At 75.2% G+C, this 87,982-nt stretch carries 78 protein-coding genes and 1 pseudogene; 27 read left to right on the top strand and 52 right to left on the bottom strand.

What is annotated here, in order from left to right:
- Positions 1-223 precede the first annotated feature (223 nt).
- Positions 224-751 carry a DUF4396 domain-containing protein gene (locus ABZ836_RS25655; protein ID WP_361145868.1) on the top strand — a complete coding sequence of 176 codons (528 nt, stop codon included), beginning with the start codon at positions 224-226 and terminating at the stop codon, positions 749-751.
- Positions 752-789: 38 nt separating this feature from the next.
- On the opposite strand, the gene ABZ836_RS25660 is transcribed toward ABZ836_RS25655, so the two are convergent.
- From ABZ836_RS25660 to ABZ836_RS25715, 12 genes are all read right to left on the bottom strand, one after another.
- Entirely contained in the window at positions 790-1,698 is a 909-nt protein-coding gene (locus ABZ836_RS25660; RefSeq protein WP_361145871.1) for a glycosyltransferase, read from the bottom strand.
- Complete coding sequence (locus ABZ836_RS25665) at positions 1,695-2,603, bottom strand: glycosyltransferase (protein ID WP_361145874.1); 909 nt, start codon at positions 2,601-2,603, stop codon at positions 1,695-1,697. The genes ABZ836_RS25660 and ABZ836_RS25665 overlap by 4 nt, the downstream gene beginning before the upstream one ends.
- The gene (locus ABZ836_RS25670) at positions 2,600-3,637 is read right to left on the bottom strand and encodes a glycosyltransferase family 9 protein (protein WP_361145876.1); all 1,038 of its coding nucleotides are present in this window, start codon (positions 3,635-3,637) and stop codon (positions 2,600-2,602) included. Before ABZ836_RS25670 ends, ABZ836_RS25665 begins: the two co-directional genes overlap by 4 nt.
- Entirely contained in the window at positions 3,634-5,541 is a 1,908-nt protein-coding gene (gene rfaE2 / locus ABZ836_RS25675) for a D-glycero-beta-D-manno-heptose 1-phosphate adenylyltransferase (RefSeq protein WP_361145879.1), read from the bottom strand. Before rfaE2 ends, ABZ836_RS25670 begins: the two co-directional genes overlap by 4 nt.
- Complete coding sequence (locus ABZ836_RS25680; protein WP_361145882.1) at positions 5,534-6,265, bottom strand: SIS domain-containing protein; 732 nt, start codon at positions 6,263-6,265, stop codon at positions 5,534-5,536. Before ABZ836_RS25680 ends, rfaE2 begins: the two co-directional genes overlap by 8 nt.
- 5 nt (positions 6,266-6,270) lie before the next feature.
- Positions 6,271-7,512, bottom strand: coding sequence for a glycosyltransferase (locus tag ABZ836_RS25685; protein WP_361145885.1), 1,242 nt, complete (start codon positions 7,510-7,512; stop codon positions 6,271-6,273).
- Positions 7,509-8,459 (bottom strand): glycosyltransferase, encoded by a 951-nt coding sequence (locus ABZ836_RS25690; RefSeq protein WP_361145888.1) that lies wholly within the window; start codon positions 8,457-8,459, stop codon positions 7,509-7,511. Before ABZ836_RS25690 ends, ABZ836_RS25685 begins: the two co-directional genes overlap by 4 nt.
- Positions 8,456-9,460, bottom strand: a complete 1,005-nt coding sequence (locus tag ABZ836_RS25695; protein ID WP_361145891.1) for a glycosyltransferase family 9 protein — start codon at positions 9,458-9,460, stop codon at positions 8,456-8,458. The genes ABZ836_RS25690 and ABZ836_RS25695 overlap by 4 nt, the downstream gene beginning before the upstream one ends.
- Complete coding sequence (locus ABZ836_RS25700) at positions 9,457-10,023, bottom strand: HAD family hydrolase (protein ID WP_361145894.1); 567 nt, start codon at positions 10,021-10,023, stop codon at positions 9,457-9,459. Before ABZ836_RS25700 ends, ABZ836_RS25695 begins: the two co-directional genes overlap by 4 nt.
- Entirely contained in the window at positions 10,020-11,066 is a 1,047-nt protein-coding gene (locus ABZ836_RS25705) for a glycosyltransferase (protein WP_361145896.1), read from the bottom strand. The genes ABZ836_RS25700 and ABZ836_RS25705 overlap by 4 nt, the downstream gene beginning before the upstream one ends.
- Positions 11,063-12,688 (bottom strand): carbamoyltransferase C-terminal domain-containing protein, encoded by a 1,626-nt coding sequence (locus tag ABZ836_RS25710; protein WP_356134992.1) that lies wholly within the window; start codon positions 12,686-12,688, stop codon positions 11,063-11,065. The genes ABZ836_RS25705 and ABZ836_RS25710 overlap by 4 nt, the downstream gene beginning before the upstream one ends.
- A 204-nt stretch (positions 12,689-12,892) precedes the next feature.
- Positions 12,893-13,882, bottom strand: a complete 990-nt coding sequence (locus ABZ836_RS25715; RefSeq protein ID WP_356134994.1) for an NAD-dependent epimerase/dehydratase family protein — start codon at positions 13,880-13,882, stop codon at positions 12,893-12,895.
- A gap of 131 nt (positions 13,883-14,013) precedes the next feature.
- Here ABZ836_RS25715 and ABZ836_RS25720 point away from each other — a divergent pair, with 131 nt between their 5' ends.
- From ABZ836_RS25720 to ABZ836_RS25735, 4 genes are all read left to right on the top strand, one after another.
- Complete coding sequence (locus tag ABZ836_RS25720; RefSeq protein WP_361145900.1) at positions 14,014-14,433, top strand: SRPBCC family protein; 420 nt, start codon at positions 14,014-14,016, stop codon at positions 14,431-14,433.
- A gap of 302 nt (positions 14,434-14,735) precedes the next feature.
- Positions 14,736-15,335: an ankyrin repeat domain-containing protein gene (locus tag ABZ836_RS25725; protein WP_361145903.1), complete on the top strand. Its 600-nt coding sequence runs from the start codon at positions 14,736-14,738 to the stop codon at positions 15,333-15,335.
- Positions 15,332-16,495, top strand: a complete 1,164-nt coding sequence (locus ABZ836_RS25730) for a hypothetical protein (RefSeq protein WP_361145906.1) — start codon at positions 15,332-15,334, stop codon at positions 16,493-16,495. Before ABZ836_RS25725 ends, ABZ836_RS25730 begins: the two co-directional genes overlap by 4 nt.
- Positions 16,496-16,714: 219 nt before the next feature.
- A complete protein-coding gene (locus ABZ836_RS25735) occupies positions 16,715-18,058 on the top strand; it encodes a chloride channel protein (protein ID WP_361145908.1) in 1,344 nt (447 codons plus the stop codon).
- A gap of 285 nt (positions 18,059-18,343) precedes the next feature.
- Here ABZ836_RS25735 and ABZ836_RS25740 read toward each other — a convergent pair whose 3' ends face one another.
- From ABZ836_RS25740 to ABZ836_RS25755, 4 genes are all read right to left on the bottom strand, one after another.
- On the bottom strand, positions 18,344-19,453 hold the full coding sequence (locus ABZ836_RS25740; RefSeq protein ID WP_356135003.1) for an XdhC/CoxI family protein: 1,110 nt from the start codon (positions 19,451-19,453) through the stop codon (positions 18,344-18,346).
- Between the two features lie 66 nt (positions 19,454-19,519).
- Entirely contained in the window at positions 19,520-22,018 is a 2,499-nt protein-coding gene (gene pucD / locus ABZ836_RS25745; RefSeq protein ID WP_361145911.1) for a xanthine dehydrogenase subunit D, read from the bottom strand.
- Positions 22,015-22,503 carry a (2Fe-2S)-binding protein gene (locus ABZ836_RS25750; protein WP_361146021.1) on the bottom strand — a complete coding sequence of 163 codons (489 nt, stop codon included), beginning with the start codon at positions 22,501-22,503 and terminating at the stop codon, positions 22,015-22,017. Before ABZ836_RS25750 ends, pucD begins: the two co-directional genes overlap by 4 nt.
- Complete coding sequence (locus ABZ836_RS25755) at positions 22,503-23,393, bottom strand: xanthine dehydrogenase family protein subunit M (RefSeq protein ID WP_361145914.1); 891 nt, start codon at positions 23,391-23,393, stop codon at positions 22,503-22,505. The genes ABZ836_RS25750 and ABZ836_RS25755 overlap by 1 nt, the downstream gene beginning before the upstream one ends.
- A gap of 283 nt (positions 23,394-23,676) precedes the next feature.
- On the opposite strand from ABZ836_RS25755, the gene ABZ836_RS25760 reads away from it, so the two are divergent.
- Both ABZ836_RS25760 and ABZ836_RS25765 read left to right on the top strand, forming a co-directional pair.
- Complete coding sequence (locus ABZ836_RS25760) at positions 23,677-25,434, top strand: PucR family transcriptional regulator ligand-binding domain-containing protein (RefSeq protein WP_361145917.1); 1,758 nt, start codon at positions 23,677-23,679, stop codon at positions 25,432-25,434.
- Positions 25,435-25,595: 161 nt separating this feature from the next.
- Complete coding sequence (locus ABZ836_RS25765; protein ID WP_356135120.1) at positions 25,596-26,399, top strand: hypothetical protein; 804 nt, start codon at positions 25,596-25,598, stop codon at positions 26,397-26,399.
- A 110-nt stretch (positions 26,400-26,509) separates the two neighbouring features.
- On the opposite strand, the gene ABZ836_RS25770 is transcribed toward ABZ836_RS25765, so the two are convergent.
- On the bottom strand, positions 26,510-27,295 hold the full coding sequence (locus ABZ836_RS25770; protein ID WP_361146024.1) for a GntR family transcriptional regulator: 786 nt from the start codon (positions 27,293-27,295) through the stop codon (positions 26,510-26,512).
- Between the two features lie 177 nt (positions 27,296-27,472).
- On the opposite strand from ABZ836_RS25770, the gene ABZ836_RS25775 reads away from it, so the two are divergent.
- Both ABZ836_RS25775 and ABZ836_RS25780 read left to right on the top strand, forming a co-directional pair.
- Positions 27,473-28,321: a (2Fe-2S)-binding protein gene (locus ABZ836_RS25775; RefSeq protein WP_356135009.1), complete on the top strand. Its 849-nt coding sequence runs from the start codon at positions 27,473-27,475 to the stop codon at positions 28,319-28,321.
- Between the two features lie 246 nt (positions 28,322-28,567).
- On the top strand, positions 28,568-29,560 hold the full coding sequence (locus tag ABZ836_RS25780; protein WP_361145921.1) for a DUF2637 domain-containing protein: 993 nt from the start codon (positions 28,568-28,570) through the stop codon (positions 29,558-29,560).
- Between the two features lie 153 nt (positions 29,561-29,713).
- On the opposite strand, the gene ABZ836_RS25785 is transcribed toward ABZ836_RS25780, so the two are convergent.
- The 3 genes from ABZ836_RS25785 to ABZ836_RS25795 all read right to left on the bottom strand — a co-directional run bounded on the left by ABZ836_RS25785 (position 29,714) and on the right by ABZ836_RS25795 (position 33,897).
- A complete protein-coding gene (locus tag ABZ836_RS25785; RefSeq protein ID WP_361145924.1) occupies positions 29,714-30,289 on the bottom strand; it encodes an ATP-binding protein in 576 nt (191 codons plus the stop codon).
- Positions 30,290-30,409: 120 nt separating this feature from the next.
- Positions 30,410-32,152, bottom strand: coding sequence for a pyruvate dehydrogenase (locus ABZ836_RS25790; protein WP_356135013.1), 1,743 nt, complete (start codon positions 32,150-32,152; stop codon positions 30,410-30,412).
- A 92-nt stretch (positions 32,153-32,244) separates the two neighbouring features.
- Positions 32,245-33,897: a protein phosphatase 2C domain-containing protein gene (locus ABZ836_RS25795; RefSeq protein ID WP_361145927.1), complete on the bottom strand. Its 1,653-nt coding sequence runs from the start codon at positions 33,895-33,897 to the stop codon at positions 32,245-32,247.
- A gap of 176 nt (positions 33,898-34,073) precedes the next feature.
- Here ABZ836_RS25795 and ABZ836_RS25800 point away from each other — a divergent pair, with 176 nt between their 5' ends.
- Positions 34,074-34,568, top strand: a complete 495-nt coding sequence (locus tag ABZ836_RS25800; protein ID WP_361145930.1) for a DUF456 domain-containing protein — start codon at positions 34,074-34,076, stop codon at positions 34,566-34,568.
- Positions 34,569-34,635: 67 nt separating this feature from the next.
- On the opposite strand, the gene ABZ836_RS25805 is transcribed toward ABZ836_RS25800, so the two are convergent.
- The 4 genes from ABZ836_RS25805 to ABZ836_RS25820 all read right to left on the bottom strand — a co-directional run bounded on the left by ABZ836_RS25805 (position 34,636) and on the right by ABZ836_RS25820 (position 38,081).
- Positions 34,636-35,853, bottom strand: coding sequence for an SGNH/GDSL hydrolase family protein (locus tag ABZ836_RS25805; protein WP_356135019.1), 1,218 nt, complete (start codon positions 35,851-35,853; stop codon positions 34,636-34,638).
- A 229-nt stretch (positions 35,854-36,082) separates the two neighbouring features.
- Positions 36,083-37,195, bottom strand: coding sequence for a ribosome small subunit-dependent GTPase A (gene rsgA, locus ABZ836_RS25810; protein ID WP_356135021.1), 1,113 nt, complete (start codon positions 37,193-37,195; stop codon positions 36,083-36,085).
- A gap of 289 nt (positions 37,196-37,484) precedes the next feature.
- Positions 37,485-37,694, bottom strand: a complete 210-nt coding sequence (locus tag ABZ836_RS25815; RefSeq protein WP_361145934.1) for a hypothetical protein — start codon at positions 37,692-37,694, stop codon at positions 37,485-37,487.
- A gap of 174 nt (positions 37,695-37,868) precedes the next feature.
- Positions 37,869-38,081, bottom strand: coding sequence for a hypothetical protein (locus ABZ836_RS25820; protein ID WP_361145937.1), 213 nt, complete (start codon positions 38,079-38,081; stop codon positions 37,869-37,871).
- Between the two features lie 173 nt (positions 38,082-38,254).
- On the opposite strand from ABZ836_RS25820, the gene ABZ836_RS25825 reads away from it, so the two are divergent.
- Together ABZ836_RS25825 and ABZ836_RS25830 are read left to right on the top strand one after the other, a co-directional pair.
- Entirely contained in the window at positions 38,255-40,978 is a 2,724-nt protein-coding gene (locus ABZ836_RS25825) for a hypothetical protein (protein WP_361145940.1), read from the top strand.
- Positions 40,979-41,198: 220 nt separating this feature from the next.
- The gene (locus ABZ836_RS25830; protein ID WP_361146027.1) at positions 41,199-41,975 is read left to right on the top strand and encodes a helical backbone metal receptor; all 777 of its coding nucleotides are present in this window, start codon (positions 41,199-41,201) and stop codon (positions 41,973-41,975) included.
- Positions 41,976-42,388: 413 nt separating this feature from the next.
- Here the strand turns inward: ABZ836_RS25830 and ABZ836_RS25835 are convergent, their stop codons facing one another.
- The 4 genes from ABZ836_RS25835 to tuf all read right to left on the bottom strand — a co-directional run bounded on the left by ABZ836_RS25835 (position 42,389) and on the right by tuf (position 45,859).
- Positions 42,389-42,814 carry a DUF1801 domain-containing protein gene (locus ABZ836_RS25835; protein ID WP_356135027.1) on the bottom strand — a complete coding sequence of 142 codons (426 nt, stop codon included), beginning with the start codon at positions 42,812-42,814 and terminating at the stop codon, positions 42,389-42,391.
- Positions 42,815-42,886: 72 nt separating this feature from the next.
- Positions 42,887-43,984, bottom strand: coding sequence for an AI-2E family transporter (locus ABZ836_RS25840; protein ID WP_356135029.1), 1,098 nt, complete (start codon positions 43,982-43,984; stop codon positions 42,887-42,889).
- A 57-nt stretch (positions 43,985-44,041) separates the two neighbouring features.
- Positions 44,042-44,593, bottom strand: coding sequence for a putative immunity protein (locus tag ABZ836_RS25845; protein ID WP_361145945.1), 552 nt, complete (start codon positions 44,591-44,593; stop codon positions 44,042-44,044).
- Between the two features lie 96 nt (positions 44,594-44,689).
- Entirely contained in the window at positions 44,690-45,859 is a 1,170-nt protein-coding gene (gene tuf, locus ABZ836_RS25850) for an elongation factor Tu (RefSeq protein WP_361145948.1), read from the bottom strand.
- A 390-nt stretch (positions 45,860-46,249) separates the two neighbouring features.
- Here tuf and ABZ836_RS25855 point away from each other — a divergent pair, with 390 nt between their 5' ends.
- From ABZ836_RS25855 to ABZ836_RS25865, 3 genes are all read left to right on the top strand, one after another.
- A complete protein-coding gene (locus ABZ836_RS25855) occupies positions 46,250-46,867 on the top strand; it encodes a TOPRIM nucleotidyl transferase/hydrolase domain-containing protein (RefSeq protein WP_361145951.1) in 618 nt (205 codons plus the stop codon).
- 26 nt (positions 46,868-46,893) lie between these two features.
- Positions 46,894-47,613: a VOC family protein gene (locus ABZ836_RS25860; protein ID WP_361145954.1), complete on the top strand. Its 720-nt coding sequence runs from the start codon at positions 46,894-46,896 to the stop codon at positions 47,611-47,613.
- Between the two features lie 135 nt (positions 47,614-47,748).
- Entirely contained in the window at positions 47,749-47,967 is a 219-nt protein-coding gene (locus ABZ836_RS25865; protein ID WP_356135039.1) for an EF-hand domain-containing protein, read from the top strand.
- A 196-nt stretch (positions 47,968-48,163) separates the two neighbouring features.
- Here ABZ836_RS25865 and ABZ836_RS25870 read toward each other — a convergent pair whose 3' ends face one another.
- Together ABZ836_RS25870 and ABZ836_RS25875 are read right to left on the bottom strand one after the other, a co-directional pair.
- On the bottom strand, positions 48,164-48,916 hold the full coding sequence (locus ABZ836_RS25870) for an alpha/beta fold hydrolase (RefSeq protein ID WP_356135041.1): 753 nt from the start codon (positions 48,914-48,916) through the stop codon (positions 48,164-48,166).
- Between the two features lie 66 nt (positions 48,917-48,982).
- Complete coding sequence (locus tag ABZ836_RS25875; RefSeq protein ID WP_361145959.1) at positions 48,983-49,351, bottom strand: hypothetical protein; 369 nt, start codon at positions 49,349-49,351, stop codon at positions 48,983-48,985.
- Positions 49,352-49,826: 475 nt separating this feature from the next.
- Between ABZ836_RS25875 and ABZ836_RS25880 the strand changes: the two genes are divergently transcribed.
- Positions 49,827-51,035 carry a cysteine desulfurase-like protein gene (locus ABZ836_RS25880; protein ID WP_361145962.1) on the top strand — a complete coding sequence of 403 codons (1,209 nt, stop codon included), beginning with the start codon at positions 49,827-49,829 and terminating at the stop codon, positions 51,033-51,035.
- On the opposite strand, the gene ABZ836_RS25885 is transcribed toward ABZ836_RS25880, so the two are convergent.
- Positions 50,975-51,421 (bottom strand): hypothetical protein, encoded by a 447-nt coding sequence (locus ABZ836_RS25885; RefSeq protein ID WP_361145965.1) that lies wholly within the window; start codon positions 51,419-51,421, stop codon positions 50,975-50,977. The two genes, ABZ836_RS25880 and ABZ836_RS25885, sit on opposite strands and share 61 nt — an antisense overlap.
- Positions 51,422-51,504: 83 nt before the next feature.
- On the opposite strand from ABZ836_RS25885, the gene ABZ836_RS25890 reads away from it, so the two are divergent.
- Both ABZ836_RS25890 and ABZ836_RS25895 read left to right on the top strand, forming a co-directional pair.
- Positions 51,505-52,200, top strand: a complete 696-nt coding sequence (locus ABZ836_RS25890) for a lipoprotein (protein ID WP_361145968.1) — start codon at positions 51,505-51,507, stop codon at positions 52,198-52,200.
- Positions 52,201-52,397: 197 nt separating this feature from the next.
- Complete coding sequence (locus ABZ836_RS25895; protein WP_361146030.1) at positions 52,398-53,012, top strand: hypothetical protein; 615 nt, start codon at positions 52,398-52,400, stop codon at positions 53,010-53,012.
- A 56-nt stretch (positions 53,013-53,068) separates the two neighbouring features.
- On the opposite strand, the gene ABZ836_RS25900 is transcribed toward ABZ836_RS25895, so the two are convergent.
- The 3 genes from ABZ836_RS25900 to ABZ836_RS25910 all read right to left on the bottom strand — a co-directional run bounded on the left by ABZ836_RS25900 (position 53,069) and on the right by ABZ836_RS25910 (position 56,864).
- On the bottom strand, positions 53,069-54,577 hold the full coding sequence (locus ABZ836_RS25900) for a SulP family inorganic anion transporter (protein ID WP_361145971.1): 1,509 nt from the start codon (positions 54,575-54,577) through the stop codon (positions 53,069-53,071).
- Between the two features lie 74 nt (positions 54,578-54,651).
- Positions 54,652-55,320: a YitT family protein gene (locus ABZ836_RS25905; RefSeq protein ID WP_356135053.1), complete on the bottom strand. Its 669-nt coding sequence runs from the start codon at positions 55,318-55,320 to the stop codon at positions 54,652-54,654.
- Between the two features lie 179 nt (positions 55,321-55,499).
- A complete protein-coding gene (locus ABZ836_RS25910; protein WP_356135055.1) occupies positions 55,500-56,864 on the bottom strand; it encodes a radical SAM protein in 1,365 nt (454 codons plus the stop codon).
- 218 nt (positions 56,865-57,082) lie between these two features.
- On the opposite strand from ABZ836_RS25910, the gene ABZ836_RS25915 reads away from it, so the two are divergent.
- Together ABZ836_RS25915 and ABZ836_RS25920 are read left to right on the top strand one after the other, a co-directional pair.
- Entirely contained in the window at positions 57,083-58,342 is a 1,260-nt protein-coding gene (locus tag ABZ836_RS25915) for an FAD-binding protein (RefSeq protein ID WP_361145976.1), read from the top strand.
- Positions 58,343-58,511: 169 nt separating this feature from the next.
- Positions 58,512-59,279, top strand: coding sequence for a DUF4097 family beta strand repeat-containing protein (locus ABZ836_RS25920; RefSeq protein WP_356135059.1), 768 nt, complete (start codon positions 58,512-58,514; stop codon positions 59,277-59,279).
- Here ABZ836_RS25920 and fes read toward each other — a convergent pair.
- Positions 59,263-60,567 (bottom strand): enterochelin esterase, encoded by a 1,305-nt coding sequence (gene fes / locus ABZ836_RS25925; protein WP_356135061.1) that lies wholly within the window; start codon positions 60,565-60,567, stop codon positions 59,263-59,265. The two genes, ABZ836_RS25920 and fes, sit on opposite strands and share 17 nt — an antisense overlap.
- A 132-nt stretch (positions 60,568-60,699) precedes the next feature.
- On the bottom strand, positions 60,700-62,343 hold the full coding sequence (locus ABZ836_RS25930) for an acyl-CoA dehydrogenase family protein (protein ID WP_356135063.1): 1,644 nt from the start codon (positions 62,341-62,343) through the stop codon (positions 60,700-60,702).
- A 128-nt stretch (positions 62,344-62,471) separates the two neighbouring features.
- Between ABZ836_RS25930 and ABZ836_RS25935 the strand changes: the two genes are divergently transcribed.
- Positions 62,472-63,698 carry a YihY/virulence factor BrkB family protein gene (locus ABZ836_RS25935; RefSeq protein WP_356135065.1) on the top strand — a complete coding sequence of 409 codons (1,227 nt, stop codon included), beginning with the start codon at positions 62,472-62,474 and terminating at the stop codon, positions 63,696-63,698.
- Positions 63,699-63,708: 10 nt separating this feature from the next.
- The gene (mmuM, locus tag ABZ836_RS25940) at positions 63,709-64,635 is read left to right on the top strand and encodes a homocysteine S-methyltransferase (protein WP_356135067.1); all 927 of its coding nucleotides are present in this window, start codon (positions 63,709-63,711) and stop codon (positions 64,633-64,635) included.
- Between the two features lie 45 nt (positions 64,636-64,680).
- Here the strand turns inward: mmuM and ABZ836_RS25945 are convergent.
- Positions 64,681-66,304: pseudogene (locus tag ABZ836_RS25945) on the bottom strand (carboxylesterase family protein).
- 279 nt (positions 66,305-66,583) lie between these two features.
- Positions 66,584-67,546 (bottom strand): iron-siderophore ABC transporter substrate-binding protein, encoded by a 963-nt coding sequence (locus tag ABZ836_RS25950; protein WP_356135071.1) that lies wholly within the window; start codon positions 67,544-67,546, stop codon positions 66,584-66,586.
- Between the two features lie 97 nt (positions 67,547-67,643).
- Between ABZ836_RS25950 and ABZ836_RS25955 the strand changes: the two genes are divergently transcribed.
- From ABZ836_RS25955 to mgt, 4 genes are read left to right on the top strand one after another with little or no spacing between them, the layout of a single operon-like run.
- The gene (locus ABZ836_RS25955) at positions 67,644-68,723 is read left to right on the top strand and encodes an iron ABC transporter permease (protein WP_356135073.1); all 1,080 of its coding nucleotides are present in this window, start codon (positions 67,644-67,646) and stop codon (positions 68,721-68,723) included.
- The gene (locus tag ABZ836_RS25960) at positions 68,720-69,835 is read left to right on the top strand and encodes an iron ABC transporter permease (protein ID WP_361145982.1); all 1,116 of its coding nucleotides are present in this window, start codon (positions 68,720-68,722) and stop codon (positions 69,833-69,835) included. Before ABZ836_RS25955 ends, ABZ836_RS25960 begins: the two co-directional genes overlap by 4 nt.
- Before the next feature lie 37 nt (positions 69,836-69,872).
- Positions 69,873-70,691 carry an ABC transporter ATP-binding protein gene (locus tag ABZ836_RS25965; RefSeq protein WP_361145984.1) on the top strand — a complete coding sequence of 273 codons (819 nt, stop codon included), beginning with the start codon at positions 69,873-69,875 and terminating at the stop codon, positions 70,689-70,691.
- Between the two features lie 57 nt (positions 70,692-70,748).
- Positions 70,749-71,960, top strand: a complete 1,212-nt coding sequence (gene mgt, locus ABZ836_RS25970; protein ID WP_356135079.1) for a macrolide-inactivating glycosyltransferase — start codon at positions 70,749-70,751, stop codon at positions 71,958-71,960.
- Positions 71,961-72,059: 99 nt separating this feature from the next.
- Here the strand turns inward: mgt and ABZ836_RS25975 are convergent, their stop codons facing one another.
- Both ABZ836_RS25975 and ABZ836_RS25980 read right to left on the bottom strand, forming a co-directional pair.
- On the bottom strand, positions 72,060-74,054 hold the full coding sequence (locus tag ABZ836_RS25975) for an esterase-like activity of phytase family protein (protein ID WP_361145987.1): 1,995 nt from the start codon (positions 74,052-74,054) through the stop codon (positions 72,060-72,062).
- Positions 74,051-74,533 carry a hypothetical protein gene (locus tag ABZ836_RS25980; protein ID WP_361145990.1) on the bottom strand — a complete coding sequence of 161 codons (483 nt, stop codon included), beginning with the start codon at positions 74,531-74,533 and terminating at the stop codon, positions 74,051-74,053. Before ABZ836_RS25980 ends, ABZ836_RS25975 begins: the two co-directional genes overlap by 4 nt.
- A gap of 190 nt (positions 74,534-74,723) precedes the next feature.
- Between ABZ836_RS25980 and ABZ836_RS25985 the strand changes: the two genes are divergently transcribed.
- Entirely contained in the window at positions 74,724-75,269 is a 546-nt protein-coding gene (locus tag ABZ836_RS25985; RefSeq protein ID WP_361145993.1) for a DUF1697 domain-containing protein, read from the top strand.
- A gap of 101 nt (positions 75,270-75,370) precedes the next feature.
- On the opposite strand, the gene ABZ836_RS25990 is transcribed toward ABZ836_RS25985, so the two are convergent.
- The 12 genes from ABZ836_RS25990 to ABZ836_RS26045 form a co-directional block, all read right to left on the bottom strand.
- The gene (locus ABZ836_RS25990; protein ID WP_361145996.1) at positions 75,371-76,126 is read right to left on the bottom strand and encodes a sirohydrochlorin chelatase; all 756 of its coding nucleotides are present in this window, start codon (positions 76,124-76,126) and stop codon (positions 75,371-75,373) included.
- 13 nt (positions 76,127-76,139) lie between these two features.
- Positions 76,140-77,045, bottom strand: a complete 906-nt coding sequence (locus ABZ836_RS25995) for an ABC transporter permease (protein WP_361145999.1) — start codon at positions 77,043-77,045, stop codon at positions 76,140-76,142.
- Complete coding sequence (locus ABZ836_RS26000) at positions 77,032-77,823, bottom strand: ABC transporter ATP-binding protein (protein ID WP_361146002.1); 792 nt, start codon at positions 77,821-77,823, stop codon at positions 77,032-77,034. The genes ABZ836_RS25995 and ABZ836_RS26000 overlap by 14 nt, the downstream gene beginning before the upstream one ends.
- Before the next feature lie 63 nt (positions 77,824-77,886).
- The gene (locus ABZ836_RS26005; RefSeq protein ID WP_361146005.1) at positions 77,887-78,993 is read right to left on the bottom strand and encodes an aliphatic sulfonate ABC transporter substrate-binding protein; all 1,107 of its coding nucleotides are present in this window, start codon (positions 78,991-78,993) and stop codon (positions 77,887-77,889) included.
- A 216-nt stretch (positions 78,994-79,209) separates the two neighbouring features.
- Complete coding sequence (locus ABZ836_RS26010; RefSeq protein WP_361146008.1) at positions 79,210-80,556, bottom strand: GTP-binding protein; 1,347 nt, start codon at positions 80,554-80,556, stop codon at positions 79,210-79,212.
- Positions 80,557-80,558: 2 nt separating this feature from the next.
- The gene (gene cysD / locus ABZ836_RS26015) at positions 80,559-81,494 is read right to left on the bottom strand and encodes a sulfate adenylyltransferase subunit CysD (protein WP_361146011.1); all 936 of its coding nucleotides are present in this window, start codon (positions 81,492-81,494) and stop codon (positions 80,559-80,561) included.
- Positions 81,491-82,057, bottom strand: a complete 567-nt coding sequence (gene cysC / locus ABZ836_RS26020; RefSeq protein ID WP_361146014.1) for an adenylyl-sulfate kinase — start codon at positions 82,055-82,057, stop codon at positions 81,491-81,493. The genes cysD and cysC overlap by 4 nt, the downstream gene beginning before the upstream one ends.
- A gap of 28 nt (positions 82,058-82,085) precedes the next feature.
- The gene (locus ABZ836_RS26025; protein WP_356135099.1) at positions 82,086-82,796 is read right to left on the bottom strand and encodes a phosphoadenylyl-sulfate reductase; all 711 of its coding nucleotides are present in this window, start codon (positions 82,794-82,796) and stop codon (positions 82,086-82,088) included.
- On the bottom strand, positions 82,793-83,074 hold the full coding sequence (locus ABZ836_RS26030; RefSeq protein WP_361146033.1) for a hypothetical protein: 282 nt from the start codon (positions 83,072-83,074) through the stop codon (positions 82,793-82,795). Before ABZ836_RS26030 ends, ABZ836_RS26025 begins: the two co-directional genes overlap by 4 nt.
- Positions 83,071-84,762 (bottom strand): nitrite/sulfite reductase, encoded by a 1,692-nt coding sequence (locus ABZ836_RS26035; protein ID WP_356135101.1) that lies wholly within the window; start codon positions 84,760-84,762, stop codon positions 83,071-83,073. Before ABZ836_RS26035 ends, ABZ836_RS26030 begins: the two co-directional genes overlap by 4 nt.
- Before the next feature lie 134 nt (positions 84,763-84,896).
- Positions 84,897-84,980, bottom strand: a complete 84-nt coding sequence (locus ABZ836_RS26040; RefSeq protein ID WP_356135130.1) for a putative leader peptide — start codon at positions 84,978-84,980, stop codon at positions 84,897-84,899.
- Between the two features lie 349 nt (positions 84,981-85,329).
- Complete coding sequence (locus ABZ836_RS26045; RefSeq protein WP_361146018.1) at positions 85,330-87,480, bottom strand: sigma-70 family RNA polymerase sigma factor; 2,151 nt, start codon at positions 87,478-87,480, stop codon at positions 85,330-85,332.
- Between the last annotated feature and the right edge of the window lie 502 nt (positions 87,481-87,982).

Consider the following 87,982-nt stretch of genomic DNA (forward strand, 5'->3'; position numbering starts at 1 on the left):
GGGGTTGCCGTCGCTCCGCCGCGCCGAGCCCCCCCCGCGCTGCCCCCCCCGCTGGGGGGGGCCGCCCGGGGGGGGGGGCGCCCGCCCCACCGGCGCTTCCACCTCCTTCCGGAATACCCCCTAGGGGTATACGGTTGTTGGTGTGGGGATCCCCCCGGGGTCCCGCCCGACAACGTCACACGTCACGGACACGTCACCTGACACGCCATGGGGGAGAACGGTCATGGACCACACCTCGCACCACCGCACCGGCACCGGGCACGGCCACCACCCGGGCCACCACGACCACGCGGGGCGTCACCAGGGGGCCGGGTCGGGGGCGTCGTGGTCCACGGCCGCGAGGGCGACGCTGCACTGCCTCGCCGGCTGTGCCGTCGGCGAGATCCTCGGCATGGTCGTCGGCACCGCGCTGCTGTGGGGGAACGTCCGGACGATGGCGCTGGCGATCGCGCTGGCGTTCCTCTTCGGCTACTCCTTCACCCTCTTCGCGGTCCGCCGCTCCGGCCTGGGCCTCAAGGCGGCGGTCAAGGTCGCGCTGGCCGCCGACACCGTGTCCATCGCGGTGATGGAGGCGGTGGACAACGGGATCATCGCCCTGGTCCCGGGCGCGATGGACGCCCACCTCTCGGACGGCCTGTTCTGGGGTGCCCTGCTCGGCGGCTTCGCGGTGGCCTTCGTGGTCACCACCCCGCTGAACAAGTGGATGATCGGCCGCGGCAAGGGCCACGCCGTGGTCCACGCCCACCACTGAGCCGGCTCCGGCGGCGGTCCCCGGCGGGGCCGCCGCCGTCAGCCTGTGTACTGCCGGGCCCGCGACGCCCGCTGCGAGGCCTCCAGCAGGGCGAGCCGTGACTCGACCGCCGCCGGCAGCACCCGCCGTTCCCGCAGCACCCACGGCAGGCCCGCCGCGGCGAGCGCGAACCCCCGCAGCGAGGCGGCGTCCCTCGGCACGGTGCGCGCCAGGTGCAGGGTGCGCCGCAGGGCGACGTGCGCCGGGCGCCGCAGCCAGGTGAACCAGAGGGTGTTGCGGATGCCGTGGGTGCGCCGCAGGGTCGAGTCGCGGGCGGCCGAGGCCTGGTGGTGGATGGTGAGGGAGTCCGCGTACACCAGCCACCACCCCGCCGCCGCGAGGTCGGCGGCGAGCAGTTCCTCCTCGCCGCCCAGCCACAGCCGCGGGGAGAAACCGCCCGCCGCCCGGAACGCGTCGGCGCGCAGCACGGTCGCGGCCGCCAGGAAGGACCCGAGCACGGGCCCCGGCAGCCAGTCGGGCCCCGGCAGGGGCGAGCCGCGCAGTTCCTCGACGATGGGGTCCTCGGCCCCCTGGGGTTCCACCAGGATGCGCGCGGTCACCGCGCCGACGGCCGGGAAGCGGTCCAGCAGGTCGGCTGCCCCGGCCAGCGATCCGGCCTCCCACCAGGTGTCGTCGTCGCAGAACGCCACGTACGGCGTGGTGACCCGCTCCACCGCGAGGTTGCGGCCGACCGCCCCCAGGTTGCGGCCGGGGCGCAGCAGCCGCACCTCGGGGTGGTGGCGGGCGACCGCGGCGGCGGTGCCGTCCGTCGAGGCGTTGTCGGTGACGATCACCGGTGGCCGCTCCGGCAGCGCGGCCAGCCGGCCGAGGGTGCGCAGCAGTTCGTCGCGCCGGTTGTGCGTGATGATCACGACGGTGACGCGCGGGTCCGGCCCGGGGAGGGTCATGCGCGGCCCCCGTCCAGCAGGCGGGCGGCGCGTTCCACGTGCGGGGGCAGTGGCGCCCGGGCCCGCAGGGCGCCGGGCAGGCGCAGCAGGGCCTCGCGCAGGGCGCGCCGGGCGGGGCCGTCGCTGCGGGCCTGGACGGCGAGTTCGCCGGTGCGGGCCAGGGCGAGCGGCAGCGGGCGGCGCAGCCAGGCGGTCAGCACCTCGTTGCGGCGCTGGAGGGCGGTGCGGTGCGGGCGGGGCGCGGTGGCGGGGTGGTGGTGGGCGATCACGTCGGGGCAGTAGGCGACGCCCCAGCCGCGGGCGGCGAGGTCGTAGGCGAGGAGGGTCTCCTCGGCGCCGAAGAACAGGACGCGGTGGTAGCCGCCGGCGTCCAGGTAGGCGGTGCGGCGCGCGACGGCCGCGCAGCCGAGGAACCCGAGCACCTGGGTGCCGGGCAGGTCCGCGGCGGGGCCCAGCGGGGAGGCGGCGAGGACCTCGTTCATCGGGTCGTCGGTCCCGCCGGGGCCGACCAGGGTGCGGGCGGCGAGGAGTCCCAGCCGGGGGTGGGCCTCCAGGTGCCGGACGGCGGCGGCGAGCGCCCCGGGCGCCCACCAGGAGTCGTCGTCGCTGAACGCCACGTACGGCGTGCCGAGCACCCGCACCCCGAGGGTGCGGGCGGTGGCGCCCCGGTTCTCGGCGAGGGCGACCACCCTGACCCGCGGGAAGTCGCGGTCGATCATCTCGCGGGTGCCGTCGCGGGAGGCGTTGTCGACGACCACCACGCGGGGGCGTTCCGGCAGGTCGAGGAGGTGGCGCAGGGTGTGGGCGAGGCTGTCGCGGCGGTCGCGGGTGGCGATCACCACGCCGACGGCGGGGTCGTGGCCCGCGGGCGGCGGCGTGGGCGGCGGTGTGGGCCGGGTGGTCATGGCGTTCCGGTGGTGACGGTGACCGGGTCCGCGGGGTCCGCCGGGGGCACGGGGTCCGCCGGGGGCGCGGGGTCCGCCGGGGGCGCGGGGTCCGCCGGGGGGAGCCGGTCGAAGGCGGTGAGGACGTCGTCGGGGGTGATTCGCAGCAGGGCCGGGTCGGGGCGGCGGGCGTGCGGGTCGCCGGGTGCGCCGGCGTGCCAGAGCACCTGGTGCCGGGGGTGGTCGGGCGGTCCCCAGCGGCTGGGCGGGGTGGGGCCGAACAGGGTGACGGAGGGTGTGGCGTGCGCGGCGGCGAGGTGGGCGAGGCCGGTGTCGCCGCTGACGACGGCGCGGGCGCCCGCCACCAGCGCGGAGAGGACGGCGAAGGGCGGTCCGCCGCCGAGCCTGTCGCCGTGGGGCAGTCCGGCGCGGTCGGCGACCTGGGCCACCAGGTCGTCCTCCCCCGGCCCTCCGGTGACGGTCACCCGGTGGCCGCGCTCCCTCAGGGCGGTGGCGACGGCGGCGAACCGTGCCACGGGCCAGCAGCGGGCGGGGGCGCCGGCGCCGGGGTGCAGCACCACCGTGCCGGGGGCCGGTGAGGCGCCGGGCGGGCGGGGCAGCCGCAGGTCGGCGGGGTCGGCGTCGTGGCCGTACCAGGTGAGCAGGCGGCACCAGCGGTCGCGCTCGTGCTCCTCCGCGCACCACTCGGGGCCGTCGATCCCGGGTGTCTCCGGGTGGGCGAAGGCGTACAGGCGGGCGGGGCGGAGCGCGGCGAGCAGGCGGTGGCTGGGCGGTCCGTTGCCGTGCAGGTCGACGGCGAGGTCGGGGGGCGGGCCGGTCCAGTCCAGGGCGGCGGGCACCGCGCGGCCGGGGGCGGAGGCCGGCAGCAGCCGGTCGACCGCGAACGACGCCTCGGCGACGGGGCCGAGTGCCGCGGGCGCGGCGAGGGTGATCTCGGCGTCCGGGTGGGCGCGGCGCAGGGCGCGCAGGGCGGGGATCCCGGCGAGCAGGTCGCCGAGGCCGAGGGCGCGCAGCACCAGGATGCGGCGGGTCACCGGAGACGTCCTCCCTCACGCGCGGCGGCCACGGCGGCCGCGGCGCGGGCGGCGAGCCGGGTGGAGGACCGGCCGTCGAGGTAGGGCAGCAGGACGGCCTGGCCGCCCCACTCCTCCAGCAGGGCCGCCTCGGGCAGGTCCGCGCCGGCGTAGTCGCCGCCCTTGACCCACACGTCGGGGCGGAGGCGGGCGAGGAGCTGCTCGGGGGTGTCCTCGTCGAAGACGGCGACGGCGTCCACGCAGGCCAGCGCCTTGAGGACGCGGACGCGGTCGGCGAGGGGGTTGACGGGGCGGCCGTCGCCCTTGCGGCGGCGGACCGAGGAGTCGGAGTTCACGCAGACGACCAGGCAGTCGCCGAGGCGGCGGGCCTCCTCCAGCAGGCCGACGTGGCCGGCGTGGAGCAGGTCGAAGCAACCGCCGGCGGCGACCACGGTGCCTCCGGCGGCGCGGACCCTCTCCGCCAGCGCGCACGGATCCTCCGCCTCACGGTGCCCGGCGGCCGGCACACCGGCTCCCCGCCCCCCACCGCGCCCCAGGAGCTCCCCCGCACCGTCCCGGACACCGGCAGCGGTGCCGTCCCGGACGTCGGCCCCTGCCCCGGCCGGGTTCGGGTCCCCCGCGGGAACACCCGGCTCAGCGCCGTCGCGGACGCTCGCCCCGGCACCGTCGCGGACGCCTGCCCCGGCACCGTCGCGCGTCCCCGCACGGTCACGGACGCCGGCCTCGCCGTCCACGGTCCGGATCCGGCCCGCCGCCCGGACCCCCGGCTCGGCCCCGGCCGGGAAACCGGCCCCGGCACCGTCCCGGGCGCCGGCACCGCCCCGGGCCCCGGCGCCGTCCCGGACCCCGGCACCGTCCTGGCCGCCTGCCCCGGCGCCGGCCTGGTGGATCCGGCGCCCCGCGCGCGCCCCGGGACCGGCGTCGGCCGGGAGGCGCGACCCGGTCCCGTCGTGGGCGTGGCCGGGTGCGGGCTCGGGTGCGGGCCGTTCCGGGGTGTCGGGCGACGGGTCGAGGCCGATCGCCCCGGCCGCCCCCGCGGCGACGAACGCGGTGGCCGAGGCGACGGCGTCGGCCACCGCCTCCTCGACCAGCGCCCCGTCGGCCAGGCGTCCGGCGGCCGTGGCGGCGAACCGGTCGCCGGCGCCGCAGGGGTCGCCGGGGTGGGCGGTGGGGGCGGGGAAGAGCAGCGGGTTGTCCCCGTAGGAGAGGAGGGCGCCGCGCGCGCCGAGGGTGACCACGACGGCGGCGGCCCGCCAGGCGCGGACCAGCGCCGCGGCTCCCCGCGAGACGGTGCGCAGGTCGTCGCCCCGGCCGCCCTCGGCGAAGAGGCGGGCCTCCTTCTCGGCGGGCGTCACCAGCCGGGTGCCGGGCACCGGGACGGCCCCGCGCGGGTGCGGGTCCCAGACCTCGGGCGGGCGTTCGGCCAGGACGTCGCGCAGCGCCTCGGCGGCGCCGCGTCCGTAGTCGGAGACGAGCACGGCGTGCGCGGACCGGATCGCCGCCGCCGCCTCGTCGGTGGCGGCGGCGGCCCGGCCGTCGCCCCGGTCCACCCGGGCCACCGGCAGGTGCTGGGCGAGCAGTCGGGTCTTCTCCGGCAGCGGACCGGTGACCGGCAGGGCGATCACCCGCACCTGCGGCTCCAGCAGCCGCCGCAGCAGGCGGGCGGCGGGGTCGTCGCCGAGGCCGGTGATCAGGGTGACGGGGCGGCCGTCGAGGGCCGCGAGGTGGGCGGCGAGCGCGGCGCCGCCGGGGCGCAGCCGCTCCACGCAGTCGGCGATCACCGGGACGGGGGCGTCGGGGGCCAGCCGCTCGGCGGTGCCGGCGAGGTCGCGGTCGAGCAGGGCGTCGCCGACGACGACCAGCGGGGCGGGTCCGTGCGCGGCACGGTCGGTGCGGTCACTCATGCCGGCGGCCTCCCCTCGGCACGTCGTCGGGGGTGCGGCGGACCAGCCCGGCCTGGAGGGCGTGCGGGCCTCCCCCGGCGCCGCGGGCGGGCGCGGGTTCCGGTGTGCCGGCGGGGTCCACGGGGCGGCGGCGGCCCTTGGCGCCCCAGCCCCGTTCCAGGGCGGCGTCGAACGCCTCGCAGACCATGTGGACGGCGACCAGGTGGAGTTCCTGCACGGTGGCGGTGGCGGGCGCCTCGACCGCGAGCACCTCGTCGGCGGCGGCGGCCAGCGGGTTGGGGGCCGGGCCGGTGAGCGCCCACACGTGCAGGCCGGACTCGCGGGCGGCCTCGGCGGCGGCCAGCAGGTTGGCGCTGGCGCCGCTGGTGGAGAGGAGCATCAGGATGTCGTCGGGCCGGCCGTGGGCGCGGACCTGGCGGGCGAACACCTCGTCGATGCCGTAGTCGTTGGCGATCGCGGTGGTGCTGGAGGTGTCGGCGTGCAGGGCGATCGCGGAGAACGGCGGGCGGTCGTCGCGGTAGCGGCCGACGAGTTCGGCGGTGAGGTGCTGCGCCTGGGCGGCGCTGCCGCCGTTGCCCGCGGCGAGGAGGCGTCCGCCGCCGGTGAGGACGGCGGCGAGCAGCTCGCCCCAGCGGTCGACGCTGTGCGGGGCCGTGGCGCGGAACGCGCCGAGGGCCCGGTCGAGGGCGTCGCAGTGGCCGCCCGAGGCGGAAACCGGTCGCATGTCCATCACGCCACCTCCGAGGAAGAGAGTTCGCGGCCCGCCGCCACCTGGCGGTAGACCTCTTCGACGCCGTCCGCGACGCGACCCCAGGTGAAGCGGTCGAGCACGCGGGCCCGGCCGGCGGCGCCGTAGGCGCGGCGCCGGGCGTCGTCGGCGAGCAGTTCGCGGGCGGCCCGGGCGAGGGCCCGCGGGTCGTCGGGCGGGACCAGCCGGCCGGTGGTCCGGTCGGCGACGCTGTCGCGGTGCCCGCCGACGTCGGTGGCGAGCACCGGGACGGCGCAGGCCATCGCCTCCAGCGGGACGATGCCGAAGGGTTCGTAGGAGGGGGTGCACAGCACCAGGTCGGCGCTGCGCATGAGGGCGGGCATCCGGTCGCGGGAGACCGCGCCGAGCATCCGGACGCGGTCGGCGACGCCGAGGTCCTCGGCGAGCGCCAGCAGCCGGGCGGCCTCCGGGACGGCGTCGGCGAGCTCCGCCGCGTTCTCGGTGCGGCAGGCGAACGGGCCGCCCACGACGAGGAGTTCGGTGTCGGGGATCTCGGTGAGCGCGCGGACGGCCCGGTCGTACCCCTTGCGGGGGACCAGGCGGCCGCAGGCCAGCAGCCGGTGCCGGTGGCGGCGGGCGGGCGCGCCGGTGAGGTCGGGGCCGGGCCGGAACTCGGTGGTGTCGACGCCGCAGGGCACCACCGAGACCCGGTCGCCGGGCACGCCCATGGCGGCGAGTTCGGCGACCTCGTCGGAGCAGGTGGCGATCACCCGGTCGCAGGAGCGGGCGAGTTGGCGTTCCAGGGCGAGGCGCTGCACGGGGCTGGTGTCCAGGGCGCCCTGGTGGCGGCGCTTGACGGTGCCGAGGGCGTGGAAGGTCTGCACGACGGGGATGCCGTGCGGCCGGGCGCCGTCGCGGGCGGCGAGTCCGGACATCCAGAAGTGGGCGTGCGCGGCGTCGGGCCGCTCGCGCGCCCAGACCCGGTCCAGGTGTTCCCCGAACTCGGGCATGTGGGCGAGGAGTTCGTCCTTCGGGATGGGTTCCGCCGGTCCCGCGGGCACATGGTCGACGACGGTGCCGCCGGGCATCCGCACCCGGTCGGGCAGGTCGGGGTCGTCGCGGCGGGTGTGGACGGTGACGTCGTGGCCGCGCCGGGCGAGTTCCTCGGAGAGGCGGGCCACGTAGACGTTCTGGCCGCCGGCGTCGGGTCCGCCGAGCGCGGCGAGCGGGCTGGCGTGCTCGGAGACCATGGCGATCCTCATCGGGTCACCTCCTTCAGCAGCCGCTCCCAGTCGTCGAGGAAGCGGGGCAGCCCGTAGCGGGCGAGCGCTGCCGCGCGGGCGCGTTCCCCGACGGCCCGGGCGTGGTCCGGGTCGGCGGTGTACTCCCGTACGGCGTCGGTCAGGACGTCGAGGCGGTTGGAGACGACTCCGGCGCCGCCGGGGACCGCCTCGGTCACCTCGGTGGTGGCGAGGGCCACCACCGGCATCCCCAGGTGCATGGCCTCCAGCAGGGAGAGCCCCAGGGACGTCCAGCGGACCGGGTGGACGTAGAGGCGGCGCCGGGCCATCTCGGCGTGCAGGTCGCGCTGGACGAGTTCGTGGTCGCGGCAGCGGCCGGGGTCGAGTCCGAGGGCGCCGGCGATGCCGCGGGTGCCCATGCCGAAGACGTCGAGCGGGGCGGCGTGGGCGAAGTGCGGAAGGAGGTCGGTGCCGGTGGTGCGGCCGCGGCGCAGCGGTTCGTTGACGACGACGGCGGCGCGCGGGAGTTCACCCGTGTAGAGCGGTCCGGGGTCGACGATGCCGTGCTCGATCACCGCGGTCGGCGCGGAGCCGGCGTCCCACATCAGGCGGTTGAAGTGGGTGACGTGGACCAGCGTGACGCCGGGGAGGTCCGCGGCCGGGTGCCGGGTGTCGGGCACGTCGCCGTCGGGGGCGTTGTGCTCCAGGTACACCAGGGGCGGGCGGCGGCCCAGCCACCGGTCCACCAGTTCGATCTCGTGCGGGCGTTGGAGGACGACGAGGTCGATCTCCGCGTCCCGTAGCCGTTCCGGGGGAACTTCGACCACGGAGTCGGGCCAGTCGAAGGTCCGTGCGCGTCCGAGGCCGTCCGGCCCCCGGTCGGGGGTGACCGGGACGACGTAGGTGTGCGGGCCCTGGACGAACGCGGTCGTCCAGGAGCCGTGCACGTGCCAGATCAGGATCCTCATCGGGACACCACCACTTTCTCCACCGCGGCGAGCACGTCGAGCCCGGTCACCGTGTTCAGGCACGGGTGGCCGGGGAGCGGGCAGGTACGGGCTCTGCTGTCCGCGCAGGGCGACTCCTGGTCGCCGAGCAGGACGTGCGGGACGCCCCAGGGCCGCCAGCGTTCGGCCGGCACCACGGGGGCGAAGAGGGAGACCACGGGCGCGCCGACGGCCGCCGCGAGGTGGGCGGGTCCGGTGTTGCCGGTGACCACGGCGCGGGCGCGGGAGAGCACCCCGGCCAGGGTGGCGGCGTCGGTGCGGCCGCCGAGGTCGAGGCCGTGGCGTCCGGCGACGCGGGCGGTCAGTGCGCGTTCGCCGGGTCCGCCGGTGACGAGCACCCGGTGGCCGGCGGCGGCGAGTTCGCGGACCGCCTCGGCGCAGCGGTCGGGGCTCCAGGCGCGCGCCGGGACGCTGGCGCCGGGGTGGAGGACGACGTAGGGCTCGGGCCCGGTGAGGGCGCTGGTGTCCGGCGGCGGCAGGACGGCGAGCCGCCCGTCGTCGTCCTCGGCGGGCGGGAACCCGGCCGCCTCGGCGAGCAGCAGGGCGGCCTCGGCCTCGTGGGCGTGGTCGGCGCGGCGGTGACGGACGTCGAGCAGCGCGCCGGGGTAGTCCTCGCTGTCGGCGGCGATCCGCCGCACCCCGGCCATGCGCAGGAGCAGGGCGGTGGGGAGCGGGGACTGGTGGAAGGAGGTGAGGATCAGCGCGGTGTCCGCGCGGAGGGCGGCGATCCGGTCGGCGGTCCGTTCGACGTCCGCGCGGTCCACCGGGGGCGGTTCCAGGCCGATCCAGGGCGAGTCCCAGACGAGGACCCGGTCCACGCCGGGCAGCAGCCGTGCGGCGGGCTCGCCGCGCGGGCCGCAGAGCAGGGCGACCTGGTCGGCGTGGCGGGCGACCGCGCGGACGGCGGGCCCGGCGAGCAGGACGTCGCCGAAGCTGTCGAGCCGGACCACCAGGGCTCTCATGCCGGCCTCCCCGCCTCGACCGTCTGCCCGCGGCGGTCGAGGTCGAAGTAGGCGACGACCAGCCGCACGGCGCTCAGCAGGTCGGGGGCGACCACCGGGGCCGCGTCGACCTCCTCGGCGCGGGTGACCGGGGTGGGCACCAGCACCGCGCGGGCGCCGGCGCCCAGGGCGGCCTCCACGTCGGCGCCGATGTCGCCGATGACCACGCACCGTCCGGCGGGGACGCCGAGCCGTTCGGCGGCGGACCGCACCAGCCCGGGGGCGGGCTTGCGGCAGGGGCAGCCGTCCGCGGGGCCGTGCGGGCAGATCTCCCAGACGTCGAAGGGCCCGAGGAGCTTCTCCACGCGGGCGTTGACGGCGTCGACCTGGCCGTGGGTGAGCAGGCCGCGGGCGATGCCGGACTGGTTGCTGACCACGCCCAGGGCGAAGCCGTGCCGGCGCAGCAGCGCGAGCGCCTCCACGGCGCCGGGCATCGGGCGGACCCGTTCCGGGTCGCCGTTGTAGGGGACGTCCTCGACGAGGGTGCCGTCGCGGTCGAACAGGACGGCCGGCGCGGGGTTCACGGGCCGACCACCTCCGTCCAGGGGCGGGCATCGCGGTGGCGCCACAGGCCCTCCAGCCGGTGGCGCGTGGCGGCGGGCGGGATGAGGACGCTGGTGAGCAGCATGGTGACCACCTCGTCGCGGGTGCGCGGGCCGGGGGCGATGCGCGCCCAGGCGAACTCGGCGGTCCCCAGGGCCCAGGTGAGCGCGGCGAGGCAGGCGGCGCGGCGGCGTCCGGCGGCGGCGAGCAGGCAGGCGGCGGCGCCGGCGGCGGTGATCGCCGCGTGGCGGCGGATCCGGCCGCGCGGGGCTGCGGCCTTGCGCCACCAGTCGGGGCCGTGCAGCCGCAGCATCAGGGCGTCGTCGGCGTTGCCGCGCTGCTGGCGCAGCGAGACCCAGCGGTCGGCGGGGCGCACCGGGTGGCGGGTGGTGCGGCGGCCGCGGCGGATCCGCCAGCCGGCGTCGAGGACCCGCAGCGCCAGGTCGGCGTCCTCGCGGAAGGCCCGCGGGAACCGCTCGTCGAAGCCGCCGACCTGCTTGAGCGCCTCGGTGCGGTACACCATGTCGGCGGTGATCCACAGCGCCTGGGCGAGCCCGGCGGTGGCGCGTTCCCAGTCGGTGGGGCGGCGTTCGCCGGGCAGCGGCACGGCGATCACGCCCTGGATGCCCCCGGTGTCGGGGGCGGCGGCGGCCAGGTCGTCGGCGAGCTGGTCGCACCAGTGCGGGCCGACCTGGACGTCGTCGTCGAGGAAGGCGATCCACGGGGCGGCCACCGCCTGGGCGCCGGTGTTGCGGGCGGCGGCGGGTCCGCGTCCGCCGCCGGGCAGCACGGTGGTGCGGTGGCGGAGGTCGCCGAGGACGGACAGCGGGTGCTCGAGGGCTTCCCGGTCCTCGTTCGCGGGGGCGGGCCGGTCGTCGACCAGGACGATCTCCGACGGCTTGGGCCCGTGGGCGGCGACCAGCGAGGCCAGGCAGTCGGCGAGCGTGTCGCGGACCAGGGTCGGGACGACCACCGCGTACCCGGGTTCCCCGGCCGTCCCGGGCGCCCCGGCCGGGCCGGTCATGCGAACATCCTTGCCCGGCGGACCGCGAACGGGCCGATGGCCAGCAGGTCGACGGGAGCGGAGCCGAAGCACTCCAGGGCGTCGCGCGGGTCGTCGACCATGGGCCGGCCGGCCGTGTTGAGGCTGGTGTTGACCACCACCGGCAGGCCGGTGCGCCGCTCGAAGGCGTGCAGCATGCGGGCGACCAGCGGTTCGCGGCGTTCCTCGACGGTCTGGATGCGGGCGGTGCCGTCGACGTGGACGACCGCGGGGATGCGGTCGCGCCAGGCCTCGGCGACCTCGTGCACGAACAGCATGTAGGGGCTGGGGAGCTGCCCGGTGAAGATCTCGGCGGCCCGGTCGGCGACGACCATCGGCGCGACGGGGCGGAACTCCTCGCGGCCCTTGACCTTGTTGAGGCGTTCCAGGTTCTCGGCGCGGCCGGGGTGGGCCATCAGCGAGCGGTGGCCGAGGGCCCGAGGGCCGTACTCGCTGCGGCCCTGGAACCAGGCGACGACGCCGTCCCGGGCCAGTTCCTCGGCGACGGTCTCGGCGATGTCCTCGGGCTCCTCGAAGGGGACGGCGGCCTCCTGGAGGACGGCGCGCAGTTCGTCGTCGGACCAGCCGCGGCCGAGGTCGGCGCCGGGCATCGGCTCGGGGTGGTCGCTCAGGTGCAGGGCGCCGCCGAGGGCGGTCCCGGCGTCGCCGGCCGCGGGCTGCACCCAGACGTCGCGGAACGGGCCCAGGGCGGCGATCTTCGCGTTGGCCACGCAGTTGAGGGCGACGCCGCCGGCCAGGGTGAGCGAGTCCCCGCCGCCGGCGCTGTGCAGCCAGTGGACCAGTTCGAGGAGGACCTCCTCCAGCACCGCCTGGGCGCTGGCGGCGAGGTCGGCGTGGTCCTGGGTCCACGGCTCGTGCTTGCCGCGCGGCGGCGCGTAGGCGGCCCAGTGCACGCCGTGGGCGCGGAAACCGCCGTCGCCGGTGGCGTGGACGTGTTCGCGCAGCTGCTTGAGGAAGCGGGGTCTGCCGTAGGAGGCGAGCGCCATCACCTTGAACTCGTCGCTGCTGCGCAGGAAGCCGAGGTGCTCGGTGAGTTCCTCGTAGACCAGGCCCAGGGAGTGCGGCAGCGCCTGGGTGGCGAGGGTGTCCAGCTTGCCCTCGGTGTAGCGGCCGGCCAGGTGGGAGGCGGACTCGCCGCGGCCGTCGAGGACCAGCACGGCGCTGTCCGGGAACGGCGAGGCGGGTCCTGCGGAGGCGGCGTGCGCGACGTGGTGCGGGACGAAGACGACCCGGTCGGGGTCCAGGCCGGGCAGCGCCTCGGCGAGGAACTCCGGTGCGCGGCGCGCGTATTCGAGCCGCAGCGGGTCCCAGGGGTCGTTCAGGCCCATCTGGTCGGCCGGGCGGGCGAGCCGGGGGTCGAAGGAGTAGGCGACGGCGTCGAGTTCCTCGGCGCGCAGGCCGGCGTGCTCCAGGCACCAGCGGGCGGACAGCTCGGGGAGCTCCCAGGCGGAGAAGGGGACCGGGCGCTTGCCGTGCTTGCGTCGGCTGAACCGTTCCTCCTCGGCCGCGGCGACGGTGCGGCCGTCGATCACCAGGGCGGCGGCCGGGTCGTGGAAGAGGGCGTTGATGCCAAGGATGCGCATGGAGGTGCTCCGTCCCGGACGTGCGGTCGGGGTCTGGCTCGGCTGTTCGCTTCTGTGGCTGCTGGGCCTCCCGGGCGGGGAGGGCTGGCGGGTGCCGCGCCGGCGGGGCCCGAAACCCGGGGCGGGGCACGGTCACCCGGTCGGCCCGCCCGGCGGGCGCGTCGCCCTCCGCCGTGCGTGCGGTGGCGGGCGGGCGCCGTCGGGTCAGGCGGCCTGGGCGGTGCGGGTGAACCAGCCGACGGTCTCGCCGAGCCCCTCGCTCCAGCCGGTCCGCGGCTGCCAGCCGAGGCGTTCGCGGGCCAGGGTGGTGTCGGGGCGGCGGCGCCCGGGGTCGTCGACGGGGCGGTCCACGAAACGGATGCGGGAGCCGGACCCGGTCAGCTCGATCACCCGGCGGGCCAGTTCCAGCATGGTGATCTCCTCGGAGCCGCCGATGTTCATCGGCCCGGTCTCCTGCGACTCCGCGAGCGCGAGGACGCCCTCGACGGTGTCGTCCACGTAGCACAGCGAGCGGGTCTGGCCGCCGTCGCCGGCCACCGTGAGCGGCATGCCGTCCAGCGCCTGCGAGATGAAGGTGGGCACGGCGCGGCCGTCGCCGGTCCGCATGCGCGGCCCGTAGGTGTTGAAGATCCGCACGATGGCGGTGTCGGTGCGGTTCACCTGGCGGTGGGCGGTGGTCAGGGCCTCGGCGAACCGCTTGGACTCGTCGTAGACGCTGCGCGGGCCGATCGGGTTGACGTTCCCCCAGTAGCCCTCGTGCTGCGGGTGCTCCAGGGGGTCGCCGTACACCTCGGAGGTGGAGGCGAGCACGAACCGCGCCTCGTCGACGCCCGCCCGCTCCAGGGCGTGCCGGGTGCCGGTGGAGCCGACCTCCAGGGTCTGCAGCGGCAACCGGAGGTAGTCGGCGGGCGAGGCCGGGCAGGCGAAGTGCAGCACCAGGTCGAAGCGGCCGGGCAGCGCGGCCAGCAGGCCCGGTTCGGTGACGTCGCCCTGGACGAAGGTGAAGCCGGGGCCTTGTTCGAGGTCCAGGACGTTGGCGCGGGAGCCGGTGCAGAGGTTGTCCACGCACACCACCTCGGTGCCCTCGGCCACGAGGCGGGCACACAGGTGGGATCCCACGAAACCGGCGCCGCCGGTGACCAGGGCGCGGCGCCAGGGGCGTCGGGGTCGGCCGAACCAGTTGGGGCGGCTCATACGCCTCTCCTTCCTCTCGCCTGGGGCGGGGAACTGCCGGGCGCGAGTACCCGGGTCGGCCGAACCATGCGGAACCTCACCCGTACGGGCGAATGCCGGGGCTGACCAGGACGCTTCTCTAGGATCGGGGGATGGCCGAATTCCTGCTGGAGCGCACGGTGCCGCTGCCCCTCGACGAGGTGTGGCGGCGGGTCACGGACTGGCCCCGGCACGGGGACGTCGTCCCGTTCACCCGTGTGACGTCCGACGGCCGGTTCGTGCGGGCGCGCACCGGGCTGGGGCCGGCCGGCTTCCTCGACCTGATGGAGATCACCGTCTGGTCCCCGCCCGTGGACGGCGCGGCAGGCCTCTGCCGCCTGGAGAAGCGGGGCCGGGTGGTGCGCGGCTGGGCCGAGCTGGAGGTCCTGCCGGGCCCGGGCGGCCGTTCCCGCGTCCGGTGGCGCGAGGACCTCGGCATCCGCTTCCTCCCCCGCCTCGCCGACCCCGTCGTGCGGGCGACGGGGCGGTACGTGTTCGGCCGCGCCCTGAACCGGCTGCTGCGCGGACGGTGACCTTCGCCGGCGACGGGCGGTGACGTCGGCGGTGGCCTTCGTCGGCACCGCCGTGCCAGTGCCGTGGACCTGGCGCTGCCGTACCGGCCCGTACCGGCCCGCGGGGATGCTGATCGAGGGTGGGCATCATCCGTTCGGATGACCCCGGGGTCATCCCTTCGACACGTCCTGATCAGCCTCTCCGCCGACCGGCGGGGCCCCGGTCAGGGCCGAGGATCGGAGGAAGGCACGACCGACGACCGGCCGGGACGGACGCGAAGGGGCTCTGTGCCGAGACCCGGTCCCGCCGAGGAAGGACCGCCATGACCGCCTCCGGTCACGAACTGCTCCAGGCCGCCGAGCGCGGCGACACCGACACCGTCCGCCTCGCCCTCCGGGCCGGCGCCGACGTGGAGGCCCGTGACGCACACGGTCGCACCCCACTGCTGCTCGCGGCCCTCGCCGACCACGTCGACACCGCCCGGCTGCTCCTGGCGGCGGGCGCCGACCCCGACGCGCGGGACGACCGGCAGGACACCCCCTGGCTGATCACCGGCGTCACCGGCAGCGTCGCCATGATGCGCCTGCTGCTCCCCCACGGCCCGGACCTGACCCTGTGCAACCGCTACGGCGGCGTCTCCCTGATCCCCGCCGCCGAACGCGGCCACGTCGCCTACGTCCGCGCCGTGCTGGAGGAGACCGACATCGACGTCGACCACGTCAACCGCCTCGGCTGGACCGCCCTCCTCGAGGCGGTCGTCCTCGGCGACGGCGGCCCCGCCCACCGGCGGATCGTCGAACTCCTCCTCGCCGCCGGCGCCACCCCGGACCTCCCCGACGCCGACGGCGTCACCCCGCTGGAGCACGCCGAACGCCGCGGCTTCGCCGGGATCGCCGCCCTGCTGCGCGGGACCGCCGGATGAACCGCCGGGCCTTCCTCGGCGCCCTGGCCGTCACGACGGCGACGGCGGCGGTGGCCTGCACGCCGTCGGGGCGGGAGGAACCGCGCGCCGGAAACCCGACGGAGGACCGGGCGGAGAACCCGGCGGGGAATCCCACGAGGACACCGCGCGCCGAGGACGGTCGGACCGCTTCTCCTCCCGCCACCGAGGGGCTGCTCCTGGTCACCGACTTCGGCGCCGACACCGTCACCTTCGTCGACCCCGCCACCGGCCCCGCGGCCTCGGTCAAGGCCGGCACCGCCCCCTACGGACTCGCCGTCGGCAGGGACGGCCGGGCCTGGGCCGCCGCCGCCGAGGGCGTGGCGGTGATCGACACCCGCGCCCGCCGCCGCCTGGCCCTGGTCCCGTACCGCACGTCCGCAGCCCGCCTGGGCCCGCCGACGCACGGCGAGTACCGCGGCGGCGGCATGGGCATCGCCCTGTCCCCGGACGGCCGCCACGTCCACGTCGGGGTGAACGTCCCGGGCGGCAACGGCGTGCTGGAGACCGTCGACACCACCACCCTGCGCACGACCCGCACGGTTCCCGTCGGCCGCAGCCCGTTCGACGTGGACGTCTCCCGGGACGGCTCCGAGGTGTACGTCACCAACCACGACTCCTTCGACGTCACCGTGGTGCCGGCACAGGGCCGCCCGCGCCGCATCGAGGTCGCGCCCTACGGCACGGAGGGCGGCCTGGGCTCCTGGCTGAAGCCGCACTACGCCGCCGTGCGACCGTCCGACGGCCGTCTGCTGCTGCCGTTCGAGGGCGAGAAGCTGGTCGTGGTCGACCCGCGCACCGGCCGGTCGACGATCGAGCCGATGACGGCGAACACCCACCAGCACGGGGTGGCGGTCGCCCCGGACGGCACCGTCCTCGTCGTGGGCACCGGCCCCGTCGACCCGGCGCGGGACCGCGGCCCGTCCCTGACCGTCCGCGCCCCCACCGGCCGGGAGCGGCTGATCGGCCTCGACGGGCCGCACGAGGACGTCACCGTCTCCCGGGACGGCCGCACCGCCTACGTCACCGGCGGCTTCACCCGCGACGGCCACTGGGACGGCATCACCGTCGTGGACCTCCGGACCGGCGCCACCCGCCGCCTGCCCGCGGGCCGCCGCCCCCTGGGCATCGCGGTGCTCTGACCTGGCCGAAACGCCGGCCGCCGCACCTCGGCCACCCGGCCCGGTACCGGCGCGGGAGCCGGTCCCGGGTCGCCCGCGCCGCGGCGGTGACACCGCGGCAGCGACGCTGCGGGTGACGGGGGCACGCCGGGTGGGTGCGGGGGCGTGCGGGGCGGGGCGGGGTCGCGTTGACTGGTCGGCACGCCGCCCTGCTCCGGCGCCGACCCGCCCGAGGAGAACGTGAGCACCCACCCGGAGAACCCGAGCGCTCCCCCGGACGCCGCCCCCGCGTCCGCCGGGACCGCCCTGCGCGCGACGCTGCTGAACCGCGGCTATCTGCGCCTGCTGCTGCTGTCCGCGCTGCTGGGCGTGCCGGTGGCCCTGGCGTGCTTCTTCTTCGTGGCGCTCCAGCACGAGCTGCAGCACCTGGTGTGGGAGTCGCTGCCCGAGGCGGTCGGCCACGACCGGCCGCCCTGGTGGTGGCCGCTGCCGGCGCTGCTGCTCGCGGGGCTGCTGCTGGCGCCGATCGTCACCCGGCTCCCGGGGGGCGGCGGGCACCTGCCGGTGCACGGGCTGGGTGGTCCCCCCGTCGGCCCTGCGGCGCTGCCCGGCGTGGTCCTGGCGGCGCTGCTCACCCTCCCGCTGGGCGTGGTGCTGGGGCCGGAGGCCCCGCTGATGGCGCTCGGCAGCGGGCTGGCCCTGCTGTGCGTCGGACGGCTGCCCGCCGGGCACGACCCGCAGGCCCGCGCCGTGGTGGCCAACACCGGTTCCACCGCCGCGATCTCGACCATCCTCGGCGGTCCGCTGGTGGCCGCGGTGATGGTCGTGGAGGCCGCCGGGATCGGCGGGGCCCGGCTGGTGGCCCTGCTGCTGCCCTGCCTCACGGCGAGCGCGACGGGGGCGCTGGTGTTCACCGGGTTCGGGGAGTGGACCGGCCTGTCCGTCGGCGCGCTGACCCTGCCGTCCTCGTTGCCGCGGTCCGGCCCCGACCCGGGCGACTTCCTGTGGGGGCTGCCGCTGGCGGCGCTGATCGCGGTGCTGATCACGCTGGGGCGGCGGCTCGGCCGGCGCACGGCCGCCTGGACCGCCACCCGCACCGCCCGGCGGGTGGTCGCCTGCGCGGTGGCGGTCGGGGTCTGCGCCGCCGGGTACGCCCTGGTCACGGGCCGTTCCCCGGCCGAGGCCGCGCTGTCCGGCCAGCTCACGCTGAGCGAGCTGGCCGCGCATCCGCAGGCCTGGCCGGTGGCGGCGCTGCTGGCGCTGGCGCTCTGCAAGTGCCTGGCCTGGGGCATCGCCCTGGGCAGTCTGCGCGGCGGCCCGATCTTCCCGTCGGTGCTGGTGGGCGCGGCCGTCGCGCTCGCCTGCGCGGGCCTGCCGGGGCTCGGCACCACGCCCGCGCTCGCCCTCGGCATCGCCGCCGCGGCCACCTCGGTCACCGGGCTGCCGCTGACCAGTGCGGTCCTCGCGGTCCTGCTGCTGGGACGCGCCGCGCAGGGCCAGGCGCCGCTGGTGGTGCTCGCCTCGGTGGTCGCGGTGCTGGTCACCCAGGTGCTGTCGCGCGAGGAACGGCAACGGAAGGCGTGACGCCTCCGGCCCACCGGGGCCCGGGCGCGACGCCTCCGGCCCACCGGGGCCCGGCCCCGGACGGACCGCACCCGTCCCGCCACCGACGAGGCGGCCCCAGGGCCTGTCCGGCGGATCTTGCCGTTCTTGCTGCCGAGTTCCCTTGTCACCGCCCTGAGCGGGGGCTGGTGCGTGCGGCTGCAAGGCGGAGGAGGGAGGCGACGCGGAGCGTCGTCGAGTGACGACGACGCCGCAGACGTGCGTGCCGGCCCCCGCGACCCACGTGCAAGATCCGTCGGACAGGCCCTACCGGTGGATCGGCATCGTCGCGCCGGTGAGCGGGACGCCGGTGCCGCCGCGCCGGCAGGCGACGATCTCGGCGGCGATGGACAGCGCGGTCTCCTCGGGGGTGCGGGCGCCCAGGTCGAGGCCGATCGGGGACCTCAGCCGGGCCAGGGCCTTCTCCTCCACCCCTTCCTCGCGCAGGCGCTCCAGCCGGTCCAGGTGGGTGCGGCGGGAGCCCATCGCGCCGACGTAGGCGACGTCCAGGTCCAGCGCCGCCTTCAGCAGCGGCACGTCGAACTTGGGGTCGTGGGTGAGGACGCACAGGACGGTGCGGGCGTCCACGGCGGTCTTCTCCAGGTAGCGGTGCGGCCAGTCGACGACCACCTCGTCCGCCTCCGGGAAGCGGCGCTCCGTCGCGAAGACCGGGCGCGCGTCGCAGACCGTGACGTGGAAGCCGAGGAACCTGCCGGTGCGCACCAGGGCGGCCGCGAAGTCCACCGCGCCGAAGACGATCATGCGGGGCGGCCGCGCCGAGGTCTCCACCAGCAGCGAGAGCGGCGCTCCGCAACGAGAGCCCTGCTCACCGATCTCCAGGGTGGCCGTACGGCCGGCGTCCAGCAGCGCCGCCGCCTCGGCGGCGACGGTCCGGTCCAGTTCCGGGTCGCGGCCGAACCCTCCGGACACCGCGCCGTCGGCCCCGACCAGCAGCGCCCGTCCCAGCAGATCGCCGGGGCCGTCGACGATCCGCGCCACCGCGAGCGGTTCCCGCCGCGCCGCCGCCGCGAGGGCGGCGGCGTACGCCTCCCGCACCGGGTCGCCGGCCCGCACCGGCACCACCAGCACCTCGACGGTCCCGCCGCAGGTGAGCCCGACCGCGAAGCCCTCGGCGTCGGCGTAGCCGAACCGTTCGCGGACCGGCCGGCCGTCGTCGAGCGCCCGCATGCACAGGTCGTGGACCGCGCCCTCGACGCAGCCGCCGGAGACCGATCCGAGGGCCTCGCCGTCGGCGTCCACGGCGAGCGCGGCCCCCGGCAGCCGGGGGGCGCTGCCGCCGACGGCGACGACGGTGGCCACGGCGAAGTCGCGGCCCTCCAGGACCCACCCGTGCAGCTCCTGTGCGATGTCCAGCATGGCCGCGCTCCTTTCCGCCCCGACCAGTCCTACACGCCCACGGGGCTCCCGCACTACCCGCGGGCCCTACACGCCCGCGGGATTCCCGGCCGGCGGGTCCTCCTCCGGCAGGGCCGCGTCCATGAGGTGTTCCGGCCGCACCGGCGTCCGGCGCAGGTCCAGGCCGGTCGCCGCCCGGACCGCGGCGAGGACGGCGGGCGTCGAGGAGAGCGTGGGCGCCTCCCCGACCCCGCGCAGCCCGTACGGCGCGTTCCCGTCGGCGAGTTCCAGCACCTCCACCGGCATGGGCGGGGTGTCGAGGATGGTGGGGATGAGGTAGTCGGTGAAGGAGGGGTTGCGGACCAGCCCGGTGGCGCGGTCCACGACGATCTCCTCCATGAGCGCCACTCCCAGCCCCTGGGTGCTGCCGCCCTGGATCTGGCCGACCACGGCGAGCGGGTTCACGGCCTTGCCCACGTCCTGGGCGCAGGCCAGCTCCACCACCTTCACCAGGCCCAGTTCGACGTCCACGTCGACCACGGCCCGGTGCGCGGCGAACGAGTACTGGACGTGGCCGTCGCCCTGCCCGGTGCGGCGGTCGAACGGCTCGGTCGGCCGGTGGCGCCACTCGGTCTCCACCTCGACCGTCTCGTCGCCGAGGATCTCCGCCAGCCCGGCCAGCACCACGCCGTCGCCGGCGACCACCTTGCCGCCCTCGAGCCGCAGCTCCCGCGAGGCCCAGCCGGGGTCGGTGGCCCCGAACCTGGCGCGTCCGAGCTCCAGCACGCGTTCACGCACCAGCTCGCAGGCCCGCTTGACGGCGCCGCCGGTGACGTAGGTCTGCCGGGACGCGGAGGTCGAGCCGGCGCTGCCCACGCGGGTGTCGGCGGGCTGGATGGTGACCTGGCCGACGCCCAGCTCGGTGCGGGCGATCTGCGCGTGCACGGTGACGCCGCCCTGGCCGACCTCCGCCATGGCGGTGTGCACCGAGGCGACGGCCTCCCCTCCGGCGACCTCCAGCCGCACCCGGGCGGTGGAGTAGTCGTCGAACCCCTCGGAGAAGCCCACGTTCTTGATGCCCACCGCGTATCCGACCCCGCGCACCACCCCTTCGCCGTGGCTGGTGTTGGACAGGCCGCCGGGCAGCGCCCGCACGTCGACCCGGCCGTCGCCGGTCTCCCAGGCCTTCTCCTGCGGCAGCGGCAGCTCCTTGACGCGGCGCAGCAGTTCGGCGACCGGTGCCGGGGAGTCGACGACCTGCCCGGTGGGCATCACCGACCCCTGGGACATGGCGTTGCGCTGCCGGAACTCGACCCGGTCCATGCCGACGGCGTCGGCGAGCCGGTCCATCTGGGCCTCGTAGGCGAAGCACGCCTGGACGGCGCCGAAGCCGCGCATCGCGCCGCAGGGCGGGTTGTTGGTGTAGAGGGCGACCGCCTCCACCTCCACCGCGTCCACCTCGTACGGCCCCACGCCGAGCGAGGCGGCGTTGCCGACCACGGCCGGGGAGGAGGAGGCGTAGGCGCCGCCGTCGAGGACGATCCGGGCGCGGACGTGGGTGAGCCGGCCGTCCTTGGTGGCGCCGTGCTCGTAGACCAGCTTCGCGGGGTGGCGGTGGACGTGGCCGAAGAACGACTCGAAGCGGTTGTAGACCATCTTCACCGGCCGCCCCGTGCGCAGGGCCAGCAGGCAGGCGTGGATCTGCATGGAGAGGTCCTCCCGCCCGCCGAACGCCCCGCCGACGCCGGCCAGGGTCATCCGCACCTTGTCCTCGGGCAGGCCGAGGACGGGGGCGATCTGCCGCAGGTCGGCGTGGAGCCACTGGGTGGCGACGTAGAGGTCGACGCCGCCGTCCTCGGCGGGGACGGCCAGGCCCGACTCGGGGCCGAGGAAGGCCTGGTCCTGCATCCCGAACTCGTACTCGCCGCGCACGACCACGTCGGCGCGGGCGGCGGCCTGGTCGACGTCGCCGCGGACGATGGGCTGGCGGTGCACGATGTTGGGGTGCGGGACGTGCGGCGCGTGGTGGTCGGTGCGGTTCTCGTGGAGCACCGGGGCGTCGGGCGCGGTGGCGCTCTCCTCGTCGGTGACGACGGGCAGTGGGCGGTACTCGACCTTGATCTTCCCGGCGGCGCGCCGGGCGATCTCCGGGTGGTCGGCGGCGACGGCGGCGATCGGCTCGCCGTGGTGGCGGATCCGGCGGTGGGCGAGGACGGGGGTGTCCTGGATCTCCAGCCCGTAGTGCCGCACCTCGGTGGGCAGGTCGTCGTAGGTGAGGACGGCGTGCACGCCCGGGGTGGCCAGCGCCTCGGACACGTCGACGGAGAGGATCTCGGCGTGGGCGGTGGTGGACCGCAGCAGGTGGCCCCAGAGCATGTGTTCGTGCCACAGGTCGGAGGAGTAGGCGAACTCACCGGTGACCTTGAGGATGCCGTCGGGGCGCGGCACGGACTCACCGACGCCGCCGGCGTTCCCGGCGCGCTGGGCGAACCGGGTGGGCAGGCCGGAGGCCCCGGTGCGGGGCGCCAGGTCGGAGCGGACGCCGGGGACGACGGGTGCGGCGGGCCGCGCGGTGGGGCCGGTCATGCCCGGTCTCCTTCGGGCTCGGCGGAGCGCCGGGCGGCGGCCAGGCGGACCGCGTCCATGATCTTCTCGTACCCGGTGCAGCGGCACAGGTTGCCGGAGAGGGCCTCGCGGATGTCCGAGTCGGACGGAGTGGGCTCACGGTCCAGCAGCTCGTCGGCGGCGACCAGCAGGCCGGGGGTGCAGAACCCGCACTGGACGGCTCCCGCGTCGACGAACGCCCGCTGCACGGTGGACAGTTCGCCCTCCGGCGCGAGTCCTTCCACGGTGACCACCTCACGCCCCTCGGCCTGGCCGGCGGCGACCAGGCAGGCGCAGACCGGCACGCCGTCCAGGCGCACCGTGCAGGAGCCGCACTCGCCCTGTTCGCAGGCGTTCTTGGAGCCGGGCAACCCGAGCCGCTCGCGCAGCACGAACAGGAGCGACTCGCCCTCCCAGACGTCGTCGGCCTCCCGGGCACGGCCGTTGACCGTCAGCCGGACGCGCATCATGCGGCTCCCTCCGTGACGCGGGCGCTCCCGCGGTACTCCTGCCAGGTCCAGCCCAGGGTGCGGCGGGCCAGTACGCCCACCGCGCGGCGGCGGTAGGCGGCGGTGCCGCGGACGTCGTCGATCGGCGAGCAGGCGGCGGCGCACAGGTCGGCGAAGTGCCGCGCCGCCGCGGGGGTGGGGGCGCGGCCGGTGTCCCAGCAGCGCTCCTCCTCCAGCACCCCTTCGAGGAAGGCCTCGGCCTCCCGGGCGCGGACCGGGGTGGGGGCGGCGGAGCCGATGCCGGTGCGGACCGTGCGGCTCTCCGGGTGCAGGGCCACGGCGAAGGCGCACACCGCGATCACCATGGCGTTGCGGGTGCCCACCTTGGCGAACTGCTGGGGCCCGTCGGCCCGCCGGATCCGCACCGCGCGGATCAGCTCGTCGGGCGCGAGGGCGTTGCGCTTGGGCCCGAGGTAGAAGTCGTCCACGGGGATCAGGCGGGTGCCGCGCGTGGAGACCGCCTCGACCTCCGCCCCGGCCGCGAGGAGCGCCGGGTGGGCGTCGCCGGCCGGGGAGGCGGTGCCGAGGTTGCCGCCGACGCCGCCGCGGTTGCGGATCTGCGGGGAGGCGACGGTGTGCGCGGCCAGGGCGAGGCCGGGCAGTTCGGGCCGCAGCCCCTCCATGATCCGGGTGTAGGGCACGGAGGCGCCCAGCCGTACGACGGGGCCGTCGGTCTGCCACTCCTGGAGCTCGGCGATCCGGCCGAGGTCGAGCAGCCGTTCCGGACGGCGGTGGCCGAAGTTCAGCTCGACCATCACGTCGGTGCCGCCGGCGAGGGGCAGCGCGTCGGGGTGCTCGGCCTTCGCCGCCAGCGCCTCCTCCCAGCTGGCCGGTCGTAGGAATTCCATGCCTGGGGCCGCTCCTCCCGGACTGCGGTGCACGTGCCGCGTCCGGTGGGTCCGGGACGCGTGAAAGAGGTGGTCCGATACGTGTAGACGCTCGGTGCGCCCAGTACACCGCTCCGTCACCCGCCCGGGTCAGTCGCCGAAAACACGAAGGAATTCGTTGGCCGGGACGTCCATCTTGTAGATTCGTATGAAAGAGGCAGGCGTGACATCTGGGTGTTTCCATCCGGAAACACCGCCGCCTCCCTCCCCCCAAGATCTCGAGACTCGAACGGCGGCGACTGGAATGCGGCTCCGCGCACTGCTGGACACCCCCGGGCTCGGCCTGCGGCTGCTCGGCGGCGAGGACGAGCTGGACCGCGCCGTGCGCGGCGTGATGACCACCGACCTGAAGGACCCCAGCCGGTACATCAGCGGTGGTGAGCTGGTCCTGACCGGCCTGCTGTGGCGCCACGGGCCGGCCGACTCGGAGCGCTTCGTGCGCATCCTCGCCGAGGCCGGTGTGGCGGCCCTGGCGGCCGGTGAGGCGGAACTCGCGGGCATCCCCGACGATCTGGTGGACGCCTGCGCCAAGCACCGGCTGCCGCTGTTCGCGGTGGACGAGTCCGTCGCGTTCGCGAGCATCACGGAGCACGTGGTGCGCCAGGTGTCGGGCGAGCGGGCCGGGGACCTGGCCGCGGTGGTCGACCGGCACCGCCGGATGATGACCGGCGGCACCGCCGGCGGCGGTCCGGACGTGGTCCTGGAGCTGCTCGGCTCGGACCTGGATCTGCGCGCCTGGGTGCTCTCCCCCGCCGGCCGCCTGGTCGCCGGGCCGAAGGGCGCGGGCCCGGAGCTCTCCCCCGAGGTCCGCACCCGCCTGGCCGCGGAGCACCTGGCCGCCCAGCGCGCGGGCCGCCGGGCGCCGTTCCGGGTGACGTCCGGGGGGACGGTGTACTCGCTCTTCCCGGTCCGTCCCGCCGCCCGGGCGGACCGTTCCGGCCGGCCGCCGCGCGAGCGGCGGGAGACCGCCCCGGCGGGCCCGTCCCTGTCCGACTGGCTGCTCGCCGTCCAGGCGGACGCCGCCGAGTGGCCGGAGGCGAGACTGGACCTGGTGCACGGGGTGACGCAGCTGGTGGCGGTGGAGCGCGAGCGCCGGGACGCCGCCCGGACCGTGCGCCGGCGGCTGGCCCAGGAGCTGCTGGAGCTGGTGCAGGCGGGCGCCGCGCCCGGTGAGATCGCCGCCCGGCTGCGGATCGCCGCCCCGGTGCTGCTGCCGGGCGCGGACGCCGCCCCGAACTGGCAGGTGGTGGTGGCCCGCGTGGAGTGGCAGGGCGCCGAGGACCGCGCCGCGGGCGGACGGGCCGCGCAGGCGCTGTTGGAGGAACTGCTCGTCGACCCGGCGGTGTCCGGCCCCGACCCCTCCGACCGGCTGGCGGTGGCGGTCTCCGGCGAGGAGGCCGTCGCCCTGGTGCCGCTCCTCCCGGCCGCGGACGACGGCACCACGGGGCGGGCCGGCACCGGCTCCGGCTCCGGCTCCGCCGAGGACGACGCGGCCCCGCGGCCGGAGGGCCTGTCGGCCGAGTCGCTGCTCGCCGCCGTGCGCGAGCCGCTGGCCGCCGGCCTCGGCGACGAGGGCCGGGTCACGCTGGGCGTCAGCGCCGCCGTGCACTCGGCCGACGGGCTCCGCGGCGCGCTGGAGGAGGCCCGGCACGCCCGCCGGGTGGCCGCCGCCCGTCCCGGCGCGGTCTGCGTGGCCGGCCACCAGGAGCTGGCCTCGCACGTGCTGCTGCTGCCGTTCGTCCCGGACGACGTGCGCCGCGCCTTCACCGCCCGGCTGCTGGACCCGCTGCGCGACTACGACGGCCGCCACCGCGCCGAGCTGATCCCGACCCTGGAGGCCTTCCTGGAGGCCGACGGTTCCTGGACCCGGTGCGCCGCGCGGCTCCACCTGCACGTCAACACCCTGCGCTACCGGGTGGGCCGCATCGAACAACTGACGGGCCGTGACCTTTCGCGGCTCGAGGACAAGCTCGATTTCTTCCTCGCCCTGCGGATGAGCTGACCCTCGCGCGCCTCCGCCGGGGGCGCACGCCGTCCGGCCACTTTGTGAAATGTTTCACCCGACCTCTTGGCCGGAACATCTGAATCGTGCTGAGATTCCGCCACCACCACATCCGGCTCGATGACGGCGTGCTCGGGGAGGGCAACGTGGCGTACTCCGCCATGTCCGGTTCCGCAACGGCCAGCGCAACGACCGCAGGCGAGGAGTCCGTCCGGAGCGCCGTGTGGCGTCTGAGGTCCCGGGGGTGCTGGACCGACGCCGCCGCCCTGCTTCCCCACGACACGCCCGACGACGCCCTGCAGCGCGCCGCGCTGCTGGCGGAGCGCTGCCTGTACACCGAACTGGGCTGGGACGACGCCGAGGACGCCCTGCGCACGGCGGAGGCGGCGGCCCGCACCGGCGAGGAGCGCGGCGCGGCCGCCTGCGAGCGGGGGTACCTCGCCTACGCGGCCACCCTGCACGGGGTGCGCGACCGGGCGGACGAGGCACGGTCCGCGCTCGGCCGCGCGGCGGCGCTGATCCCGCCCGGGACGCCGCGGCGGGCCCTGCTGGACTTCCGGCGCGGCCTGGTCGCCCAGAACCTCGCCCACGCCCCGCAGGCCGCCCGGGCCGCCTACCGCAGGGCGCACGCCGGGGCCACCGCGCACCCGGACCCGCTGCTGCTGTCGTGCACCTGGCGGCACCTGGCCGCGCTGGCGCTGAGCGAGGGGGACGTCGCCGAGGCGCGGCACGGCTTCGCCGAGTCCCTGCGGCTGCGGGAGGAGATCGGCTACCTGGTGGGGACGGCGCCCGCGCTGGTCTCCCTCGCCCAGACGGAGACGGCGCCCAAGGCCCGCCGGCTGCGCGCCGAGGCCCGCCGCCTGCACCGGCTGCTGGGCGGGGTCCCGACCTGGCTGGCCCCCCAGCTGGAGGCCGACGGCGCCGCCCCCGCCGAGGAGCCGGTCGCGACCGACGGCGCGGCCTGACCGGGCGCGCGGCGGGACCGGCGGTCGGCGCGGCGGGACAAGGCCGGCGGGGCCGCGGTCCCGGCGGTCGGCGCGGCAGGACAAGGCCGGCGGGGCCGCCGGGCAGACCGCTACAGGTCGTCCGCGCCCGCGAAGTGCTCCCGCACCAGCCGCCGCACGACGTCCAGGTCCCGCGCCGCCAGGGCGTCCAGCAGCGCTCCGTGCTCCGCCGCGTCGGCGACCAGGTCGCCCTGGCCGCGCGCCGGGGAGCCGTCGTGGACGGGCGGCCACTGGGAGCGGCGGTGCAGGTCGTCCGCGATCCGCACCAGTTCGGCGTTGCCGGCGAGGGAGAGCAGGGCGCGGTGGAAGACGCGGTCGGCCTCCGCGTAGGTGGCCGGGCAGCCGGCCGACGCGGCCAGCATCGTCCGCTCCGCCAGCGGTCGCAGCTCGTCCCACCGTTCGGCCGGGACCGTGCGGGCCAGCCGCAGCACCACCGGCACCTCGAGCAGGGCCCGTACCTCGGCCAGTTCCGCGAGTTGCCGCGCGCCGCGCTCGGCCACCCGGAACCCGCGGTTGGGCACCACCTCGACGGCCCCCTCCGCCGCGAGCTGCTGCATCGCCTCGCGCACCGGCGTCGCCGACACGCCGAACCGCTCGCCCAGCACCGGGGCGGAGTACACCTCGCCGGGCTCGAGCTCCCCGGAGAGCAGCGCGGCCCGCAGCGCCCGGAGGACCTGCTCGCGCACCGAGGCGCGCCGGACCACGGGCCGCCGATGCGCCTCCCGCGGCCCGGGCAGCGGCGGCCCGTCGGACCGGCGCGCCCCGCCGTGGGTGTGCTCCCCGCGCACGGCGGCGCCCTCCGCGGCGTTCTCCTGCGCGGCGTCACGCCACGGCCGTGCCGCGTCGTCCGCCCGCACGCGCGGACGTGCCTGCTCCACGGGGACCTCCTGAACGTGGCGTGGCGTCGGATTCCGGTTCGTTCCGGACTCCCAGCACGATAGGTGCAGCACGCCGGTGTTCCCAGCCCCGATCTCTATGAGTAAGGTAAGGCTTACCTGCCAACGCATCCATGCTCACGGGAACGGGAGTCCGTCGTGCCCTCTGCCACCTCGGCCTTTCAGGACACGTACGACCGCCTCGCCGAGGTGGTCCCCAGCCTGACCGTGACGGAAGTCGCGCCCGGCGCACCGCTGCCCTGCGAGCTCCCCGACGCCGAACCCGGCTGGGCCCTGTCCGCCCGGTTCACCGAGGACGGCCCCGTGGTCGCGGAGCTGCTCTCCAGGGACGGGGCGAGGATCGAGGAGTACTACGGCCGGCCTCCGCGCCCGGACGTGGGCGCCACGCTGGCCCTGCACCGGTACGCCTGGCCGGTCTGCGTCCTGTTCACCGTCCCCGCGTTCCTGACCCGCCGGGTTCCGCGGCTCACCGTGGACGACGTGGCGGTGAACCTGGCGGCGGGCCGGATCGCGGTGCGTCCGCGCAGCTTCGCCTGCCTGCCCGGCGACCCGGCGGCCTCGCTGCCCGGCGCCGTGGTCGTGCCCGACGAGGACGCGCTGCGGGCCGAGGTGCGGGCGGCCGCCGCCGAGCACCTGGGGCCGGTCCTGGGCGTCTTCGGCCCGAGGATGCGCCGCCGCGGCCGCTCCCTGTGGGGCATGGTGACCGACGAACTGGTCGAGGGACTGTGGTACGTGGGCAACCTGCTGGGCGAGGAGCGGCGGGCGATCGAGGAGCTGGGCCGGATGCTGCCCGGCGCCACCCTCCCGCTGCCCGGCGCGGCGAGCTTCCGCGAGCTGCCCGGCCCCGGCGGCGAGGCGCTGACCACCCGTGACCGGGTCTCCTGCTGCCTGGCCTACACGCTGGCCGAGAACAGCACCTGCGTCACCTGCCCGCGCACCTGCGACACCGACCGCATCGCCAAGCTGACGGCGGTCCAGGCCGCCTGACATCTGATCGGATGTGCGCCCGGCCGCCCGTCAGCCGGGCCGCCGCCGCATCACCCCGTCGGGTGCAGCTCCGTCGAACACAACTCGCGCCGCCTGCACGACAGTTCGAGTCCAGGGTGGCCAACCCGCCCTCCACCACCACCCCCTCGGTTCCTCTTGACCCGAAACCCCTTACGGGTCACATCGGTTGGGCCAACATGGCCGGCAGTTACGCCCTCCCACGCAAGCCCGACGCAAGGGACACCGATGAGATTGACCGACGTTTCGCTGGATTGGCTGCTTCCGGGCGCCGTGCTCCTCCTCGGCGCGCTGGCGGCGGTGGCGGTGCTCGCGCGAGGCCGGAAGGCGTCGGCGGCGGGCCCGGCCTCCTCGGACGACTCCTGGGAGCGCAGCGAGGAACGGCGGCGGCGCAAGGAGGCCGTCTACGGGACCGCGTCGTACGTCCTGCTGTTCTGCTGCGCCGCGGTGGCCGCCGCGCTCTCCTTCCACGGCCTGGTCGGGTTCGGCCGCCAGAACCTGGGCCTGTCCGGGGGCTGGGAGTACCTGGTGCCCTTCGGCCTGGACGGGGCGGCGATGTTCTGCTCGGTGCTGGCGGTCCGCGAGGCCAGCCACGGCGACGCGGCCCTGGGGTCGCGGATGCTGGTGTGGCTGTTCGCCGGCGCGGCGGCCTGGTTCAACTGGGTGCACGCCCCGCGCGGCCTGGGCCACGACGGTGCGCCGCACTTCTTCGCGGGCATGTCGTTGTCCGCGGCCATCCTCTTCGACCGCGCGCTCAAGCAGACCCGACGCGCCGCCCTGCGCGAACAGGGCCTGATCCCGCGGCCGTTGCCGCAGATCCGGGCGGTGCGCTGGCTCCGCGCCCCCCGCGAGACCTACCGCGCCTGGTCGTTGATGCTGCTGGAGGGCGTGCGGAGCCTGGACGAGGCGGTGGAGGAGGTCCGCGAGGACAAGCGCGTGCGCGAGCAGACACGGCGGCGCCGGCGTGAGCAGAAGCGGGTGGAGCGGGCCCACCTCAAGGCGGTCAGCCGCGGCCGCGCCCCGGCCGCGCTGCCGGAGCGGACCCCGCAGGTGGAACTGGAACGCGCCGACGGCGCCGGCCCGGCCGCCGCATCGGAGCCCGAACAACTGCCCCTGCGCAGCCGCCCCTCCCTCCCCGCCCCGGAGGAGGACACCATGGCCCTGCGGCAGTTGGACACGCTGGAGCGCAAACTGAAGGACCTGGAGCAGCAGTTCGGCTGACCTCCGGTCCCGCCCCTCCGGTGAGCGGGATCGGCCGGGTCGCCGAGGTCGCCGAGGTCGGCCGGGTGGGCGCCCGCGGCTGCCGGGACCGGTGTCCCGGGCCTCGGCAGCCCCGCGGGCGAGCCCGGACCGGCGCCGCGGCCGTCGGCGGGGTCAGGCGCGGACCTGCCCCGCGGTGCCGCAGGCCAGCTCGAACCACACCGACTTGCCCAGCGCGTGCCCCCGTATCCCCCACGAATCGGCGAGGGTGGCGACCAGGAGCATGCCTCTGCCGCCCGTGGCGTCGTCGTCGGCCATCCGGTCGCCGGAGAGACACGAGGGGCGGTGGCGGACGAAGTCCCGTACCTCCACGCGTAGTCGACGCCCGGTCACGGTCACCTTCAGCACCGCGCCCCGGCCGGTGTGCACCAGGGCGTTGGTGACCAGCTCGGTGGTGAGCAGCTCCGCCGTCTCCAGCACCTCGCCGTCCAGCGGCCGGCCCGGCACCTCGCACCGCATCAGTTCCCGTAACGCCCGCCGGGCCCGGGGCACCGCGCCCAGGTCGGCGCGGCGCAGGCGCTGCCTGAGCCGGGCCCGGCGTATGCGGAGCGGTGACCGGGGCCGGGGCCGTGGCCGTGCGGCCGGTGAGGGCCGGGCCGCCCGTCGGTCCGGTCGCGCTTCCGCTCCGGTGGACGGCTCCGCCGCGTCGGCGACGGCGGAGACGCCCGCCTCTCCTGCCTGCCTCTTCATGACCCCCCGTTCGGCGCTTCGTCGCGCCCGTCCTCGAACACGTTCACGGGATGCATGCCCGCGTCCGGAACGCGGCACTCATCCCGTTCCGGCGCGGGACCGGGTGGGGGCCGGGAAATGTCAGGGACGCGGCATGTTGCGCAGGTTGGAGCGCGCCATCTGGAGCATCCGCCCCACACCGCCGTCCAGCACCACCTTGGACGCCGAGAGCGCGAAGCCGGTGACCATCTCCTTCTTGATCTTCGGCGGGATGGACAGCGCGTTGGGGTCGGTCACCACGTCGACCAGGGCGGGACCCTTGTGCCGGAAGGCGGCCTTGAGCGCGCCCGGGAGGTCCTTGGGCTTCTCCACCCGCACGCCGAAGGCCCCGCAGGCCTCGGCCACGGCGGCGAAGTCGGGGTTGGCGTTGGCCGTGCCGTGCGAGGGAAGTCCGGCGACCAGCATCTCCAACTCCACCATCCCTAGAGAGGAGTTGTTGAAGAGCACGACCTTCACCGGCAGGTCGTGCTGCACCAGGGTGAGGAACTCGCCCATCAGCATGGCGAATCCGCCGTCGCCGGACATCGAGACGACCTGCCGCCGGCGGTCGGTGAACTGTGCCCCGATCGCCATCGGCAGCGCGTTGGCCATCGAGCCGTGGGAGAACGAACCGATCACCCGGCGCCGCCCGTTGGGGGTGATGTAGCGGGCCGCCCAGACGTTGCACATGCCGGTGTCGACGGTGAACACGGCGTCGTCGTCGGCGAGTTCGTCGAGGACCGCGGCCACGTACTCGGGGTGGATGGGGACGTGCTTGTCCACCTTGCGGGTGTAGGCCTTCACCACGCCCTCGAGGGCGTCGGCGTGCTTCTTCAGCATCTTGTCGAGGAACCGGCGGTTCTTCTTCGGCTTCACCCGCGGGATCAGGCACCGGAGGGTCTCCTGGACGTCGCCCCACACCGCGAGGTCGAGCCGGGAGCGGCGTCCGAGGTGCTCGGGGCGCACGTCGACCTGGGCGATCTGCACGTCGTCGGGGAGGAAGGCGTTGTACGGGAAGTCGGTGCCGAGCAGGATCAGCAGGTCGCACTCGTGGGTGGCCTCGTAGGCGGCGCCGTAGCCGAGCAGGCCGCTCATGCCGACGTCGTAGGGGTTGTCGTACTGGATCCACTCCTTGCCGCGCAGGGCGTGCCCCACCGGCGACTTCAGCAGCTCGGCGAGCCGCATGACCTCCTCGTGCGAGCCCTTGCACCCGGCGCCGCAGAAGAGGGTGACCTTGTCCGCCTTGTCGATCATCTCGACCAGCGCGTCGAGTTCGGTGTCACCGGGCCGGACCGACGGCCGGCTGGTCACCAGCGCCGTGTCGTACGCTCCCTCCGGCGCGGGTTCGTCGGCGATGTCGCCCGGCAGGGTGACGACGCTGACGCCGCCGCGGCCCACCGCGTGCTGCACGGCGGTGTTCAGCAGCCGCGGCATCTGCGCCGGGCTGGAGATCATCTCGCTGTAGTGGCTGCAGTCGCGGAAGAGCCGGTCGGGGTGGGTCTCCTGGAAGAAGCCGAGTCCGATCTCCGAGGAGGGGATGTGGGAGGCGAGCGCCAGCACCGGCGCCATGGAGCGGTGGGCGTCGTAGAGGCCGTTGATCAGGTGCAGGTTGCCGGGGCCGCAGGAGCCGGCGCAGGCGGTGAGCTGCCCGGTGATCTGGGCCTCGGCGCCGGCCGCGAAGGCGGCGGCCTCCTCGTGCCGCACATGCACCCAGTCGATGCCCTTGTGGCGGCGGACGGCGTCCACGACGGGATTGAGGCTGTCGCCGACCACCCCGTACATCCGCCGCACCCCGGCGCGGGTGAGGATGTCGACGAACTGCTCGGCGACGTTCTGCTTGGCCATGGGTCGGCGTGCCCCTTCGCTGCGTGCTGACGATCCGTGTCCGGACCGCTCGTGTCCCCCGCCTGGGGACCATCAATCCACGCGGCGCGGGATCACGCCTCCCAGACGGCCACCGCCGTACGGTCGTCGGCGTAACCCTTCACCCTCACCCGCACGTCCGCCAGGAAGTCGGCGACCCCCGGCGGCTCCGGCGCGGACCACCGCCGCCCCAGGTGCGCGAGGAGGGCCGGTTCCCCGGCCAGTGGTTCGGCGAGGCCCGCTCCGCACATCAGCAGCCGGTCACCCGGCCGGGCGACACAGGTCCGGAACCGGAACGGCTCGCGCGGCGGTTCGGGGGCGGGCCGGTAGGGGCTGGGGGGTGTCGCTATGCCGAGGTCCATGGTCAGCTCCGCGGGCTTCACGCCGGGGGCGGCGGCCGGGCGGGGTTCGAGGTCCTCCCACGCGCCATCGCGCAGCCGGAGGAGTCCGCCGTCACCGACGCCGAAGAACACGCGGGTGCGGCAGTCCGGGTCGGCGGGCAGCAGCAGGCAGCGCAGCGACGCCTCGTCCACGGCGGGGTCGCGGCCCTCCTCGGCGGCTGCCGCGCGCAGCCGGCCGAGGGTGCGGTCGGTGAGCCGCTGCAGCCCCGCCCTGAGGTCGGCGCCGCGGCTCTCGCGGATGTCCTCGGCGAGCCGGGCCGCGCTGCGGCCCACGGCCTGCCCCACCCAGCGGCACGCGGCGGTCGCGGCCCGCTGCCCCTCCGGGGTGGCCCGGGCGCCGGTGGCCTGCGCGACCAGCACGAGCGCGCGGTCGCCGACGCCGAACCGGGCGGTCAGCAGCGCGTCCCGCCGTACCTCGCCCCGGTAGCGGGCCGAGTCCCCGCGCACCGAGGCGGCGCGGAGGGTCAGCGCGCCGTGCCGCGCGCCGTCCAGCACGGTGTCCGGCACCAGGTCCTCCAGCGCGGCCGGATCCGCCATCGGCAGCGAGGTCGGTTCCGGGTCGTAGCTCGGCGGCTCCTCCCCCACGTAGGTGACGGGGCCGCCGCCCCGGCCGCCGGAGAGGTCCAGGGTCTCCCGGTCGGGCGGCGGCGCGGCATCCTCCGCGCCGTCCCCGGCCCGACCCGCCGTGACGTCGGCGCCCGCGCCGGAGGGCTCACCGTCCGCCGCCCGCCCGGGTGCCGGTTCCCACGCGGAGCCCGCGTCCGGCGCGGGGCCCGGCTCCGGCTCGGGCTCCGCGTCCCGCACCGAACCCGGCTCCCGCTCCGGCGCCGGTTCCGGCGCCGCGTCCCCGCGTCCCTGGGCCGTCGTGTCACCGCGCCCCTGGGACCCGCTCCCGCCGCCGGGCACGGTGCCGGGCACGGGACCGACCTGGTCCGACGGCGGGGGCGTGTCCTCCGGCTCCGCGGTCGCGTCCCGCGCGGGGCCGGGGCCCGCGCCGTCGCGGGGGCCCGCACCGTCGCGGGGGTCCGTGTCCGTGCGGGGGTCCGTGTCCGTGCGGGGCGCGAAGCCGCCCCACTCCGCTCCCGCGGGCGGCGCGGACGGCGCCTGGGCCCCCGGTTCCGGGCGCGGCGCGGGAAGGCCCGACCCGTCCGTCGGCATCCCGTCGCCGACCGTGCCGGCCACCGAGGCGAACCGGTCGTCCAGGGAGTCGGGAGCCGCCGCGGGCCCCGTGTCACCGGCGGTGCCGTCGTACAACTGGCCCCACCAGTCGTCCTCGTACGCGTCCTCGTCCCGGCGGCCGGTGGGCGTCTCCCCCTGTTGGCTCATGCTCCTAATCTTCGACCGCGCCACGCGTCTGAAACCGGCCCCACCACATCCGTGCGCGGCCCCGCCGCCGGAACACATGGCCGGTCGACAACCCGAACATCCGGCCGAAGTCGGAGCGAAGGCCGACAGTCGCGCCGAACCCTGCACACACCGGCCGACTCCGGCACCCTGGAGGAATGGGAGCGTGGGAACTCCTGCTGGCCGGGGCGGTCGTCCTGCTCGGTCTCTGCGGGGTCGTGACGCCCGGGGTCCCCGGGTCCTGGCTCGTGTGGGCCGGCGTGCTGTGGTGGGCGCTCAACGATCCGCGCCCCGCCGCCTGGGCGGTCCTGGTCGGCGCGACCCTGCTGCTCCTGCTGGCCCAGCTGCTGCGCGCCCAGCTCACCCACCGGCAGGATCCGCGCACCACCGCCCTGGGACACCGGCCGTCCCTGCGCGGCTGGGCGGGAGCGGGCGCGTTCCTCGGCTTCTTCCTGGTGCCGGTCCTCGGCGCCGTCCCCGGCTTCCTGGCCGGTCTCTACCTGCACGAGCGCCTCGGCGAGCGCCGCCGCCCCCGCGAGGCGAGGGCGGCGGTACGGAGCCTGATGCGCTCCGGCGGCACGGCGCTGCTGATCGAGCTGTACGCCGCGCTCCTGGTCCTCGGCGCCTGGCTCGTCACCGTCCTGGTGGAGTGAAGGTACAGGTGCGGTGAACGCCCTGGTGGACGCCTGGTGGAGTGAGCGGCGCCGCGTCGGCCCCGCGTCAGCCCCTGAGCGCCTTCAGGTCCACCGCCCGGGCCAGCGCCAGCATCCCCGCGTCGTTGAAGTGCAGGTGGTCCCCCGGGTCGAACGCCGGCCGGATCCGGTCCGGCCGCTTCGGGTCGCGGACCGCCGCGTCGAAGTCGACCACCGCGTCGAACGGCGCCTCCTCACGGATGTACCGGTTGACCTGCTGCCGCAGCGCCTCCCGCTGCGCGGTGTGGGCCAGGTGCCCCCCGTACGGCGTCAGGGTCGCCCCGATGACCCGGATGCCCTTGGCCCGCGCCCGCTCGGCGATGGTCCGGTAGGCCTTCCGGTAGGCCTTGATCCCCTCCCGGCCGGCCGCGTCGGTCATCACGTCGTTGATGCCCTCCAGCACGATCACCGCGCGCACCCCGCTGCGCCGCAGCACGTCGGCGTCGAGACGTTCGAGCGCGCTCGGTCCGGACCGGTCGTTGAGGACGCGGTTGCCGGAGATGCCCGCGTTCAGGACGCCGAGCCGGTGCCGGGGCGGCAGGGTGGCGAGGCGGTCGGCCAGCCGGTCCGGCCAGCGCCGGTTGCTGTCGGGGGTGGTGCCGACGCCGTCGGTCAGGCTGTCCCCGAGGGCCACGACGCTCCCTGCGGCCCGCGCGGTCCGCACGTCGACGCCGGTCACGTAGTACCAGGAACGCACCGTCGAGGTGTAGTGCGCGCCGCCCACGTCGGCGGTGCGGTCGGCGCCGTAGGCGAGGAAGTTGGTCTGCTTCGCGATCCGGTGGTAGGTGGCCGGCCCGTCGTCGTGCGGGGTGTGGACGGTCACCAGCAGGTTGGAGTCACCCGGCACCTGGAGGCGGACCGGGTCGCTGACGATCTCCTTCCCCGCCGGGACCACCGCCGTGGGTCTGCCGCCGAAGAGCACCTGCCGCATGGTCCCCGGCACGGCGTCCGGCCGGGGGAAGTAGCCGTGCTCCTGCAGTGCGAGGGTGACCGAGCCGAGGTGGAGCGGACGGACGCCGAGCCGGTTGGACAGCCGGACCCGGGCCGTCGTCCCGCCGACGCTGGTGTGCACCACGTTGCGGATGGACGCGCCCGGCAGCGGCAGCGCGGTGCCGGAGGCCGCGGCCGCCCAGGTCCCGGTCCATTTCTCCGTCGCCCCCCGGCGGTCGGGCGTCGCCGCGTGGGCCGGCGCGGTGCCCAGCAGGAGCAGCAGCAGCGCCACGATGACCCGTACCGCCTTGACCATGTGTTCCGTCCTCCGCACTGTTCAGTTGGCCATGCGTCAGGTGAGCCCGGGCACACGACAGCCGTGCGCCCGGCGCACCCGAAGGTGTCACACGGTAACGCGACCGACACGGAGCGTGTCGGTCGCGTCGTCGAGATACACCCGCACGAGGGGCGGTCGCGGAGGTTTAGCCCGAAGTCGGCGGGGTGGCGGTAGCCCGTTCGGCCGCCGCCCCGCCCGCGGACAGGCCTTAGCGCGCCCGGCCCCGCTTGGCCTCCATCGCGGCCCGGCCCTCGGCCCCGCGGCGCTTCCACTCCCGCCGCATCTCGGCGCGGGCCCGGGCGTCGGTCTTGGCCACGATGTACTGGTTCTCCCGGAGCAGCTTCCGGTAGCTCTCCAGCCGCCGCTCGGGCAGTTCACCCGAGTCGAGCGCGTCGAGCACCGCGCATCCGGGCTCGGCGACGTGCGCGCAGTCCTGGAACCGGCAGTCCGCGGCCAGCTCCTCGATCTCCGCGAACACCTGCCCGACGCCCCGCCCGGCGTCCCAGAGGCCGACACCGCGCAGCCCGGGGGTGTCGATCAGCACGCCGCCGCCGGGCAGCGCGAACAGGTTGCGGGTGGTCGTGGTGTGCCGCCCCTTCCCGTCCACGTCGCGTGCGGCCTGGACGGTCATCGCGTCCTCGCCGAGGAGCGTGTTGGCGAGCGTCGACTTCCCGGCGCCCGACTGCCCGAGCAGCACGGTGGTGCCGCCGGCCACGGTCGCGGCGAGGACGTCGACGCCCTCCCCGGTCTCGGCGCTGACCGCGAGCACCTGCACCCCGGGCGCCGTCCCCTGGACGTCCTCCACCAGGTGCCCGAGCGTCACCGGGTCGGGGACCAGGTCGGCCTTGGTCAGCACCACCAGCGGCTGCGCCCCCGACTCCCAGGCCAGCGCCAGGAACCGCTCGATGCGGGCGTACTCGACCTCCACGGCCATCGACACGGCGACGACCACGTGGTCCACGTTCGCGGCGAGGACCTGGCCCTCGGACCGCTTCGACGAGGTGGACCGCACGAACGCGGTCCGCCGCGGCAGGTACTCCCGCACGTACCGCGGTTCCCCGCCGACCGGGTCGACGGCGGCCCAGTCACCGGTGCAGACGACCCGCAGCGGGTCGTGCGGCGTGACGAACGCGGTGTCCGCGCGCACCACGCCCTCCGGCGTGACCACGTCGCACTGCCCGCGGTCCACCCGGATCACGCGTCCGGGCACCAGTCCCTGCGCGGCGTACGGGGCGAACTCGGCCTCCCACCCCTCGTCCCAGCCGAAGCGGGCGAGCGGGTGCGACGAGAGCGGGGAAGACGAAAGAGAAGACGGATTCAAGGGAAACCCTTCGAAGGGCGGCCCCGGCACGGCGCGTCCATCGACGCGCGAGGAAGAGGTGAGGTCAGCCGGAGGCCACGGGGGTGAACGGAACGAACTGCTGGACGCGGGCAAGGCCCGTCACAGAGACAGCCATCGGTCACACCTCCCGGAAGAACCTCGACTCGAGCGAACGGCACTCACCGAGTGCCTCGCGAACACGGCAGAGTCTAGACCCGCCGACGATCGCGCGCATCAGGTTTTGTCCGCGCCCCCTGCCCGCGGCCGGTGCGGGCGTTCTGCGGCGTCCTCAACGGGCGGGGCCGGCGCTCAGCATGGCGTCGAGGGATCGGCCGACCGCCGCCGCGAAGGGGTACGCCCGCTGGTCGGACCGGACGGTGACACGGCGTCGTTCGCCGTCCGTCCACTCGACGGCGAGCGTCCACAGCAACTGCGTCACGTCGTCGCGCCGACGCGTGCGCCGGGTGTCGTGACCGCCCTTGGTCGTCGCGGTCAGCACGTCGAGGGCGGGGAGGTCGACCTGGGGTGGACAGCATCCGGTTCGACGACCGTGACGGTGGCCCCGCACTACTGCGGCCCGCCGTGACGGCCCCCGGCCTGCGACGGGCCCGCTCCCCCGCCCCGCGTCACCGCCCCGCCGGTTCCTGCTCACCGAGACGCGCACCGGCCTCTGTCAGCGCGACCACAGCGTCCGCACCGCCCTCAGGCCCTCCCGGGCGACCCGGAGCAGGAGGACGAGGACTCGGTGGGCCGCTTCGCGGCGGTACGGATGGTGCGACCAGACCGCGGGGAACACCACCCCGGCGAAGCCCAGGAGGAGGGCCAGCAGCACCAGGGTGCCGACGGGCGTGAGGAAGGTGACGACCTGGACGAGGACTTGTGGCATTGCGGACTCCAGTGGGGCGGAAGGACTGCGTCATGGGTGCCGCGCCGGTCGGCGTGGCAGGTCCAACGTCCCTGTCCAGCGGGGGTGTTGCGCGACCGTTCGGGTCGGTTCGGCCGCGCACCGGACATCGCGCCCGGTGGGCGGCCTAGTATCGACGAGGCGTCCGGTGCCCCGTGCTGGACGGACTGGACGCGGAGGACGGGTTGCCGGACGGATCGCGCGGCGGGGAGGGCGCACAGGACGCTCTCTTCGCCCGGCTGCGCAGGCTCGGTGACGTTCACGCGCGTGTGCGGCGGGACGGGCAGCCGAGCCTCGCCGTCCTCGCACGGGCGGCCGGGGGCCGGGCGAAGACGACCGTCGGGGAGTGGCTGAAGGGCAACCGGCTGCCGCAGCGGCTGGAGGATCTGCTCGGCGTGGTCGGCGTCCTGCGCGACGCCGCGTCGCGGCGCCCCGGCGGAATCACCGACGCCGACCGCGACCTTTTCGACGACGACACCTGGCGCGCCCTGCACACGGCGGTGGCCCAGGGCCGTGCCCGGCTGACCGGGGAGACGGTGCGGGCCGCGAGCCTCGGCCGACCGCACGACGGGTGCCAGGAACGGCGCGGCAGCCCGGACCTGCCCGACCTGCCCCGTCCTGTGGCCCGTTGGGAACCGCGGAAACTCGGCGTGCACCCGGCGATCTCCGGCAGGCCCGACCCCGGCCACGGGGCCGCCTTCGTCCTGCCCGCCTACGTCCCCCGTGACCATGACCGGCGGCTGCGGGCGCTCCTCGACCGGGCCGCGCGCGACGGTGACACGTTGTTCACCGTCGTCCAGGGCGACTCCTGCACGGGCAAGACGCGGACCGCGTACGAGGCGGTGCGCGCCTGCCTGCCGGAGTGGGACCTGGCCTTCCCCAAGGGCTCCGACAGCCTTCTGGCGCTCCTCGCCGCGGACGTGATCGGTCCCCGGACCGTGCTGTGGCTGGACGAGGGACAGGATTTCCTGACCGGGGCCCGGGGCGAGGAGACGGCCGCGCGGCTGCGGGGCCTGCTGGAGCTGCCGGGACCGGTGGTCGTGATCGCCACCATGTGGCCCGAACACCGGAAGGCTCTGCTCACCCGGCCCGAGAGGTCGTTGCGCGACCCGCACGCGCAGGCGCGTGCGCTGCTGACCTCGGGGGTCGTCGTGCACGTCTCGGCCGACTTCCCCGCCGACGTGATGCGGGATCTCGGAAGGACAGCCGATCCCTCGCTGTCCACGGCGGCACTGACGAGCAGGGACGGGGCGCTCACGCAGACGCTGGCGGCGGGCCTCGAACTGGTCGCGTTCCACGAGTCGTCCGACTCCGTCCCGGCCTGCTACGGCAGGGCGGTGGTCAGCGCCGCGATGGACGCCCGCCGCCTCGGGCACGGACCCGAACTGTCCGACGTCTTCCTGCGCGCGGCCGCCCCCGCCTATCTCGGCGAGGCGCAGCGCGCCGAGGCCGCCCCTGACTGGTTCCGGCAGGCGCTCGCCCACGCCGGCACGCGGGTCAAGGGCGTCGTCGCGCCGCTCGGCGGCGTACCCGGTCCCGGCGGGATGGGCGCGCGACCGGGCACGCGCAGGCTCGCGGACTACCTCGACCACCACGGCCGTACGACGCGCTCCTACCTGTGCCCCGGCGCGCCGTTCTGGGAGGCGGCCGCACAGGGCGCGGGCACCGCCGCGGACCTGGACGCACTCGCCGACGCCGCCGCCCACCGGGGCCGCTACCGCGTCGCCGACGACCTGCGACGACGAGCGGCGGAGCAGGGGCACGCATCCGCCTGGGCGGACATGGCGCAGTTCCGCAGGGATCGCGGCTGCCACCCGGAGGCCGTCGCCCTCCTCATGAAGGCCCACGCCGCGGGTGACACCGGTGCTCTGATGACACTCGCCGACTGGCACTTGGAGGACGAGAATCTCGACGGCGCGCTCGGCCTGGTCCCCGAGATCGTGCGCACGAACGACCCGCAGAGCCTGCTGTACCTGGCGCAGACCCCGGGACTCACGGGCGGCGACGCGGAGGCGGAACGGTTCGTTCTGCGGGCCGCGGCGCTCGGCGACGCGGAGGCGCTGACCCTTCTGGGTCGCCGCCGCATGCTCGCGGGGGACGGAGCGGCGGCGGAGGGGCTGTTCCGGCAGGCGATCGCCGCCGGGGACGCCGGTGCCGCTTTCGAGCTCGCGAGAATGAAACTCGCCGACCAGCAGGACGTGGCGGCGGCCGTGGCCGCGGCGGAACAGGCCGCGGAACTGGGCGACTTCTTCACCATGGCGATCATGGCCCAGCTCGTGATCGCTGTTGACGCGCCCGAGGGACGCCGCATGGCGCGACAGGCCGCCGACCTGGGCGGGGTGTCCCCGGCCCACACCGTACGCCTGTCGGGGTGGGAGAACCTGGTCCGCCGGCAGGGCCTCGCCGTACTCGCCGACCACGCACGGCAGACCGAGGGGGAGAGCGCGGGCGAGGCCGTGCTGCTGGCCGCGGCGGAGGAGGGGGACCTGCACGTCGTCGCGTGGCTCGCGCAGCGCAGGCGGCAGTGCGACGACCCGGCCGGAGCAGAACGGCTGTACCGGCGGGCGGCAGAGGGCGGTTACGCCCCGGCGCTGCTGTCACTGGCCTGGTCGCGCAAGGAGGCCGGGGACACGGAAGAGGCCGAGCGGCTGTGCCGCACGGCGATCGACGCGGGCGAGCGTTCCGCCGTCGGTGCGCTGGCCCAGGTGTACGAGGAACGCGGCGAACCGGACCGGGCCGGCCTGCTGATCCTGTACGGTCTGACCCCCGACGGCGCCGCCGCCGGCCCCTGGCTGCCCCCGCGCGAAGGCCACGAGCCGGACAGAGGCCACAACGCGATCGGCGGCTGGATCACGGTCGTACGGGCTCCGGCCGACTAGGCACGTCTCGGGCCGGGTCACCCGAGCGTTCCCCGGGACCGGGGTGCGACGGACCGGCGGCTCAGCCGTCCCCGGCGGCGGGCGGGGACCATGCCCGCTCACCCGACTTCCCGACCGCTCGACCGGTGGCGTGCGTCACACCCGGCGCGGGGCGGACCCGCGTTCGCGGCCGGTGCCGCGACCCGCTACGTTGACCGCTGTGCCGACGTACCTCGACGACATGGGGACGCCCGTGCGGCTCCCCCGGCCGCCGCGGCGTGTGGTGTCCCTGGTGCCGTCCCTCACCGAGGCGGTCGCCGGGAGCGTGCCGGAGGTCCTGGTCGGCGCGACCCTGTGGTGCACCCGGCCGGCCGGTCTCGACGTCGCGCGGGTGCGGGGGACCAAGAACCCCGACCGGGCGGCGATTTCGCGGCTCCGGCCGGACCTGGTGATCGCCAACAAGGAGGAGAACCGGGAGCTGGACGTGGCCCGGCTGCGCGCGGCGGGGATCCCGGTGTGGGTGACCGTCGTCGAGACCCTGCCCCAGGCCCTCGACTCGCTCGGACGGTTGTTCACCGAGGCGCTGTCGGCGCCCGTTCCCGGCTGGCTCGCCACGGCCCGGTCGCTGTGGAGCGGCCCGCTCCCGCCCGTGGCCGCGACGGTCGTGGTGCCGGTCTGGCGCGACCCCTGGATGGTGGTCGGACGGTCCACCTTCGCCGGCGACCTGCTGCGCCGGGCGGGCCTGGCCAACGCCTTCGCCGGCCACCCGGACCGCTATCCGCACACCGGCCCGGAGGAGATCGACCGGCTCGGCCTGGACGCCGTCCTCCTGCCGGACGAGCCGTACGTGTTCACCGCCGAGGACGGTCCGGAGGTCTTCGCCCGCACGCCGACCCGCCTGGTCAGCGGCCGGCTGCTCACCTGGTACGGGCCGTCGCTGCCGCGGGCCCGCACGACGCTGGCCGACCTCGTCTCCACGCTCGGCCCACCGACCTCGGGCCGGCCCCGGGCGGGCTGACCGGCCATCACTCCGGCCGGATGTGGCCTCGGTCCTCCCCCGCCCCCCTCCCGCACACTGGTGACTCCCACCACCCCCACACCGAGCATCGGTGTCCCGCGGGGCGCAGCAGGTGCTCCTGCACCTGGCCCTGCACCTCCTGCCGCTGCGGCGGGCCGGACATCCCGGCCCGCAGCCGGGCACCGGGCCGGTGCGGCACGCGTCGCCGGTTCCCGTCCACGTGCACGAGCACGCCGGCCCGGCGGCCGTGACCGCGACGGGGATGGGCGCCGCCCACCTGCTGGCCACGCTCGGGGCCGTGCTGGTCCTGCTGCGCGGCGGGCGGGGGACCTGTGCGGCCACGGGGACCTGGGCGGCCGGGGGCCAGGGCTGCCACGGGGCCCGGGCGGCCGCGAGGCCTGCGGAACGGGAGGTCAGAAGAGGTCGTCGCCGGGCAGGTCGGCGGCCTGGCGGATCCAGCTCACCAGCAGTTCCTCGTCGGGCTCCTCGTCCTCGCGGATGTCGAGGTAGCGCACCTGCTCGTGCTTCGAGCTGCCCGGCGGGAGGGGGTCCAGGGACCGCCCGTTGAGCCAGGTGACCTTCACGTACCTGTCGAAGCAGTGGAAGCTGAGGAACCAGCCGTTGCCCTCGACGCCGTAGAACGGCGAGTTCCACCGCACCGCCTTGCGCACGGCGGGCACGGTGCGGACGACGAGGCCGTCCAGGAGCCGGCCCACGTCCTGCTTCCAGCCGGGCATGGCGTCGAGGTACGCCTGGACCGGGCCGTCACCGTCACCCTTCGGGATGCGCGGATTGCCGCCCGACAGCAGCGGCGGTGTCCCTGATGCGCCGTCGTCCATGCGGGCATCGTAACCGTCGCCCGCGGGCCCCGCCCGGCCGGGAGATCCGGCCGCCGACCCGCCGGGCGGCGGTCAGACGGCGGTGGCGCCGCTGTCCGGTTCGGGGTCCGGCTCGCTCAGCTGCTCGCGGACGTAGTTCCACACCACCGCGATCAGCGCGGCGGCCGGCACGGCGAGGAGGCTGCCGACGATGCCGGCCAGGCTGCCGCCCAGGGTGACCGCCAGCAGGATCACCGCCGCGTGCAGTCCGAGCCCCCGGCTCTGGATCATGGGCTGGAAGACGTTGCCCTCCAGCTGCTGCACGCCGACGATGATCGCCAGCACGATCAGCGCGTCGGTCAGGCCGTTGGAGACGAGGGCGATGAGGACGGCCACGAAGCCGGCGAAGAGGGCGCCGATGACCGGCACGAACGCCGAGACGAAGGTCAGCACCGACAGCGGCAGCACCAGCGGCACGTCGAGGATCCACAGGCCGATGCCGATGAGGACCGCGTCGATCATCCCGACCAGCGCCTGCGAGCGGATGAACGCCCCCAGGGTGTCCCAGCCGCGCTCGGCGACGGCGGGCACGTGGACGGAGAGGCGGCCGGGCAGCTGCCGGGTGAGCCAGGGCAGGAAGCGCGGGCCGTCCTTGAGGAAGAAGAACATGAGGAAGACGGCGAGCACGGCGGTGACGACGCCGTTGATCACGGTGCCCACGCCGGTCACGACGGCGGACACCGCGGAGCCCATGCTGTCCTGGACGCGCTCCACCGCGGAGTCGAGCGCCTGGGTGATCTCCGCGTCCTCGATGTTCAGCGGGGGCCCTGCGGCCCACTCGCGCAGGTGCTTGAGGCCCGCGACCACCCCGTCCACCAGTTCCTCGGACTGGGAGGTCACCGGCACGGCGATCAGGGCCAGCACACCGGCCGCGATGACGAGCGACAGCACGGTCACCACGGAGGCCGCCAGGGCGGCGGGCCAGCGGTGCTGCCGCAGGAAGCGCGCCAGGGGCCAGGTGAGCGTGGTGAGGAAGAGGGCGACGACCAGCGGCCACAGCACCGGCCACATGCGGCCCAGGAGCCACAGCGCCGCTGTCAGCACCAGACCGATCAACAACAGGTCGGCGGAGGTACGCGCCGACGTGTGCAGCGCTGTGCGGGTCCGCGTGGCACTCAACCTGGGAGGCATGGGATCACTCTAAGGGGTTGGCCCGGCGCGGTGTTGAGGGGTTCCCCGGTTGCCCGGTCACTCGCCCCGCCCGCCGGTCAGGAGCACGTCGAGGAGGCGCAGCAGTTCGCCGGTGCGACCCCCGCCCGCCGGGGCGGGCGGGTAGCGGCGGAGGACGTCGACGACGGCCGGGGCGGCCCGGTCCGCCGCCCGCCGCACGTGGTCCTCGCCGACGCCGCGGTCGTCACCGGCGACGAGTTCGGCGGCCCGTGCCGCGTGGGCGGCCGAGCCGAGGATGTGCTTGACCTGGGTGGCCTTGGCCAGCGGGTGCAGGTAGGCGGCCCCGGCCGCGGCCGTCGCGGCCCGCGCCGCCTCCCGCGCGGCGGGCCCGTCCGCCTCCCCGGCGGCCTTGAGCGCGGCCCAGGCGGTGTCGCGCAGCGCCTTGCCGCGTTCCCCGCCGTCGGCGAACTCCCGGGCGGTCTCGATCGCCCGGCGCGGGCGCGGGTCGTCCGGCCGTTCCTCCTCGAAGACCGCGAGGACCGTCTGCGCGCAGGCGGCGGCGAAGCCGGTCACCTCGCGGAGGTCCTGTCGGGTGAGCTCGATCTCGGTCTCGTCCGCCTTCCGCGTCATGACGCCATCCTCGGGCATCCTCCCGCGGCGCCGACCGGCGGGGCGGCGACGTCACGACGGGCCCGCCCCGGCGACAGGGTGGGCCCGCCGTGGGCCTCAGTGCACCTGGGTGACCGTTCCCGCGGCGACGGTCCGGCCGCCCTCACGGACGGCGAAGCCGAGGCCCGGCTCGAGCGGGACGGCGGTGCCGAGCTCGACCGTCATGTCGACGGTCTCCCCGGGCCCGGCGGTGCCCGCCTCGCCCAGGTCGACGTCGCCCACCACGTCCGCGGTGCGGATGTAGAACTGCGGGCGGTAGCCGGTGGACACCGGGGTGCGGCGCCCGCCCTCGCGCGTCGACAGCAGCCGCGCCCGAGCGGTGAACCGGTGGCTCGGCGTGACGCTTCCCGGCGCGGCGACGACGTGGCCGCGGCGCACCGCGTCCCGGGCCACGCCCCGCAGCAGCAGCGCCACGTTGTCGCCCGCCTGCGCCGAGTCCATGGGCCGGCCGAAGGTCTCCAGTCCGGTGACCACCGACTCCAGGCCCGCGCCCAGGACTTCGACCCGGTCACCCGTGCGGACCGTGCCCCGCTCCACCGCGCCGGTCACCACGGTGCCGCGCCCGGTGATGGTGAGGACGTTCTCCACCGGCAGCAGGAACGGCGCCTCCAGGTGCCGCTCGGGCATCGGAACGTACGTGTCGACGGCGTCCAGCAGCGCCTCGACGGCCTCCACCCAGCGCGGCTCTCCGGACAGGGCCTTGAGCCCGGAGACCCGCACGACGGGCAGCGACTCACCGGGGTAGCCGTGTGCGCTCAGCAGCTCGCGGACCTCCAGCTCCACCAGGTCGGTGAGTTCCGGGTCGCCCGCGTCGGCCTTGTTCAGGGCGACGACGATGTGCTCGACGCCCACCTGCCGGGCGAGCAGCACGTGTTCGGCGGTCTGCGGCATCACCCCGTCGAGCGCGGAGACCACCAGTACCGCGCCGTCGAGCTGGGCGGCGCCGGTGACCATGTTCTTCACGTAGTCGGCGTGGCCGGGCATGTCGACGTGCGCGTAGTGTCGGGTGCCGGTCTCGTACTCGACGTGCGCGATGTTGATGGTGATGCCGCGCGCGGCCTCCTCCGGGGCCCGGTCGATGCGCTCGAACGGGACGTAGCGGGAGGCGCCGCGGTCGGCGAGCACCTTGGTGATCGCGGCGGTGAGGGTGGTCTTGCCATGGTCGACGTGCCCCATGGTGCCGATGTTCAGGTGTGGCTTGGTGCGCACGAATGCCGTCTTGGGCATGGCTGTTCCTCGCGATGGCGTGGGATGGCGTGAACGTCCCGGCCCTCCGCCCGTCCGACGGGCGCGGGCCGGCCGGACCCCGGGAGGTGGTTCTCCGACCCTCCCCCTACGGGGTCCGCCGGAAGTTCTGTCCGGGGAGGGTCACCTTCGGGCGCCGTCGGCGGCCGCGAGGAGCGGGACCGCGGGGAACGTCACGGCAGCCTTCGAGGCATCCGCGACCGCGGATGCTGCGACGAGGGCGAAGGCGTGCCGGTCCATGCCGGGGAGCATGCCGGAGGCGGGCGTCGGGCGTCGACCGGTTTTCCGCGGGGCTGTCGCCGCAGTGCCGTCGGACGGCGCCCGGAGGTTATTCAGGTGCCCGGTTGCCGCCGGTGGGGCAGACTCGCGCGCATGGCGGAGATGACGACGTTCCGGGACGCGGTCGCGGCCTGGGCGGCCGGCGGATCCGCCGGGCCGGCGGCCGAGTCGGCGGCCCGGCTGCGGCTGCGGACGGCGGTGCTGCTGGAGGGGCCGAGCGACCTGGCCGCCGTGGAGGCGCTGGCCGCCCGGCGCGGACGTGACCTGGCGGCCGAGGGCGTGTGCGCGCTGTCGATGAACGGCGCCATGAACGCGGGCCACTTCGCCCGGGTCCTCGGTCCTCCCGGCCTGGGTCTGCGGCTGACCGGCCTCTGCGACGAGCGCGAAGAGCCCTACTACCGCCGCGGCCTGGAGCGGGCGGGCGCGCCGGAACGGGACGTCTTCGTGTGCACGGCGGACCTCGAGGAGGAGCTGATCCGCGCGCTCGGCGCGGAACGGGTCGAGGAGACGGTGCGGGCCGAGGGCGAGATGCGCGCCTGGCAGACCTTCCGGAGCCAGCCCGCCCAGCAAGGCCGCCCGGTGGAGGGGCAGTTGCGGCGTTTCCTCGGCACCCGCAAGGGCCGCAAGATCCACTACGGCCGCGTCCTGACCGAGGCCCTGGGCCCCGGCGACGTGCCGGCCCCGCTCGAGGACCTCTTCTCGAGCCTGTGAACGCCCCGAACGGAGACGGACGAGGAATGACCTCCCACCTGCACGCGCTCACCCTCGACGCGCTCGACCCGTCCCGCCTCGCGGGGTTCTGGGCGGGCCTGCTCGGCCGCGGCCTCCGCGAGGACGCCGACGGCGCGGTCGTGGTGCTCCCCGCGGACGCGACCGGTCTGCCGCTCCGGTTCGTCGCGACGCGGGAGCCCAAGTCGGCGCGGAACCGGCTGCACTTCGACCTGACGAGCGCGTCGGCGGACGGGCAGAAGGAGACCGTGGCCCGGGCGCTGGAGCTCGGCGGACGCCACGCCGACGTGGGCCAGTCGCCGGACGAGCAACACGTGGTGCTGGCCGACCCGGACGGCAACGAGTTCTGCGTCATCGAGCCGGGCAACGGCTTCCTGGCGGGCTGCGGCCCCGTCGGCGCGCTGTCCTGCGACGGTTCCCGGGCGGTCGGCCACTTCTGGAGCCGGGCGCTGGACTGGCCGCTGGTCTGGGACGAGAACGAGGAGACGGCGGTCCAGCATCCCGCCGGCGGGATGAAGATCACCTGGGGTGGGCCGCCGCTGATGCCGCGGTCGGGCCGGGACCGGATCCGCTTCGACCTCGTCGTCGCCGCCGGCGGCGACCTGGAGGCGGAGGCCGCCCGTCTGACCGCCCTCGGGGCGCGCCGCGGCGCGGCGGCGGAGGACGGCCGGACGGTGCCGCTGACCGATCCCGACGGCAACGACTTCACCCTCCGCGCCGCCCCCTAGCGGCCGGTCCGCCGCCGTTGCCGGGGCCTGTGCCGCTGCGGCTGCCGGGGCGCGCGCCCGGGCCCCGTGACCCGCGTGCGCGCTGCGGCGGGCAGGCCCTAGCCTGGGTCCGGTCAAGATCACAGAGGAGGGGCCATGACGGACATCGTGAAGGACGCGGCGCGTACGGTCTTCGAGCGGTACGACCTGGACGGCGACGGCCAGGTGACGGCGGAGGAGTACCGGCAGGTCGTCTCGGAGCTGGAGGGTTCCGAGATCACCGCCGAGCAGGCCCGGGACCTGATCGACGCGCTGGACACCGACGGCGACCGGCAGATGTCCTTCGAGGAGTTCTGGGCCGCGATGAACGGCTGACCGCCCGGCCTCCACGCCACCCGCGCCCGGGCCCGCCGCCCGGGCCCTCGCCCGCGCCGCGGGTGCCGCCCGGGCGCGGGCGAGCCGCTGGTCGCGCTCGGCCTCGGCGCCTCGTGCAACCGGTTCCGCAGTGCGGACGAGGAGGCGTAGCACGGGCGCGGCCCTCGCGGGTTCCGGCCGGTCGTGTCGAAGCGTTTCAGGCGGTGGTGGCCGCGACGATCTCCGCGCGGATCTCCTCGAGCCGGTCGTCGAGGTAGAAGTGGCCGCCCGGGAAGGTCCGCAGCCGGAAGGGGCCGGTGGTGTGGTCCCGCCAGTGCTCGACCTCGGCGACGGCCACCGCCGGGTCGGTCTCGCCGGCGAGGGCGGTGACCGGGCAGGTGAGCCGCAGGCCCGCGGGGGCGCGGTAGTGGTTGCTGGCGTGGAAGTCGTTGCGGACGGTCGGCAGCACCAGCTCGCGGAAGGCGGGGTCGTCCGGGACGGGCGTCCCGCCGTCGCCGTTGAGGCGCTCGAGGATGCCGAGCAGTTCGGCGTCGGTCTCCAGCGTCGGCGGCTCGTGGCCCAGGGGGCGGGCGGGGGCGCGGCGCGCGGACGCGAACAGCGCGCGGACCTTCGCCCCGCGCCGCTCCAGCCGTACGGCGGTCTCGAAGGCGACGGCCGAGCCGAGGCTGTGGCCGAACAGCACCAGGGGCAGGTCGGCCCAGGGCTCCAGTTCCTCGGCGACGCGGTCCGCGAGCTCGCAGACGTCCGCGACGCACGGTTCGGCGATCCGGTCCTGCCGCCCCGGGTACTGGACGGCGAGTGCCTGCGCGTCGGGCTTCAGGGCGCGGGACAGCGGGTGGTAGTAGGTGGCTCCGGCCCCGCCGTGCGGGAAGAGCACCACGTGCGGCGCGTCCTCGGCCGCGGTGTGGAACCTGCGTATCCAGGCGGTCCTCTTCGGGCGCTCGGTCATGGCCCCTGCCTTCCGTTCGACTGCACACCGCGGCCCGATCATCGCACCGCCCCCGCAGGGGCCCGGTCACCGGGCCCGCCATCGCGGGGCCTGGTCGTCGGGGGCGTCCGCCACCGCGACCAGGTCGACGAACCAGTCGTGCACGGTGTCGCCGTCCCAGAGCGCCTCCACGGCCACCACCCTCCCCGGCAGGGCGGCGGCGCGGTCCAGAGGGACGGGAGGTCCAGCGGGTCGGGTTCCGGGCGGGGGACGAGGTCCCCGAGCGCCCGGGTGGCGCCGTCCGACCAGGTCAAGGGCCTGGTGGATCCCCACGCGCTCGCCGGGCAGCGCCTGCCGCACCACCTGGACCGCCCGGACCACCATGCCCTGGCGGACGACGGCGTCGATCTCGGCGCGGGCGGCCTCGCCCATCCGCTCCCACAGTTCCTGCTCCATGCGGCGAACCTAGGGGAGCCTCAGCCCCGGGGTCGTCCGGGTATCCCTCTGACCTGTGTCTTCGTGGAAGTGTGCGCGTTTCGTGGTTTTTCGTGACAGAAGCGGAATATTGCGTTCCGTGTCCGCTGTTGAGATGGGCAGCGGCGGGAGCACCGGGTTCCGGCCGGGGGTTTGGTCTCCCCGCAGGGGGACACCCCGTCGCCGGGTCCGCGGTCCGTCGGCGGCATCCCACGCGAGCAGACGGGGAGTTGGGACCACCGGAGGGTCACAGGCCTCCGACCTTCCGGCAGAGGGTCCGGGCGCGACACGGCTTTGGGGAGTCGTGGGGCGCTCGGACTTGCTCGTTCCGTCCCCGCGCACCCGTCACCGGTACTCCCCCGCCCCTTCGCCGCCCCCGTTCCGTCCGGGCGCGTCTGCTGCGATCATGGCCTGACCTCGCCCTTCGCCCCTGCCGTCAGCCGCCCAGGAGAGCCGCATGTCCTTCGACGCCGCCGCCGTGCGCGCCCATTTCCCCGCCCTGCTCAGCTCGGGCTGGGCCCGGTTCGACGCCCCGGGCGGTACGCAGACGCCCGCGCCGGTGGTGGAGGCCGTCGCCGAGGCCCTCACGCGCCCCCTGGCCAACCGGGGCACGCTGACCGAGGCCCAGCGCAACGCGGACCGGATCGTCACCGAGGCCCGCGAGGCCATGGGCGACTTCCTCAACACCCCCGCCCGCACCGTGGTGTTCGGGCGGAGCGCGACCCAGCTGGTGTACGACCTCGCCCGCACCCTGGCCAAGGACTGGGGGCCGGGCGACGAGGTGGTGGTCTCGCGGCTCGACCACGACTCCAACATCCGCCCCTGGATCCAGGCCGCGGAGGCGGTGGGGGCCACCGTGCGGTGGGCCGGGTTCGACGCGGCCACCGGCGAGCTGCGCCCGGAGCACGTCGAGGCGGCGCTCTCCCCGCGCACCCGCCTGGTCGCGGTCACCGCCGCCTCCAACCTCAACGGCGCCCGCCCCGACGTCCCGGCACTCGCCTCCCTGGTCCACGCGGCCGGCGCGCTGCTGCACGTGGACGCCGTGCACCACGCCGCGCACGCCGCCGTGGACCTGCCCGCCCTCGGGGCCGACACGCTGGTCTGCTCGCCGTACAAGTTTCTCGGCCCGCACCTGGGCGTGCTCACCGGCCGCGCCGGGCTGCTGGAGTCGCTGCGCCCGGACAAGCTGCTCCCGTCCGGTGACGCCGTCCCGGAGCGCTTCGAACTGGGCACCCTGCCCTACGAGTTGCTGGCGGGCACGCGTGCCGCCGTGGACTTCCTGGCCGGTCTGGCGCCGGCCGGCGCGGGGAAGGACCGCCGGGAGCGCCTGGTCGCGGCCTTCGCGGCGCTGGAGGAGCACGAGGACCGGCTCCGCGACCGCGTCACGGAGGCCCTGGCCCGGTTCCCCGGCGTGACCGTCCACTCCCGTGCCGCGCACCGCACCTCCACGCTGCTGTTCACGGTGGACGGCATACCCGCGGCCGAGGTCTCGCGACGTCTGGCGACGCACCGCGTGGACGCGCCGGCCGGCTCCTTCTACGCGCTGGAGGCCTCCCGCCACCTGGGGCTCGGCGCCGAGGGCGGCGTGCGGGTGGGTCTGGCCCCCTACAACGACGACGCGGACGTCGACCGTCTGCTGGCGGCGCTGGCGGACGTGCTGGGCTGAGCCCTGCTGGACTGGGCCCTGCTGGGCCGGGCCCTCCCCTCACCTTCCTCCCCCCGCCCTCGCCCGCCCGGCCGGGTGAGCCGGAAGGCCGATCCGGGGCCCTCCGGCTCCCAGCCCTGCTCCCGCGCGGTCCGGACGGCCGCCGCGACCTGGGCGGGGAGCACGGGCACCGCCTCGAAGGCGAGCACGTTGTCGGGGCGCAGGTGGCCGGTCGTGACCAGCAGGACCGTTCCGCGCGAGCGGTCGGTGCCGGCCGCCTCGACGGCGTAGGTCATCGGCGACCCGCCGCAGCACCCCTGGCCGCAGGACGCCTGCCTGCGCACCCGCCACCGGTACTCGGTCCCGTCCACGGTGATCCGCCGGGAGCCCTTCCTGTTCAGCGCCATGCGCCGGACGGTAACGGAGGGGCGGCGCGGCCGGCCACGGGATACAGTGCGCGCTTGATCGCGTACAGCCGAAAGGGGCGGGGATGCGGAGAGCGGTGACCGCGGCGGCGATGGGCGCCGTGGTGCTGGCGGGCCTGGTGGGGTGCGGCTCCGGGGGTGACGGTCGGACGGCCGAGGCGTCGGACCGGGCGGAGGCGTCGGCCGGAGGGAGGACCGGTTCCGCGGAGGTCGCGAGGAGCGGGGGGACGGTGGGGCCGGCCGGGTCGCCGTGCGCGCTGCCCGTGTCCTTCGACACGGCCGCCGACTGGAAGGCCGAGGAGGTCACCGACGCCGAGCAGGCCCTCGACGACATGCCCGAGGACATGAAGGAGCTGGGCCTGGACGAGGTCGCCCGCGAGATGCTCCGGCAGGGACCGGTGACGGCGGCGTGCGAGGTCGACGGCGACGGGGCCGGCCACCTCGGGTTCCTGCGCGTGTGGACCGCGGGCCCGTCCGGGGACGACGCCACCACCGTGCTGAAGGACTTCGTGGACGCGGAGACCGAGGGGGTCGAGGAGGCCCGGTACAGCACGTTCGAGACCGCCGACGGGCTGGCGGCGGCCGAGGTGCGGTACCTGACCATGAGCGTGCTGTGGGAGGAACTGGTGCCGCGGCGGGCGCTGGCCGTGGTGACGCCCGACGGGCCGGTGGTCGTGCACCTCGGCGGAACCGACGAGGAGGAGCACAAGGCGATGCTCCCGGCGTACGAACTGGCGCGCACGACCCTTCACACGACCTGACCGTCTCCGGCACTCCTCCGGCACTCCTCCGGCGGAACCGCCGGTACCGGCACACCGTCCTCCCCCGTGTCGTAGAGAGTGCAGGGGAGGCACACATCGTGGCTTGGCAGAACAACCCCCAGCCGCCACCACCACCGGTTCCGCCGCAGCAGCCGGCGCCCGCGCCCAGCCGGGCGAAGGGCTGCCTGGGGAGCCTGCTGACGCTGGGCGTGGTGCTCGTGGTGGGGTTCGGCGCGTCGCAGGTCCTCAAGGACGAGGACACCGGCGCGTCGTCCTCGCCCGGGCCGGGCGCTTCGTCCTCGTCCGGGGCGTCGGACCCGTCCGGTTCCGAGGAGTCGAGGAGCTGGGAGAAGGGCGACTGCGGCGGTCCCGACCCGGAGAAGGGGTCGGACAGCTACCGGATGTTCGACTGCGACGAGTCGGGGGCGACGTTCAAGGCCCTGGAGATCATGGACGGCAGCTTCATGCCGGAGTCCGTCCAGTGCCCGGCCGGCACCGACCTGATCATCGAGGTCTCGATCTCGTACGGAGGCTCGGAGGCGGGCGGCATCCCGACCGAGACGGTCTGCGGCCGCAACCTGTCGGACGACCACCCGGGTGACGCGGGCGCGGGCGGCGGCCAGCTGGTGGAGGGCGACTGCGTCGACGCCAAGGCACAGGAGATCGCCTGCGCCTCGGCCGGCTCGGCCGACCACAAGGTCCTGGGCCTGGTCAAGGAGAAGTCGGAGTGCCCGGCCGGCACCACCGCGCCCATCGAGCTGATGTTCGCGATCGGCCGTCCGTTCGACGTGATCTGCGGCGGCAAGGTCTGATCCGCCCGCCCGGTGGCCCGGTCTCCGCCCGAGGGCGGGTCCGGGCCACCGGGTGTTCAGGGCGAGAGCCGTCCCGCGAGGCGTTCGTGGATGCGGGCGCTCGCCTCGTTGAGCCCGACCACCGTCACCCGCTTCCCGCACCGGGCGTACTTGGTCTCGACGGCGTCCAGGGCGGCCACCGAGGAGGCGTCCCAGATGTGCGCGGCGGACAGGTCGATGACCACGTCGTCCGGGTCGCCCTGGTAGTCGAACTGCGTCACCAGCTCGTTGGACGAGGCGAAGAAGAGCTCACCGGCGACCCGGTACACCACCCGCCCCTCCTCGGGGCGGAAGGCGGCGGTGACGTCCACCAGGTGGGCGACGCGTCGCGCGAAGACCACCATGGCGGTGATCGACCCGACCACCACACCGACGGCCAGGTTGTGGGTGGCGACCACACAGACCACGGTGATCACCATCACCGCGGTCTCGCCCAGCGGCATCCGCCGCAGCGTCCGCGGGGCGACCGAGTGCCAGTCGAAGGCGGTGATCGAGACCATCACCATCACCGCGACCAGCGCGGCCATCGGGATCTCGGAGACCACCGGTCCGGCCACCACGCACAGGACCAGCACGAAGACGCCCGCCAGGAAGGTCGACAGCCGCGTCCGGGCGCCGGAGACCTTGACGTTGATCATCGTCTGCCCGATCACCGCGCAGCCGCCCATGCCGCCGAAGAGGCCGGTGACGATGTTCGCGATGCCCTGCCCCACGGACTCGCGGGTCTTGCTGGAGCGGGTGTCGGTGATGTCGTCGACCAGCTTGGCCGTCATCAGCGACTCCATCAGCCCGACCAGGGCCATCGCGAAGGAGTACGGGGCGATGGTGGTGAGGGTGTCCAGGGTGAACGGCACGTCCGGCAGCCCCGGGACCGGCAGCGCCGACGGCAGCTCCCCGCGGTCGCCGACGGTGGGCACCGCGATGCCCGCGGCCACCGTGATCACGGTGAGGATCACCACCGTGACCAGCGGCGCGGGCACGGCGGTGGTCAGCCGGGGGAAGAGCACCAGCATCGCCAGGCCCGCCGCCAGCAGCGGGTACACCGCCCACGGGACGTCCCGCAGCTCGGGGACCTGGGCGAGGAAGACGAGCATGGCCAGGGAGTTCACGAACCCGACCATCACCGAGCGCGGCACGAACCGCATCAGCCGGGCCACGCCCAGCAGGCCCAGCACGATCTGGAAGACGCCCGCCAGGAGGACGCCGGCGATCAGGTACCCGAAGCCGTGCTCCCGGTTCAGCGGGGCGATCACCAGGGCGACCGCGCCGGTGGCCGCGGAGATCATCGCCCGGCGTCCGCCGACGACCGAGATGGTCACCGCCATGAGGAACGAGGCGAAGAGGCCGACCGCCGGGTCGACCCCGGCGATCACCGAGAAGGAGATCGCCTCGGGGATCAGCGCCAGGCCGACCACCAGCCCGGCCAGCACCTCGGTGCGCCACACCGCGGGGTCTCGGATCCAGGCGGGCGGCGCCGGGAGGCGGCGGCGTCCGCCGGGCGGGGCCGGGGACGGCGTGGAGGACATGCGACCGCTCCTGGTGCGGGGGGGGCCGGCGGACGCCGGCGGAGGAGGGAGGGGCGTGGGTCAGCGGCCGTGGGTCAGCGTCCGTTGTAGCGGCCGGGCCGGTGGTTCATGGCTATCACCAGGTTGAGCACCGCCACACCCGCCAGCGAGGCGAGCACCACCATCGGCTCCACCAGCGGCAGGGCGCACAGGATCACCGCGGCGTCGAGGCCGAGCTGCACGTAGCCGGCCCGCCAGCCGCGGCGGTCCTGCAGGTGCAGCGCGAGGATGCCGAAGCCTCCGCCGCTGGCGTTGTGGCGGAACACCACGATCATGCCGAGGCCGATGCACAGGCCGCCGAAGACGGAGGCGTACCAGGGGCTCAGCCCGGACAGGGTGACCAGCTCCTGCTGGACCGGCGTCAGGGCCGAGGTGAGCCCGACCACCGCCAGGGTGCACAGCGTGAACGACCGGCCCATGCGCCGCAGGGCGAAGTAGTAGAAGGGCAGGTTGATCACGAAGAACACGGCGCCCAGCGGGAGGTCGCCCGCGTAACTGATCAGGAACGACGCGCCGGCGAGACCGCCGGTGACGCCGCCGACGGCATGGAGGAGGGTGAGCCCCCAGGACATCAGGAAGGCGCCGATCACGTACGCCGCCAGGTTCTCCGCGAGGGTGTGCGGAGCGGCCGGGGAGGCGGCCGCGGCAGGGGTGTCGACCGTGGTCCGGGTGCCGGCCTCGGTCGAGAGGGCAGAACTCGACATGGCCGAAAAAGTATCACCTATCTTTCGCACGCCTGTTTCCAGACGGTGTCGCCTCGTGGTACCGGACGTTGCGCGTCTCCGGAGCGCGGCGGCACGCCGCGGACACGCCGGCGCCCCGGGCTCCCGTCCCGGCGTGGGGCGGGCGCGCGGGGCGCTCGGGGGGGCCGGACCGGCCGCGGTCAGGCCTGCTCGACGGCCGCGGCGGCGATCTCGTTGTCCACGTAGGTGGCGTCCTCCGGGAGGCTGTCCATGAAGGAGCTCACCGAGAAGACGGCCTTGCCGGGGCCGGGCGGGCCGTAGCCGGGGGGCGAGGAGAGACCGAAGTCCTCCATCGTCTGCCGGTACGCCTGGAGCAGCCGGATGTGGTACTCCAGCGGCGCGCCGTCCGGGTTGGTCCTCCCGAGCGGCGTGGTCGGCTCCGGGCACCAGGTGGTGAACCGGGGCGTGATGCCGTTCGACATGAAGAACCGCAGGCCCTCGGTGGTGGAGGCGATGGCCTCGTCGACCGTCTTGAAGCCGAACGGCTCGGCCATCTCGACGCCCGCCACGAAGTTCGGGATCACGTTTCGCGGGCCGAAGATCTCCGCGGAGTCCAGGATCCGGCGGTGCCACTCGTCACGGCCGACGTACCGCTCCTTGCCCGGGCAGTACATCTTGAACAGGTACTCGTCCCACACCTCGAAGTTGGGGTGGTAGATCTTGACGCCGTAGTCCTTGAACCGCTGGACGTCGTCCTTGGGCAGCGCCTGCGCGACGACCTTGCCGATCCAGCGGTCGGGGAAGCGCTCCTCGATGGCCTTGGCGTAGTGGCCGTAGAAGTCGGCCTCGTCGCGCCCGGCGACCTTGGAGGTGATGGCGCCGCCGGTGAGGGTGTAGGCGGTGGAGGTCTTCTGGGTGTCGTACCTGTCGATGATCTCCAGGGCCTCCAGCACCTCCTCCACGTCCTTGACGCCCGTGTAGGGGCGGCCGGCCTTCTTGTGCTGGCGCCAGTTGTGGTTGATGTCGCAGTACTGGCACTCCTCCTTGACGCCGAAGTACTGGCACACCCGGAAGACCGTGAGGTAGATCAGGTAGCCCCACTGGATGGTGGGGGCCACCTCCATCACGGACTTCCCGTTGGAGAGCTTGTGCCGGTAGTACTCGGGCATCGGCGGGACGCCGACGTCGGCGATCCGCTTCCCGTCGAGGTAGAGGCCCAGCATGCCGCTGTCGTCGGCGGCGACCCGGTACGGCGAGTTCGGGTTGACCCGGACCGAGACGACGGTGCGCCGCAGGTCGTAGGGGCCGCCGGTCAGGATGATCTCCTCCGGCGGACGGCGCAGCGCGGCCTCGCCGAGTTCGGGGAGGGTGCCGTGGTCGAAGGAGAAGATGAAGTAGGACTTCGGCTTGACCTCGCCGTCCTCGTTGTCGCTGAGCGCCGAGGCGTCGAAGGCGACGCCGCCCCGCAGCAGGTCCTCCTTGAACACGGCCTCCCGCGGTACCCCGGGGAACCTCTCCATCAGATCCTCGACCAGCGCGGTACGACTGCCCGTGTCCGTGCTCATACCGTTCTCCTTCCCATGCGCGACTTCTCACCGTATGCCGCCGGTGACGCGGGTGCGGTACCGGGTCCCCGTGTCACGCCCCGGAGCCTGCCCCGATGTGGGGCACCTCACAGTCCTCCGGGCAGGTGAGGGCTTTCCCGGGGTCGGGTGAGAGGCTGAGGTCAGACCCGCGCGCGGCGCCACGCACGGCGCTGCCGCGCCCGCTCCGGAGGAACCGCATGTCCCGCACCACCACCCCCGCCGCCCTGGCCAACTGGGCGGGCAACATCGTGTTCTCCACCACCGAGCTGCTCCGGCCGACCACCCTCGGCGAGCTCCGGGAGACCGTGGCGGGCCTGGACCGGGTGCGGGTGCTCGGCAGCGGGCACTCCTTCAACACCGTCGCCGACCCGGGCGCCGGCGGCGCGCTGCTCTCGCTGGACGCTCTGCCGGCCGAGATCGACGTGGACACGGCGGCCCGTACGGTCCGGGTGGGCGGCGGGGTGCGGTACGCGCGCCTGGCCCGGGAGGTGCACGCGCACGGGCTGGCGCTGGCCAACATGGCCTCGCTGCCGCACATCTCGGTGGCCGGCTCGGTCGCCACCGGCACCCACGGCTCGGGCGCCGCCAACGGCCCGCTGGCCGCGTCGGTGCGCGAGGTCGAGCTGGTCACCTCCGACGGCTCGGTGACGGCCGTCGGCCGCGGCGACGCCCGCTTCGGCGGCGTGGTCACCTCGCTGGGCGCGCTGGGTGTGGTCACCGCGCTGACCCTGGACCTGGAGCTGGCCTTCGAGGTGGAGCAGCGGGTCTTCACCGGGCTGCCGCTGGACGGGCTGGACTTCACCGCCGTGGCGGAGTCGGCGTACAGCGTCAGCCTGTTCACGTCCTGGCGCCGTCCGGTCTTCGAGCAGGTGTGGGTCAAGCACCGGGTCGACGACGGCCCCCTCGTGTTCGACCGGGCGCCCGCGGCGGCCGGACCGGTGCACCCGGTGCCGGGGATGCCGGCCGTGAACTGCACCGAGCAGCTGGGTGTTCCGGGGCCCTGGCACGAGCGGCTTCCGCACTTCCGGGCGGAGTTCACCCCCAGCAGCGGCGACGAGCTCCAGTCCGAGTACCTGCTGCCGCGCGGCGCGGCCCTGGAGGCGCTGCACGCGCTGGCCGCGATCCGCGAGGCCGTCTCCCCCGTCCTGCAGGTCTGCGAGGTCCGCACGGTGGCCGGTGACGGGCAGTGGCTGAGCCCGTCCTACGACCGGGACAGCGTGGCGGTGCACTTCACCTGGGTGGACGACACGGCGGCGGTGCTCCCGGTGATCGCCCGCGTCGAGGAGGCGCTGGCCCCCTTCGCCCCGCGGCCGCACTGGGGCAAGGTCTTCACGGTGCCCTGGCCGGTGCTGCGCGAACGGTACCCTCGGCACGCCGACTTCGCGGCGCTGGCCGCGGAGCTGGACCCCCGCCGCGCCTTCCGCAACGCGTTCGTCCAGGACCTCCTGGGCGACTGACCCCTCCGGCGGGGCCCGTCCGGCCTCTCTCCCCCCGGGTGGGGTGGGGACAGCCCCCGTACCGCGAAGGGGGCGCGCCGGATCGTGCGGGCCCCCGCCGCCTCCGTACCGTCGGAGCGTCGACAACGGTCGACGCGAGTACCGCATCCGACCCCGAACGGAGGCCCCCGTGGCCGCAGTCAACCCTCGTGCCGCCCGTGCGGCCCTGGCCGCCGCCGGCGTCGTCCTCGCGACGGCGGCCCTGAGCGGCTGCGGCGCCGACCTCGACGACGCGGAGCCCGAGAAGCGCTCCTTCGCCACGTCCGCCGGTCACGTCACCATCGACACCGACAACGGGGACCTCGCGGTCCGCCCGGCCGACGTCGAGGAGATCGAGGTCACCCGGTGGTTCGACGGGTGGGCGCTGATCGGCGATCCGGAGGCCAGCTGGGAGATGGACGGCGACCGGCTGGAGCTGAGGACCGACTGCGGCCCGGTGATGGGCGGCTGCGCGGCCCGCTACGAGGTGCTGGTCCCCCGCGACCTGCGGCTGACCGTGCGCGGCGACAACGGCGACATCCAGGCCCGCGACTTCGGCACCGCGCTGACCATCGAGACGGACAACGGCGACGTCGAGGTGACCGGCGCCACCGGCCCGCTCACCCTGGAGGGCGACAACGGCGACCTGGAGGCCACCGGCGTCACCTCCCGCGAGGTGAAGGCCGTCTCCGACAACGGCGACGTCCGGCTGGTGTTCGCCTCCGCGCCGCAGCGGGCCGGCGTGGAGTCCTCCAACGGCGACGTGACCCTCGAGGTGCCGGAGGGCACCGCCTACCGGGTGGACGCCGCGACCTCCAACGGCGACGTGTCCACGCGGCTGGCGACCGACCCGGACGGCGCCAACCGGCTCGACGTCCGCTCCGACAACGGCGACATCACCCTCAGCGCGGCCGGCTGAACCCGGCGGCGGGCCGGCCCAGCAGGGCGGTCAGCCCGTCGGCGAGTTCGGTGCGCCAGCACAGGTAGTCGTGGCCGCCGTTGAACTCGCGGTAGGAGAAGTCCGCCCGCCGCTCGGCCAGCGCGTCGCGCAGGTGGCGGCTGGCCGGGAGCAGCACCCATTCCTGCTCGCCCGCCGAGAGCCAGAGCCGGACCCCCTCGGGCACGCCGTGCTCGCGGATCGCCCCGGTGAGCCACTCGCCGTCGGTCTCGGCGTGGTTGGGCCACCACACGGAGCCGGAGCAGGACAGCGCGTTGCCGAACCGCTCGGGCGCCCGCATCGCCCCGTACAGGGCGGCGAGTCCGCCGAGGCTCTGTCCGGCGAGGACGGTGCGGGTGGGGTCCACGGACAGGGGCAGCAAGGTGCCGGCCCAGGGCAGGAGTTCGGTGCTCAGGAACTCCACGAACGCGTCCCGGCAGGCGAGTTCGCGGTAGCGGCACTCGGAACCGAGCGATTCCGGGAGGACGGCGGCCACCGGGGGGATCGCGCCGTCCGCGATCAGGTTGTCCAGGAGCACGGATATCTCCAGCTCCGGCTGCCACATCTCCCCGTCGAAGAGCACGACGACGGGGAGTTCGGCGCCGGGGTCCCGGTGCGGGGGCTCGTACAGCCACACGCGCCTTTCGTTGCCGAGGAGTTCGCTGCGCAGCAGGTGTTCGGTGACGGTGCCCCGCGCCGCTCCGGGGCGCCGTCGCCACAGGGGGTCGGCGGGCGGCGCGTCGGGCAGTTCCAGCACGGACTGCCGCACGCCGCCCCAGCGCCGGGCCAGCGTGCGGGGGTTGAACGGGTCCACCCGCGGCCGGGACCGCAGCCACGGCCAGTACGGCTGCTCGCCGGGCCGGGGGGCGTCCGGGTCGTCGCCGTCGTCGACGCAGAGGGAGTAGGTGGCCCGCCAGTCGGTGCGCATCCGCAGCGTCCAGTGCCAGACGTCGGTGCCGGGGACGCGGCGCATCAGGTTGGCCGCGGGGTCGCGCGGGTCGGCCAGCTTGTTGGGCAGGGCCAGTGCGGCCCGGACCCGGTCGTCCCCCTGCCAGAGGAAGGTGACCAGCGCGTGGTCGTCCGAGCCGCGGGGGTCGGGTTCGACCAGGGGCGTGCCGGTGGCGCGGACCGAGGCCCAGAACGCCTCGACGCTCTCCGCCCCGGAGGCCAGAGCCGCGATCCGCGGGCTCTCGGCGAGCTCCAGGGCGGCCGGACGCGGGGTGCGCGGCGGATGCGGGAGCGACTCGCGGGGCGGTGCGGGGAAGGACATCGGGCGGCTCTCCAGGGGCGACGGTCTCGCCCGCCACCCTACGTGTGCCCTTCCCCGGAGCCGTCCGCGGACTCCGCCCCCACCGCCCCGGCACCCGGCACCCGGCACCCGGCGCCCGGCACCCGGCGCCGGTCAGGCGGTCGGGCGGGCCCGGTCCACCACCTCGGCGAGGTGGGGCGAGTGCGGGAGGGTGCCGAAGGCGTGGCCGTGGTCGCCGCCGAGCCGGGAGGCGCAGAACAGGTCGGCGACCTCCGGCGGGGCGAACCGCACGAGCAGCGAGCCCTGGAGCACCAGCGCCATCCGCTCCACCACGCGGCGGGCCCGTGCCTCGGCGCCCTCCATGTCGGCCAGGTCGGTCAGCAGTCGCTTGATCGCCCCGTCCAGCCGGTGGTCCGCGCCGCGGGCCCGCCCCACCTCGCGCAGGAACGCGTCCAGCGCGGCCGGCTCCCGCCGCAGGGCGCGCAGCGCGTCCAGGGCCTGGACGTTCCCGGCGCCCTCCCACACCGAGTTGAGCGGGGACTCGCGCAGCAGGCGCGGCATCCCGGACTCCTCGACGTAGCCGTTGCCGCCGAGGCATTCGGCGGCCTCGGCGACCAGCGGCGTGCACCGCTTGGTGACCCAGTACTTGGCGGCCGGGACGGCCAGGCGCAGCAGGGCGCGTTCCTGTTCGTCGCCGCGGTCCTGGACGGCGTCGTAGGCGGCGGCCAGCCGGATCGCCAGGGCGGTGGCGGCCTCCGACTCCAGCGCCAGGTCGGCCAGCACGTTGCGCATCAGCGGCTGGTCGATCAGCAGGCCGCCGAAGGCCCGGCGGTGGGCGCAGTGGTGCACGGCCTGGGCGACGGCCTGCCGCATCAGGGCGGCGGAGCCCAGCACGCAGTCCAGGCGGGTGGCGGCGACCATCTCGATGATGGTGCGCACGCCGCGGCCCTCCTCGCCGACGCGTCGGGCCCAGGTGCCGTCGAACTCGACCTCGGCGGAGGCGTTGGAGCGGTTGCCCAGCTTGTCCTTGAGCCGCTGGATGCGGAAGACGTTGCGGGTGCCGTCGTCGAGGACGCGCGGCAGCAGGAAGCAGGTGGGGCCCTCGCCGGTCTGCGCCAGGACCAGGAAGCCGTCGGACATCGGGGCGGAGCAGAACCACTTGTGGCCGGTGAGCTCGTAGGCGCCGTCCTCGGCGAGCGGGCGGGCCACCGTGGTGTTGGCGCGGACGTCGCTGCCGCCCTGCTTCTCCGTCATCCCCATGCCGAACACCGCGCCGGGCTTCTCGGCGGCGGGGACGAGCGCCGGGTCGTAGAGGGTGGAGGTGAGGCGGGGCTCCCAGACGGCGGCGAGGGCGGGGTCGGTGCGCAGCGCGGGGACGGCGGCGTGGGTCATGGACAGCGGGCAGCCGTGGCCCGCCTCGGCCTGGGACCAGACCAGGAACCCGGCGGCCCGGCGCACGTGCCCGCCGGGGCGGGACCAGGCGGCGGTGAGCCGGGCGGAGATCCCCTTGCGCATCAACTGGTACCAGGAGGGGTGGAATTCGACCTCGTCGATGCGGTGCCCGTACCGGTCGTGGGTGCGCAGGACGGGCGGGTTCTCGTTGGCCAGCCGCCCCCAGTCCTGGACCTGGGCCGACCCCGCGCTGCGGCCGAGGCCGGAGAGTTCCCGGCGTGCCTCGTCGAGGAGTCCGGGGTCGAGGTGCCGCTCCACGGCCTCGGTCAGCGCGCGGTCCGCGCTGTACACGTCGTACCCGACCAGGGGCGGAGGCTGATTCGTCACGGTGTGCGTTGCCGGCATGGGCCGGAACCTACCCTGCCGGGCGCCGCGATCACAGGCCCCGGAGCCGGGTCGTCCGCGCCGCCGGGTCCCTCGTCACGGCGGGGCGGGATGTCAGGGACGCGCCGCGCTGCCGTTACCTTTACCCCGTGCAGGCAGCGAGCGAAAACACCGACGAGCCCTCCGGCGGCCGCCTCCACCGGGCCCGCGTCCTCTACCGGAACGTCTCCAAGCGCCGGACGGCGTGGCTCCTGCTGAAGGACACCGTCAATTCGTGCATGGAGTACCGGATCCTCGGCCTGGCCGCGGAGGCCGCCTTCTTCACCCTGCTCTCGGTGCCGCCGCTGCTGCTCAGCCTGGTCGGTCTGCTCGGTTACGTGGACGCGTGGACCGGCGCGGAGACCATCCGGGGTGTGGAGAACAACATCCTGCAGGCCTCCCGGACGGTGCTCACCGACCGGGGCGTGACCGGGATCGCGCAGCCGATCCTCGACGACGTGACCTCCGGCGGCCGGCCCGACGTGATCTCCCTGGGCTTCCTGCTCGCCGTGTGGTCGGGGTCGCGCGCGGTCAACGTCTTCGTCGACACCATCACCGTGATGTACGGGCTGGACGGGGTGCGCGGCATCGTCCGGACGCGGCTGATGGCGTTCCTGCTGTTCATCGTGGCGCTGCTGATCGGTTCGGTGGCGCTGCCGCTGATGGTGGCGGGGCCGGACGTGGTGATGCGGATCCTGCCGTGGTCGCAGACGCTGGTGCAGGTCCTGTACTGGCCGGTGGTGGTGGTCCTGTCGGTGGTCTTCCTGACGACGCTCTACCACGTGTCGGTACCGGTGCGTTCGCCGTGGATGGAGGACATCCCGGGGGCGCTGGTCGCCCTGGGCATGTGGGTGCTGGGCAGCGCCCTGCTGCGGCTGTACCTGACCTCCACCATCGAGGGGCCGACCATCTACGGCTCGCTGGCGGCGCCGGTGGCCATCCTCCTGTGGATCGGCGTGTCGGCCTTCGCGGTGCTGGTCGGCGCGGCCGTCAACGCGGCCATCGACCGGGTGTGGCCGGCCGCCGCCACCGCCGCGGCGCGGGAGACGAACGAGCGGCTGCGCAAGGCCCAGATCGTCGACTACGTCGCGCGGACGACGGCCGTGGGCGCCGCGGACGACGACCCGGACACGCCGTCGGAGTTCCCCGAGCGCTGGTCCCGTTTCCTTCCCCCCGAGGACGTCACCGGGCGTCTGCTGCGCGCCCACGCCCGGCACGCGGCCAAGAACGGCTCGGCGCACAACGGCAAGAGCCTGGACGAGAGCGTGAAGGGCGACACCGAGGCGGTGCGCAACAACGAGGCCGTGAAGAACGGACTGTCCGACCCCGAGTCGTAGGCTCGGGGTCATGACCGGCACCCCGCCCACCCCCTTCGCCGACGCCCTGGCCTCGGGCGACGCGCTGGTGCTGGACGGAGGCATGTCCAACCAGCTGGAGGCGGCGGGGCACGACCTGGGCGACGGCCTGTGGTCGGCGCGGCTCCTGGCCGAACGTCCGGATGCGGTCACCGAGGCGCACCTCGCCTACTACGAGGCGGGCGCGGACGTCGCGATCACCGCGAGCTACCAGGCCACCTTCCCCGGCTTCGCCTGGCGCGGGATCCCCGGCCCGGAGGCGGCGCGACTGATGGCGCTGAGCGTGGACCTGGCCCGGGAGGCGGCGGTCCGGGCCCGCGCGGGGGGCGTGGACCGCCGGCTGTACGTGGCCGCCTCGGCGGGTCCGTACGGGGCGATGCTCGCCGACGGCGCGGAGTACCGGGGCCGGTACGGGCTGACCGTCGCCGAGCTGGAGCGCTTCCACCGCCCGCGCCTGGAGGCGCTGGCCGCGGCCGGCCCGGACGTCCTGGCCCTGGAGACGGTCCCCGACGCCGTCGAGGCCGAGGCGCTGCTGCGCGCGGTCCGCGGTCTCGGCGTGCCCGCCTGGCTGTCCTACACCGTCGACGGCGGCCGTACCCGGGCCGGCCAGCCGATCGAGGACGCCTTCGCCCTGGTCGCGGGCGCGGAGGAGGTCGTCGCCGTCGGCGTGAACTGCTGCGCGCCCGAGGACGTCGCCGCGGCGGTCGCGACGGCGTCCCGGGTGACGGGCAGACCCGTTGTCGCGTACCCCAACAGCGGGGAGTCCTGGGACGCCGCGTCCCGCTCCTGGGCCGGCGGCTCCGCCTTCGACCCGGCGGCGGCCCGCGCCTGGCGGACCGCCGGCGCCCGCCTGATCGGCGGCTGCTGCCGGGTGGGCCCCGGCACGGTCACGGCCGTCGCCCGGTCCCTGAGGGGCTGACCGGCCCGCCCGCGCGGCGGCGGCCCAGCGGGCTCCGCCGCCCGGCTACCCCCGCCGCACCCCGCCCGCCCGCCGGAGCCTCCTGCGGGGCGGGGGTTCGAGAGCCGTCCCGCCGCGCCGGCCGAACGTCCCCAGGAGCGGCAGCGCCGCGCGCCGCTGCTCCACCGGGGTGGGCACCGCCGGCACCGTCCACAGCGCGAGTTCGGCGTCCCGCAGCCCCCGCACCGTCCGCGGCGGCCCGTCGTCGAACACCCGGACCGGGTGCGTCGCGTCCCAGGGCTCCCATCCCGTTCCCTCGCCCCGGGCGAACCGCACCCACGCCCCGTGCATGGCCTGTGCCAGTTCGCGGGGCGCCCCCTCGCCCGCCATCCGCACCGCGGCGTCCGTCCCGCCGCTGTCGAAGACGAATCCGAGCTCGAGGCTGTGGCAGGCGCCGAGGTCGGGCAGGCGGGACTCCCAGGCGAACTCGTAGACGTAGGCCCGGCCCCGGCCGGGACCGTGCGCCGCCCGGGTGTCCGCCACCCGTCGCAGCGGCAGCCGCAGCAGATGGTCCTGTCACCATCTGCCCGACGGTCTCCGCCGTCCCCGCCTCCGGGCGCAGCGACCGGTATCCGCGCGGCACGTCGACGCCGCTGCGGCACCGGGCCCGCGCCCCGGTCAGGGCGAGCGGTCCCAGCCGGTCCACCCGGTCGAGCAGCCCGCCCGGCACCAGCCACAGCCGGTACTCGTCCGTGGTCCACCCCATCAGCAGCTCGACGTCCGCGGCGGCGCCGTCCTCCAGCAGGGCCCGCAGCGGGTCGCGCGGCACCACGTCGCCGTCCTCGACGATGCCGAACGCGGGCCCGCCGAGGACCGGGCTGCTCAGCCGCCCGACCTCCGCCTGGGTGCGCAGCAGCAGTGCCCGGTCGACCTCGGCGAAGGCCGCCGCGGTGGCCGGGACCTTGAGCCTGGCCGCCATCCGCCGCACCATCCGCCGCGCCTTGTCCCGTCCGGTCGCCTCCGGCGCGCCGCTCTGCAGCACGGCGCGGCGGAAGAGGCCGCGGGCCCGGGGCGAGGCCAGCAGCGCCCCGACGCTGATGGCGCCGGCGGACTGCCCGGCGACCGTGACGTCGTCCGGGTCGCCGCCGAACCCGGCGACGGCGTCCCGCACCCACTCGAGCGCCGCGATCTGGTCCCGCAGCCCGAGGTTGGCCGGGGCGTCCGGGAAGAGCCCGTAACCCTCCACGCCCAGGCGGTAGTTGAGGGAGACGAGGACGACGCCGTCCCGGGCGAAGCCGCGGCCGTCGTACACCGGGACCGCGGAGGAGCCGCGGGTGAGCGCGCCGCCGTGCAGCCACACCAGCACCGGCAGCCGCGCCCCGGGGCCCGGCTCGGGGGTCCAGACGTTGAGGTTCAGGCAGTCGTCGCCGGGGATCGAGGGGTCGGAGAGGAACCGCGCGAAGGCGTCGGAGTAGGGCGGCTTGGGGGCGGTGGGCCCGAACTCCACGGCGGGACGCACCCCCTGCCAGGGCTCCGGCGGGGACGGCGCCCGGAACCTGCCCGGCCCGAACGGCGGGGCGGCGTAGGGGATGCCGCGGAACACGGCGATCCCGTCCTCCCACCGCCCCCGGACCCTCCCGTACGGCGTCACGGCCTCCGGCCCGCAGGCCCGGTCGGTTCCCTCCGTCATGCGACCCGTCCCTTCCGGCGGCCCGGTGCGCCGTACAACGAGTATCGCCGGGACGGGGGCGCCTCAATCGGCACGGGAAGCCTCACGGGACCGGGCGCCGGACGGAGTGGGCGACAGCGCGCGGAACGGGGCGCGGGACGGGGCGGCGACCGGGCGCGGGCTCCCGAGGCGGCCGGAGACGCGACGGGACCGGACACGCGACGGGCCGGGCCCGGGAGGTGTCCCGGGTCCGGCCCGTGAGGCGGTCGGATCCGCTCGCTCGCGAGGGTTACGCGAGGGTCACTCGACCATGGCCTTCTCGATGTCCTCCAGCACGGACACCGCGGCAAGCGCGCCGCCGAGGCTGGTCCACTTCGAGCCGTCGATCTCGGTGACCGAGTCGGACTTCACGGCCTTCAGCTGGGCGAAGGCCGGCTTGGCCTGGAGCTGGTCCAGGAGGGTGCCGTCGGCCGGGGTGAGGGTGCCGATGAACAGCCAGTCGCCGTCGATCTCGGCGAGGTTCTCGTCGCTGAGCGGGGTGGAGTGGCCCTCGCCCTTCTCGTTCTGGATGCCCGGACGCGCGAACCCGAGGTCCTTGAGGACGTCGGAGATGAAGACGCCCTGCTGCATCACCGCGGTGCCCTTGGGCGAGTAGCGGGCGACGGAGACCTCGGCGCCGGCCTTGTCGCCGAGCTTGCCCTTGAGCGCCTCGGCCTTGGTGTCGTAGTCGGCGAGGAAGGCCTTGGCCTCGTTCTCCTTGCCGAGCACCTGCCCGGTGATCTCGAGGGACGTCTTCCAGTTCTTGGTGTTGTCGATGGTGACGACGGTCGGCGCGATGGCCTGGAGCTGCTGGAGCACCTGCTCGTCGGCGAGCTGGCCGGCCAGGATGACGTCCGGCTCGGCCTCGACGACCTTCTCGATGTCCGGGCCGGTGACGGCGCCGACGACCGGGATGCCCGCGGCCTGCTCGGTCAGGTAGGCGGGGGCGCCCTGCTGGCCGCGGCCCGCGGTGAGGCCGACCGGCTTCACACCGAGGGCGAGGGAGGAGTCGAGGTCCATCTCGCTGAGGACGACCACGCGCTTCGGGTCCTCGGGGACCTCGACCTTCTTGCCGCTGGCGTCGGTGACGTTCACCTTGGCGCCCTTGTCGCCGCCCTCGGCGGCCGCGTCCTTCGTGTCCCCGCCGCAGGCGGTCAGCGTCAGAGCACCCGCTACGGCGGCGGCAGCAGCGGCCACCCGGACTCGAGAGATTCGGGCATTCATACGCATGATCGGGCACTCCGGATTACATCGAACAGCGGGGACGTCAGAGGCGGATGCACAGCACAACCACCGGCGAGACGTAGGTTAGGCTAACCTAATGCTGACTGCGCAAGAAGGGGTGGGGAAGAAGAGCTCACCGCCCCGGCCGGAGGGCCGACTGCACCGGCCCACGCTCTGGACGGCCCTGGGCCTGCTGGGCGCGCTCCTGGTCTGTGTCCTGCTCTCCCTGCTGATCGGTACCGGCAACAGCCCGGTGGCCCGGGCCTGGGACTACCTGACCGGCGACCCCTCCGCCCGCGCCGACGCCCAACTCCGGCTCGCGGTCGTGGACGTGCGCCTCCCCCGGACCATCGCCGCCGTCCTGGTCGGCGCCTCGCTGGGCGTGGCCGGCTGCCTGCTCCAGGCGGCCACCCGCAACCCGCTCGCCGAGACCGGACTGCTCGGCGTCAACTCCGGTGCCGCGCTGGGCGTCGTGGTCGGTCTGACCTACCTCGGTATCGAGTCGCCGTACGGCGTGCTGGTGTGCGCGCTGTTCGGCGGCATGACGGCCAGCGCGGTCGTCCTGCTGCTGGCCGCCTCGGGGCGCGCGGCCGGGTCGCCGCTGAAGCTGGTGCTGGCGGGCTCCGCCCTGGGCGCCACCTTCCACGGCATGACCTCCTACGTCCTGCTGGGCACCCAGTCGACGTTCGACGTCTACCGCTACTGGACCATCGGCTCGCTGGCGGGCGTCGAGACCTCCGACACCTACCCGCTGCTCCCGCTGATCGCGCTCGGCCTGCTCGTCGCCTACGGCAGCTCCCGCCCGCTGGCCGCGCTGGCCCTCGGCGACGACAGCGCCCGCGCCCTCGGCCACCACCCCGGCCGGGTACGGCTGGTGGTCGCCGTCGCGGTCACCCTGCTGGCGGGCTGCGCGGTCGCCCTCGCCGGTCCGATCGCCTTCCTCGGTCTGCTCGCCCCCTACGTCGCACGCGCCGTCACCGGGCCCCGTGTCGCCGGGCAGTTGACCCTCTCCGGGCTCACCGGCGCCTGCGTGATGATCGCGGCGGACATCCTCGCCCGGGTGGTCATCCGCCCCTGGGAGACGCCCGTCAGCGTGCTGCTCGCCTTCATCGGCGGCCCGCTGCTGATCTGGATCGCCCGCTCCCAGCGGTTCTCCACGGCGGGGGGCGCGGCATGACGCTCCACGGAACCAGCGCCCCGCACGACGGCGAGGGCGCGGAGACGTTCCCCTCGGCAGGGGCGGCGGTGCCGGAGGTGACACCCCCGGACAGCACCGTCGTGCGGACCGGCGGCTTCTCCTGGCTGTTCCCGCGCCGCACGGCACTGGTCGCGGTCGCCCTGGGGGCCCTCGGCGCGGTCGTGGTGGCGCTGGCCTCGTTCGCCAGCTCCACCGGCATGAGCTTCGGCCGCACCGTCGAGGGGCTCCTCGGCACCGGCGACGCGGCGACCGTGATGCTGGTGCAGGAGTTCCGGCTGCCCCGCATCATGGTGGGACTGCTGGTGGGCGCCGCGCTCGGCGTCGCCGGCTGCCTGCTGCAGACCCTGGCCGGCAACCGCCTCGCCACCCCCGACGTGATCGGCGTCAACGAGGGCGCCACCGCCGTGGTGGTGGCCTCCGTGGTCGGCTCCGCCACCGGCACCATCGGCGACTGGTGGCTGGGACCGCTGGGCGCCGCCGCTGCCGCCGCGCTGGTGGTGCTGTGCGCGGGCGGCGTCGGCACCAAGGGCCACCGGGTGCTGGTGGTCGGCATCGGCGTCTCCACCGTCATCGCCGCCGTGACCGACCTGGTGATGTCCCGCGAGAACGACAACACGGCCGGCGGCGTCTTCCTGTGGACCGTCGGCAGCCTCAGCGGCCGCGACTGGTCGGTGGGCACGCCGCTGCTGTGGGTCCTGGTCGTGCTGGTGCCGCTCGCCCTGGCCGCCGGCAACCGGCTCCAGCTGCTGCGGCTGGACGACGAACTCGCCGCGAGCCTCGGCGTGGACCTGCGCCGCACCCGCGGGGCGGCGCTGGCCCTGGCGGTCGCGCTGTCCGGCTGCGCCGTCGGCATCGGCGGTCCCGTCGCCTTCGTGGCGCTGGCCGCCCCGATCCTGGCGTCCCGGCTGGCCGGCCCGACCCGGGTGCCGGTCCTCGGCTCCGCCCTGACCGGCGCGGTGCTGATCGCCGCCGCGGACGCGCTGGGCCGCGTCGTCGCCCCCGTGGAGATCCCGGTGGGCGTCGTCACCAGTGTCCTGGGCGGCCCCTTCCTGCTGTGGGTGCTGTTCCGGGACCCCGCCGACAACGCCTGATCGCCGCGTGATGAGAACGCTGAGAGGAACAACCGTCATGAGCTCTGCCGAAGGCCTCCGCCTGGAGGTCCAGGGGCTGGTCGCGGGTTACGCCGGCCACCGGGTGGTCGACGGCGTCGATCTGTCGGTGCCGGCGGGCGAGGTCGTCGCGATCGTCGGCCCCAACGGGTGCGGCAAGTCCACGCTGCTGCGGTCCGTCGCCCGGCTGCACGAGCCGGAGTCCGGCACGGTGCGGGTGGGCGGCGAGGACGTCCGGCAGATGAAGCGGCGCACCGCGGCGCGGCGCGTCGGGCTGCTGCCGCAGGCCCCCACCGCGCCGGAGGCGGTCACCGTGGCCGGGCTGGTCCGGTACGGGCGCCACCCGCACCAGGGACTGCTGCGGCAGTGGTCGCGGGAGGACGAGGCGGCGGTGCGGGCGGCACTGGAGGCCACCGGCACCCTCGAGCTCGCCGGGCGGCGCGTCGACCGGCTCTCCGGCGGCCAGCGGCAGCGCTGCTGGCTGGCGGTGGTCCTCGCCCAGGAGACCCCCGTCGTCCTGCTCGACGAGCCCACCTCGGCGCTCGACCTCGGGCACGCGGTGGAGGTGCTGGAGCTGATCCGCGAGGTCGCGGCGGCCGGGCGGACCGTGGTGATGGTCCTGCACGACCTCGCGCTGGCCGCGCGGTACGCGGACACCGTGGTCGCCATGAAGTCCGGCAAGGTCGTCGCCGAGGGCGCCCCGCGTGACGTCGTCACCGCCGCCCTGGTCAAGGACCTGTACGGCATCGACGCCGACATCCTCACCGCTCCCGGCGACGGCTCCCCCGTGGTCGTCCCCGCGGCCCGCACCACCCTCACCGCGCCCGCGACGACCTGAGGGCGGGCGGGCGGTAAACCGGGTGATGCGGGCGCGGCGGGCCGTTAGGTTCGGGGCATGAGCACCCCCCGCCCCGCCCACATCGCCATGTTCTCCATCGCGGCCCACGGCCACGTGAACCCCAGCCTGGAGGTGATCCGGGAGCTCGTGCGCCGCGGGCACCGGGTGACCTACGCGATCCCTCCCCTCCTCGCCGGGAAGGTCGCCGCCACCGGCGCGGAGGTCAAGCCGTGGAACTCCACGCTGCCCTCCCCCGAGGACCCGCCCGAGGCGTGGGGCAGCACACTCCTCGACAACGTCGAACCGTTCCTCGACGACGCGATCCAGGCGCTGCCCCAGCTGGAGGCCGCCTACGAGGGCGACCGCCCCGACCTGGTGCTGTACGACATCGCCGGCTACCCCGCCCGCGTCCTCGCCCACCGGTGGGGAGTCCCCGCGGTCTGCCTCTCCCCCGCCATGGTCGCCTGGGAGGGGTACGAGAAGGAGGTGGCCGAACCCCTCTGGGAGGAGCCGCGGAGGACACCGCGCGGCCAGGCGTACTACGCCCGGTACCGGAGGTGGCTGGACGACAACGGCGTCCCCCTGGACCCCGACACCTTCGGCGGGCGCCCCGACCGCGCCCTGGTCCTCATCCCGAAGGCGCTCCAGCCCAACGCCGACCGGGTGAACGAGGACGTCTACAGCTTCGTCGGGGCCTGCCAGGCGGACCCGGCCGCCCAGGGCGGCTGGCGGCGTCCGGCCGGCGCCGCAAAGGTCGTGCTGGTGTCGCTCGGCTCCGCCTTCACCCAGCGGCCCGCGTTCTACCGGGAGTGCGTCAAGGCCTTCGGCGACCTCCCCGGCTGGCACACCGTGCTGCAGATCGGCAAGCACGTCGACCCGGCCGAACTGGGCGACCTCCCGCCGAACGTCGAGGTCCACGACTGGGTTCCGCAGCGCGCGGTGCTCGCCGGGGCCGACCTGTTCGTCACCCACGCGGGCGCGGGCGGCAGCCAGGAGGGCATGGCGAGCGCGACCCCGATGATCGCCGTCCCGCAGGCCGCGGACCAGCACATGAACGCGGACATGCTGGAAGGCCTCGGCATCGCCCGGCACCTGCCCGCCGAGGAGGCCACCGCCGACACGCTGCGGGCGGCGGCCCTGGCCCTGGTCGACGACCCGGAGGTGGCGGCCCGGCTGGCCGCGCTCGGCGCGGAGATCGCCGAGGAGGGCGGAACCCGCCGGGCGGCCGACCTGATCGAGGCCGAGCTGCCCGACCGCCGTCCCGCCTGACCTGCCGTCGGCCCGTCCCGTTCCGCCTGTCCGGACGCGCGACGGGCTTGGCCGTCCGTCGTCCGGCCCGGACCCCGGTCCCGGTCGGGGCGGCGGGCGTCAGAGACGCACGCTGAGGGCGTAGAGGCGGGTGATCTGCTCGGCGTTGGCGTTGTCGTCGGCGACCAGGTAGAGGGGCCGCCTCCCCTTCTCCGGGCCGGTGGTCCAGGGTTCGCCGAGCGCCATCCCCTCGACGTTCTGCAGCAGGGGGTTGAGCTGGGGCCCCTTGACGGTGACGACGCCCGGGTCGCCGGACGGGCAGTCCGCCAGGTCGACCAGGAGGGTGTGCTCGACGAACACGTCGGCGCTCTGGTCGTACAGGGCGGTCTCCTCGTCGGCGACGGGGGCGCCGTCGAGCGGGACGTCGTAGATCCGGATCGTGTTGCCGACGCCCGCGACGTACTGGCGCTCCAGGGCCAGCAGCCGGTCGTCGCCGACCGCGGCCAGCTCGACCAGGTACATGCCTTCGTCGGTGCGGTACGCGTACTGCCGGTCCAGGCGGTACTCGCCGTCGACCGTGCGCTGGTAGCGCTGGATGCGCAGGAGGTTGCGGCCGCGGGCGTCGCCGTCGACGGCGAGCGCGCCCTCCATCGCCGCGTACAGGTACTCGCCCTTCTCGGAGAGGGCCAGCGACTCGAGGGTCCGCCCGGCCTGCGCGTGGCCGCCCGGGTGAGAGCGGAACGCCTTCGGGACGGGCAGTGGACCGCCCTCCTGACGGCCGGTCGCCAGGCTGAAGCGGCGGATGGCCGGGCCGGTCTCCGAGGCCACCAGGATCGTCTCACCGCCCGGTTCGACCACCATGCCCTCGCCGTCGAACCACTTGGAGGGGGCCGCGCCGGTGGGCGCCCGCAGGGTACGGGCGGTCAGCGGCCGGGGGTCGAGTGCTTCCGGCGGGCCGAGTTCCAGGGGGAAGACCCGGCCGATGTCGTTGTCGGTGAGCGCCAGCGCCCGGCCCTCACCGGTGAGGGCCAGGGCGGACAGCCCTTCGACGCGCTCCCCGGAGACCTGCGCCTTGTCCAGGGCGTCGGAGTAACTGAGCAGGTCAGCCCGGTCGGAGCAGACGCCGCCCGCCGGTCGGGGATGGCGCTCACGCCACCAGTCGCCGCCGGCGGGCACCGCCACGAGGCCCGCCACCAGCCCCAGGACGAAGGCCGCGGCCGCCACGGTCCGGTGACGCCACGGCGGCACACCGGCGGTCCCCGGCGCGGAGGTGTCGGCGGCCGGGGCGGGTTCCAGGGCGGTGTTGCGGGCGAACGGCAGCGCTCCGATGCCGCCCTTGTCCAGGACCTGCGGCTCCTGCCGCGGTCCCGGCCCGCCGGAGGCCATGTGCTCCCGGACGGCCTTGTAGAGGTCGTGCAGCCCCAGCATCGGGGGCCCGTCCGGCAGCCCGTCGCGCAGCGTGCCGACGAGGGCCCCGGTGAAGGCGCTGCAGGTCGCCGGGTCCGAGGCGTACGACTTGCGGGTGGCCGAGGACGAGGTCATCACGTAGGAGCCGTGGACGCCCGCCAGGGCCTGGCTGGACGCCCGCAGCCCGCGGTCGGCGGCGGACATGCCGCCGTCGAGGACCTTGCCGCTGTAGCAGCAGTCGAGGAGCAGCACGTGCCGCTCGGCGGAGCTGTCCCTGATGGCGGCGCGGAGGAGGAAGTCGGAGACGGAGGTCCACGGCTCGCCCTCCACGGAGTCGGGCAGGGTGAGGTACAGGTGCTCCTCGTCGTGGTGGTCGAGCAGCCCGTGGCCCGCGTAGTAGACGATCAGGGTGTCCTTGGCCAGCTTGCCCGCCCTGTTGACCGGGCCGACCAGGGCCGCCGCGGAGGCGGGGTTCTCCACCACGAGGACGTGCTCCGGGGGGATGCCCACGATCCGCTCGTCGGTCAGCACCTTCTTGAGGGCGCGGAGGTTGTGCCGCACGCTGCGCAGGGGCTGCAGCCGGGTGTAGTCGTCGACGCCGATCAGCACGCAGGCGGAGCGGGCCGGGTCGATCCGCTTCTGCGGTGACACGGGCGGGTCCGGCGTGGCCTGCGGGTCGGGCGTGGTGTGCGGGTCGGGCGTGGTCATGCCGGGCCCGCCGGGCCGTCGTCGCCGGCCCGGGTCGCGTCGCCGTCCCGCGGGGCCTGCGCCGTCGGCGCCTCCGCCGCCGGGGACCGCGGCTCCTCACGGGCCGGTCCGGCGTCCTCGCGTGCGTCCCCGGCCGCCTCCTCGGCGCGCACCACGGTGACGCCCGGGGCCGCCCGGCCCAGTGACGCGGCCTCCTCGGCGGTGACGCCGTGCAGGTGGATGACGACCTGCGACCGGGGCCTGCGGGCCTTGACCCAGGCGTCCACGGCGAACACCAGTTGCAGCAGGGCCGCGCCGGTCGACACCGACGCGAGGATCAGCTCGACGCCCGTGCCCATCTCACCGGGACGCGGCGTGCCCGTGACCGGCTCGGCGGTGGCGCCGTGCTCGGCCCTGGAGTCGTTCAACCAGCGGTGCAGGGACCGCAGTTCCCGCTGCGTCGTGCCGGTGCCGTCCCTCAGTTCCAACTCGACCTTCACCGGAGTCCCCTGTAGTCCCTCGTGTCGAAGTGGGCGCCTGTCGGCGTGCTGGGCCGCCACCGTATCGAACGCGCGGGTACGGCACGGGAGTTCCGCGCGCCATCGGCCGCCCGGCGGCCTCGGGAGGTGGCGGCGGGCCGTGGCCGGGCGGCTCCGCGCGAGTGCCGTGCCCCCGCCGTAGGGTGGCCCCATGACGACGTATGCGGCGCTGCTCCGCGGGGTCAACGTGGGCGGCGGGCGGAAGATGCCGATGGCCGAGCTGCGGGCCGCGCTGGAGGAGCTCGGGCACCGGGACGTGCGGACGTATCTGCAGAGCGGCCAGGCGGTGTTCACGGCCGGCCGCGGGGACCAGGAGGCGCTGGCCGCGGAGTTGGCGGAGGAGCTGGGCAGGCGGTTCGCGTTCGCCTGCGAGGTGCTGGTCCGCGACCACGCCTACCTGGCCGGCGTCGTCGACGCCTGCCCGTTCCCGGCCGCCGAGCTGGCGGGCCGGCAGCTCCACGTCACCTTCCTGGACCGGGACGTCGACGACGCCCGCTTCGCGGCGCTGGACCGGGAGGCCTACCTCCCCGAGGAGTTCCGCGTCGGCGACCGCGCGCTGTACCTGTACCTGCCGGACGGCATGGGCCGCTCCAGGCTGGCGGTACAGCTGGCCGGGCCCCGCCTGACCAAGGGCCTGGTCGCCACCACCCGCAACTGGAACACGGTGCTCAAGCTGGTGGCCCTGACGGCACCGTGAGCGCGCGGGTGACGGAGCGCACCACCGACGAGCCGCGGCCGTTGCGCGGAGCGGTGCGCCTGGTCGCCGTCGTGCTCGCGCCGGCCGCGCCGGACACCGGGTCAGGCGGCGCGCGCCGCCGCCCCCTGCTGCCGGGCCCCGTCGTAGCGCGCCAGCAGGAGCCGCGCCACCTCCGGGGCGGGTCCCAGCACCTCGGCGAGGACGTCCGCGGAGGCGTCCGCGGCGCCGGCGGCGATGCGGTCGGGGAGGCGGCCGGGGGCGAGGACGTACGGGGCGACGACGACCCTCTCGCACCCGGCGGCCCGCAGTTCGCGGACCGCGTCCTCGGTCCTGGGGAGGGGGCCGGAGGCGAACGCGGGCCGCACGGCGCACCAACCGGTGTGCCGCCACTCCCGCGCGATGTCAGCGATCACCGCGATCGCCTCCGGGTCGGAGGAGCCCGCCGAGGCCAGGACGACCCCGGTCGTGGGCCTGTCGGCGGGGTCGAGCCCCGCCTCGTGGAGCCGCCGTTCCAGTGCCGCCGTCAGCAGCGGGTCCGGGCCGAGGACGTCGGCCACGCGGATCCGCAGGGACGGCGGCGCCTCGCGGAGCACGGCGGGGATGTCGGCCTTGGCGTGGAAGGCGCGGGTGAGCAGCAGCGGGAGGGCGACCACGTCCCGGACCCCTTCCGCGTCCAGCGACTCCAGGACGCCGCCCACGGAGGGGACGTTGAAGTCGAGGAACGCGGTCTCCACCCGCAGGCCGGGCCGCCGGGCCCGCACCGCGCGCACCAGCGCGTGGACGGTGGCGGCGTGGCGCGGGTCGCGGCTGCCGTGGGCGATGACCAGCAGGACGGGGCGGACCGGGGCGTGGCGCATGACGGGGAACCGATCAGCTCTTGACGAGGAGGCCGCGGCCGCGCAGGATCCGCCGCTCCAGGGGACTGAAGATCAGCAGGTCGATGGCGATGCCGACGACCAGGATCAGGATGATGGCGAGGAAGACCATGGACATGGAGGAGGCGTTGCGGCCGTTCTCCAGCAACTGGCCCAGTCCCACGCCGAGATCGGGCGAGGAGGCGATGATCTCGGCGGCCATCAGGGAGCGCCAGGAGAACGCCCAGCCCTGCTTCATGCCGGCGACGTAGCCGGGCAGCGCGGCCGGCATCACGATGTGCCAGGCGCCCTTGAGCCCGGTGGCGCCGAGGGTGCGGCCCGCGCGGAGGAAGAGCGGGGGCACCTGGTCGACGCCGGAGACCAGCCCGTTGGCGATGGACGGCACCGCGCCGAGCAGGATGACCGCGTACATCATGGAGTTGTTGAGGCCGAGCCAGATGACGGCGGGCGGTACCCAGGCGACCGAGGGCAGCGACTGGAGGCCGGAGAGGATCGGGCCGATGGCGGCGCGGACGAACTTGACGCGGGCGACCAGCAGGCCGAGGGGGGTGCCGATGGCCAGGGCGAGCAGGAAGCCGAGCAGGCCGCGGGAGACGCTGGTCCAGATGTAGCCGAGGAGTTCGCCCTCCAGCCAGGACTCGCGCACCTCGCCCCAGACGTCGGACGGCGCGGGCAGCTTGGTGGGGTCGTCGACGATCTTCAGGGTGACCAGGAGCTGCCAGACGACCACCACCAGGAGCACGGCGAGGATCGGCGGGAGGACCTTCTGCAGCAGCGTCTGCCGCAGCGGGGTGCGCCGGACCTCGACCGACTCCAGGGCGTCGAGGCCGGCCTCGAGCCCGGCGGTGTCGTCGGCCTGCCGCTTCTGCTCGGTCGCGGTCTGGGTGTCAGTGCTGGCCATGTCGGCGGATCTCCCCACGGAGTTGTTCGGTGATCTCGACGGACAGCTCCGCCACAGCGGCGTCCTCGATGCGGCGGGGGTGCGGGATGTCGACGGTCCACTGGTGGGCGATGCGGCCCGGCCGCGAGGAGAGCAGCACGACCCGCTGGGCGAGCCGCACCGCCTCGCGCACGTTGTGGGTGACGAAGAGGACGGACACGTCGGTCTCCCGCCAGATGCGGGTGAGCTCGTCGTGCAGCACGTCGCGGGTGATGGCGTCGAGGGCGGCGAACGGCTCGTCCATCAGCAGCAGTTTGCTGTCCTGGGCGAGCGCGCGGGCGAGGGCGACGCGCTGGCGCATGCCGCCGGAGAGCTCGTGGACGCGCTTGCCGTAGGAGCCCTTGAGGCGGACCAGTTCGAGGAGCTCCTCGGCGCGATCGCGGCGCAGGCTCTTGTCGACTCCCCTGAGCTTCAGGGCGAGTTCGATGTTCTTCCCGGCGGTGAGCCAGGGGAACAGGGCGTGTTCCTGGAACATCAGGGCGGGGCGGCCGTCGGTGGTGATGGCGCCGGAGCTGGGCCGGTCGAGGCCGGCGACCAGGTTGAGCAGGGTGGACTTGCCGCAGCCGGAGGCCCCGAGGAGGGTGACGAACTCGCCGTGGGCGACGTCGAGGCTGATGTCGTCGAGGACGAGCTGGCTGCCGGCGGGCCCGGTGAAGGACTTGGAGACGTGCTCGATGCGCGCGGCGCTGCGGACGTCGGTCCGGGTGTCCTCGGCCGTGGCGAGCGTGATGGCCGCCATGGTCACCTCCTGGGGAAGTCGCGGGTGTGGGTGGTTGCTCGGTGCGGTCGGCGGTGGCCGGAGTCAGCGGGTGCCCAGGCCGGCGTCGTCGACGGCGGGCTTTCCGGCCTTCGCGAGGACCGTGTTGAGCGGGCGCAGGTCGTAGATGCCGTCCAGCTCGGGGTTCTCCAGCAGGCCCGCGTCGACGGCGTGCCGCGCCTGGGCCTCCAGGGTGGCGGCCAGCGGGTCGTCGGTGATCCGGATGGACTCCCACGCCGGGTCGAGCACCTCGGCGGGCAGCGGCTTGCCGGTGTCGCGTTCGAGCTGGGCGTTGGCGGCCCGCTTGGCCTCGTCGGGGTGGGCGTTGATCCACTCGTTGGTCTCCACGGAGGCCCGCAGCACGGCCTCGACGGCCTCGGGGTGCTCGCTGAGGAACGTCTGGGAGACGATGATGTTGGTGATGACGAACTTCTCGTCCGGCCACAGGTCGGACTCGTCGAGCAGCACCTCGCCGCCGTCGGCGACCAGCTTGGAGGCGGTCGGCTCGGGCACCCAGGCGCCGTCGATCGAGCCGGAGGCGAACGCCCCCGGGGTCACCTTGTTGTCGGAGCGGACGACGGAGACGTCGCCCTTGCCGCTCTCGGCGTCGACCTTCCAGCCCTGTTCGGCGATCCAGTTGAGGAAGGCCACGTCCTGGGTGTTGCCGAGCTGCGGGGTGGCGATCCGCTTGCCCTTGACGTCCTTCAGGCTCTTGATCCGGTCGGGGTCGACGACCAGCTTGACGCCGCCGGAGGCGGAGCCGCCGATGATGCGGAGGTTCTTGCCGAGGGACTTGGTGTAGCCGTTGATCGCCGGCGAGGGGCCGATCCAGCCGATGTCGATGGAGCCCGAGTTGAGCGCCTCGATCTCGGAGGGGCCGGCGTTGAACACCTGGTACGCGGCCCGGGTGCCGCCCAGTTCCTTCTGGAAGAAGCCCTTCCGGTGGGCGACCAGCGGGGTGGCGTGGGTGAGGTTGCCGAAGTAGCCGATGCGGACGGTGTCGAGACCGTCGGTCTTCTCGCCCTCGGCGACGACCTCGGCCGTCGCGTCGTCCGTCGCCCTGGAGCCGTAGCCGCAGGCCGCGAGGGCGAGCAGCGGCAGTGCGGCAGCCACGGCGAGGCCCCGGCGGAACAGGGAGCGGTTGGCAGGCACGGGAGGGTGTCCTCTCGTCGGCCCGGCGGTCACGGCCTGCGGTTCAGGCGGTGACCGGGGGGCGGGCGGGTCTTCGTGGGATGCGGAGTCGGTGCCGGACGCGCCGGGCGCCGCCCGCACATCGGGCGACTCCGCCCTGCCCGCTGCCGAGGGTACCGCTGCCGACGCGGCCGCCCTCCTTGGCGAACGTGCCGAAGAAACCGGGGGTGTTCATGGTCAGAAGTCCCACCCGTCGTCGTCCGCGGCGGTCCGGCCGGCCTCGGCGGCCTGCCGGGCGGTGGCGAAGGAGTCGCCGGCCATGCCGGCGGTGAGGGTGGAGCCGTCGGCGGGGTCGATCAGGATGAAGGCGCCGGTGGTGCGGGACTGCGCGTAGGCGTCGAGCGGCAGCGGCTCGGCGGTGCGCAGCACCACGCGGGCGATGTCGTTGGCGGCGAGCTGTCCGGGCCGCGGGTGCAGGGAGAGGTCGTCCAGGGTGAGCCGGGACGGGATCTCCTTGACGACGGCCTTGACGACGCGGGTGCCGTGCTTGAGCAGGACCCGGTGGCCCTCGGTGAGCGGCCGGTCGGCGACGTGGCAGACGGTGGCCTCGACGTCCTGGGTGGTGGCGGGGGCGGCCTGGCTCGGGGCGATCAGGTCGCCGCGGGAGATGTCCAGGTCGTCCTCGAGGCGCACGGTCACCGACTGCGGGGCCCGGGCGGACTCCACCGGCACGCCGAGCAGGTCGATGTCCGCGATGCGGCTGGTGCGGCCGGAGGGCAGCACGGTGACCTCCTCGCCGACGCGGAGGGAGCCGGCGGCGATCTGTCCGGCGTAGCCGCGGTAGTCGGGGTGCTCGGCGGTCTGCGGGCGGATGACGTACTGCACGGGCAGCCGGGCCGGGAGCCGGTCCACGGTGCCGTCGACCCGTACGGTCTCCAGGTGCTCGAGCACGGTGGGGCCGCCGTACCAGTCCATGTGGGCGGAGGGCTCGACGACGTTGTCCCCGGCCAGCGCGGAGATCGGGACGGTGGTGACCTCGGGGACGCCCAGTTCGGCGGCGTAGGCGGTGAACTCCTCGGCGATCGCCGCGAACACGGGCTCCGCGTAGTCGACCAGGTCCATCTTGTTGACGGCGAGGACGACGTGCGGGACGCGCAGCAGGGCGGCGATGGCGGCGTGCCGTCGGGTCTGCTCGACGACGCCGTTGCGGGCGTCGACGAGGATCACGGTGAGGTCGGCGGTGGAGGCTCCGGTGACCATGTTCCGCGTGTACTGCACGTGGCCGGGGGTGTCGGCGAGGATGAACCGCCGCCGCGGCGTGGCGAAGTAGCGGTACGCCACGTCGATGGTGATGCCCTGTTCCCGCTCGGCGCGCAGGCCGTCGGTGAGCAGCGCCAGGTCGGGGGCGTCCTGGCCGCGGCCGGCGGAGGCCCGTTCGACGGCCTCGAGCTGGTCGGCGAGGACCGACTTGGAGTCGTGCAGCAGCCGGCCCACCAGGGTGGACTTGCCGTCGTCGACGGATCCGGCGGTGGCGAACCGCAGCAGCGTGGTGGGCTCCGCGGCCTGTTCGGCGGTGGTGGTCATGGCTAGAAGTACCCCTCGCGCTTGCGGTCTTCCATCGCTGCCTCGGAGAGCTTGTCGTCGGCGCGGGTGGCGCCGCGCTCGGTGAGCCGGGAGGCGGCGATCTCGGCGATCACCTGGTCCAGCGTGGCGGCGTCGGAGTCGACGGCTCCGGTGCAGGACATGTCGCCGACGGTGCGGTAGCGGATCAGGCGCTTCTCGACCGTCTCGCCGTCCTTGGGGCCGCCCCACTCGCCGGCGGTCAGCCACATGCCGTCGCGGGCGAAGACCTCGCGGTCGTGGGCGAAGTAGATCGAGGGCAGCTCGATGCCCTCGCGCTTGATGTACTGCCAGACGTCCAGCTCGGTCCAGTTGGAGAGCGGGAAGACGCGGACGTGCTCGCCGGGGGCGTGCCGGCCGTTGTACAGGTTCCACAGCTCGGGGCGCTGGCGGCGCGGGTCCCACTGGGAGAACTCGTCGCGCAGGGAGAAGACGCGCTCCTTGGCGCGGGCCTTCTCCTCGTCGCGCCGGCCGCCGCCGAAGACGGCGTCGAACTTCTCGCTCTGGATGGCCTCGGTCAGCGGGACCGTCTGGAGCGGGTTGCGGGTGCCGTCGGGGCGTTCGCGGAGCACACCGCGGTCGATGTAGTCCTGGACGGAGGCCACATGGAGGCGCAGCCCATGTGCGGCCACCACACGGTCGCGGTACTCGATGACCTCGGGGAAGTTGTGGCCGGTGTCCACGTGGAGCAGGGCGAAGGGCACCGGCGCGGGCGCGAACGCCTTGAGCGCCAGGTGCAGCATCACGATGGAGTCCTTGCCGCCGGAGAAGAGGATCACCGGCCGTTCGAACTCGCCCGCGACCTCGCGGAAGATGTGCACGGCCTCGGACTCGAGGACGTCCAGGTGGCCGAGCGGACCCTGGCCCGCGGCGGTGTCGCGGAGTGCGGCGACGGTGGTCATGCCAGGCCCCTCTCGGTGAGCAGCGCGTGGACGGCGGCGGCGGACTCGGCGACGGTCCGGTCCTGGGAATCGATCCGCAGGTCGGGGGTCTCCGGCGCCTCGTACGGGTCGTCGACCCCGGTGAGGCCGGATATCTCGCCGGCGGCCTGCTTGGCGTACAGCCCCTTCACGTCGCGCACGGAGCAGACGTCGAGGGGTGTGGCGACGTGCACCTCCAGGTAGGGGGTGCCGCCCGCCTCGTGCCGCTTGCGGACGGCGTCCCGGCTGTCGGCGTAGGGCGCGATCACCGGGACCAGCGTGGTGACGCCGTTGCGGGAGAGCAGTTCGGCGAGGAAGCCGATGCGCTGCACGTTGGTGTGGCGGTCCTCGCGGCTGAAGCCGAGGCCCGCCGAGAGGAACTCGCGGATCTCGTCGCCGTCGAGGACCTCCACGCGGTGTCCCTCCGCGCGCAGGCGTCCGGCGAGCTCCAGGGCGATCGTGGTCTTGCCGGCGCTCGGCAGACCCGTCAGCCAGACGGTGGCTCCGGTCACGTCCTCGCTCACCTGCTCGTTCTCCTTGGTCATCGCTTCCCTCGCGCTCGGGTGCCGCCGGTCATCCGTGCAGCCCGCACTCGGTCTTGCCGCGCCCGGCCCAGCGGCCGGCCCGGGCGTCCTCGCCCTCCAGCACCCGGCGGGTGCAGGGCGCGCAGCCGACGGAGGCGTAGCCGTCCATCAGCAGCGGGTTGGTGAGCACGCCGTGCCGGGCGACGTAGGCGTCCACGTCGTCCTGGGTCCAGCGGGCGATCGGCGAGATCTTCACCTTGCCGCGCTTCTCGTCCCAGCCAACGACGGGCGTGTTCGCGCGGGTCGGGGACTCGTCGCGGCGCAGGCCGGTGGCCCAGGCCTGGTAGCCCCGCAGGCCCTGCTCGAGCGGCTGGACCTTGCGCAGCTTGCAGCACAGGTCCGGGTCGCGGTCGTGGAGCTTCGGCCCGTACTCGGCGTCCTGCTCGGCGACGGTCTGCCGGGGGGTGAGGGTGATGACGTTGACGTTCATCACCGCGTCCACGGCGTCCCGGGTGCCGATGGTCTCCTCGAAGTGGTAGCCGGTGTCCAGGAACACCACGTCCACGCCCGGCCTGACACGGGAGGCGAGGTGGGCCACCACCGCGTCCTCCATGGAGGAGGTCACGCAGAAGCCGTCGCCGAAGGTCTCGACGGCCCACTTCATGATCTCCAGGGCCGAGGCGTCCTCGAGTTCCGCACCCGCGCGCTCGGCGAGGGCCTTCAGTTCCTCGTCGGTGCGCTGCCGCTGTGCCGTGGTCATGTCCCCTCCTCCTGTGTGCCGTGCCGGGCCGTGCCGCTGTCGCGGTCCGTGCCGCCGTCGCGGTCCGTGCCGCCGTGCCGGTCCGCGCCGCCGGCGTGGGCGGTGCCGCCTGCCTGGGACCCGTTGTGCCGGAATCCGCGGGCCAGCAGCCCGAGGAACTTCAGCCGGAAGGCGCGGTTGCAGGCCCCGCACTCCCAGGCGCCAGGCCCCTCCTCGCCCGGCCGCAGGTCCTCGTCCCCGCAGTAGGGGCAGTGGAAGGGCGCCGCGCGCTCGCTCACGACAGGTCCTTCTCGCCGGCCCGGGCGGTCCAGGCGGCGAACCGCTCGCCGGGCTCGCGCTGCTCCAGGTAGCGGCGCAGGACCCGCTCGACGTAGTCGGGGAGTTCGGCGGAGGTGACCTTGAGGCCGCGGACCTTGCGGCCGAACCCGGCCTCCAGGCCGAGCGCGCCGCCGAGGTGCACCTGGAAGCCCTCGACCTGCTCGCCGTTGTCGTCGAGGACCAGCTGGCCCTTGAGACCGATGTCCGCCACCTGGATGCGGGCGCAGGCGTTGGGGCAGCCGTTGAGGTTGATGGTCAGCGGTTCGTCGAACTCCGGGAGCCGGCGCTCGAGTTCGTCGATCAGCGCGGAGCCGCGCGCCTTGGTCTCGACGATGGCCAGCTTGCAGTACTCGATGCCGGTGCAGGCCATGGTGCCGCGCCGGAACGGGGAGGGGTCGACGATCAGGTCGAGGGCGCGCAGCCCCTCGGTCAGCGAGGCAACCTGGTCCTCGGTCACGTCCAGCACGATCATCTTCTGCTCGACGGTGGTGCGCAGCCGGCCGGAGCCGTGCTCGGCCGCCAGGTCGGCGATCTTGGTGAGGGTGGCGCCGTCCACACGGCCGACCCGCGGGGCGAAGCCGACGTAGAAGCGGCCGTCCTTCTGCCGGTGCACGCCGACGTGGTCGCGCCAGCGCTCCACCGGCTCGGCGGGGGCCGGGCCGTCGATCAGTTCGCGCTCGAGGTACTCGTCCTGCAGGACCTGGCGGAACTTCTCCGGGCCCCAGTCGGCGACCAGGAACTTCAGGCGGGCGCGGTTGCGCAGCCGCCGGTAGCCGTAGTCGCGGAAGATCGAGATGACGCCCTCGAGGACGTCCGGCACCTCGTCCAGCGGCACCCAGGCGCCCAGCCGGACGCCCAGCTTGGGGTTGGTGGAGAGGCCGCCGCCGACCCAGAGGTCGAAGCCGGGGCCGTGCTCCGGGTGCCGCACGCCGACGAAGGCGATGTCGTTGATCTCGTGCGCCACGTCCAGCAGCGGGGAGCCGGAGATCGCCGTCTTGAACTTGCGCGGCAGGTTCGAGTAGGCGGGGTTGCCGACGATCCGGCGGTGCGCCTCCTCGAGGGCGGGGGTGCCGTCGATGATCTCGTCCTCGGCGATGCCGGCCACCGGGGAGCCGAGGAAGGCGCGCGGGGTGTCGCCGCAGGCCTCGGTGGTGGACAGGCCGACCGCCTCCAGGCGGTTCCAGATCTCGGGGACGTCCTCGATGCGGATCCAGTGCAGCTGGATGTTCTGCCGGTCCGTGATGTCCGCGGTGCCGCGGGCGAACTCCTCGGAGATCTCGCCGATGACGCGCAGCTGCTCCGTGGTGAGCCGGCCGCCGTCGATGCGGACGCGGAGCATGAAGTAGCGGTCGTCCAGCTCCTCCGGCTCCAGGATCGCCGTCTTGCCGCCGTCGATCCCGGGGCGGCGCTGGGTGTACAGGCCCCACCAGCGCATGCGGCCCCGGAGGTCGTTGGGGTCGATGGAGTCGAAGCCGCGCCGGGAGTAGATCGTCTCAATGCGTGTCCGCACGTTGAGACCGTCGTCGTCCTTCTTGAACTGCTCGTTCCCGTTGAGCGGGGTGAAGTGTCCGGCGGCCCACTGACCCTCGCCGCGGTGTCGGCTCACCTTGCGGCGGGAGGCGGCGGGATTCTCGGGCGTGGCGGCCATGGTTCACAGTCCTTCGGGACAGACGGGCATACGGCTCTGACCTGGGCTTTCGCGCGCAGGGGCAGGGGTGCGGGCCGCGGCGGGCGGCGCGGTACGCGGGAGGGCGGAGGGGATGTCGGGCGGCTGAGGACTCGTCAGCAGGCCGGACAGATGGCGCTGGACATGCGGCCGAGGTCGACGTGTCGTCGACTCACCAGGGCGATTCCAGTTCCGAACATGGCGGAAGCGTGTCATGGCGTGACGGAGACCGTCCACTGTCGTCCGGGATACGGACAGATACGTCTCATCATGCGGCCTGGCAGTGTCATGGACACCGATCCTGGCCGAGGGGGGCGGCCCAGGTCAGGCGGGTGGGAGCGCCCGGAGGGGCCGGAGAGTACTGAGCCACGCGAAGATCCCCGGGGCCGGCGGAGCGGTCGGGGGGCGCGGGGCGGGCGGGGCCCACGGGACGGGGCGGGCGGGTCGGAGTCCCGGAGGCGGCGCCGGGCGGCGGCGGGCGGCGGCGGGCGGCGGCGGGCGGCGGCGGGGGCGGGGGCGTCCGGCGGCGCCTCCGGAGGGGCCGTGGTCTCAGGGCGTCATCGGTGCGTCGACGGTGACGGCCGGGTCGTCGGGCCGGAGGAAGGACGTACGGGGAAGCGAGCCGTCGGGAGCGCGCGGGCCTTCCGCGTCGTGCGGGTCGACCGACCTCAGGTCGGCCGGGGAGACCCGCGGCCCGGCCGCGTCCCAGGTGTTGCCGGCGGAGCGGACGGACGGCCCCATGGTCGCCCCGCGTCCGTCGCCCCAGGCGGCGTTCCGGGTGACGGCCCCGGCGGAGTCGGCGATCCGGAAGCCGGCGAGGCCGTTGCGGTGGGCAGTGTTGCGTTCCAGGGTGAGGGCCCCCGTGTTGCCCTCGTCGTTGAAGCCGTACCCGCTGTTGCTCCAGGCGGCGTTGAACCGGGCGACGTGCGCCACGGCGGCTCGGGTGCGTCCGCCGCCGAAGGTGAAGCCGTTCCCGTTGCGGTAGGACCAGTTGCCGTCGAGCAGCACGGGGTCGGTGAACCCGCCGAGGTCGACCCCGTCGCCGCCGTTGCCCCAGGTGCGGCAGTGGCGGACGGTGTTGCCGCCGCCCGACCCGAAGACGACGGCCAGGCCCACGCCGCCGCCGTTCGCGTCGCGGTTGTCGTGGAAGTCGCTGTCCACGACGGTGTTGCCGACCGTGCCTGCGTCCCGCAGGAGCAGCCCCGCCCCCGCGTTGTGGTGCACGGTCAGGCCGTCGAACACGTCGTACGCGCATCCCCTGCACACCCACGCGTGGCTGCGGGACCCCCGTACCTCCAGGTTCCGCACGGTCCAGTGGTCGGCGCGCTGGACGACGGCCCACTCCCCCTCTCCGACACCGGAGACGTCGAGCACCGGCCGTTCACCGCGGTGGGCGGTCAGCGTGATGGGCCGCCCGGCGGTGCCGTCGGTGTCGAGGACGACCGGTTCGGTGGGCCGGTACACGCCGCCGCGCAGGACGATGGTCTGGCCGGGGCGCACCAGTCGGGCCGCCTTGCCCAGCGTGGCGTACGGGCGGGAGCGGCTGCCGTCGCCCTTCTCGTCCGAGCCGCCGGGCGCCACGTACAGCTCGCCCGCGCCGGCCGCCGAGGGGGACGGCGAGGGAACGCCGGTGGTCGCCGTGGGCGCCGGGGCGGCCTCCGGTGCGGGGCCGGGCGGCCCGTCCGGTGCCGCGGGCTGCCCCCACGGCAGCAGGAACGCACCGAGCACCACCACCGATGCCGCCGCGACGCCGGCCACGACTCGCGGCCGGGTCCCGCGCACCACGTCGGAGGCGAGCTCCAGCCCGGCTCCGGCCGCGGTCTGGGCCGACCCCGCCTCGGCCGGACCCAGCAGGTGGGCGATCTGGGCCAGCAGCCCCGCCGGCACCGGCAGGACAGCGATTCCGGGCAGCAGTCGCTCGGGCGGTACCAGGCCCTCGCGCCGAGCGCCGCAGGCGGGGCAGTCGCGGATGTGCCGGCTCAGCCGTTTGCGCCACAGGGCGCTCGGCCGCCCGTCCCAGCCGCGGGCGGCGGCGGCGAGTCCCGGGCACCGCGGCACGGCGGCGAGCCCGGCGACGACGAGCCGGGCGGTCTGCAGCTGCTCCTTCACGCGTTGCACCCGGACCGCGGCATGGCTGCGCGGCAGGCGAAGGGCCGCGGCCAGTTCGCCGCGGCTCAGCGTCCCGGCGGTCTCCTCCCACCAGAGCGCGAGCAGACGGCGGTCGTCGGGCTCCAGCCAGCGGGTGGCCCGGACGATGTCGCGGCGCTGCTCCGCCAGGATCAGCTCGGCGATGCTCCGGTCGGCGAAGTCGCCCTGCGGATCGACCGGTTCGTCGGCCGTGTGCTCCGGCAGCGGCGTGGCGCGGGTGGGCCGCCGGCGGCGCCAGTACTGCTGGATCTGCCGGTACGCGATGGCCACGGCCCAGGAACGGAACCGGTCCGGCTCGCGGAGCTGGGGCAGTCCGTGGATGACGCGGAGCATCACCTCCTGCACCACGTCGTCCGTGTCGGCGTGGCCGCCGAGGGCGCGCGCGACGATCCGGTGGAGCAGGGGCAGACAGCCGGTGAGGAGTTCCTCGAGCGCGCCCCTGTCGCCGTCCTGGGCGGCCCGCACGAGCGACGTCTCGTGCGGGGAGGTGCCGCCTGTCGCCGGATCGGCCGCGTCACCGCGGCGGGTGTCCCTTCGCGGAGGGTGGTCCATCAGCCTGTACTCCCTCGCGCGTCCCTGGTGAGCCGGCACACGAAGACGCCGGGCCCGGTGCCCGGCCAGGGGTCGCCGTCGGACGAGCGCGCTGACCGGCCCAGGATTCTGGCACGGCCGTCGCCGCTTGTAAAAGCAAGTGGCGCGAGGGGCACGGGAGACGGGGCTCCGGGCCCGGCGGGGACGCCCCGGGAAATCTCTCGCGTTTCTGTTATCCCACGTCCCCCACCGCGTCTACCCCTTCGCCGCGGTGCTTTCCCCGCCGCCGGCACTCTCCGGCCGGACACCGCTCGGCCCGCCACCAGGCGGTCCCGGCGGGCCCGGCACCGCCACGAGGAAGGGACATCAGAGCGATGAGGTCCGAACCGCCGGCCGCGGCCGATCCCGCGAACGTCCGGCCCCACAGACCGCGCCGTGCGTCGCACCGGCGTCGTCCCGGCGCAGTCGCCGTGTTCGCATCCGCCCTGGCGGTGGTGGCGGGCGGCGTGATCGCCTCCGTCTC

Origin of the sequence: Streptomyces sp. NPDC047130 (assembly GCF_040643475.1) — a bacterium.
In the GTDB taxonomy this organism is placed as follows: domain Bacteria; phylum Actinomycetota; class Actinomycetes; order Streptomycetales; family Streptomycetaceae; genus Streptomyces.

Bases quoted from the DNA above. Each gene is read 5' to 3' on its own strand.
- ABZ836_RS25710 (WP_356134992.1), bottom strand. From the start codon at position 12,688: ATGCGCATCCTTGGCATCAACGCCCTCTTCCACGACCCGGCCGCCGCC.
- ABZ836_RS25950 (WP_356135071.1), bottom strand. From the start codon at position 67,546: ATGAATGCCCGAATCTCTCGAGTCCGGGTGGCCGCTGCTGCCGCCGCC.
- ABZ836_RS26010 (WP_361146008.1), bottom strand. From the start codon at position 80,556: ATGACCACCACCGCCGAACAGGCCGCGGAGCCCACCACGCTGCTGCGG.
- ABZ836_RS25685 (WP_361145885.1), bottom strand. From the start codon at position 7,512: ATGAGGATCGCCATGGTCTCCGAGCACGCCAGCCCGCTCGCCGCGCTC.
- ABZ836_RS25660 (WP_361145871.1), bottom strand. From the start codon at position 1,698: ATGACCCTCCCCGGGCCGGACCCGCGCGTCACCGTCGTGATCATCACG.
- mgt (WP_356135079.1), top strand. From the start codon at position 70,749: ATGAGCACCCCCCGCCCCGCCCACATCGCCATGTTCTCCATCGCGGCC.
- ABZ836_RS25805 (WP_356135019.1), bottom strand. From the start codon at position 35,853: ATGGTCAAGGCGGTACGGGTCATCGTGGCGCTGCTGCTGCTCCTGCTG.
- ABZ836_RS25965 (WP_361145984.1), top strand. From the start codon at position 69,873: ATGAGCTCTGCCGAAGGCCTCCGCCTGGAGGTCCAGGGGCTGGTCGCG.
- ABZ836_RS26000 (WP_361146002.1), bottom strand. From the start codon at position 77,823: ATGGCGGCCATCACGCTCGCCACGGCCGAGGACACCCGGACCGACGTC.
- mmuM (WP_356135067.1), top strand. From the start codon at position 63,709: ATGACCGGCACCCCGCCCACCCCCTTCGCCGACGCCCTGGCCTCGGGC.
- ABZ836_RS25840 (WP_356135029.1), bottom strand. From the start codon at position 43,984: ATGCCTCCCAGGTTGAGTGCCACGCGGACCCGCACAGCGCTGCACACG.
- ABZ836_RS25845 (WP_361145945.1), bottom strand. From the start codon at position 44,593: ATGACGCGGAAGGCGGACGAGACCGAGATCGAGCTCACCCGACAGGAC.
- ABZ836_RS25885 (WP_361145965.1), bottom strand. From the start codon at position 51,421: ATGGCGCTGAACAGGAAGGGCTCCCGGCGGATCACCGTGGACGGGACC.
- ABZ836_RS25750 (WP_361146021.1), bottom strand. From the start codon at position 22,503: ATGCGCGTCCGGCTGACGGTCAACGGCCGTGCCCGGGAGGCCGACGAC.
- ABZ836_RS25880 (WP_361145962.1), top strand. From the start codon at position 49,827: ATGTCCTTCGACGCCGCCGCCGTGCGCGCCCATTTCCCCGCCCTGCTC.
- tuf (WP_361145948.1), bottom strand. From the start codon at position 45,859: ATGCCCAAGACGGCATTCGTGCGCACCAAGCCACACCTGAACATCGGC.
- pucD (WP_361145911.1), bottom strand. From the start codon at position 22,018: ATGACCGGCCCCACCGCGCGGCCCGCCGCACCCGTCGTCCCCGGCGTC.
- ABZ836_RS25855 (WP_361145951.1), top strand. From the start codon at position 46,250: ATGGCGGAGATGACGACGTTCCGGGACGCGGTCGCGGCCTGGGCGGCC.
- cysC (WP_361146014.1), bottom strand. From the start codon at position 82,057: ATGACCAAGGAGAACGAGCAGGTGAGCGAGGACGTGACCGGAGCCACC.
- ABZ836_RS25795 (WP_361145927.1), bottom strand. From the start codon at position 33,897: ATGAGCCAACAGGGGGAGACGCCCACCGGCCGCCGGGACGAGGACGCG.
- ABZ836_RS26045 (WP_361146018.1), bottom strand. From the start codon at position 87,480: ATGGACCACCCTCCGCGAAGGGACACCCGCCGCGGTGACGCGGCCGAT.
- ABZ836_RS25780 (WP_361145921.1), top strand. From the start codon at position 28,568: ATGAGATTGACCGACGTTTCGCTGGATTGGCTGCTTCCGGGCGCCGTG.
- ABZ836_RS25930 (WP_356135063.1), bottom strand. From the start codon at position 62,343: ATGCCGGCAACGCACACCGTGACGAATCAGCCTCCGCCCCTGGTCGGG.
- ABZ836_RS25975 (WP_361145987.1), bottom strand. From the start codon at position 74,054: ATGACCACGCCCGACCCGCACACCACGCCCGACCCGCAGGCCACGCCG.
- ABZ836_RS25765 (WP_356135120.1), top strand. From the start codon at position 25,596: ATGTCCGGTTCCGCAACGGCCAGCGCAACGACCGCAGGCGAGGAGTCC.
- ABZ836_RS25900 (WP_361145971.1), bottom strand. From the start codon at position 54,577: ATGTCCTCCACGCCGTCCCCGGCCCCGCCCGGCGGACGCCGCCGCCTC.
- ABZ836_RS25790 (WP_356135013.1), bottom strand. From the start codon at position 32,152: ATGGCCAAGCAGAACGTCGCCGAGCAGTTCGTCGACATCCTCACCCGC.
- ABZ836_RS25860 (WP_361145954.1), top strand. From the start codon at position 46,894: ATGACCTCCCACCTGCACGCGCTCACCCTCGACGCGCTCGACCCGTCC.
- ABZ836_RS25990 (WP_361145996.1), bottom strand. From the start codon at position 76,126: ATGCGCCACGCCCCGGTCCGCCCCGTCCTGCTGGTCATCGCCCACGGC.
- ABZ836_RS25785 (WP_361145924.1), bottom strand. From the start codon at position 30,289: ATGAAGAGGCAGGCAGGAGAGGCGGGCGTCTCCGCCGTCGCCGACGCG.
- ABZ836_RS25890 (WP_361145968.1), top strand. From the start codon at position 51,505: ATGCGGAGAGCGGTGACCGCGGCGGCGATGGGCGCCGTGGTGCTGGCG.
- ABZ836_RS25905 (WP_356135053.1), bottom strand. From the start codon at position 55,320: ATGTCGAGTTCTGCCCTCTCGACCGAGGCCGGCACCCGGACCACGGTC.
- rfaE2 (WP_361145879.1), bottom strand. From the start codon at position 5,541: ATGAGTGACCGCACCGACCGTGCCGCGCACGGACCCGCCCCGCTGGTC.
- ABZ836_RS26035 (WP_356135101.1), bottom strand. From the start codon at position 84,762: ATGGCCGCCACGCCCGAGAATCCCGCCGCCTCCCGCCGCAAGGTGAGC.
- ABZ836_RS25910 (WP_356135055.1), bottom strand. From the start codon at position 56,864: ATGAGCACGGACACGGGCAGTCGTACCGCGCTGGTCGAGGATCTGATG.
- ABZ836_RS25680 (WP_361145882.1), bottom strand. From the start codon at position 6,265: ATGCGACCGGTTTCCGCCTCGGGCGGCCACTGCGACGCCCTCGACCGG.
- ABZ836_RS26025 (WP_356135099.1), bottom strand. From the start codon at position 82,796: ATGACCACGGCACAGCGGCAGCGCACCGACGAGGAACTGAAGGCCCTC.
- ABZ836_RS25695 (WP_361145891.1), bottom strand. From the start codon at position 9,460: ATGAGAGCCCTGGTGGTCCGGCTCGACAGCTTCGGCGACGTCCTGCTC.
- ABZ836_RS25995 (WP_361145999.1), bottom strand. From the start codon at position 77,045: ATGGCCAGCACTGACACCCAGACCGCGACCGAGCAGAAGCGGCAGGCC.
- ABZ836_RS25915 (WP_361145976.1), top strand. From the start codon at position 57,083: ATGTCCCGCACCACCACCCCCGCCGCCCTGGCCAACTGGGCGGGCAAC.
- ABZ836_RS25730 (WP_361145906.1), top strand. From the start codon at position 15,332: ATGAACCGCCGGGCCTTCCTCGGCGCCCTGGCCGTCACGACGGCGACG.
- ABZ836_RS25870 (WP_356135041.1), bottom strand. From the start codon at position 48,916: ATGACCGAGCGCCCGAAGAGGACCGCCTGGATACGCAGGTTCCACACC.
- ABZ836_RS25725 (WP_361145903.1), top strand. From the start codon at position 14,736: ATGACCGCCTCCGGTCACGAACTGCTCCAGGCCGCCGAGCGCGGCGAC.
- ABZ836_RS25865 (WP_356135039.1), top strand. From the start codon at position 47,749: ATGACGGACATCGTGAAGGACGCGGCGCGTACGGTCTTCGAGCGGTAC.
- cysD (WP_361146011.1), bottom strand. From the start codon at position 81,494: ATGACCACCGTCGCCGCACTCCGCGACACCGCCGCGGGCCAGGGTCCG.
- ABZ836_RS25715 (WP_356134994.1), bottom strand. From the start codon at position 13,882: ATGAGCCGCCCCAACTGGTTCGGCCGACCCCGACGCCCCTGGCGCCGC.
- ABZ836_RS25820 (WP_361145937.1), bottom strand. From the start codon at position 38,081: ATGCCACAAGTCCTCGTCCAGGTCGTCACCTTCCTCACGCCCGTCGGC.
- ABZ836_RS25875 (WP_361145959.1), bottom strand. From the start codon at position 49,351: ATGGAGCAGGAACTGTGGGAGCGGATGGGCGAGGCCGCCCGCGCCGAG.
- ABZ836_RS25955 (WP_356135073.1), top strand. From the start codon at position 67,644: ATGCTGACTGCGCAAGAAGGGGTGGGGAAGAAGAGCTCACCGCCCCGG.
- ABZ836_RS25830 (WP_361146027.1), top strand. From the start codon at position 41,199: ATGGGGACGCCCGTGCGGCTCCCCCGGCCGCCGCGGCGTGTGGTGTCC.
- fes (WP_356135061.1), bottom strand. From the start codon at position 60,567: ATGTCCTTCCCCGCACCGCCCCGCGAGTCGCTCCCGCATCCGCCGCGC.
- ABZ836_RS25655 (WP_361145868.1), top strand. From the start codon at position 224: ATGGACCACACCTCGCACCACCGCACCGGCACCGGGCACGGCCACCAC.
- ABZ836_RS25755 (WP_361145914.1), bottom strand. From the start codon at position 23,393: ATGGAATTCCTACGACCGGCCAGCTGGGAGGAGGCGCTGGCGGCGAAG.
- ABZ836_RS25720 (WP_361145900.1), top strand. From the start codon at position 14,014: ATGGCCGAATTCCTGCTGGAGCGCACGGTGCCGCTGCCCCTCGACGAG.
- ABZ836_RS25985 (WP_361145993.1), top strand. From the start codon at position 74,724: ATGACGACGTATGCGGCGCTGCTCCGCGGGGTCAACGTGGGCGGCGGG.
- ABZ836_RS25665 (WP_361145874.1), bottom strand. From the start codon at position 2,603: ATGACCACCCGGCCCACACCGCCGCCCACGCCGCCGCCCGCGGGCCAC.
- ABZ836_RS25740 (WP_356135003.1), bottom strand. From the start codon at position 19,453: ATGCTGGACATCGCACAGGAGCTGCACGGGTGGGTCCTGGAGGGCCGC.
- ABZ836_RS25800 (WP_361145930.1), top strand. From the start codon at position 34,074: ATGGGAGCGTGGGAACTCCTGCTGGCCGGGGCGGTCGTCCTGCTCGGT.
- ABZ836_RS25690 (WP_361145888.1), bottom strand. From the start codon at position 8,459: ATGAGGATCCTGATCTGGCACGTGCACGGCTCCTGGACGACCGCGTTC.
- ABZ836_RS26040 (WP_356135130.1), bottom strand. From the start codon at position 84,980: ATGTTCGGAACTGGAATCGCCCTGGTGAGTCGACGACACGTCGACCTC.
- ABZ836_RS25960 (WP_361145982.1), top strand. From the start codon at position 68,720: ATGACGCTCCACGGAACCAGCGCCCCGCACGACGGCGAGGGCGCGGAG.
- ABZ836_RS25835 (WP_356135027.1), bottom strand. From the start codon at position 42,814: ATGGACGACGGCGCATCAGGGACACCGCCGCTGCTGTCGGGCGGCAAT.
- ABZ836_RS25760 (WP_361145917.1), top strand. From the start codon at position 23,677: ATGCGGCTCCGCGCACTGCTGGACACCCCCGGGCTCGGCCTGCGGCTG.
- ABZ836_RS25705 (WP_361145896.1), bottom strand. From the start codon at position 11,066: ATGACCGGCCCGGCCGGGGCGCCCGGGACGGCCGGGGAACCCGGGTAC.